The 115,343-nt window shown below is 45.1% G+C and carries 86 protein-coding genes, 6 tRNA genes and 2 riboswitches (1 of these 94 running past the window's edge); of the genes, 28 read left to right on the plus strand and 64 right to left on the minus strand.

Annotated features, from left to right (window positions below; translation table 11 throughout):
• The 4 genes from QSH61_RS16365 to QSH61_RS16380 all read left to right on the plus strand — a co-directional run.
• A protein-coding gene (locus QSH61_RS16365) for a LysM peptidoglycan-binding domain-containing protein (protein ID WP_502935074.1) crosses the window boundary here: on the plus strand, window positions 1-1,220 show its 3' portion. 277 nt of this gene lie to the left of the window's left edge; the window shows 1,220 of its 1,497 coding nt (coding positions 278-1,497); its start codon lies beyond the left edge, outside the window; it ends in the stop codon at window positions 1,218-1,220.
• Between the two features lie 101 nt (window positions 1,221-1,321).
• Window positions 1,322-1,810 (plus strand): FKBP-type peptidyl-prolyl cis-trans isomerase, encoded by a 489-nt coding sequence (locus QSH61_RS16370; protein ID WP_010607145.1) that lies wholly within the window; start codon window positions 1,322-1,324, stop codon window positions 1,808-1,810.
• 2 nt (window positions 1,811-1,812) lie between these two features.
• Entirely contained in the window at window positions 1,813-2,541 is a 729-nt protein-coding gene (locus QSH61_RS16375) for an SDR family NAD(P)-dependent oxidoreductase (protein ID WP_174170635.1), read from the plus strand.
• Between the two features lie 14 nt (window positions 2,542-2,555).
• Window positions 2,556-3,389, plus strand: a complete 834-nt coding sequence (locus QSH61_RS16380; RefSeq protein ID WP_206473046.1) for an amidohydrolase family protein — start codon at window positions 2,556-2,558, stop codon at window positions 3,387-3,389.
• Here QSH61_RS16380 and QSH61_RS16385 read toward each other — a convergent pair.
• The 5 genes from QSH61_RS16385 to QSH61_RS16405 all read right to left on the minus strand — a co-directional run bounded on the left by QSH61_RS16385 (window position 3,384) and on the right by QSH61_RS16405 (window position 7,607).
• Window positions 3,384-4,154, minus strand: coding sequence for a YggN family protein (locus QSH61_RS16385; RefSeq protein ID WP_174170592.1), 771 nt, complete (start codon window positions 4,152-4,154; stop codon window positions 3,384-3,386). The two genes, QSH61_RS16380 and QSH61_RS16385, sit on opposite strands and share 6 nt — an antisense overlap.
• 178 nt (window positions 4,155-4,332) lie before the next feature.
• Complete coding sequence (locus QSH61_RS16390) at window positions 4,333-4,836, minus strand: Lcl C-terminal domain-containing protein (protein ID WP_010607142.1); 504 nt, start codon at window positions 4,834-4,836, stop codon at window positions 4,333-4,335.
• A gap of 10 nt (window positions 4,837-4,846) precedes the next feature.
• On the minus strand, window positions 4,847-6,532 hold the full coding sequence (locus tag QSH61_RS16395; protein ID WP_102057578.1) for an Lcl C-terminal domain-containing protein: 1,686 nt from the start codon (window positions 6,530-6,532) through the stop codon (window positions 4,847-4,849).
• A 15-nt stretch (window positions 6,533-6,547) separates the two neighbouring features.
• The gene (locus QSH61_RS16400) at window positions 6,548-6,880 is read right to left on the minus strand and encodes a hypothetical protein (protein WP_102057579.1); all 333 of its coding nucleotides are present in this window, start codon (window positions 6,878-6,880) and stop codon (window positions 6,548-6,550) included.
• 22 nt (window positions 6,881-6,902) lie between these two features.
• On the minus strand, window positions 6,903-7,607 hold the full coding sequence (locus tag QSH61_RS16405) for a DUF2982 domain-containing protein (protein ID WP_017218431.1): 705 nt from the start codon (window positions 7,605-7,607) through the stop codon (window positions 6,903-6,905).
• Window positions 7,608-7,835: 228 nt separating this feature from the next.
• Between QSH61_RS16405 and QSH61_RS16410 the strand changes: the two genes are divergently transcribed.
• Genes QSH61_RS16410 through msrA form a run of 3 tightly spaced genes read left to right on the plus strand, consistent with a single transcriptional unit; the run spans window position 7,836 to window position 12,526 of the window.
• The gene (locus QSH61_RS16410) at window positions 7,836-8,888 is read left to right on the plus strand and encodes an efflux RND transporter periplasmic adaptor subunit (protein ID WP_010607138.1); all 1,053 of its coding nucleotides are present in this window, start codon (window positions 7,836-7,838) and stop codon (window positions 8,886-8,888) included.
• Between the two features lie 6 nt (window positions 8,889-8,894).
• On the plus strand, window positions 8,895-11,993 hold the full coding sequence (locus QSH61_RS16415) for an efflux RND transporter permease subunit (RefSeq protein WP_206473044.1): 3,099 nt from the start codon (window positions 8,895-8,897) through the stop codon (window positions 11,991-11,993).
• Window positions 11,993-12,526, plus strand: a complete 534-nt coding sequence (gene msrA / locus QSH61_RS16420) for a peptide-methionine (S)-S-oxide reductase MsrA (RefSeq protein WP_211200952.1) — start codon at window positions 11,993-11,995, stop codon at window positions 12,524-12,526. The genes QSH61_RS16415 and msrA overlap by 1 nt, the downstream gene beginning before the upstream one ends.
• 41 nt (window positions 12,527-12,567) lie before the next feature.
• Here msrA and QSH61_RS16425 read toward each other — a convergent pair whose 3' ends face one another.
• The 3 genes from QSH61_RS16425 to QSH61_RS16435 form a co-directional block, all read right to left on the minus strand.
• On the minus strand, window positions 12,568-13,545 hold the full coding sequence (locus QSH61_RS16425; protein WP_010607135.1) for a hypothetical protein: 978 nt from the start codon (window positions 13,543-13,545) through the stop codon (window positions 12,568-12,570).
• A 160-nt stretch (window positions 13,546-13,705) separates the two neighbouring features.
• A complete protein-coding gene (locus QSH61_RS16430; RefSeq protein ID WP_102057583.1) occupies window positions 13,706-15,568 on the minus strand; it encodes a TonB-dependent receptor domain-containing protein in 1,863 nt (620 codons plus the stop codon).
• Between the two features lie 35 nt (window positions 15,569-15,603).
• Window positions 15,604-15,852: riboswitch (cobalamin riboswitch) on the minus strand.
• An 86-nt stretch (window positions 15,853-15,938) separates the two neighbouring features.
• Window positions 15,939-16,421 carry a YajQ family cyclic di-GMP-binding protein gene (locus tag QSH61_RS16435; protein WP_174170591.1) on the minus strand — a complete coding sequence of 161 codons (483 nt, stop codon included), beginning with the start codon at window positions 16,419-16,421 and terminating at the stop codon, window positions 15,939-15,941.
• Between the two features lie 152 nt (window positions 16,422-16,573).
• Here QSH61_RS16435 and QSH61_RS16440 point away from each other — a divergent pair, with 152 nt between their 5' ends.
• Both QSH61_RS16440 and QSH61_RS16445 read left to right on the plus strand, forming a co-directional pair.
• Window positions 16,574-16,924, plus strand: a complete 351-nt coding sequence (locus QSH61_RS16440; RefSeq protein WP_174170590.1) for a VanZ family protein — start codon at window positions 16,574-16,576, stop codon at window positions 16,922-16,924.
• Window positions 16,917-17,819, plus strand: coding sequence for a ketopantoate reductase family protein (locus QSH61_RS16445; RefSeq protein WP_174170589.1), 903 nt, complete (start codon window positions 16,917-16,919; stop codon window positions 17,817-17,819). Before QSH61_RS16440 ends, QSH61_RS16445 begins: the two co-directional genes overlap by 8 nt.
• 228 nt (window positions 17,820-18,047) lie before the next feature.
• On the opposite strand, the gene QSH61_RS16450 is transcribed toward QSH61_RS16445, so the two are convergent.
• The 4 genes from QSH61_RS16450 to QSH61_RS16465 all read right to left on the minus strand — a co-directional run bounded on the left by QSH61_RS16450 (window position 18,048) and on the right by QSH61_RS16465 (window position 21,049).
• Window positions 18,048-18,341: a type II toxin-antitoxin system RelE family toxin gene (locus QSH61_RS16450; RefSeq protein ID WP_174170588.1), complete on the minus strand. Its 294-nt coding sequence runs from the start codon at window positions 18,339-18,341 to the stop codon at window positions 18,048-18,050.
• Window positions 18,331-18,579, minus strand: a complete 249-nt coding sequence (locus QSH61_RS16455; RefSeq protein ID WP_010607130.1) for a type II toxin-antitoxin system Phd/YefM family antitoxin — start codon at window positions 18,577-18,579, stop codon at window positions 18,331-18,333. The genes QSH61_RS16450 and QSH61_RS16455 overlap by 11 nt, the downstream gene beginning before the upstream one ends.
• A gap of 138 nt (window positions 18,580-18,717) precedes the next feature.
• Window positions 18,718-20,175, minus strand: coding sequence for a tRNA uracil 4-sulfurtransferase ThiI (gene thiI / locus QSH61_RS16460; RefSeq protein ID WP_010607129.1), 1,458 nt, complete (start codon window positions 20,173-20,175; stop codon window positions 18,718-18,720).
• A 217-nt stretch (window positions 20,176-20,392) separates the two neighbouring features.
• Window positions 20,393-21,049: a TetR/AcrR family transcriptional regulator gene (locus QSH61_RS16465; protein ID WP_010374241.1), complete on the minus strand. Its 657-nt coding sequence runs from the start codon at window positions 21,047-21,049 to the stop codon at window positions 20,393-20,395.
• A gap of 185 nt (window positions 21,050-21,234) precedes the next feature.
• On the opposite strand from QSH61_RS16465, the gene coaD reads away from it, so the two are divergent.
• Complete coding sequence (gene coaD, locus QSH61_RS16470; RefSeq protein WP_010374242.1) at window positions 21,235-21,717, plus strand: pantetheine-phosphate adenylyltransferase; 483 nt, start codon at window positions 21,235-21,237, stop codon at window positions 21,715-21,717.
• Window positions 21,714-23,072: a capsule assembly Wzi family protein gene (locus tag QSH61_RS16475; protein ID WP_174170587.1), complete on the plus strand. Its 1,359-nt coding sequence runs from the start codon at window positions 21,714-21,716 to the stop codon at window positions 23,070-23,072. Before coaD ends, QSH61_RS16475 begins: the two co-directional genes overlap by 4 nt.
• A 190-nt stretch (window positions 23,073-23,262) precedes the next feature.
• Here QSH61_RS16475 and QSH61_RS16480 read toward each other — a convergent pair whose 3' ends face one another.
• The 7 genes from QSH61_RS16480 to argC all read right to left on the minus strand — a co-directional run bounded on the left by QSH61_RS16480 (window position 23,263) and on the right by argC (window position 29,940).
• Window positions 23,263-23,718, minus strand: coding sequence for a hypothetical protein (locus tag QSH61_RS16480; protein WP_248298734.1), 456 nt, complete (start codon window positions 23,716-23,718; stop codon window positions 23,263-23,265).
• Between the two features lie 66 nt (window positions 23,719-23,784).
• Complete coding sequence (locus tag QSH61_RS16485) at window positions 23,785-23,943, minus strand: hypothetical protein (RefSeq protein WP_167310205.1); 159 nt, start codon at window positions 23,941-23,943, stop codon at window positions 23,785-23,787.
• Window positions 23,944-24,120: 177 nt separating this feature from the next.
• Window positions 24,121-25,986, minus strand: a complete 1,866-nt coding sequence (argH, locus tag QSH61_RS16490; protein WP_206473040.1) for an argininosuccinate lyase — start codon at window positions 25,984-25,986, stop codon at window positions 24,121-24,123.
• Window positions 25,987-26,000: 14 nt separating this feature from the next.
• Entirely contained in the window at window positions 26,001-27,212 is a 1,212-nt protein-coding gene (locus QSH61_RS16495) for an argininosuccinate synthase (RefSeq protein WP_010607125.1), read from the minus strand.
• Window positions 27,213-27,223: 11 nt separating this feature from the next.
• Window positions 27,224-28,144, minus strand: coding sequence for an ornithine carbamoyltransferase (locus QSH61_RS16500; protein ID WP_010374249.1), 921 nt, complete (start codon window positions 28,142-28,144; stop codon window positions 27,224-27,226).
• A gap of 9 nt (window positions 28,145-28,153) precedes the next feature.
• Complete coding sequence (gene argB, locus QSH61_RS16505) at window positions 28,154-28,933, minus strand: acetylglutamate kinase (protein WP_010607124.1); 780 nt, start codon at window positions 28,931-28,933, stop codon at window positions 28,154-28,156.
• Window positions 28,930-29,940: an N-acetyl-gamma-glutamyl-phosphate reductase gene (gene argC, locus QSH61_RS16510; RefSeq protein WP_174170633.1), complete on the minus strand. Its 1,011-nt coding sequence runs from the start codon at window positions 29,938-29,940 to the stop codon at window positions 28,930-28,932. Before argC ends, argB begins: the two co-directional genes overlap by 4 nt.
• Window positions 29,941-30,117: 177 nt before the next feature.
• Between argC and argE the strand changes: the two genes are divergently transcribed.
• A complete protein-coding gene (argE, locus tag QSH61_RS16515) occupies window positions 30,118-31,266 on the plus strand; it encodes an acetylornithine deacetylase (RefSeq protein ID WP_174170582.1) in 1,149 nt (382 codons plus the stop codon).
• A gap of 64 nt (window positions 31,267-31,330) precedes the next feature.
• Here argE and QSH61_RS16520 read toward each other — a convergent pair whose 3' ends face one another.
• From QSH61_RS16520 to QSH61_RS16540, 5 genes are all read right to left on the minus strand, one after another.
• A complete protein-coding gene (locus QSH61_RS16520) occupies window positions 31,331-31,546 on the minus strand; it encodes an IS3 family transposase (RefSeq protein WP_174170581.1) in 216 nt (71 codons plus the stop codon).
• Between the two features lie 89 nt (window positions 31,547-31,635).
• Window positions 31,636-31,932 carry a DDE-type integrase/transposase/recombinase gene (locus tag QSH61_RS16525; protein ID WP_174170580.1) on the minus strand — a complete coding sequence of 99 codons (297 nt, stop codon included), beginning with the start codon at window positions 31,930-31,932 and terminating at the stop codon, window positions 31,636-31,638.
• A gap of 351 nt (window positions 31,933-32,283) precedes the next feature.
• Window positions 32,284-33,930 (minus strand): chaperonin GroEL, encoded by a 1,647-nt coding sequence (gene groL / locus QSH61_RS16530; RefSeq protein ID WP_010607119.1) that lies wholly within the window; start codon window positions 33,928-33,930, stop codon window positions 32,284-32,286.
• 50 nt (window positions 33,931-33,980) lie between these two features.
• Complete coding sequence (locus QSH61_RS16535; protein WP_010368755.1) at window positions 33,981-34,268, minus strand: co-chaperone GroES; 288 nt, start codon at window positions 34,266-34,268, stop codon at window positions 33,981-33,983.
• 156 nt (window positions 34,269-34,424) lie between these two features.
• Complete coding sequence (locus QSH61_RS16540) at window positions 34,425-34,937, minus strand: FxsA family protein (RefSeq protein ID WP_017217203.1); 513 nt, start codon at window positions 34,935-34,937, stop codon at window positions 34,425-34,427.
• A gap of 129 nt (window positions 34,938-35,066) precedes the next feature.
• Between QSH61_RS16540 and cutA the strand changes: the two genes are divergently transcribed.
• The 9 genes from cutA (at window position 35,067) to QSH61_RS16585 (ending at window position 42,618) form a co-directional block, all read left to right on the plus strand.
• On the plus strand, window positions 35,067-35,387 hold the full coding sequence (gene cutA / locus QSH61_RS16545; RefSeq protein ID WP_206473038.1) for a divalent-cation tolerance protein CutA: 321 nt from the start codon (window positions 35,067-35,069) through the stop codon (window positions 35,385-35,387).
• Window positions 35,387-37,213: a protein-disulfide reductase DsbD gene (locus QSH61_RS16550; RefSeq protein ID WP_206473037.1), complete on the plus strand. Its 1,827-nt coding sequence runs from the start codon at window positions 35,387-35,389 to the stop codon at window positions 37,211-37,213. Before cutA ends, QSH61_RS16550 begins: the two co-directional genes overlap by 1 nt.
• A 194-nt stretch (window positions 37,214-37,407) precedes the next feature.
• Window positions 37,408-37,869, plus strand: a complete 462-nt coding sequence (gene aroQ, locus QSH61_RS16555) for a type II 3-dehydroquinate dehydratase (protein ID WP_174170577.1) — start codon at window positions 37,408-37,410, stop codon at window positions 37,867-37,869.
• A gap of 19 nt (window positions 37,870-37,888) precedes the next feature.
• Window positions 37,889-38,353: an acetyl-CoA carboxylase biotin carboxyl carrier protein gene (accB, locus tag QSH61_RS16560; protein ID WP_017217207.1), complete on the plus strand. Its 465-nt coding sequence runs from the start codon at window positions 37,889-37,891 to the stop codon at window positions 38,351-38,353.
• Between the two features lie 20 nt (window positions 38,354-38,373).
• Entirely contained in the window at window positions 38,374-39,720 is a 1,347-nt protein-coding gene (accC, locus tag QSH61_RS16565; RefSeq protein WP_045987969.1) for an acetyl-CoA carboxylase biotin carboxylase subunit, read from the plus strand.
• 654 nt (window positions 39,721-40,374) lie between these two features.
• Window positions 40,375-40,451 (plus strand) — tRNA-Ile (locus tag QSH61_RS16570).
• Window positions 40,452-40,674: 223 nt separating this feature from the next.
• Entirely contained in the window at window positions 40,675-40,881 is a 207-nt protein-coding gene (locus QSH61_RS16575; protein WP_069021385.1) for a hypothetical protein, read from the plus strand.
• On the plus strand, window positions 40,882-41,532 hold the full coding sequence (locus QSH61_RS16580) for a hypothetical protein (RefSeq protein ID WP_174170561.1): 651 nt from the start codon (window positions 40,882-40,884) through the stop codon (window positions 41,530-41,532). It abuts the gene before it with no gap.
• 339 nt (window positions 41,533-41,871) lie between these two features.
• Window positions 41,872-42,618 carry a hypothetical protein gene (locus tag QSH61_RS16585; protein WP_206473036.1) on the plus strand — a complete coding sequence of 249 codons (747 nt, stop codon included), beginning with the start codon at window positions 41,872-41,874 and terminating at the stop codon, window positions 42,616-42,618.
• Window positions 42,619-42,661: 43 nt separating this feature from the next.
• Here QSH61_RS16585 and QSH61_RS16590 read toward each other — a convergent pair whose 3' ends face one another.
• The 12 genes from QSH61_RS16590 to ggt all read right to left on the minus strand — a co-directional run bounded on the left by QSH61_RS16590 (window position 42,662) and on the right by ggt (window position 86,660).
• On the minus strand, window positions 42,662-43,723 hold the full coding sequence (locus QSH61_RS16590; protein ID WP_045987971.1) for a DUF6765 family protein: 1,062 nt from the start codon (window positions 43,721-43,723) through the stop codon (window positions 42,662-42,664).
• Window positions 43,724-43,792: 69 nt separating this feature from the next.
• Window positions 43,793-44,872: a prohibitin family protein gene (locus QSH61_RS16595; RefSeq protein WP_010607111.1), complete on the minus strand. Its 1,080-nt coding sequence runs from the start codon at window positions 44,870-44,872 to the stop codon at window positions 43,793-43,795.
• Entirely contained in the window at window positions 44,869-46,530 is a 1,662-nt protein-coding gene (locus QSH61_RS16600) for a cyclic peptide export ABC transporter (protein ID WP_206473035.1), read from the minus strand. Before QSH61_RS16600 ends, QSH61_RS16595 begins: the two co-directional genes overlap by 4 nt.
• 155 nt (window positions 46,531-46,685) lie before the next feature.
• Window positions 46,686-46,862, minus strand: a complete 177-nt coding sequence (locus tag QSH61_RS16605) for a hypothetical protein (RefSeq protein ID WP_017217212.1) — start codon at window positions 46,860-46,862, stop codon at window positions 46,686-46,688.
• 80 nt (window positions 46,863-46,942) lie between these two features.
• Window positions 46,943-47,503 (minus strand): YcjF family protein, encoded by a 561-nt coding sequence (locus QSH61_RS16610; RefSeq protein ID WP_010607109.1) that lies wholly within the window; start codon window positions 47,501-47,503, stop codon window positions 46,943-46,945.
• A 266-nt stretch (window positions 47,504-47,769) separates the two neighbouring features.
• Complete coding sequence (locus tag QSH61_RS16615; RefSeq protein ID WP_069021375.1) at window positions 47,770-49,146, minus strand: serine hydrolase domain-containing protein; 1,377 nt, start codon at window positions 49,144-49,146, stop codon at window positions 47,770-47,772.
• Between the two features lie 81 nt (window positions 49,147-49,227).
• A complete protein-coding gene (locus QSH61_RS16620) occupies window positions 49,228-50,196 on the minus strand; it encodes a TauD/TfdA family dioxygenase (protein ID WP_206473034.1) in 969 nt (322 codons plus the stop codon).
• Window positions 50,197-50,228: 32 nt separating this feature from the next.
• Complete coding sequence (locus tag QSH61_RS16625; protein ID WP_206473033.1) at window positions 50,229-62,300, minus strand: non-ribosomal peptide synthetase; 12,072 nt, start codon at window positions 62,298-62,300, stop codon at window positions 50,229-50,231.
• Window positions 62,300-72,127 (minus strand): non-ribosomal peptide synthetase, encoded by a 9,828-nt coding sequence (locus QSH61_RS16630; RefSeq protein ID WP_206473032.1) that lies wholly within the window; start codon window positions 72,125-72,127, stop codon window positions 62,300-62,302. Before QSH61_RS16630 ends, QSH61_RS16625 begins: the two co-directional genes overlap by 1 nt.
• A complete protein-coding gene (locus QSH61_RS16635; protein ID WP_206473031.1) occupies window positions 72,127-82,053 on the minus strand; it encodes a non-ribosomal peptide synthetase/type I polyketide synthase in 9,927 nt (3,308 codons plus the stop codon). Before QSH61_RS16635 ends, QSH61_RS16630 begins: the two co-directional genes overlap by 1 nt.
• Window positions 82,054-82,837: 784 nt before the next feature.
• The gene (locus QSH61_RS16640; protein ID WP_206473029.1) at window positions 82,838-84,853 is read right to left on the minus strand and encodes an amidohydrolase family protein; all 2,016 of its coding nucleotides are present in this window, start codon (window positions 84,851-84,853) and stop codon (window positions 82,838-82,840) included.
• A 112-nt stretch (window positions 84,854-84,965) separates the two neighbouring features.
• The gene (gene ggt, locus QSH61_RS16645; protein WP_206473021.1) at window positions 84,966-86,660 is read right to left on the minus strand and encodes a gamma-glutamyltransferase; all 1,695 of its coding nucleotides are present in this window, start codon (window positions 86,658-86,660) and stop codon (window positions 84,966-84,968) included.
• Between the two features lie 263 nt (window positions 86,661-86,923).
• Here ggt and QSH61_RS16650 point away from each other — a divergent pair, with 263 nt between their 5' ends.
• From QSH61_RS16650 to QSH61_RS16665, 4 genes are all read left to right on the plus strand, one after another.
• Window positions 86,924-89,386, plus strand: coding sequence for an EAL domain-containing protein (locus QSH61_RS16650; RefSeq protein WP_248298733.1), 2,463 nt, complete (start codon window positions 86,924-86,926; stop codon window positions 89,384-89,386).
• Window positions 89,387-89,512: 126 nt separating this feature from the next.
• A complete protein-coding gene (zur, locus tag QSH61_RS16655) occupies window positions 89,513-89,947 on the plus strand; it encodes a zinc uptake transcriptional repressor Zur (RefSeq protein ID WP_010368795.1) in 435 nt (144 codons plus the stop codon).
• An 80-nt stretch (window positions 89,948-90,027) separates the two neighbouring features.
• Window positions 90,028-90,498, plus strand: a complete 471-nt coding sequence (locus QSH61_RS16660; RefSeq protein WP_010607100.1) for a chemotaxis protein CheX — start codon at window positions 90,028-90,030, stop codon at window positions 90,496-90,498.
• Window positions 90,499-90,521: 23 nt separating this feature from the next.
• Window positions 90,522-90,953 carry a secondary thiamine-phosphate synthase enzyme YjbQ gene (locus QSH61_RS16665; RefSeq protein ID WP_206473020.1) on the plus strand — a complete coding sequence of 144 codons (432 nt, stop codon included), beginning with the start codon at window positions 90,522-90,524 and terminating at the stop codon, window positions 90,951-90,953.
• A 4-nt stretch (window positions 90,954-90,957) separates the two neighbouring features.
• Here QSH61_RS16665 and alr read toward each other — a convergent pair whose 3' ends face one another.
• The 20 genes from alr to orn all read right to left on the minus strand — a co-directional run bounded on the left by alr (window position 90,958) and on the right by orn (window position 103,333).
• On the minus strand, window positions 90,958-92,040 hold the full coding sequence (alr, locus tag QSH61_RS16670; protein WP_010368798.1) for an alanine racemase: 1,083 nt from the start codon (window positions 92,038-92,040) through the stop codon (window positions 90,958-90,960).
• A gap of 19 nt (window positions 92,041-92,059) precedes the next feature.
• Window positions 92,060-93,439: a replicative DNA helicase gene (dnaB, locus tag QSH61_RS16675; protein ID WP_017217222.1), complete on the minus strand. Its 1,380-nt coding sequence runs from the start codon at window positions 93,437-93,439 to the stop codon at window positions 92,060-92,062.
• Window positions 93,440-93,557: 118 nt separating this feature from the next.
• A complete protein-coding gene (locus QSH61_RS16680; RefSeq protein WP_206473019.1) occupies window positions 93,558-94,496 on the minus strand; it encodes a DUF4097 family beta strand repeat-containing protein in 939 nt (312 codons plus the stop codon).
• Window positions 94,497-94,506: 10 nt separating this feature from the next.
• Entirely contained in the window at window positions 94,507-94,986 is a 480-nt protein-coding gene (locus QSH61_RS16685; RefSeq protein WP_010607097.1) for a hypothetical protein, read from the minus strand.
• Window positions 94,979-95,530: an RNA polymerase sigma factor gene (locus tag QSH61_RS16690; RefSeq protein ID WP_010607096.1), complete on the minus strand. Its 552-nt coding sequence runs from the start codon at window positions 95,528-95,530 to the stop codon at window positions 94,979-94,981. Before QSH61_RS16690 ends, QSH61_RS16685 begins: the two co-directional genes overlap by 8 nt.
• Window positions 95,531-95,951: 421 nt before the next feature.
• Window positions 95,952-97,691, minus strand: coding sequence for a DUF7305 domain-containing protein (locus QSH61_RS16695; RefSeq protein ID WP_174170552.1), 1,740 nt, complete (start codon window positions 97,689-97,691; stop codon window positions 95,952-95,954).
• Between the two features lie 4 nt (window positions 97,692-97,695).
• Window positions 97,696-98,184: a PilW family protein gene (locus QSH61_RS16700; RefSeq protein ID WP_010607094.1), complete on the minus strand. Its 489-nt coding sequence runs from the start codon at window positions 98,182-98,184 to the stop codon at window positions 97,696-97,698.
• Complete coding sequence (locus QSH61_RS16705; RefSeq protein ID WP_010607093.1) at window positions 98,181-98,603, minus strand: type IV pilus modification PilV family protein; 423 nt, start codon at window positions 98,601-98,603, stop codon at window positions 98,181-98,183. Before QSH61_RS16705 ends, QSH61_RS16700 begins: the two co-directional genes overlap by 4 nt.
• A complete protein-coding gene (locus QSH61_RS16710) occupies window positions 98,594-99,052 on the minus strand; it encodes a GspH/FimT family pseudopilin (protein WP_010607092.1) in 459 nt (152 codons plus the stop codon). Before QSH61_RS16710 ends, QSH61_RS16705 begins: the two co-directional genes overlap by 10 nt.
• Window positions 99,036-99,449, minus strand: coding sequence for a type IV pilin protein (locus tag QSH61_RS16715; protein ID WP_010607091.1), 414 nt, complete (start codon window positions 99,447-99,449; stop codon window positions 99,036-99,038). Before QSH61_RS16715 ends, QSH61_RS16710 begins: the two co-directional genes overlap by 17 nt.
• Before the next feature lie 440 nt (window positions 99,450-99,889).
• Window positions 99,890-100,342: a 50S ribosomal protein L9 gene (gene rplI, locus QSH61_RS16720; protein WP_010368808.1), complete on the minus strand. Its 453-nt coding sequence runs from the start codon at window positions 100,340-100,342 to the stop codon at window positions 99,890-99,892.
• 35 nt (window positions 100,343-100,377) lie between these two features.
• Complete coding sequence (rpsR, locus tag QSH61_RS16725) at window positions 100,378-100,605, minus strand: 30S ribosomal protein S18 (protein ID WP_002962753.1); 228 nt, start codon at window positions 100,603-100,605, stop codon at window positions 100,378-100,380.
• A gap of 11 nt (window positions 100,606-100,616) precedes the next feature.
• Complete coding sequence (gene priB, locus QSH61_RS16730; protein WP_010368809.1) at window positions 100,617-100,946, minus strand: primosomal replication protein N; 330 nt, start codon at window positions 100,944-100,946, stop codon at window positions 100,617-100,619.
• 38 nt (window positions 100,947-100,984) lie between these two features.
• The gene (gene rpsF, locus QSH61_RS16735; protein ID WP_010368810.1) at window positions 100,985-101,326 is read right to left on the minus strand and encodes a 30S ribosomal protein S6; all 342 of its coding nucleotides are present in this window, start codon (window positions 101,324-101,326) and stop codon (window positions 100,985-100,987) included.
• A gap of 206 nt (window positions 101,327-101,532) precedes the next feature.
• Window positions 101,533-101,608, minus strand: a tRNA-Gly gene (locus QSH61_RS16740).
• Window positions 101,609-101,802: 194 nt separating this feature from the next.
• Window positions 101,803-101,878 (minus strand) — tRNA-Gly (locus tag QSH61_RS16745).
• A 116-nt stretch (window positions 101,879-101,994) separates the two neighbouring features.
• A tRNA-Gly gene (locus tag QSH61_RS16750) sits at window positions 101,995-102,070 on the minus strand.
• Window positions 102,071-102,264: 194 nt separating this feature from the next.
• A tRNA-Gly gene (locus QSH61_RS16755) sits at window positions 102,265-102,340 on the minus strand.
• Window positions 102,341-102,467: 127 nt separating this feature from the next.
• Window positions 102,468-102,543 (minus strand) — tRNA-Gly (locus tag QSH61_RS16760).
• A gap of 244 nt (window positions 102,544-102,787) precedes the next feature.
• Window positions 102,788-103,333: an oligoribonuclease gene (orn, locus tag QSH61_RS16765; protein ID WP_010607090.1), complete on the minus strand. Its 546-nt coding sequence runs from the start codon at window positions 103,331-103,333 to the stop codon at window positions 102,788-102,790.
• A 161-nt stretch (window positions 103,334-103,494) separates the two neighbouring features.
• On the opposite strand from orn, the gene rsgA reads away from it, so the two are divergent.
• Window positions 103,495-104,547 (plus strand): small ribosomal subunit biogenesis GTPase RsgA, encoded by a 1,053-nt coding sequence (gene rsgA, locus QSH61_RS16770; RefSeq protein WP_010607089.1) that lies wholly within the window; start codon window positions 103,495-103,497, stop codon window positions 104,545-104,547.
• A 98-nt stretch (window positions 104,548-104,645) separates the two neighbouring features.
• Window positions 104,646-105,512 (plus strand): archaetidylserine decarboxylase, encoded by an 867-nt coding sequence (gene asd, locus QSH61_RS16775; protein ID WP_206473018.1) that lies wholly within the window; start codon window positions 104,646-104,648, stop codon window positions 105,510-105,512.
• A gap of 25 nt (window positions 105,513-105,537) precedes the next feature.
• On the opposite strand, the gene QSH61_RS16780 is transcribed toward asd, so the two are convergent.
• From QSH61_RS16780 to QSH61_RS16815, 8 genes are all read right to left on the minus strand, one after another.
• On the minus strand, window positions 105,538-106,287 hold the full coding sequence (locus QSH61_RS16780; RefSeq protein WP_206473017.1) for a HesA/MoeB/ThiF family protein: 750 nt from the start codon (window positions 106,285-106,287) through the stop codon (window positions 105,538-105,540).
• Entirely contained in the window at window positions 106,280-107,803 is a 1,524-nt protein-coding gene (gene thiE, locus QSH61_RS16785; RefSeq protein ID WP_206473016.1) for a thiamine phosphate synthase, read from the minus strand. The genes QSH61_RS16780 and thiE overlap by 8 nt, the downstream gene beginning before the upstream one ends.
• A gap of 34 nt (window positions 107,804-107,837) precedes the next feature.
• Window positions 107,838-108,635 (minus strand): thiazole synthase, encoded by a 798-nt coding sequence (locus QSH61_RS16790; RefSeq protein ID WP_206473015.1) that lies wholly within the window; start codon window positions 108,633-108,635, stop codon window positions 107,838-107,840.
• Window positions 108,636-108,637: 2 nt separating this feature from the next.
• On the minus strand, window positions 108,638-108,835 hold the full coding sequence (gene thiS / locus QSH61_RS16795; RefSeq protein WP_010368823.1) for a sulfur carrier protein ThiS: 198 nt from the start codon (window positions 108,833-108,835) through the stop codon (window positions 108,638-108,640).
• A complete protein-coding gene (locus QSH61_RS16800) occupies window positions 108,832-109,845 on the minus strand; it encodes an FAD-dependent oxidoreductase (RefSeq protein WP_206473014.1) in 1,014 nt (337 codons plus the stop codon). Before QSH61_RS16800 ends, thiS begins: the two co-directional genes overlap by 4 nt.
• A 58-nt stretch (window positions 109,846-109,903) precedes the next feature.
• Complete coding sequence (thiC, locus tag QSH61_RS16805) at window positions 109,904-111,856, minus strand: phosphomethylpyrimidine synthase ThiC (protein WP_010607083.1); 1,953 nt, start codon at window positions 111,854-111,856, stop codon at window positions 109,904-109,906.
• Window positions 111,857-111,974: 118 nt separating this feature from the next.
• Window positions 111,975-112,105: riboswitch (TPP riboswitch) on the minus strand.
• Window positions 112,106-112,173: 68 nt separating this feature from the next.
• The gene (locus QSH61_RS16810) at window positions 112,174-112,593 is read right to left on the minus strand and encodes an META domain-containing protein (protein WP_206473012.1); all 420 of its coding nucleotides are present in this window, start codon (window positions 112,591-112,593) and stop codon (window positions 112,174-112,176) included.
• Between the two features lie 104 nt (window positions 112,594-112,697).
• Window positions 112,698-113,105 (minus strand): acyl-CoA thioesterase, encoded by a 408-nt coding sequence (locus QSH61_RS16815; RefSeq protein ID WP_206473010.1) that lies wholly within the window; start codon window positions 113,103-113,105, stop codon window positions 112,698-112,700.
• Window positions 113,106-113,216: 111 nt separating this feature from the next.
• Here QSH61_RS16815 and QSH61_RS16820 point away from each other — a divergent pair, with 111 nt between their 5' ends.
• The gene (locus QSH61_RS16820; RefSeq protein ID WP_206473008.1) at window positions 113,217-115,295 is read left to right on the plus strand and encodes a TonB-dependent receptor; all 2,079 of its coding nucleotides are present in this window, start codon (window positions 113,217-113,219) and stop codon (window positions 115,293-115,295) included.
• Window positions 115,296-115,343 lie beyond the last annotated feature (48 nt).

Below are 115,343 nucleotides of genomic sequence, written 5' to 3' on the forward strand. Positions count from 1 at the left end.
TAAAATGGTATTTATCACAGCCTAATTATCTCAATGTGGTAAATAAGCGCGCCGCCCCCTACTTTTATCACGTAGTAAAAAAGGTAGAGCGCAAAGGTCTTCCTGTTGAAATCGCATTACTTCCTTTTGTCGAAAGTGACTTTAGACCAAAGGCCAAATCGCAACAAAATGCTGTTGGAGTTTGGCAGTTAGTGGATGCCACTGCCTACCATTTCGGCATCAAGAAAGACGAATGGTATGACGGTCGACAGGATGTGTTAGCATCGACTGACGCCGCGCTTGATTATTTGCTGTATTTGCATGAACGCTTTGATGGTGACTGGCTACACGCGCTTGCGGCCTACAACACAGGTGAAGGGCGTGTCAAAAAAGCCATCGCAAAGAATAAAAAAGCAGGAAAGTCGACCCACTTTTGGCACTTAACATTACCAAAAGAAACCGCAGACTACGTGCCCAAACTCTTAGCGCTTAGCCACTTACTAAAAACCTCACCCAAGGGTTTTAAGATACCAAGTTTGCCCAACAAGGCCACTACGTCGATACTTGATATTGGACAGCAATTTGACGTCAATCAACTGGCAAAACTCAGTGGTATCAAAAAGCGTCAACTATACGCACTCAATCAAGGGATCTTAAAACATAGAAGCTCTCCAAACGGTCCACACAAAGTGTTATTGCCATTATCCGAGCAAGCATTATTGGAAAGTGCATTTTTCAGGGAAAACTTCAGCCAAGGCTACACTGTCAAAGCTAACGACACACTCTACCGCATCGCATTAAATGCGGGGATGAGTGTTAGTGCACTAAAAGCGCTGAACAATAAGCGCTCTGATTTGATCCGAGTTGGCGAAAAGCTATTAGTTTCCGAGAGTAATGAGCAGTTAGACTTACTCATCGACTATGACGTAAGCCCTTATATTAAAGAAATAAAAGCCAAGCCCATACCTCAAGTGGAACATCACCACACCATAAAACAAGGCGAGTCATTGTGGACTATCAGCCGTCACTACAAGGTCGCGGTAAAAGATTTATTAAATTGGAATTCACTCACGGCGCAGAGTCTATTAAAACCTGGCAAAGTGTTAATGGTGTTTTTACCAGCTCCTGCTGCACCAAAAAGCAATAAGACTCAACCAGCTAGCTCCTCAATCTCTAGCATTGAAGCGCTCCAATCAATACTGCGCCATGGCAAGCCAAAGCAAAGTGAGAGCCCAAATTAAAGGGATAGACTTGCGTCCAAGAAGCGCACTCACGTAAACTACACGCTTTACAGGTGGATGCTAAATGGCGTCACCGAATACTATTTATTTAAGGTTTACTTATGCAAATTGCAAAGAACACAGTGGTAGAGTTTCACTACACACTTCACGAAGGTGACAGCCAAATCGAATCAAGCAAAGAAGGCGAGCCACTAAACTACCTGCACGGTACTGAAGGCATGCTACCTGGTCTTGAAAGTGAACTTGAAGGTAAAACCGGTGGCGATAGCTTTACGGTAACCTTAACGCCAGAGCAAGCTTATGGCGAATATCAAGAAGGTCTAGTACAGCGCATCCCTATTAAGCACCTTCAAGGTCTTGGTGACAGCAAAGTTTGGAAGCCAGGCATGACTGCTATTGTCGATTCAAACCAAGGTCGTCATCAGGTTAAAGTAGTAAAGGTAGGACGCTTCAATGCGGATTGCGACTTAAACCACCCATTCGCAGGCAAAACATTAACGTTTGATGTTGAGATCCTTTCTGTACGCGAAGCAACTGCAGAAGAAATTTCACATGGTCACGTACACGCTGCTGGCGGCTGCGGACACTAATGATGAACCAAGTTGCCATCGTTACCGGTGGCAGCTTTGGCATTGGCGCCGCCATTGTCAACAAGCTGCTATCGCAACAATACACCGTTTATAACCTCGATATTCAGCCCAGTGAACAAGGGATTTTTCGCCATTGTGACGTCAGTAAAGTCGCCGATGTAAAAGCAACAATCGCAGATATAGTCGCAGAAACGGGGAAAATAGATGCGCTTGTTTCAAACGCGGGGAAACATCTGAGTGCAACAATCGAAGATACCGACGAAGCCACACTTGACGCCCTTTTTGCATTGAATGTGAAAGGCGCTTACGCTGCCATACAAGCCGTATTACCAAGCATGAAATCACAAGGTAGCGGTAGCATCGTATTGATGTCTTCGGATCAGGCAATTATTGGTAAACCTAACTCTTTCGCTTACAACCTTTCTAAATGTGCACTTGCTTCGATGGCGAAAACCACAGCATTGGATTACGCCAAATTTAACATTCGCGCGAATGCAGTGTGCCCTGGCACAATTGAAACTCCGTTATTCCATCATGCCATTGATAGTTACTGCGCGCGCAGCGGCGCTGATAAAGCAGAAATTGTTGCAGAAGAAGCCCAGTTGCAGCCATTGGGTAGATTAGGGCAACCGCAAGAGGTTGCAGCGCTGGTTGCTTTCTTGCTAAGTGAGGATGCGAGCTTTATCACAGGTAGCCTACAAAGCATTGATGGCGGTTATACTGCACAGTAAAAAAGGAATGCGTGATGAGTCTGAGAGTTATTGATAGCCACCTACACTTTTTCGATTTAGCGTTAGGACAATATTCTTGGCTCAAACACAACCCGCCCGCTTGGCCTAATCTGGAAAAAATAAGGCAGAATCATACCCTTACTAGTCTTCCCCAACATGCACAGTTTACACTCGAAGCCTTGGTGCATGTGGAAGCCGGTTTTGATAATCACAATCCCATCAACGAATTACATTGGTTAAATCAGGAACTAAGCAGCTTTCCTTTTAAAGCCGTCGGTTACGCCCCTATTAACGCAACGCCTGAGCAATTTAGTGCAGCCATAGCACAGTTAGCACATCCTCATCTCGTGGCGATAAGAGACATCACCGAAGGCAGTGATAGCCAACGTTTATCCGCGCCTTTCGTGCTCAAAAATCTCACCAGTCTTGCCGAGCACGGACTACATTTTGAGGCGCAATTAGAATTTAAACAAAGCGAAAAAGTCGACCTTTTATTACAACTTGCAGAACAAAAAGCTGACCTTAAAATCGTATTTAACCATGCAGGGTTTATTGACGCTAACAGCCCTTGTACAGATATATTAAGGCGCATTGGAGCGCTTAATAATGTCATGATCAAGTGCTCTGGCCACGAAATGTTAGCAAACCCACTCCCACTCTCTGAGTGGCTTACTCACTTAATCACACATGCGGGAGAAGAGAGCCTAATGCTAGGTTCGAATTATCCGGTTTCTCTTATGCAAAAAAGCTATTGGCAAATATGGCAGGATTATTTAGACGTGATAGGCATATCGTCAACTTGGCATAAACTCAGCCGAGACAATGCCAAAAGTTGCTATGGATTATGAGCGGATCTGGACGAGATCGTAAGCAACTAGCTCAGGTACTATGCGCTGTAGTTTTTCTTCCGTTTGATCTAAGGTGTTTAAGCACTCGCAATATTCTTCTGCTTTTTCTTCTAATTGATGGGCTTTTTTCTGCAGCGATTTATCTATCTCTTTCGAAATAATCTCCATGCGTTGTCCCATATCGTTAATGCGATCTTCGATATTCCCTTCGCGAGATTTAAATGCATCCCCCAAAGAGACTAAAATAGAGCCCAACGAACCATGAACAGCAGAGTGAATTTTTTGGCTGATCTCTTTAGTAAAAAAATCATCAATTTTAGAAAGTGACTGTGGTGCGATAAAAAAGAAATCATCTCCACGCTTAAACTTATCCATCAGCGCACGTTCAACGTATTGCAACTGCGTTTTGAGCACTTCGGGCTCTTTGTCGGACATTCCCTCAACCACCTGCTCAATCGCACTCAATCCGAGGTTGACGCCATCGGTTGCCAGATTTACCAGCTCAGGAACGGTATCCCGTATTCCTAAAGAGTACTCGCGCACAACTCTCTCCCCTTCCGGATCTAACTCAATCCAGCGACCTAGAATAAAGAGCTGACTATCATTGTTGATTTGGATTCGAGTCTGACCATCATCAACGATACGAATTTCGTTGTCGGTGATGATAAGACCATGCCCAAGTTCAACATCGCACTTATTTTTTGCATGTACGGAAGACGCCAATACGGCACAAGACAAGGCTATCGCGCTGAGTAATCGATTCATATGGCCTCCTGTGTGCAGAACGTAAGACGGGAAAGGGGTGCTTCAGGAGAGTACCAAAAGATCAAACAATCCCAAAGCCATTTTAGACGGATGAAAGTAACAAGCTATGTCTTACTGGCAATATTAGAGATCCATACCCGTCAGCATTAAAGGCAGTAGCAATACCACTAACTAAGGGCTATTGATAGTATCTCACTAACCTGACAAAGGCATCCGCAGTTTTAATAGTTGGATTATTTTTACCATCAGCAAACTGATACACCCAAGCAAACTGAGGTTGACTAGTCTGGGTCGTCGCAGACCAGTAATTATTACTTTTGGTCGTTGGAAATACCGTTATGTTTATCGCTGGAGTCACACACTCGTGATACACAATACTGGCAAGCTCTTTAACGTTAGGTACTTGCCAGTCTGTAAACCCTGCAAATTGGTCTTCGTTGGCAACCACCAATGCCTGCTGCCAAGTAAGTTGCTGAGCATTGTCTTCACAGCTTTGAGAAGTCGCGTTGTAACTTTGCCCAAAGTTGCAGCGCTGCCACATTAATCCCGTTTGGCTATCCAGCACTGTACCGTTGCTATTTATCGTATAACGGCTGGTATTGGAGCCAGTACCAACGCAAGTTTGCGCTTGGCAAACAGCCGTGAATGACAGAGTAAATAGTATAGTTGTAATAATTTTCATACCACGCTCCCTAAGGATTCCTAACCAACCTAACAAATGCGCTGCTAGACTTTTCTACTGCAAAATCATTGCCCGTATCCATGTCGATAACATAAGCCCTTCTCAGCGTGCCACCGGTACCATCTAAACTCGACTGCAAGGTCCAGTAATAGCGATGACCAAGTGTTGTTGTGCTAGGTAAGTTAGGGAAAAGCGCTTCATCTATCACCGCAGTACCTGCACTGCCGTAATCTAGTAGTCCAAGTAGTTCCATATAAGTTGGTAAGCGCCAATTGTTACCACCACAGTAACTTTGCTCTCCAACGGCAGGGTTATTTACTTCATCAATCAAAGCTTGAATACCACAGTGACTATCCTGCGGGCAGGTTGTATTTGCTGCGGCCTGCACACTCCCCTCGGCAATCGCTCCATCTACCTCAACATACCAGGTATAACTATTTTGTGCGTTGCGAGAAGAAGTGTTTGGTAATGTACCCGAACTCGCTTCTTTTACTTCCCAAATAAGTCCCGTGACGTTATCACGAACGCAAGCAAAGTCGGTAGCGTCATCAGGCAGTTCATCCGCAAAGCGATTTAGTTTGGTAAAGTCAAAACCTGCTCGACCACTGCCTTCTTTCGCCACCTGAGTGGCAAAATTATCACGCCCACGCTGTGCATCTTGAGCCGTAAACTGCGTCATACTACAGGTGATCACATCCGTATTGTTAAAACACGCGGTTTGGCCACTGTCGTTTAGTTTACCTAATGGCTTTTTCTCTATATCAATGCGCACGGTGTCGGTAGCTGAACGGTTTTGTGAGTCAGTAACGGTCAGCTCAAATTCCACTTGCGACAAAATATTTTGATCTGGTGCGTTAAAAGTTGTTGAACACCCGGTAACAGAACTTAATGCTACCTGAGTGCCAGACGTCACTTGCCGCCATACACACTGTTTCTGACCAGATACCGTATCACTGTTTGAACCATCAAGCGTGACCTCATCAAACTCTTGCACTTGCTGGTCGCTCCCAGCATCCGCCACTACTACATCCGAATTCTCAAGTAGCCCGAGGGTAAACTGGGTACTGGCTTGTCCGCCTTCATCATCGGTAACCGTCAACTGCCAGATTGACGCCTGAGAGGTAGCCAATAATGGGTGGACAAAAGATAAAGTAGCTGTATTCAAACCAATTGGCTGTATTGTTGTGGGACCACTCACTTGTTGCCATTGATAAGCAACCACTTGGCCATTTTCGTCTGGATCGGAGGAGCCTGCGCCACTGAGGACAATAGTATCTTTATATTTGGCTGGTAGTGTTTCCGGTGCAGTTTGGCTGATACTTGGTATAGGTAATTGGTTGTTAGATTTGATAGCAACCGTCACTTGGTCGCTTGCAAGACTGCCATCAGGCGCAACATAGTCAACCTGAATAAGTAAATTGACATCGGCTTTGATATCCGGTGCAACAAAAGCGGCTTGTTGCTCCGTAATTGGAAATTCACTGACGTTTGCACCAGAGATAACCTGCCAGTTAAAGGTGCCGCCAGCAGGTGATGCTTGAGCATTCAAGGTGACTTCTGTTTTTTCGGTCACTTGGATATCAGCACCCGCATTAACCGACGCACTGACTTGACTCGGTTCATCACTCCCAGAGCCTCCACCACAACCCGTTAATATTAGTGCAAGTACAACCCAACTTCCCTTGAATGCATTCATATTATTCCTTTTGAATTATAGATAACTTTCTTGATGTATCCGCACAAACAACTTAGTGCCAACTTTACTATAATCTACTTTGTATTCTCGACCATCTAAAGCCTGAATAAACAACAACCGCTTCACTTCACCAAACACATCAATACTCGAAACGTGGACGACTTCTAAATAACGCTCTTTAGCCTCTCTTCGATTTCTCGGCAGCTCTTCCTTAAAAGGCACCAAGCCGTTTGCAGTCACCTTGATTTTTGGGTGTGCTTCACCATTTACAATCACAAGATCTAACTTCTTCTCTTTGTGAATAATGGTATTACGCCCACTTTTAATATAGGCCGTTTCTAAGCTCATATTGGTGTATCCTGTTACATCTTCAGTAGGTGGTTTGTTCTTCTAACAATGCTTTTACCACCTCTTTAGGGTTAAGTTTCCAGCGGTTTAACATGACTGAAAATTGCCAAATATCCCTGTCTAAGGCAGTCGCGGGGATCAATAAATCATATCCCGTCACTGTCTTTAAATTATCCATCCGGTTTGCAAACATTGCCATTAAACCAGTATATTCTTTTCCCGCCTTGGAGCGAAAAACGGTTTCTTCTATCAACCATTCAGATGGGCAGTTGCCATTTTCGCAATGCATTTTAACAGCTTGTAAAAAAATATGCCGCTGCTCGATCAATAATTTACCCGCAAGTCGAGGTGTTAAATTTAATAAAAACGCATCAATATCATTAAGTTTAATACCAACTGCATTTAACTCAAGTGTTTCAACACCTTGTTGAACTTTGGGAATGCCGCTGGAGTGGAAGTTTACAATGGATAGCGGCCAAGCTCCATATTTATGCACATACCTAAACTCTTGTTCTGTAAAGTATAAACTAAAATATGGTTGCTGACTTTTAAGAAAGCCAACAAAAATAGCCACTAACATGGCACTGGCAAGAAATATTTCTACAATAGTAATAGCTGTACCACGCAAGTTGACAAAAAGCATGATAACAACCAAACCAATTGCACCAACCAGCATAAATTCAACGCCATTGCGGTCAGCGGTTGCACGTAGTTTTGCTTCAAGCATGGGTATACCAAGCATAAAAGATATACATGATGATCGCCCATGCGACTAATTTACGTATTGTGATGCATCGTTTACATGAATGACTGCGTTTCATAATATTTAATTTAGGTACAAACACTTAAATTGAATTACATTTTCGTTTAATGCACAAATTTACAGGATATGCCGTCGACTTTGTTAGCCTTTAATTTTGTAAACTAGAGACAAATTATAATCTGGGTCACTTTTATGCGTCATCAATCAGGAAAAGCACTGTTTCCTTTTATCATTGTAGTGCTAGTCGTCATCAGCGGCTATTTATATTTACCAGCCTCGGAAGGCAAAATGAGTGGCAACTCAGCACCCGTAACCTCCGTTCAAGCTCATACCGTAACTAAAGAGGAGCGTATTATTGCTGTTCACTCTATTGGTTCCGCCAGAGCAAATCAAGCAATCAACGTGAGTAGCGCCCAAAGCGACTATGTGGCAGCCCTCTTTTTCGATGACGGAGACGTAGTAAAAAAAGGTGACAAGCTAGTCCAGTTGCGTGATGCCGAAGAGAAGCTCGATATCGAAGCGCTGAAAGTGACGCTAAAGGAAGAAATTAGACAACTAAACCGCCTTAAAGACCTCGCAAAAACCCAATCGGCGGCTCGCTCTCAATTAGAAGCACAATCAGCAAAGGTTGACACCTTAACGGCACAATTGGAAGCCACCAAAACAAAACTCGCCGAGATGACCATTTATGCGCCATTCGATGGATTATTGGGTACTCGAAATATCTCTATCGGTAGCTTCGTAAACAACAATACTGTGATCACCACACTCGATGACATTAGCATCATCAAAGTGGATTTTCAGGTACCAGAAAAATACCTAGCGCAACTACAGCTTGGTATGCAAGTGAATGCACAAAGTGAAGCTTACCCAGAGCAACTATTTACCGGTAAGGTCTCCCATATTGACCCGCGTATTAATGAACAAACGCGCTCGGTACGAGTGACAGCAAGTTTCACCAATCTAGACCATAAACTCCGCCCAGGTATGCTACTACACATGGGATTGGAACTGGCTCGATTACAAGCCCTTGTGGTGCCAGAAAAAAGCATCATACCAAGACAAGATAAGCATTTTGTATTTGTCATTGACGACCAAGGTAAAGCGCAACAACGTGAAGTGCACCTGCAAACTCGCTTTAGCGGCTGGGTAGCTATCGATGAGGGGCTTACAGAGGGACAACAGGTGATCACGGAAGGCACCCTGAAGATCCGCTCAGGCTCAAAAGTTGAAATAAAGGGGTAAGGCGACGTGAGAATCACTGATACGGCGGTAAAGCGCCCGATCTTCGCGATCGTTATTAACTTACTGCTGCTGACCTTTGGCTTAGTGGCATTTACTATGCTACCGCTGCGCGAATATCCTGATATTGAAACCCCAATAGTCAGTGTAAGCACTAACTACACAGGCGCATCAGCGGAAGTAGTAGAAACCAAGATCACCCAAGTATTAGAAAACCGGATTTCGGGGATCGAAGGGATCAAAAGCATAAATTCCAGTAGCCGCAATGGTAGTTCCAATATCACTATCGAATTTAATATCGATCGCGACATCGACGCTGCTGCAAATGATGTGCGTGAGCGCGTTTCTCGAGCGCTGGATAGGTTGCCAGAGCAAGTTAGGCCGCCTGAAGTATCGAAATCAAACAGCGACGAAAGCCCTATCGCTTGGTTTGTACTCAACAGCGAAACCATGGATACCTTGCAGCTTTCAGACTACGCCCAGCGCTTTATCGTTGACCGTCTGGCGGTTGTTGATGGCGTATCGAATGTACGTATTGGCGGTGAACGTCAATACGCCATGAAGATTTGGCTAGACCGAAAGGCGATGGCCGCTCGTGGAGTCACAAGCAGTGATATTGAACAAGTGCTACGCAGAGAAAACGTAGAATTACCCGCTGGCGAAATTGAATCCGTTGACCGTGATTTTTCTGTTCGTATTGCCAGAAGCTATAAGACTCAAGAAGACTTTGACAACCTAGTAATTAAGCGCGGTGAACAAGGCTATTTGGTGCGACTTGGTGAAGTCGCGCAGGTGGTACTTGAAGCCGCTGACGACGAAAGTACCTTCCGTGGTAATGGTAAAAATATGATTGGCCTTGGTGTTGTTAAGCAAGCCAAAGCCAATACGCTAGAAGTGGTCGACAACGCTCGTAAAGAGCTTGAAAAAATAAAGCGCAACCTGCCTCAAGGCACCACCATAGAAGACAGCTACGATTCTTCTATTTTTATCCGTGAGTCCATTGCTGAAGTATACAGCACACTTGCGATTGCCATGGCGTTGGTGGTACTCGTTATCTACATCTTCCTTGGCAATATCCGCGCTACGCTGATCCCTGCTGTTACCGTGCCGGTAGCCTTAGTTGCAACCTTTATGTTCTTACTGGCCATGGGGTATTCTATCAACTTGCTGACGCTGCTTGCACTTGTGCTTGCCATCGGCCTTGTGGTCGATGACGCCATTGTAATGCTAGAAAATATCTACCGCCGCATCGAGCTTGGCGAACCCAAGTTACTGGCGGCATACCGTGGCGCGCGAGAAGTAGGCTTTGCCATCATTGCCACAACGCTGGTTTTGGTTGCCGTGTTTATTCCCTTAGTCTTTATGGATGGTCGTATTGGTGCCCTATTTACCGAATTTGCCTTTGCAGTAAGTGCTGCGGTGCTGTTTTCCAGTATTACCGCGTTGACCTTATCTCCTGCCCTTTGCTCCAAAGTATTAAAGCCCAGCAATAAAGAAAACCGCTTTAGTCAGTGGATGGACCGTCAATTTGGACGACTAGAACAAGGATATCGCCGTGTTTTACAAGACAACTTATCGCGCAAATACAGCCTGATCGTGATGTTGGCACTGGCGGGTTTTACCAGCTACAGCCTGTTTAAACAGATCCCGTCTGAACTGACACCAAAAGAAGACCGCGGTACTTTCTTCGTTATGATGAATGGCCCAGAAGGGGCAAGCTACGAAAACAACTCGCAAAATATGGCAAAAATTGAAGAGCGCCTACTACCTTATGTAGACTCAAAGGAACTTAGCCGCGTGCTTATTCGGGTGCCTGGTTGGGGTGGTCAAGGCGGTGTTGCTATTATCGGCATGCCAGACTGGGATGAGCGAAAACGCTCTACTTGGGAAGTCATGGATGAGATCAGCGGTAAAATGCAAGATGTTACAGATATTCGCGCCTTCGCTATTATGCGCCGTGGTATTGGCGGCGGCGGTAACTCACGCCCTATTGAGTTTGTACTGCAAGGTAACGACTACGATGAGTTAGCTGCATGGCGCGATCGCATTCTAGAACGCGCACGAGAAAATAAAGGACTGGTTCGTCTCGATCACGATTACAAAGAAACCTTCCCACAGTTTTTGATAAGCATTGATAAAACCAAAGCTGCAGACTTAGGCGTGTCGGTAAGTGCTATAGGCCAAACGCTAGAAACCATGCTGGGACAACGTCGTGTTACCACCTTTATTGACCGCGGTGAAGAATACGATGTGATCTTAAAAGGCACCAAAGCCGACTTCTCTGCCCCAGATAATATTTCTGATATTTATGTGAAATCTCGTAGCGATGAGCTCGTGCCATTAGACAGTTTGATCACCATAAAAGAAGAAGCCACAGCTTCTCGATTAAACCGCTACAACCGTATGCGCGCAATCACTATCACGGCAAACCTCGCTGGCGACTATACACTGGAGCAAGCCCTCGACTTTTTAAATAAAGTTGCCGCCGAAGAGAATGATATCGACGGCGCCATCGACTACAAAGGCGAATCACAGCTGTTTTATGAAGGTGCATCAGCAATGACCTATGTGTTTATTCTGGCGCTCACCGTTACTTTCTTGGTATTAGCCGCACAGTTTGAAAGCTTTGTCCATCCACTGGTTATCATGCTCACCGTACCGCTGGGCTTAGTCGGTGCGATGTATGGATTATTTATCACCGACAGCACGCTAAATATTTATAGCCAAATTGGTATTGTCATGTTGATTGGCCTTAGCGCCAAAAACGGTATCTTAATCGTGGAATTTGCTAACCAATTGCGTGACAAAGGCATTGCCTTCGAACAAGCCATTGTCGATGCTGCAGCGCAGCGATTAAGACCTATTATCATGACCTCGCTAACAACCGTGATGAGCTCCATCCCGCTTGTGTTTGCAACAGGCCCAGGATTCGAAAGCCGCATGGTGATCGGTGTCGTGATTTTTGCCGGTGTCAGTGTTGCCACCATTTTAACCTTGTTTGTTATCCCAACCGCCTATACTTTACTAGCTAAGAAGACGCAATCTCCAGAAGAGACGACAAAACGTCTTGAGGAGCAGTCGCAACAACATCCTGAGCAGGAGGTATAATGGCAACTTTACAAACAGCAACTTTTGGTGGTGGTTGTTTTTGGTGTATTGATGCGGCATTTCGCCGCGTCAATGGCGTTGAGTCAGTGCAATCAGGTTACGCAGGTGGCCACACAGATAATCCCACCTATCAAATGATATGTCGGGGAGACAGTGGCCATGCTGAGGTAGTCCAACTGCAATTTGATGCCGATATTGTCAGCTTTGATACTTTGCTTAATATGTTTTTTACTCTGCATGATCCAACGCAGTTGAACCGCCAAGGCAACGACATTGGTACTCAGTACCGTAGTGTGGTGTTTTATCATGACCAGCAGCAACAGCAGCAAACTCAAGATTGTATTGCGCAGCTTCAAAGCCAGTTAAGTGAAAAAATAGTGACTGAAGTTAGCCCAGCGCCTGAATTTTATCCTGCTGAGCACTATCACCAAGATTATTACACTGAAAACCCAAACCAAGGCTATTGCAGTGTGATGATTGCCCCTAAAATTGCAAAATTTGAAAGCTATTTTGCGGCAAATTTAAAGCACTAAACTTGTGTGCCGAACGCAATAGATTGCGTTCGGCTTACGCCTTACGGCAACATAGGTATAGCAAATACATAAAAACTAGTGCGGCCATCTTTAATCCGCAAATGCCCACGCGTTACTTCCATTTCTAAATTCGCAGTATCACCAGGTCTTAAGGTATCTAAGCCTTTAAGCGGAACAACACCTGAATTGATTAACTGGGCATTGTGTTTAATGACCTGCGGAATATCTTCGCTCATATCCACACCTAAGAATTCAAACACATCAATCACAATACGGCTAAATTCAGTATAAAGCTTGTCAAAAATCCCCGGAGTCAAGGTATCTATCAAATCGAGGATCCACGGCAGCTCTACTTTTGTCGTCACCACAGGCTTAAAGCTAGAAATTAAAGGATCTAACTCAAGCTGCTGGGTACGTACATCATACTTACCTTTGATGGTGACATTTTCGTTGTTAATATAGACATGGATATAAATATTCATCCCAAGCTGCTTCTTACGGAACTTAGCGTAAGACTTCAAATCGAAACCATCGATCAACACAGGTACTTTATTTTGCGCATCAACTCTACCTGCGATTTTCATATGCATAGTGCCGTAGAGGCTAGTCGTGTGGCTCACTTTATTTGAACTAGATTGTGCGGCAATATTGTTGACGATATCGGTCGTCAACTCTTTGTAGTTATGTTCCACATTCGAAAATTGCTGATGAATAATATCTGAAACCTGCGTATACATTTCCTTTGGACCTTGGCTAGATGTTGTCCTGCCAGTAGACCAACACTCGCCACCGGTATAAATCACAGGCACAGATATAGGCGTTAGGTGATCGTTGCCGGGGTGACGATAGTACATCATGCTGCGGATCCGACTACAGGTTTGCGATGGCGCGTTAAACCAAGCGAAATCGCCCGCCATTGATTGTGTTGAAAATTGAGGTTCAAGCTGGTTTTCAGGTAGCGAAGCTTGCGCTGATGTGACAATCCCAAGCGTGAGTAACCCAAATAATAGTGACTTCATGTTCTTTTCCTTAAGGTAGTAATAATACAAATCAAATCTATTATCAACCACACATAAGGCAGAACACCAGTTACAAATGTAATGCAACTAAATGATAAATAAGAAAAGTGATCCATTACTCACGATGGATCACTCTGGGTATTGAAAAGCTTTTAACGTATTAGAAGCTGTAGCTCACACCAACGTAGGCTTGTCTACCTAGTGGCTTATAGCCCAGTAAAGAGCCATCTTTTGCTTCGCCCGCTGTGGCATTGAAATAACGCTTATCGGTTAAGTTTTCAATACGGCCATTTAACTTGAATCCGTCGAAAAACGTATAGTTAGCAGCTAAGTTAAACAGCGTATATGACGGTAAAGTCACTGTATATGCACCTTCAGCTCCCCATACTTTATCGTCGCGATTACCTCTATGGACTAAGGTCAGTGTTGCGTCGACATTTTCCCACTCTTTACTGACTGAATAAGTTAAGGTGCGTCTCGCTCTGCGCTGTAATTGCTTATCGGTATCTGCGTCTTTAGCACTCACATAGCTCACATTTACCGTATGCTCGATACCAAAGTTGTCTTCAATTTCAACAGAAAGATCAGCACCTTCAAAGTCAGCGCGCTGAACATTGTAAGGGATGTATTTCCATTTATCATTTTGCTGATAAACGATTTTATCGGTAATACGGTTATCGTATACCGCAGCTTCCACACGGAAGTTCTCGCCGCTCCATGTAACAATAATTTCGTTATTAGTAGCTTCTTCTGGCTTAATATTTGGGTTAGGTAAATAGTAAGGACTATCAATCACAAACGCCTGTGATAAAGAAGGTGCTCTAAAGGCAGTACCATGATTCAACTTAACACTTAGGCCATCCATGAGTTGCTTGCCGACAGCAACCGTGTAGGTGTTTGCACGACCATGAAAATCATAATCATCCGTTCTCAGTACAACCTCTGCCAGCCAATTTTCATCGTTGTAAAACCCACCGAGTGCTAAAGATAAATTATCACGCTCAGGCTCTGAAAAAGAGGCGGTAGAATCACCAACATCTTCATTTAGAAAGGTAAAGTTACCCGTGAAGATCAAAGCTTCAGTTAAACTATATTGCGACTGATATTCAAATTGGCTGCGTTTGGTGACATAAGCGTTATCGTCAGCACTATTACCGATTTGAACATTTTGTTCCTTACCTAAGCTGTATGACGCACTTTGGCTAAACTTATCAGTACGTCTTTTCCACGCCAACTTATTGGTGTAGTTATGGAAACGGTAAGCATCACTACCAAAAGAGTCATACTCCCCCTCACCTTCACTGTACTGTGAACGTAAGCTAAAAATGCCACTTTCTTCATCACCATACTGCACATTTAAACCGGCATTACCGTTATAATATCCATCACGGTCATGGTTTTTTGTGATTGCAGCTTCAGGGTCTTTCTCAATCACATCATAGCCATCGGTATGAGTGTAACCCGCATTAGCTGCAATACTAAACTTGTCTTTTTTGTAATTTACCGTCGCTTCGGTCTTGGAGTAATTGTTACTCCCAGTCGTAAACGCGATAGTATTGTTATTCCCTTCGCGACTAATAATGTTAATCACGCCAGCAATGGCATCTGAACCATAAATCGCAGCTTTGGCACCACGAATGATCTCAATTCTTTCGATGCTATTAAGTGGTAAATTAGTGAGCGAATTGTCACCGGAGTTTGCATCCGTCACTCGAACCCCATCGATTAACACTAGCGTATGCTTAGCGTCATTACCGCGTAGGAATAAACTCACGCTTTGGCCAAAGCCACCGTTTCTAACAGCTTGAATACCAGCGACATTATCGAGTAGCGATACGACATCTTGAACATTGCTTTTTTCAATTTCAGCGCGACCTATAACCGTAATGGCAGACAGTGCGCTTTCTAGAGATTGTTCAAATTTATTGGCAGTAACAGTGATATGTTCAACATTTTGATCCGCAAATGCTGAAAAAGAGAGCGCCGTCGCTATCGCCGCGCTTAGAGCAGTTTTATTTAACATGGTTTCCCCTAACTTGTACCCACCGTACAAGAACACAAAGTGACTGTTTCAAGGCCGGTCTCCGGGCTCAGTAAATCTGCAGATTAGCAGTTCACTCTACCGTTGCGGGGGCAGCGCTGGCATAGAACCGATCCAAGCTAATCACGTGTAATAAACTGTCTTACTCAATTTATTATTGATTCACGCAATTAGATGTTCCCTTGTGTTCGCACCAGTTTCCCGATTATCTATACACTTAGCAACCACACTAGGTTGTGTACAGCACCTTGAAAATGCGAGGCTATTGTCTTGGGTTTCGGAATGATTGTCAATGGACGTCTAGAAATCCAAAAGTGCAATCTATGCACTTTTGGAATGGAGTAAAGCGTAATTAGTCGCGGAAGTTTTTGAATTGAAATGGTTGGCCAAGCTCACCGGTACGAATCAATTGCATCGTTTCTTGCAAATCGTCACGCTTTTTACCCGTTACACGCACCGTATCGCCTTGAATTGATGCTTGAACTTTAACTTTTGAGTCTTTAATAAGCTTAACCAGTTTTTTCGCCATCTCTTTGTCGATGCCTTGTTTTAACGCCACCTTGCGCGATACGTATTTGCCTGAACGTTCAATGTCTTTTAGCTCAAAGCTTGCCACATCAAGGCCACGCTTTGCCGCTTTACCCACTAACATATCGAACAACTGCATAACTTGCTGTTCTGCTTCCGCTTTAAGGTTGATCATTTCACCGTTAAGCTCGATTGATGCATCTACGCCACGAAAATCAAACCGCGTATCAAGCTCGCGAACCGCGTTGTCTACAGTATTTTTTGCTTCTGTCATATCAATTTCAGATACAATATCAAATGAAGGCATGCTTCTCTCCTAAAGTCATTTTGGCTCGATTATAGCAGTTTATGCTTAATTTGAGTTACTTTAAGTTTTTAAACAGCGTATTAGGATGTTCACCCAATGGACAGTTTTCGATGGTATACTGCTCGCTTAGTCATACAGAAGTAGGATGTATTGTGACACGGCGCGTTTATAAAGCTCTTTTGATTATCTCTTTAATTATATGTACGGTGCTATTCGCAAAGGAAATTAGCTTGTCTCCAAAGCTGTTCCCAAATATCGATAAAGTGGCGCATTTTGGTGTATTTTTTGTGCTTGCGTTTATCTCTCACCATGCTTTTAAAGTGAAAGTATGGACACACATAGTACTGCTGTCCTTGTATGGTGCAGGAATTGAGTGGATGCAACATTCATTACCGTATCGCCAAGCATCTACCGCTGATTTTTTCGCTGATTTAGCCGGTGCGGTCAGTTATTTTGTTCTATTTTATATTTGGGCAAGTTGGCGCAACAGAAAACATGGCTAATATACATATTTTAGGTGAAGGGGCGATAGGATTACTGCTCGCCCAGCACCTTAGTCAATCTCATCAAATTACGCTGATCACTCGAAATAAACGCGCGGCGACTTATCGCTATCAAACAGCAAGTATTCAACAAACCATCCCATGCAGCACCAAAACACTTGCAGAACTCCCTGCCAGCAGTATAGATACGCTAATCATTCCCGTTAAAGCATATCAGGTCATCGAAGCACTCCGAGCGCTTCGCCCTACACTTTCAAAAAATGCAACGCTAATCCTTAGTCATAATGGCATGGTAGATTGGTCTGGTGAGTTAGCAGCGCTTGATAAAACACAATCAGCCTACTTCTTAAGCACATCCATCGCAGGCTATAAAGTCGCAGACACTGTGCATCATACAGGACAAGGTGCAACTTGGTTTGGGCCGTTAAATTTACCAGCTGAATGCCACTACCAGCGCGTATTCTCGCAACTGTTTAGCACATTTGACAATGCTCAAACCACGTTTGACATCATGCCAACACTTTGGAAAAAGCTGGCGGTTAATATTGCCATTAACCCGTTAAGTGCATTGGAACAAGTCGCAAATGGTCAGCTAAGACAGCCCAAATACGCGGCCCAAATCCTTAATTTAATGAATGAAGTACAACTTGTGGCCACAAGTACAGGCGTGAACTTAGCGCTTAGCGAGCTAGTCACGCTTGCTTACACCGTAATGGCGCAAACTGCAAACAATCGCTCTTCAATGAATCAGGATATCGCGAATAACAGACGCACAGAAATTGACGCCATGTGCGGGTATATTTGTGAGCTAGCAGCGAAGCAAAATATCGATGTGCCGTTTAATCAACAGTTACTTGAGGAAGTGAATAAGCGCTGGCAGCTAGCGCGACAATAGACTTAACTTCTCGGCGGGTAAACCGCCTCCCACAAAACTATTTATACCAATTGCATTAAGTAAATGAGCTATTTTGAAGCGGGGAAATAGCTTTAGTAGCAAGGCAAAAATTTTGCTATTTAGTTGTTCTAAATGAGAAATTTTTAACGAAGCTAATATGATATTTCACCCTTCAAATTGATTGAAGAATTAATTCAATTGGTATTACACAGCGATTCCTTTAGAAACTCAATCATCTTTTATTCGCTTCATAGCCTTATGATAAACATCACTACGTTCACGCTTTCCCACTGCTAGCATAGTTACAACGATAATGTCGTCTTCAACTTTGTAGACTAGGCGGTAACCTGATTGGCGTAGTTTTATTTTGTACATGTTGTCAGCACCAGATAGCTTCGACGCTGGCACATGGGGATCCTTGAGGCGTTCAATTAACTTTTTCTTGAACTGCGATTGCAGGGTAGAGCCTAGTTTACTCCATTCTTTGAGTGCACTCTTTTTAAAACCGAGTTTATAAATCATTAATATTTATTGAGATACTTTCTTCAGATTCACGCTCTTTAGCAATAGCGAGTAGCTCAAGATCCTCGAGCCTGTCCATCATTATCTCGTATGCTTCTGCAGGCACACAATAAAAAGCAGGTTCATTTCGATTAAGCACAGCGACAGGTTCTCCGTCAGCACTTGTTGCAACTTTCATAGGGTTTGCTTTTAGTTCAGTAATGCTCGCAGCAACATCTGCTAATATTCTAGTGGTCATAAAATCAGTCTCTTAACTGGTCTTTATATCGACTATATTAGTCGTATAAATAAGCAATAACAAGCGCCCTCTTGCCTCCCCACAAGACGTACGTTGGGTAAATCCTAAAGTCTCACCCAACGCTTGTTAACACGCTTTTTAAGGACGGTACACCTTGACGTTTGCATAGCCATTTTCATGCAGAATAAGTGCTTGTAACTGGCTCATTACGCCTTTCGAACAGTACAAGTAGTATGCTTTGTCCTGTGGTAAGTCGCCAAACTTAGTGGCTAATCTAAAGAAAGGTAAGTGGATCACTTGTGCACCATCTAGCTCTAGAGGGTTTGCATCTTCCTCTTCAGGGGAACGAATATCTAGTACCACCGCGTTGTCAGGTAATTCACTTACCGATTCCGCTTCTTTCACTTCTTCTTTTGCTTCAGCTTCAATATCACGAATATCTTTTACCGTCGCGTTCGCTACAACTGTATTCAATACATCAAAGTCAAACTTTTCTTCTTCAGCTAATATCTTGTGAAGCTGTGCTTTTACCGTTGGTTTTTGAGAGATCACACCACAATATTCAGGCATTGCTTCTGCCATTTCATTGGTGCCAATCGCTCTGGCAATACGAATAATCTCTTCTTTATCGTGTTGAATAAGCGGTCGTAATATCAGCATCTCTGTAACACGGTCAATCACGTTAAGGTTAGCCAAGGTTTGGCTCGATACCTGACCAATACTTTCACCAGTTACCAGCGCAGGGATCCCTAAACGCTCTGCAACCACAGCACCTGCACGCATCATCATGCGCTTTAGTACCACGCCCATTTGTCCGCTTTCGATATTTTCAAGAATTTCTGCAACAACCGGCTCAAAGTCAATCGTAATAAATTTAACTTTGTGGGTAGAGCTAAATTGTTTCCACAAATAGTGGCTCACTTGCTTAACGCCAATTTCGTGGGCTGCGCCACCTAAGTTAAAGAACAAAAAGTGCGTTCGCGCGCCTTTTCGCATCATTTGATAAGTCGCAACACCCGAGTCGAATCCGCCAGAAACCAAAGACAGCACGTCTTCTTGCGTTGGTAGTGGGAAGCCACCTAGACCAAAGTGCTGGTGACGAACGATGTAGGCTTTATTGTCTTTGACTTCGATTTTAACCGTCACATCAGGTTTTTTCAGTCTTACACTGGCACCCTCTACATTTTGGTTTAAACCGCCACCAACATAACGCTCCACGTCGCTTGAAGTAAACTCATGCTTACCTTGGCGCTTTACACGCACGCAAAACGTTTTGCCCTTGATCAATGGCTCAACCAAAGCAATCGTTTGTTGGTAGATATCATCAAGCGTGTCGAACTGTGTTTCTTGCACCTCAATAAACTGCACAATACCTGGCGTGCGTTTAAGGTGGTCGATCAGACCAAGACGGGTTTTCTCGTCACTTAGCTCGCTCGTCACTGAGATATTGTCCCAGTTATTTTTAACTTTTACGTTTTCGTCAACGCGAACCAACAGCATTTTGATGTTTTTCTCTAATACTTTGGTAAAACGCTTACGGACGGATTTGCTCTTAATAGCAATTTCGGGATGTAATTTGACGATAAATTTAAGCATAAAAGTCACTCTACTACAGATCGATTATCGGTTGCGATGACGCACTGATTTGACCTAAGCGGACTTTATCGTGGCGCACACTGACCGAGGACAGTTCGGGCGCGCGAGTATATCAAACTCAGAGCCGATTAGGAAATAAACAAACCTTTTCCCTTTGTGCTCTACAAAGCCTTTTGCCGTGCTCACCCAGGCAAAAGGCCCGCTTAATTATTTCAGGCTAAGCAATACTCGGTAAGCTCGCCTCTGCCAGTGCTTGATAATGCTGCTGAAGTTGTGCCACTTTCGGTGCGCTCATGGGCGTCGCGTAAGGTTTAAAAATCATCAGAACTTTAACAATACCATTGTATATATCTTGTTGCTCAAGGACGCCTGTCATTCTTCTGGCTTTAACATAAGGAGTCCAGAAACTAACGGTCATTTTCAACATATGCGCGAGCTCTTTAGCATCGTCATCATCTATGGTGATCACGCCTGTATCTCTTAGACCAATTACCACAGCTTTTACTTGCTCAAGTAAGCGTGACTGAAAAGCAATGTAGTTTTTTTTCAATTCATCATCACGAGCCAAGATGTCTGTCAGATTGTCGTAGAAAAAGTGATAACGCCACATCAGGTCGAACAAGGAGTCTAAATATTGAGTTAGCTGCTCAAGCGGCTCATTGTGCTGCTCCAGTGGCTTAAAGTGCGTATTTAAATGCTCGCTATAAAGCGCGAATATTTGCCGAATGATGTCTTCTTTATTTTTAAAATGATAGTACAAATTGCCAGGACTAATCCCCAAACTGGACGCTATATGGTTTGTCGTAATCGCGCGCTCTCCATGCAAATTAAATAACGCGATGCTGGTACGTATTATTTTTTCCTTGGTATTCATTACGATTCTCTATCTTTGTTGATAACGTGGTCGCGCTATTGCTAGTGTTAATAGGCTATTGCGCGCTCCATGTGAAAAAATAGCACTAATTTTACCTCTAGATAAGCTTAGATCCGACAAAGCTGACCAGTGTTTTTTCAAAAAAACCTTGTTACCATACAAAAAAATTCAACATAGTTACGCTTATGAAAGTCATCGCCCTCTACCCTGGCACATTTGATCCCCTCACTAATGGACATGAAGACTTAATCAAACGTGCAGCAAAAATGTTTGATACCGTGATCTTGGCAATTGCCCATAACCCAAATAAACAGCCTTGTTTCTCACTAGAGCAACGTGTTGCTTTGGCTGAAGAAATTTTAAAGTCACATAAAAATGTAAAGGTGATTGGGTTTTCAGGATTACTCGTTGATTTAGCGAAAGAGCAAAAAGCCAACGTGCTGATCCGCGGTATTCGCGCGGTGTCTGACTTTGACTATGAGTTCCAGCTGGCCAATATGAATCGCCGTTTACATCCCGATTTGGAAAGCGTATTTTTAACGCCATCTGAAAAGAATTCATTTATCTCGTCAACTTTAGTAAAAGAAGTTGCACTTCATAAAGGCAATGTCAGTGAATTTGTTCACCCGCTGGTTGCCAAAGCTTTAGAGGAAAAACTACACGGATGAAAAAGTGCCTATTATCCCTAGCCGTATTGGTTGGTACTTATGCGCATGCTTCACCTTGGATAGAGGTGTCACAAAGTGAGCTTAAACACAGCATAGATTTACTGGTTGCAGAAGGCGTGATAAATCGCCCAGTTAATCAATATCCTCTGTTGTGGAGCGGCATTGTTAATGACCTTGCCGCTATTGATGACAGCAATCTCTCTGAAACCGCAAGCTTTGCATTGGCACATTTACGCCATGCACTAAAACAAGCAAAAAGAGAAAGATACAGTAGTGTAAAAGCACATTTTAACGGTGCTGAAGAGCGCTCAACAGGCTTTGGTGAACGTCAAAATGAACGTTCAGGCTTGCGTACTTATGGCGTTATTACCGGCGGTGCTGTTAGCGCTAAAGTTGCGGTTAACTACGCAGATGAAAGCCAAGATGGAAAATACGTGAATCACCACGGCAGCCACCTTGCAGTGTTGTTTGGTAATTGGTCTCTCAGCGCTGAGCGACTGAGTTACTGGTGGGGCCCGAGCAACGAAAATGCGCTGATGCTTTCAAACAACGCAGCCCCCATGAAGGCGGTTCGTTTAAGTCGTGCCAATAACAACTATATTGGACCGAGCTTTTTCTCTTTCGTTGGTCCTTGGCAAGTGACGGCCATTATGGCAAAACAACGCCCAAATATAGCCAGTAAAAAGGATGGCGACTTTTGGGGGTTTAGAGCGGCTGCTTTTCCAATTCAAGGGCTAGAGCTTGGCTTTAGTACAACATCCAGCGACTTTGTTTATCAACAACAAAACCTTGAAAGCGAAAAGCAAACGCAACGCCTCACCAGCGTTGACTTCAAATACTCCACTCGGATAGCAAGTCAACCACTCGCTTTATACGGTGAGCTTGCAGGCAATAACGACAGTGGTGCATTACCAAGCAATCCAATGTACACCCTAGGTATTGAAAGTTATTGGGGTGGTAAAGACTATCGCCTTAAAAGCTTTATTGAATATTCAGATACAAGCATTGATTGTAAAGACGAGCTAAAGCTCGCGCTTTGCCCAAGAGACAATACCGTGGATTCAGCGAACTACCGTGAACGCGACCTCTGGCTTGGAGCAAGCTCGGGATTGGACGCTAAAAACCTCACTTTCGCGTTAGATTACTTCAGCACAGATGGCATTGGTGCTTATGCCAAACTGAAGCGAGTTGAATTTGACACATTAGACGTTGAGCGAAACCAGCTCGAGCTCGGTTACCAACAAGGTGTGTTTGGCGCGCTTGCTAAAATTGGCGTAAAAGCATGGCAAGATAAGTCTCAGGAAGAAGACGAAAGCCACGCAGCACTCACGTTGAGCGTGGAATATCAGTTTTAACGAGCGGCCATCGCCGCTCTTTTATTATGGCGTATAATCCAAGAAAGTCCTTAGGAATAAGCCAAACGACAATTAAAAGCCAATCGGTTATATACATTTCGACAATGTATAACCAGCAAGCACGAAAAAGCGGTACAAACACAAGACTATGATAAATAAGTAAAAATTACAATTTAAATCGACTAAAGTTTCAAGCTACCTTAGCTCTCACATTACTTATAGCCCATTTAATACCTAACCAATCTTTATTGACTAATAAAGAAGCAACCATAATAAAGTCCACAGAAATCACTATGTATGAGTATAAATACCATAAGAACCAGCGTGTTACATTTTCATAAATATATGTATCTATAAACATAAAGAAGAACATTAAAGTATTAATAACCAAACCTACCGTAATATATAAAACGCCAACTTCGAGCTTTTCATCTTTAAAAAAAGTATACGCGACTAGAAAAAGAATCAATAAGGTAAAGAGATCAAACAAAGCAAATATTCCGTGAATAGCCGTATTGTAGCTATCAGAAGCAATGATAAAATCACTTACAAAGTAGGAGGTAAATAACAGGATAGAAGCAAAGAGTAGCTGTAAATTTTTCTGGACTTTTAGTATATAAAAAAATAGATGTAGCAGTGAGGCCATCAAGAAGCCCCATATTACAAGGGCTCCTATACTCATACCAAAAAAGTCATAAATTAACATTAATCATTAGTACGGTTCTTTAGACCCAGGCGGAATTATTGCACTTCCACGTGCGCCAGATACCATCTCAAGTTTACTTACAGATTGAATCACCTTATCAGAAAGTGGCTTTGCTTGACCAGTTGTTTTAGCTTGATTTTTTCTCGCTAGGATTGTTTTTATCATGAAATTTCCCTCAATATTTACAAATTAGTCTTAACTCTAAAAGTGAGTCATCTAAAAATTATCGAGATTTACTTAGCACGAAACACGCCAACATTTATTAAACCAATTTCAATCGATTAATTTACATACAGAAAGAGCGCTTACTAGCGCTCTTTCTGATTCTGTAAAAGCTTAGTGTTAAGCCACAAATTTACATGGAATACTTAAGCTAGATGTTTGTTTTATAATGAAATCCATCGCAATTTCATCACAGTTATCTTTGCGCAAACACAACTCGCAGTCTTTCATCACTTTTTCAGGCAAGCTATCTTTGGTACAGTTGTTAAAACCTTGTTTCATAAAGAAGCCAGGTACTCTAGTTAGCACAATAATACGATTGAGTGCCAATTTTTTGGCTTTCACCAGTAAATGCTCGACTAAAAGTTGCCCCTGTCCCTTTATTTCGCTCTCGGGATTTACACCCAAAGAGCGAATTTCAGCAAGCCCAGTGTCGTAAATATACAAAGATGCACATCCTGTCACCCTGCCACCGACCTCTGTTACCGCAAACTCATTGATACTATGGATCATATCACTTTTCGCTCGCGGTAGGTTCTCACCTACTTTAGCCCAATATTGGATCAGTCCGGCAATGGCTTCAACATCATCTAAATTGGCATCACGCACTAGGATTTTTTGCTTTTTTTTTGCCGTTTTAATGGCATTGGTCACTTGTGGCAATGAGGTGCCGCCTAATGCTTTACGAGCGGCAATACAAGCGTCAATTTCTAGTACTGGGTAGACATCCTCTGCAATTACTGCGCTGACTTGCTGGAATTCTTCTAAGCTCAGATCCTCGAGGTTTTGCCCCTTACTAATTGCTAACTGCACTAATTCACCGACGATGTGATGGCCTTCCCTAAACGGTATTCCCTTAGCAACGAGATAATCAGCAAGCTCTGTCGCATTGGCGTGACCACCTTTTGCAGCCGCTAACGTCTTATCACCATTAACCTTAATGCCTTTAACGCATGCTTCAGCCATATGAATACACGCAAGCCAAGTTGGCATGGCATCAAATAGGCCTTCTTTATCTTCCTGCATGTCTTTGTTGTAGGCCAAGGGCAAAGCTTTAAGCGTCATCATCATGCCGCTAAAGGCGCCAAAAACTCGACCTGTTTTGCCACGGATCAACTCTAAGGCATCAGGATTCTTTTTCTGTGGCATCAAGGATGAGCCGGACGTCACGCTGTCGGCCAAATCAATAAATCCAGATTCACCAGAGTTGTAAAAGATCAAATCCTCTGCAAAACGAGATAAATGCATCATCGAAATAGACGCACAACTGAGTAGCTCAACCACAAAGTCACGATCAGAGACCGCATCTAAACTATTACGAGAGGCTTCTCTAAAGCCAAGGTTTACAGCTAACATTTCACGGTCGATAGGATAAGCAGTCCCCGCTAGTGCACCTGAGCCAAGTGGGCACACATTTAACCTTTCAAGCGCATCATTTAAGCGCGACTCATCACGCTCAATCATCTCAACGTAGGCCATACACCAATGACTAAAGAGCACGGGCTGAGCACGCTGTAAATGGGTGTAGCCTGGCAATATAGTACCAAGCTCCTGCTCTGCGAGTACCACAAGAGCTTGCTTGAGTGAACTCAGTGCCACAAGCAATTGCTGCGCCGTTTTCCGGCTCCACAATCTAAAGTCTGTGGCTACTTGGTCGTTACGGCTTCGACCTGTGTGCAGCTTTTTACCTAAATCACCCACTTTGTCGATAAGTTTAGCTTCAACATAAGAATGAATATCCTCATGTCCCGCGGTTGCTACACTGCGCGGATCAGCAATCACTTCATCCAAAAGCTGTTTCAGCGCTGAGATGATCTGCTGATGTTCGCTTTCAGTTAATACATCTACTTGCTTTAGCGCACCCGCCCAAGCGATAGAGCCAACAATATCTTGCTCTGCCAATTGATAATCAAATGGCAGAGAATCATTAAATTGCTTAAATGCCTCATCAGGACCTGATGAAAAACGGCCGCCCCATAATGCCATCTCGTTCTCCTACCTTAAGATTGCTTTTGCTTGTTTAACGCCGCTATCCGGCTAGATAGTGAGAATAGACGAATGAATCCCTCCGCATGAGATTGGTCATATACGTCATCTTCACCAAATGTGGCAAAATCTTCGCTGTATAAGCTATTGATTGATTGCTTTTGCACTGCATGTACATGGCCTTTATAAAGCTTAAGTACCACCTCACCAGTTGCCTGCTGTGCGAAAGACTCTGCGGCAGCTAGAATTGAATCTTTCAGTGGGGTAAACCAACGACCGTCATAGACTAAGTGTGCAAACTCTTCGCTAAGCGCGGTTTTCCATTTACGACAAGATTTGTCTAAGATCAGCTCATCAATCGCTTGTAACGCAGCCATCATCACAGTGCCTCCCGGTGTTTCATAACAGCCACGAGATTTCATGCCGACCAGGCGGTTTTCAACGATATCCACACGACCAACACCGTGCTGCGCTGCAATCTCGTTTAACTTAACTAGGCACTGATAAGGGCTGTAGCTCTCACCGTTAACACCGGTGATTTCACCCTTTTCGATTAATACCGACACATATTCAGGCTGATCCGGAGCTGCTTCTGGAGAGTTAGTCATGGTCCAAACCTGATCGCTTGGCTCATTCCATGGATCTTCCAATTCGCCACCTTCGTGAGAAATATGCCAAGCATTGGCATCACGACTGTAAATTTTGGTGGCAGAGGCTGCACAAGGGATATTACGCTCGGCCAAATAGTCAAGCAAAGATTCACGACTTGATAGTGACCATTCACGCCATGGTGCAATCACTTTAAGGTCAGGCGCAAGCGCTGAGAAGCAAGATTCAAAACGCACCTGATCATTCCCCTTGCCTGTACAACCATGCGAAAGTGCATCCGCGCCAACTTTACGAGCGATTTCAACTTGTGCTTTGGCGATAATAGGACGCGCCATCGAAGTACCCAGTAAATATGTCCCTTCATAGATAGCACCAGTTTTAAGAGTTGGATAAATATAGTCGCTAACCATTTCTTCTTTTAAGTCGACGATATGGCACTCAGAGGCACCCGATGCGATTGCCTTTTCTTCAACCCCAACCAGTTCTTCTTCACCCTGACCTACATCGGCAACAAAGGCGACAACTTCACAACCGTAGTTCTCTTTTAACCATGGCACAATCGCTGATGTGTCTAATCCACCAGAGTAAGCCAGTACCACTTTTTTAATCTTGCTCATGTTCTTTAACCTCAAACGTAATCTTTGTTTAACAGCGATACCAGCAATGCGTTTTGAGCATGCATGCGGTTTTCAGCTTGTTGAATAATTTTTGACTTTGGCCCGTCCATCACTTCGGAAGTAATTTCAAACTCACGATGTGCTGGCTGGCAATGCAAAATGGTTTGTGCGCCACACGCTTCAACCAATTGTTGGTTGATTTGATATGGCATAAAGGTGTCTTTCACCTGTTCAATTGGCGTTTTATTCCCCATCGAAACCCAAGTATCAGCGTAGAGCACATTGGCACCAGCCGCCGCTTCTACCCGATCACTGACCAGAACTGAGGCGCCATTTACCGCCGCAATTTGTTCAGCTTGCTTTACAATCTGTGCATCTGGAGAATGACCTTTAGGACAAACCGCCACAAAATCAGTACCTAACGTTGCCGCAAGCAACATTAATGAATGTGTTACGTTGTTACCTTCACCGAGATAAGCGATTTTGATCTGACTGACATCGTCGTAAGTTTCAAATAAGGTGAGAAAATCAGCCAACGCTTGGCAAGGGTGATATAAATCACATAGGCTATTCACAACAGGCACAGACGAAAACTCAGCGAGCGTCTCAAGCGTGCTATGGTGATTTACGCGGGCCACAAGGCCATCGGCCCAAGTAGAAATATTAAGCGCAAAATCTTTTACGGATTCACGCGCCCCCATTGCACCGTTTTGCTGATCTAAATACACAGCATGGCCGCCCAGTTTATGGATACCGATATCGAACGACAGCCGCGTTCTTAAGCTCGGCTTTTCGAATAACGTGACAATCGATTTGCCTGCTAAGGCTTGGTTATATTCTTGCGGTTGATTTTTAATATTTTTTGCAAGCTTTAATAAGTTCAAAACGTTAGTTTGGTCTAATTCCAAACCAGTTAAAAAATGCTTAGTCATGGTGTTTTCCTACGGCAGAATTTGTGTACCTACGTGCTCACCATTGAGCAACGCAATTAAATTTTCTGGCTTTTGCCAGCTAGAGATGTACACCCCTCGTCGTAAGTGTTGGGCAGCGTGAAGACTGGTCTTAACTTTGACCTCCATCCCGCCCACAATGACCTTTTGCGCGATTAACGTTGAGATCTGTTCCGCGTTAAGTTGATTTAATGGCTGTTTATCGCCATCAAGTACCGCCTCAACGTCAGTCATAAAAATAAGTTCTGCACCAAGCTTACTGGCGATAGCTGCTGCTGCTTCATCCGCATTCACGTTGTATAAATGGCCGTCAGCGCCAATACCAACTGAACTAACAACAGGTAACCTGTCAAACTCCAACACCGCTTCAAGCATGCCCCCTTCACTCGCTTCACAGCTACCCACACGGCCAAGCGCTTTAAGCTTTTGAGTTGTGGTAAATCCTGCATCATATAAGCACAGCCCAACGGGCTTGAGCGTGGCGGTAATGGCATCCGCCATCAGTTGCTTGTTAGCACAGCCTGCAAGTGCACCAACAATATAGGGCATTTGCTCTTGCGGACTGATCCGCAGTCCTTGATGTTTTGCAGTAGCAAAACCAGCATCGGTAAGCCACTTATCAACCAGCGCCCCGCCACCATGAACAATCACAAACTGCTTGTGTGGTGCGTCCTGTTGAATTTGCTTGATAGCTGAAAACAATGCTTGCGCTGCACCCTCTTGATTCAACACCGCACCACCTAGTTTTATCACCCAAGTTTGTTTGCTCATGCTGATACTCCTAAACCTTGATAATGCTCAAGTCCTGCCGCCAAGTTCATACATTGTAATGCTTGGCCTGCAGCCCCTTTAAGCAAGTTATCAATCGCGACAACCACGATCAGTTGATTGCCCTTTTGCTGCCAACCAATATCAACAAAAGGCTGATTTTCAACGGCTTTGATTGATGGAAGTTGACTCCCCTTTAATCTGATCAGCGGCTCATCGGCAAGCACTTGGTAAGCGGCATCGACTTGATTTGGTGTGACATTTTCTTTCAGAGTGACGTAGATCGTTTCCAAGATACCACGCTTAAAATTCCCTAAATGCGGCGTAAACAACACTGGGTGCTCAAGGTACTTTTCTATTTCTGGACTATGTCTGTGCGTAAACAAACCGTACGGTGCAAGAGATACTTCGCAAAAGTGTGTGGCGACATTCGCTTTTCTACCTGCGCCAGTAACACCTGAAACAGCATTGATGATAACTGGCTGCTCTGTTATCAGATCAGCTTGTTGTAATGGCTTAAGTGCATTGAGTGCCGCAGTCGGATAACAGCCCGCGACCGCCACCAACTTCGCCGTTTTAATAGCATCGCCGTACCATTCAGCTAGTCCGTATTGCGCTTGCGCTAACCAGTCTTGATGCGGGTGAGAAAAGCCGTAGTAATTTTCGTAGTCTTCATTGCTAGATAAACGGTAACCTCCAGATAGGTCAAAAACCCGTTTCCCCATCTGTAAAAATATCGGTGCAAGCTCTACGCTAACCTTGTGATCCGTGCATAAACACACATAATCCGATGATTGCTCTATCAACGAAAAAGCTTGCTCATTTAAGGGTTGCAGCTCAATATCTAGCAAGCCCGAATATTCTGGATATAAATCGCTGATGAATTTGTGTTTGTCTAAGCTTTGCTCAGATACAAAGCAATGTGCAAGTGTGAAGGCAGGATGCTTGGCAACCAGCTTAGCAAGCTCAGCGCCACTGTAGCCGCTCGCTCCGATTATAGATACTTTCAACATAGTGTTCTCAAGATTAAAAAAGTTTGATTAGGGTTGGTTCTGCTAATTGTTGAAGTCAAATCGTCGCATTGCTGTTCCAAAAATATATTTATGCTAAAAAAGTGAATTGATATTCACTCTAAACATCTTTATATTTTTATGCAAGAACTTTGAATAAGTATTTTAGGAATTTTTATGAAATTGCCCGCTTTTATGGAAATGTATCAGCAACTGATCGCCGCGCCATCTATCAGTGCATTAGAAGAAAGTCTCAACATGAGTAATCAGAATGTGATCCAGCTACTCGCACAGTGGTGCGAAACGTTAGGATTTACTGTCGAAGTAACAGAGCTTGAACATGCAAAAGGAAAATATAATCTAATTGCAAGACGAGGTAATGGCGATGGTGGATTAATGTTGGCCGGCCACACGGATACCGTGCCATTCGACGATAGCCGCTGGCAATTTGATCCTTTTAAATTAAGCGAGCAAGATAATAAATTATATGGTCTTGGAAGTATTGATATGAAAGGTTTTTTTGCTTTCGTATTGAATGCAATCTCAGAGCTTGATGAATTACAGCAAAGTGCTCCTATCATGATTTTAGCCACCGCCGATGAAGAAACCACCATGGCTGGCGCTCAGGAAATTGCTAAACATCCAAGCTTGAAGCCGGCGCGCTGCGTTATTGGTGAACCCACCGATATGGTGCCGGTATTTACCCACAAAGGCCATATGACGACCGCCATCCGTATAGTTGGTCGTTCAGGCCATAGCTCAGATCCAGAGCGTGGCTTAAATGCTATTGAAATCATGCATCAGGTGATTGCAAATTTATTAAAATTAAGAGAAGAATTAAAGAATAAATATTCAACTCCACATTTTGCTATTCCTTACCCAACTTTAAACCTTGGACACATTCATGGCGGCGACAATGCCAACCGTATTTGTGGCTGTTGTGAACTACATATTGATATGCGCCCTTTGCCTGGTCTGAGCATCAAAGAACTACAAGCCATGCTCACGGCAGCTGTAGCACCAATCAATACACATTATCCGAATAGCGTCTCGGTTATAGATATGCACGAACCTATTCCGGCTTTTACCGGCTCGACGGATTCTGCTTTGGTGAAAATGGCTGAGCGCCTGTCAGGACAACAAGCAATTGCTGTAAACTATTGTACCGAAGCACCATTTCTACAACAGCTAGGCTGCGAAACTATCGTCATGGGCCCAGGTTCAATTAATCAAGCACATCAGCCAAATGAATATCTCAATATGGAAAAAATAAAACCATCTCAAGCGATTATTAAAGCGCTAATCAAAGATTGCTGCTTTAGTTAAACATTCCGAACGAACAAGAAAAGCCACCTTAGCTGAAGTGACCCATTAAAGTTGGACATTTCTATTATGCGACTTCCAACGCCTGATTCCGGTATTCTACCGGAATCAGGCCTTTTAATTTGACCTTAGTCCGATCGTTATTGTAATAATCAATATATTCATCAATGCATGCCATAAGTTGCTCGGCACTGTCAAAGTAGTGACCATGGTACATTTCTGATTTTAAAAGCGTGAAGAAATTTGCAGCCACTGTATTATCAAAACAATTTCCTTTTCTCAATACACTCCGATTAATTTTTTATTTTTCAAAATCTTATGGCAACCATGGTGCTGGAATTGCCACCCTTGTTCGCTATGTAGAACCAAGGATCATACCTGACTTAATTCACTCATCGCTTTATCTAGCATCTCAGTCACGAGATGCAATTTAGGTGTGGTCGCGACAGTATGGCTAACGATTTCTTGATTAAATAAATCGATAATAGGAGATAAATACATTTTTTCACCTGCCACTTTACATTCTGTCACATCGGTCATCCACTTTTCATTTGGTTTAGTCCATGTGAAGTTTCGATTCATGATATTTGGTGCAATACGTCCAACCAACCCTTTATATGAACGATATTTCTTCGGCCTTACAGTCGATTTTAACCCTAGTTTTGCCATTAAACACTGAACCGCTTTATGATTAAGTAGATACCTTCTTTACGCAAAACATAATGAATACGCCAACAACCATACCGAGCATTTAAAGTCTGCGGAATTTTCATAATCAGAGGTAAAATGAAGATGAACCATGGATTATATAAACAGAAGTCCAATACCTAATCAGTCTAAAACTGATAGAAAACTCTTGAGTCGATGATTCACCATCAAGACAACGCTGTGCGATGCACAGCTTTAATTCTCTGATGTATGTAGACATAAAATAACCCCCAATGTTGGTGTCCAACTATTGGGGGTCAGTTCAAACTGCTAGATTTTTTCTAAAGCGTGTAGTGCTTAGGAGATGATGTTTTACATCATGCCGCCCATACCACCCATTCCGCCCATGCCGCCCATATCTGGAGCAGCAGCTTCTTCTTTCGGAATCTCAGCAACCATCGCTTCTGTAGTGATCATTAGACCAGCAACTGATGCTGCAAATTGTAGTGCAGAACGCGTTACTTTAGTTGGGTCTAGGATACCCATTTCGATCATGTCGCTGTATTCGCCAGTTGCAGCGTTGTAACCGTAGTTACCTTCGCCAGCTTTAACTGCGTTAACCACAACTGATGCTTCGTCACCTGCGTTTGAAACGATTTGACGAAGTGGTGCTTCCATCGCACGAAGTGCCACTTTAATACCGTGGTTTTGGTCTTCGTTGTCACCAGTTAACGATTCAAGCTTGCTCGCTACGCGAACTAGCGCAACACCACCACCAGGTACTACACCTTCTTCAACCGCTGCGCGAGTTGCGTGTAGTGCATCTTCTACGCGGTCTTTTTTCTCTTTCATTTCAACTTCAGTTGCTGCGCCAACTTTGATTACTGCAACACCGCCTGCAAGTTTTGCCATGCGCTCTTGTAGTTTCTCTTTGTCGTAGTCAGAAGTTGCTTCTTCGATTTGTGCTTTGATCTGAGATACGCGACCATCGATTGCTTCTTGCTCGCCTGCACCGTCGATGATAGTTGTGTCGTCTTTAGTGATAACCACGCGCTTAGCTGTACCTAGGTCTTCAACCGTAGCTTTCTCAAGCTCAAGGCCAATTTCTTCAGAGATAACTGTACCACCAGTTAGTGTCGCGATATCTTGTAGCATTGCTTTACGACGGTCACCAAAGCCAGGCGCTTTAACCGCTGCCACTTTCACGATACCACGCATGTTGTTTACAACCAGAGTTGCCAGCGCTTCACCTTCAAGGTCTTCAGCAATGATTAGTAGCGGCTTGCTTGTTTTAGCAACAGCTTCAAGTGTAGGTAGAAGCTCACGAATGTTTGAGATCTTCTTGTCTACTAGAAGAATATGTGGGTTATCTAGCTCAACTTGGCCTTTTTCAGCGTTGTTGATGAAGTACGGAGAAAGGTAACCGCGGTCAAACTGCATACCTTCAACTACATCTAGTTCGTTCTGTAGTGATTGACCTTCTTCCACAGTGATAACACCAGACTCGCGACCTACTTTTTCCATTGCTTCTGCAATGATGTCACCAATCTCTTTGTCAGAGTTAGCTGAAATCGTACCAACCTGTGCAATCGCCTTTGCGTCTGAACAAGGTACTGAAAGCGTTTTTAACTCTTCAACAGCAGCGATAACTGCTTTGTCGATACCACGCTTAAGGTCCATTGGGTTCATGCCCGCAGCAACTGACTTAAGGCCTTCATTCACGATAGCTTGCGCAAGAACAGTTGCAGTGGTAGTACCGTCACCCGCTGCGTCATTAGCTTTAGACGCAACTTCTTTAACCATTTGTGCGCCCATGTTCTCGAACTTATCTTCAAGCTCGATCTCTTTCGCAACAGATACACCGTCTTTAGTGATAGTTGGTGCGCCGAATGACTTTTCTAAAACAACGTTACGGCCTTTAGGACCTAGTGTTACTTTTACTGCGTCTGCTAGTACGTTTACGCCTTTTAGCATTTTTGTACGAGCGTCACCTGCAAAACGAACTTCTTTAGCTGCCATGTTATAAATTCCTCTTAAATTCTGTTGTCGATTAAACTAAAAAGTATTAATTATTCTACGATGCCTAAGATGTTATCTTCGCGCATGATCAGGTACTCTTGACCTTCGATCTTTTCAGTTTTTTCGATGTAAGAGCCGAACAACACTGTGTCGCCAGCTTTTACTTGTAGTGCTTTAGTTTCACCATTGTCCAACACGCGGCCGTTGCCTACTGCAACCACTTCACCACGTGAAGACTTTTCAGCTGCAGAACCAGTTAACACAATGCCGCCAGCTGACTTTGTTTCTTCTTCAAGACGCTTAACAATGACGCGATCATGTAAAGGACGAATGTTCATTTATATAGTTCTCCTAACAGTTTCTGAACAATGACAGAAATAATGCTTTTTTAAGGCGGTGTTACATCCACAGGTTGTGGTTAACACACGCAATTTTAATTGCTTTCATTTATGGGGATGGGCAAATTAAAACCCAAGAGAAAAAACCAAAAAAATTTAGTCTTTTCTTTCGTATTCACCTTCAATCGTTGTTGAAGAATTTCTACCCGATTGATTTTTAAATGGATCTCTAATTTCTTCCTGCTGATCCGCACGCTCGTCGCGTGATTGATTAGCAAACGGTGACTGACCTGAGTGCATGCCTGTTTGCACTCTTACGGTGGCATGAGCTAAAAGCGACTGCGCCAGCTTTTTTCTAACGGCTGGGGTTAACAGTAAAAAGCCTAATACATCGGTCATGATCCCAGGCGTCATCAATAGCACACCTGCAATGATCACACACAAACCGGTAAATAAATCTTGTGCAGGCAATTGCCCACGAGACATCTGTTGCTGTACGTTGACATAAGCGCCAAGACCCTGCTGTTTAACCAGTCTTGCCCCTAAAATGGCGGTACCAATTACAAGCGCAATGGTAGCAAAACCGCCTATCACCTCGCTGACTTGGATCAGCAAAGCAATTTCAATAATCGGAATAGCGATAAACAAAATAAATAAGAATCTAAACATACTTTCTCCAAATCTACGAAAGATAAATATGGGTGCAAAGGTCTTAATTCAAGCGATACAAGTAAGACGCTTTAGAAAAGAGGAGCTATCCGCTAAGATGCCATTACTAACCCTAAAATGGAAATGGCAATGGGCGTAAGATATAAACTCGTCTTATCTACATGCGATTCGGTTGCAGAAGCGCGTAAAATTGCAACGCAACTTGTAACGCAAAAACTTGCAGCTTGTGTGAACCTAATCTCGGCAGTGGAATCTATTTATGTTTGGGAAGGTCGGGTTGAACATGCACAAGAGACCAAGCTGTTAATCAAGACAAAATCCGAAAAACTAGAGCAAGTGATGGCCGCTATTCGCGGCTTACACAGTTATGATGTCCCAGAAATTCAAGTCGTGGACGTCACCAGCGGCAACTTAGCTTATTTCAAATGGATGGACGAGGTATTATTGTAATGCGACTCTTAGTAGTTCTTTTCTCATTGCTGATGTGGTTTCCCGCGCAAGCAAACAATGCGGTGCTAGACAGCTTACTGGCTCCTAAACAACAGACTTTTTTACCAGTAAAAGAAGCATTCAAGTTCGATTTTGACCAGCAAGGCAACACCTTGTTTGTGGGTTGGGACATCGCCGACGGCTATTACTTATATAAGAAGAATCTTCAAATTATCGCCAAACAAGCCGACATCCAAGTGCCAGAGCTTGAATCAGGCAAGATGATTGAAGATGAGTTTTTTGGTCGCACTGAAGTCTACTTTAATAACTTATCTGTTATCTCTAGGCTCAGTAATATCGAGCAAGGTGCAATCGTAAAAATACGCTATCAGGGCTGCGCAGAAGCTGGGCTTTGCTACCCGCCAGAAATTGTTGAAGTGCCGTTAAGCACGATTGCAGGAGAAAAGCCAAAGACCACGTCAACCAAAGCTCCTGAAACAAAAACTCCTGAGACAAAAGCAGAAGTTCAAAGCGACATCGCGCCTGTAGATAACGATAATTTGTCTTTCACTGAGCAGCTAATGCAGCGCAGCTTAGTTGCGAATATTTTGACTTTCTTTGGCCTTGGTATTGGCCTTGCGTTTACCCCTTGTGTATTCCCGATGTTCCCGATTTTGTCGAGCCTCATCGCCGGTCAACAAGGCCTTTCGACTAAAAAAGCCTTCAGTTTGTCTTTTGTTTATGTGCAAGGTATGGCGGTCACTTACGCGGCGCTTGGGTTAGTCGTTGCGTATTTTGGTGGCCAAATTCAAGGCTACTTGCAGCATCCCGCGGTACTTATCAGCTTTAGTATATTGTTCGTCGCACTCGCGCTATCTATGTTTGGGGTTTACGAAATTCGTTTACCTAGCGGCATGATGGATAAACTCACTCAGCTCAGTAACAAGCAAAAAGGCGGCAATTACTGGGGCGTATTCATTATGGGTGTACTATCTGGACTTATTGCATCGCCCTGCACCACGGCTCCACTTTCCGGCGCGCTATTATTTGTCGCGCAAAGTGGTGATTATGTAGTGGGCGCGGTAACACTATATGCACTTAGCTTGGGCATGGGCCTACCGCTATTACTACTAGGTACCTCAGGTGGAAAATTACTACCAAAAGCAGGTGGCTGGATGGATCAGGTCAAAACGCTATTTGGTTTTGTGATGCTCTTCGTACCGCTTATCCTTTTAGAGCGCATACTCGATGCGACAGTGATTGTCTCACTTGCCGGTGGCCTCGCCGTAGCAACAGCACTCTACTTGCATTATTGGCAAAGCCAATTACAGGCAGGAAAAGGTAAAACCACATTGTGGGGCTTTGCGATCACCCTGTTCATTGTTGGCTTATACGCATTAAAAACAAGCTTGTTTCCTGCACCTACAGCTGTTGTAAGTACTGCATCGACTCAAGCAGAGGCCGTTACCGGAGAGCAGAAGTTTAAGCTACTACCTGACTTAGCCGCGCTTAAAGTCGCCGTTGCTGAGGCCAATGCTAAAGGCAAAGTGCCTATCGTTGATTTATACGCAGAGTGGTGTGTTGCGTGTAAAGAGTTTGAAAAATACACTTTCCCGAAACCTGAAGTACAAGCACAGTTCAAAGATTATGAGCTATTAAAGCTCGACTTGACCAAAGCCAATGACAACACCCAAGAGATCATGGAAGCATTCACGGTGTTTGGTTTACCGACTATTTTAATCTTTGATAGCCAAGGTAATGAGATGCCAGCACACCGCATCACAGGCTTCTTAGATGCAAAAGACTTTGCTGCCCACCTAGAAAAGGCCAAGCAGGACGCAAAGTAACCATTTTAGGGGCAAGCTTGTTTGCCCCTCTCCCTTCTGATTAGACCAGTATTTTGCTGCTATTTACCTCGAACTCTCTATAATACTCCACGAAATGGAGAAATATTTGCTATTTGCTGGAATTCGGCTTAAGTTAACAAGCCATACAGTCTAAATTTTTGGCTAATGCTTTAGTTAAAGGAAGTTCGCGTAATATGTCTGCAAAATTAAAGATTTTATTAGTAAACGGCCCTAATTTAAATATGCTAGGTCGCCGTGAGCCGCACAAATACGGCACGCAGACTCTCAACGAAATTGTTGACGCATTAACTGAATATGCAGAAGCACAGCAAGTCAGCTTGTCACACATTCAAAGTAATAGTGAAGCGCAGCTAATTGAGGCTATTCACGCTCAATATGAACAATGCGATGCGATTATCATTAATCCTGCCGCATTTACCCATACGAGCATTGCCCTTCGAGACGCTTTACTCAGTGTGGACATCCCTTTTTATGAAGTACACATCACCAATGTGTACGCCAGAGAGCCATTTCGTCACAAGTCTTATTTTTCTGATGTGGCGGAAGGCGTGGTATGTGGATTAGGCGCGTTGGGCTATCGTGCTGCATTTGATGCAGCGTTAGCGCAATTGCGAAAACAAAATAACTCAAATTAACTAACAGGCGGGTCATTGTATGGATATTCGCAAGATCAAAAAACTTATCGAGCTAGTAGAAGAATCAGGTATTGCAGAGCTAGAAATCACTGAAGGTGAAGAGTCAGTACGTATCAATCGCCACAGCAGTGCACCAGTTTATGCACAACCTCAACAATACATGGCAGCTCCAGCGGCACCTGCACCAGCGGCACCAGCGGCGGCTCCTGCAGCAGTAGAAGCAGCACCAGCAGAAAGCAGCGCACCAGCAGGTCACCAAGTTAAGTCTCCTATGGTTGGTACTTTCTACACCGCTTCTTCTCCAACAGCAGCGGCATACGTTGAAGTAGGTTCAAAAGTAAATGTTGGCGACACACTTTGCATCGTTGAAGCCATGAAGATGATGAACCAGATCGAATCAGACAAAGCTGGTGTAGTGAAAGCAATCCTAGTTGAAAACGGTGAGCCAGTAGAATTCGACCAACCGCTATTCATCATCGAATAATTACGCAGAAGGTCAACGTTATGTTAGATAAAGTAGTCATTGCAAACCGAGGTGAAATTGCACTTCGCGTATTGCGTGCCTGCAAGGAGCTAGGTATTAAGACGGTTGCTGTGCACTCAACAGCTGACCGCGACCTAAAACACGTTCTTCTTGCAGATGAAACCATTTGTATCGGAAAACCTGCGGCAAGCGAAAGCTACCTTGATATTCCTCGTATTATCGCAGCGGCAGAAGTCACTGACGCGGTTGCTATTCACCCAGGTTACGGTTTCCTTTCTGAAAATGCCGACTTTGCAGACCAAGTTGAGCAAAGTGGCTTTATCTTTATCGGTCCAAAGGGCGACACTATTCGCCTAATGGGCGATAAAGTATCAGCAATTGAAGCGATGAGAAAAGCAGGCGTACCTTGCGTGCCAGGTTCTGATGGTCCATTGACAGATGACAACGACCGCAATACGCAGATCGCTAAGCGTATCGGCTACCCAGTTATCATCAAAGCGGCTGGCGGCGGCGGTGGTCGTGGTATGCGTGTCGTTCGCAACGAAAAAGAACTTGCAAACTCTATCGCCTTAACACAACAAGAAGCGAAGCAGTTCTTCGGTAACGGTATGGTTTACATGGAAAAATTCCTAGAAAACCCACGCCATATCGAAGTTCAAGTACTCGCTGACGGTCAAGGCAATGCAATCCACCTAGGTGAGCGCGACTGTTCAATGCAGCGTCGTCACCAAAAAGTAGTGGAAGAAGCACCTGCACCAGGGATCACAGCAGAAATGCGTAAATACATTGGTGATCGCTGTACTCGTGCATGTATCGAGATTGGTTATCGCGGTGCAGGTACGTTTGAATTCTTATACGAAAACGGCGAGTTCTACTTCATTGAAATGAACACTCGTATTCAGGTTGAGCACCCAGTAACAGAAATGGTCACTGGCGTAGACTTAATCAAAGAGCAACTTAAGATTGCTGCTGGTCAACCGCTTTCTATCACACAAGAAGACGTGGTGATCCGTGGTCACGCAATCGAGTGCCGTATTAACGCAGAAGACCCAGAGAGCTTTATCCCTTCACCGGGTAAAATTACACGCTTCCACCCAGCAGGTGGCCTTGGGATCCGTTGGGACAGCCATATTTACGCTGATTACACGGTACCGCCACATTACGACTCGATGATCGGTAAGTTAATCACTTATGGTGAGAACCGTGATGTTGCGATCGCTCGTGCTAAAAACGCACTAAATGAGCTAGTAATTGACGGGATTAAAACCAATACCCCGCTTCACAAGAAGATCTTGTCAGACGAGAACTTCCAAAACGGTGGCACAAATATCCACTACCTAGAGAAAAAACTAGGCATGCACCAATAACCTAATTCGTTCTCCTAAAAGAGGCCGGCCAATTGCCGGCTTCTTTTATCTCTGCCCTACTTCCACCAAATATTACTAAATTCAACTTATCATAAGCCAACCTTACAGCTTGCTCATCTCGTGTTTGCAGCAAAAATCCAACCCGGCTCCTAAGTGGCTCGATTTTTTCACCGTAAAACCAGACTAATACTTACCTCGCCATTTTAATGGTCCGCACAGCTCAACACCCTAACCACTACAACATTGGCTTATTATTGAGCAATCAATCCATTCGCCCCGACTTTTTCACGTTTTAATAGTGACAAGCCTGTTAAAAATTTTTATACTGCCTGCGCTTTCAGTGATTTACCTTTAAATCACTACAGCAAATAGCCCTATAGCTCAGTTGGGTAAACTTTCAAAGAAAGTTTACGTCGAGGAAGCGAAGGGATATTAGCGCAGCGACCCTGAGCGTTGAATCCGAGACCGGAACCAAGCTTCATGGACGAATATAACGCGCAAAAACACAAAATGGCCCTATAGCTCAGTTGGGTAAACTTTCAAAGAAAGTTTACGTCGAGGAAGCGAAGGGATATTAGCGCAGCGACCCTGAGCGTTGAATCCGAGACCGGAACCAAGCTTCATGGACGAATATAACGCGCAAAAACACAAAATGGCCCTATAGCTCAGTTGGTTAGAGCGCACGACTCATAATCGTTAGGTCCCTGGTTCGAGTCCAGGTGGGGCCACCATTTTTCCTACTCTTCCACGTTATTAACTACTAACCGAATCCACTCGGTACTATCTCTCTTAAAGCATGTAATATGCTGAGCATACATAAGCTTGCTCATTGAAAAAGCTATAAGCAAAGGTGACATAACAAGTACCATAAACTTTCAATGTATTGTGGTAAATTGACGATATCGTCAATTAGGGTAGAATGAAAAGTAGTAAATATTTTTTTGAAGGTAAGCAATGTTTGATTTACAGGCGGAACTAGAGTCACGAGCTAAAGAATTAAACCCAAGAACTCGTCGGGGACACAGAGTACGTCGCACTGTCAGCCACCCTCAGGCTTCAACTGTGGCTACTAACATTTCTGTAGATGCTATTACAGACTCCTTACAAAGAGCTGGTATTTTAGACGCACAGGGTGAACTGCTAGATAAAATTTCGGCCTAGATGTATATATCTCCTGGTGTAGTTGTTGGTTTTCACGGATGTGACCAAAAAATCTTTGATGAAGTAATCAAGAACGGTGCCTCGATCGCCAAAAGTGAAAATGACTATGACTGGTTAGGTCATGGTATATACTTTTGGGAAAATGATTACGAGAGAGCTCTAGATTGGGCTAAAAATAAAGACAGCATTGACAACCCTACTGTTATTGGAGCATTTATCAAGCTAGGACATTGTGTCGATCTTCTGGATAGCCAAGATATCAATAAAGTCGCAACTACCTATCAAATACTAAAAAATGAACTCGACAAAGTTGGTAAGCCGCTACCAAAAAATCGAGTTATCTATGAAGATATCACCTACGTCCGCGAACTTGATTGCAAAGTAATGCTACGCTTACAGCAATTAAATAATGACCTTATCGCTGAAGACCTTAAATTAACGAATCATTCGGCTCCTGAAAATAAAAGAAAAATCCAAAAACATCCTAATTTCATTGATTCTGTTCGAGGTATGTTTCCTGAAGGCTCCCACTTATATGATGGCGCAGGTTTTCGAGAAAGAAATCACATACAGCTATGCATAATCAATCCAAACTGTATTTTAGGGTATTTTGAACCAAGGAAAGCCAACTCTTGGTTCAAACAACTTTAAGCTAGCCTATTCGCCTCCAGCTGCCATCCTTTTATAAAATAAAGCTATTCGCCACAACTTCTCCTCCTTCAACAACTCGGCCAAAATTGACTTTATTGCATTTAGACTACCTTTATTGTCCCAAAGCGTCAGATGAGTTGAACCTCTACCCACTTGAACTCCATTCATCTAACGCTGGCTAAACTCTTAGCATTTATATCCACATCACGCACCACTCCAAATAGCAGTTGCAGTAATTAGATAATTGCCAAAACCATAAAAATCAAAAAGTTGCATGAAGTTACATTTACCTTATATTGAGACTGAATAAAAAACAAACACAACTGTAAAGGAAAGACTATGGTTACATTCAACACTCGACTGCTTGCGATGGCATTGGCTTGTAGTTCCACTTCTGTTTTGGCTACTCAGGTATTTTATGATCAGGATGGTGCTGGAGATCATTCGCAGTATCAGGGCGCACCTGTTGATTTTATCTCAGCTCGTGCAGGCACAACTGAGTACTTTAATGCGCTCACGGGCGGCTTAGCGGCGGATGAGTGCCATCAATTTGAAGTGGTTAATACACAAACCGGCGATTTGATTGCTCCTCTCACATTCAACGCGCCCTTTATTTCTGGCCCACTGCCTGCGGAGCATAAGCTGACAGAAAAGTCGCTTAAACTCAGCTGCACGTTACCCTCAGGTGAAGAGGCGATTGTTTATCACAAGATACCCAAGGCTCCCGCCGTTGTATGGCACAGTGAAATTACAGTGGCTGATTGGCAAACGCCGAGCAATGGCCCAGGGTATTTTGCGGATGTTCAATATACCGGCTTGATTAATATTAATAACAACTCGCACCAAGGCCAGTGCCGCAAAGCCAATTATGTCAGTGGTAACCCAGTATTTTTCAATGAAAGACATCAAGGTGGATTTTATAGTGATGTCTTGAATGTTGTGGGTGAGGCTAAATACAGTGGTTTTTATAAAGTGCTGGTGACAGAATTAATTTGTAAAAACTCGGGTGGTACGACTCGCCTTGTCGAAACTTGGCATATTAACCAAAATTCACAATCCCGCGAGCTTTCTTCCGAGCTATTTTAAACACAAAAATAGTGCAGCCTAGCTGCACTTACTTTAATGAGACTTAGCTCACACAAATTCCGTATTTGGGCAAAATATCATCAATAACACAGAGGCGATGCTTTTTAGCTGCATCGTGAAAATACTTCCAGTTAGAAGTTAAGAATTCACTGCGAAATGAATAGCTATCGTCGTCACCTTTAGCACGGGTTGTTCCTAGCGCTTGGTGTTTCCACGACCCCTCACCTTTGGCAATGTAAGTTAGGGTATAACTTCCAAGCCCAAATCGGTTAGCTTCGATGGCATCAAGCCACAGTTGATGACGTTCTTCACCATCATCCATATCAAATTCAGCAAAGCACTGCGCTATTTCTTGCTTTAATGACTCACTCAAGCCACTTGTAGCCTCGCCTCGATAGTCTTGATAGACCTTGCAAAGCTCATCGGCTGCGATTAGAAAATCGCTTGGATTATCTCGCACTACTTTTTCGCCCAATCCGTTGAAGTAACTCCACTGCTGATGAGGCTGATCAGGGTGAGAAAGCGCCTGCCCATGTCCTAAACTTGGAATATCATCTTGAAAAACATCAGAAAAGTATTCGCTTATTCGCTCGCGCCAAGTCTCTTCTGCTTCACCATTCAAGTCCATTATTTCAGTCACTTCATTGACTTCATGCTGTATGCCAGCAAATCCCTGATGCCCCCAAGTATCAATAAAGACATGAGAGGTAATACCAAGACGGTGCAATCCATAAGGCCTATGCTTATCTGCAATACACTCAGCGACCATATCTTTTGCTACATGGGAATGTGGCTTACACACTAGCTTTTGAATAAAGGTGCCCGACGGATTTTGCCCAGCAGGTAACCCCCCATTACCCGGTAGGAAATGAAAAGGTACCCACACTTTCATGTTCTTTAAGCTGTCTAGGTTTTTATAATCGAGCATCTTATGGGCGGTTGCGATGCGCTCGTAAGCAGCACCGTTATCAAACTTGATGTGACCATAGTTTGTTGCATCATCTACGTATTGTGCCGCGTGAGCAATAATTTCAGCCTCTTGGTCAGTGAATCCCGCCGCGCGTGCGACCACCCATGTCATGCCATGATGTAAATCAATTTGCATTTTTCGTTGTCCTTCTCTTTTCCTTTATCGCCACAGTGTAGTCCGTGACACTGAAAATGTAACTATTCCTTACTTTGATTTAGTCGCATTAGGCGTTTGTGGCTCTTGGCTTTGTGGATCCGTAGCATTTGGGTTAACCGAGGCAGGCAAAGCGGATGTGCTGCCCTCCGTATTTAAGATCAATGGTAGGCCATCTTTACCACTGCCTATTACCACCACTTTTGCGTTATTAGATTTCGCCAATTCTATGGTTGCTTCTATGCCACGCCACCTTAGGTAGGTTTCAGATATCCCGCCACTCACTGTTTCTTGGAAGTCGGCTATCCCCTGAGCCTCCACTTTCTTTCGCTCAGCCTCTTTTTCAGCAACATCTAAACGCATTTTATATTCTTGGTATAAGTGCATTTGATTTACCTTCGCAACAATCGCACTATGCACGCCTTCAGGAATATCAACCTGACGAATAAGCATATCGTCTAGATTCACCAAATTGTGCCCTTGCATTTCGCTTTTTTCTTGTTTGAGTATCGACTTTTCTTGTAGCTGAACTTCTCTCAACACAGTGCTTAACAGTTGATCTTGGATCTTTAATCGCTGATTAGCATAGACCTCTTCAGCGGTATAATCAGAAACAATCATACGAACCGCTGATGCAACTTCAGGGATCACAATTTCATCAAGATAGTCTGTCCCGACTAACTTGTGTAGGTAAGGAATATGTTCCACAACAGGACGGTATCGCACTGTTATTTCCATTTTGATCCTGAGCCCCTCGGAGGTAATGGCGTGGATCTCTGTGGTCGCAGTTTGAAATCGACTCGAATAAATCGTCAACGTATCCCAGGGATAAACCAGCACCGTGCCCTCATAAAATGGATGTTCTACGAAAGTACCGCCGCCAAGGCGCTTCCACAGCACTCCAACTTGACCTGAGTCGACTTTAATAAAAATAACTTTGACCAATGCAACGGCAATAAACAGTAGAATAAGTAACGTCACACCTGCGCGAAAACGCCAAGACAAAATACGCTTATGCCACTTGGGCTTGTAACGCTTTAACACCCGCATGAGCAAATTAGATAGGATCAGTGCCAGTATTAAGCCGCCGGCGACGAGTAAGGCAAAATCCCCTGAAATATTAATGTTCATGATGGTACTCCATTACTTTCACTGTCGAGGTGTGCTAACAACTGACCTTCCTCCATTTTTAAGTGCACATCGGCCAAATGGAAATAGGCGTCGTCATGGGTGATGGCAATAATGGTGTTACCACGCGCTTTTAAACGAGGTAACACTTGTTCGTAGAATTTTCGTCTAAAGATAGGATCTTGATCTGCCGCCCACTCATCAAAGATGTAAATGGGACGATTTTCTAAAATGGTACTCAAAAGCGCTAAGCGCTTGCGCTGACCTGATGATAAATCTATGGTGCTAAACGCCCCATTTTGAATACCCACTTTGGCGCGCATCTCTAAAAAGTCCAACCATTCGTCGATTTCTTCAGTACTCAAATCACGAATACCATAGAGCTGCTGGAACAAATGAAAATCTGCAAAAACGGCTGTGAATAGGCTTCGATAAGCAAGGCGATTATCTTCCGTAACCGCTTTGCCATTCAAAAGGATTTGTCCACTCTGTAATTCATAAAGGCCAGTCAACATCCGGATAAACGTTGTTTTACCGCTACCATTACCACCGGTAATAAAAGTGATTTTTCCTTGCTCAAAGGTGATATCCACCGGCCCCACGGCAAACGGACGATCGCTCGATTTTTTCTGATGTTGATAAAACGCCCCCGCTAAGGTGATGGCACTAAATGAGGTTAGGCTTTCACTCGGTTCAGGTCGTTTAACCTCTTGCTCATCTTGGACATTTTTTAAATCGCGCTCCAATGCTAAGACGTTTTGCGCCGCCTCTGTTGCGGTGGTGAACACAGGGATCCCACCAACAATACTGGTAATAGGGCCGATTAAAAATAGCGATGCGGTGGTGACTTTAATGACCACATCGGTATACACGTCAGAGAGCATAGGGACGATAAACACCATCGCGCCTGTGGCTGCGAAAAAGGTGATTTGCGACAGAATAAAGTCGGTCGCAAACAAGGTTTGGGTTTTGGTTTTTGCACGCCTTGCACGATTCGAATCACGGCGGTACTCATGTTCTAAATCTTCCGCTCTTGGCTCACTGAGCTTTACTTCTTTAAAGCCATCGAGCAAGTCAGATAAGCGTTGAATAAGCTGGTTTTCGCTTTCAAAAGAAATGCGCATGTTGCGCTGGATTTCATTGGCGCGTAATCGGTGAATACTGGCTCCGACCAAAATCAGTGTCGAGATAACCATAAAAGCCACAAAAGAGTGCCAGGCAATATAAAGAGATGTGAAAAACACCAAACTGATGGATTGACCAATGATCACAAACAGCTGCGCCGACTGAGATATGGTCTGTAACTCTTTGCTGATGGTATTAAAGATCCGCTCCTTGCCAATTTTCTCTAGCGTTGACAGTTCGGTATGACGAATGCTTTCAAACAGATCGACTCTCAATTTATCTATAGCACGCTCCACCATTTGCGCGGCTTTAGTCATCAATCTTTGCTGAGTGAAACCATATATTGCAATCGTCAGTGTAAATAGCACCAAGTAGTAAAGAATATGATTTTCTTTATTAATATCAGAGATATTGGCAGCTACGTTGTTGATAAGCGCAAGCACCAACGCGTTGGCCAAACCAGAAATACACCCCAGTGCAATAAAGGTCCTTTTCTTTATCTGAATATGTCGGCGAATTAATTCGTACAATACCATTGTTATTATCTTTTATTGTTATTGGGCTACCGCCCGCGCATGCTACTTAGCATAGTCCCTAAAAATCAAAACTGCCTGTTGGATTTAAATAAATATTGCATTAAAACATTAAGTTATATTTATAAATCGCCCAGTTTTACCGGCAATGTAAGATCTCATTCCTCGTCATTCACCTCTGTGGGCTTGCGCTTTTGCCCAACTAGTAAAATGATCAAGCCAACAATAGGCGTAAACATCAACGAAATTAAAAAGAAGCCCACAGGTCCGGCAAAGGTGTTTCGTCCCCAATAACCAGTTAAAATGCATAACACTAAATATAAAGCGATAAGCATAATTTTCTCCAAGTTGTTGATAAATTCGGTGCGAAGAATAAACCAGCAGTTGCCTGCCGGTTTATGTCAGCCAGTATCGGTTATACTGTGGCTTTTTCCGCTGTAGCTGTTGCGTCCGCATTCCCTTTATTTGCACGATACTTAGCTGCGATGTCTGCGATATCCCCTTTCATACTTGCTAGATTCAGGTCTATCAGCGTGCCGCCATTTTCAAAGTGTCGAACAAAAGTTGCGCCTACTGCGTGTGTTGATGCCGCAGACACAACTGGCATAAATGCGATTGCGCTTAACGTGCCAAGTACAGGAACCGCCTTCAAAAAGCTGCTTAGTCCCGCGCCCCCTAAGGTTTGTGGAAAAGAGCCGCCGATCAATGCGCTTACTGTGCCACGCAGCTTGTTGTCACCATATGATTGACCATAGACTTTTGCTACTTCGCCTATCATCTTCATTTGGATCCCTGTCAACGCCACTAAATCAACCGCAGGAACGGGAATAAACCCAGAGCCAAACGACCATTTTGTGTATTTGTCGACAATCAGCTGAGCAACGGCTGCTCTGTCTTCATCAGCAACAAGTTGTGATTCCTGTTGTTCTGGAGCGTCGCTCGCCTTGTCATCCTTCGCTGTTTTTGTCACTGCCATAATTCATCCTCTATGATTTATTTAAACAGTTGTCGAACTCATCAAGCACCATATTGGCACTTGCCCTAGTACCCAAAATCAAACAAGCTGCACTTATTCAACTCTGAGTTTTACCGCCTTCATCCATGATGAAGAAGTAAACCTAAGAACAACCAAGGATTTGCACAGTGTCACAAATACAACTGAGCGAAACGTTGCCACCTACTGCAGGCGTTCTATTAATTTGTTTAACCGAGCGCGAAAGCTCAGTATTTTTCCCTACCGCGTTATGCCTGATTCAAATCTTGCTGGCATTGCTCGGTACGGTGTTTATCACTATAGAAGATAATGTTGCGGATCTCCTTGGCGATACAATCTGACTCAATCCCCTCTTTCACATAGTTGCTAAACACCATGATGCTTTGATCTCGTTCTAGTAAACGGGTGAAACTGGTCACCCATGAATAGGGATAACTACCAGAGTACTGTAAAAATTTTTCATACATTCTGAGATTTGCATCGGCTGGGTTTTCGGGGCAATTTGCCACTTTGCCGTACTGGTTTGGGTCGACATAAGTCACAAACCAACCATAGCCATAGTATTCACACTCGTCGCTGCTACCAGTGTTAGAGTATGGAGCAAAGGCCGCTAGTTTCTGGGTATCGTTTAAGATTTGAGTGCCATACAAGCCTTGATCCCATTTATGCATGTCTTCCACTGTGGAATACAAATCTCCAGCTGAATACAGCACCAAAGGGTTGCTATATGGATTCACTAAAATGTCTTCGTAAGGTGCAGGTCCACCTGTAGCTGGTGGACGGCCATTGGCAAGCGATAAGTATTGGTTTTGATTATAAATATAACCTGTGGTCATATTTGAATAGACACCAATCGCACTGTAAGAGCCGCTGTCCGTCATGCTAAGCGGATTTAGAATTTGCTCTTGAACGATATTGGCAAACCAATACTCACGACCGATATTGCCTTGTTTTCCGGCCGCTAATTGCTCGATGATATTACCAATAAGATAGTAGTTACAGTTGCTGTATTCATACTTACTGCCGGGTGTAAATGACGGTGTGCCACTTTGCCCCGCTTCGGCACCACAGGTGCAAAAGCGATTACTAAAATCTTCCGGACCGTTAAGGTCTAGACTCGAATTATATAAATAAGGCCGCCAACCGTAATTATCGTATACGGCTTCGTTGTCGCTGTAGTTATTGATCCCAGACGACATGGTAAGCAAATGATGCAGCGAAACATCCGCACATTGGTTATCTGGGTACCAAGGCAAGTGATCGCCAATGGTTTCCTGCCGTAAGTCCTTGCCATCTAACATCTTCATTAAAATAGCGGCCGAAAACGCTTTGGTATTGGAGCCGATGCGATACTTGGACTTAACGCTGTTATCAACATCATATTGCATGTTTTGTGGTCCGCAGTTGGACTGGTACACCACTTTATCAACCGAGGTGATATAAACCGTGCCAAAGAATAGGTTGGCATCGCAATATTCCTTCACCACCGCCTCTATCATTTCTAATTGATTAGGCATAATGGTGTGATTATCTGCGACGCTCTTTTTCTGCAAACAAGAAGCCAGTGCTAAGGTGATGCAAAATAGCATCATCATTCTTAGCCGTAGTTGTATTAGCCATTTCATTTTTTCATTCCTTACATTGCCAACCACGTAACCACTAACAAATGTTGTTGCCCGACTTTCATCGGAATGAGTACCAACTAGTTATGCTGACGCGATATTTGCCATGCCAACTAGTACTTTACGAGTGCCTGTATAGGCCTCTCTGCCATGAGTAAACAGCATATTATCCAGCAGCAAAATATCGTTTCTTTGCCACGGGTAAGCGAAAGTGAGGTCTTGATAAACCTGATTGATGAGCTTGATGTCTTGGTCACTTATTTCGCTACCGTCACCAAAAAAGGCGTTACGAGGTAAAAATTCGCTGCCGATACTGTCACGCATTTGTGCACTGAGTTGATTATCTAGGCTCGAGCAGTGGAACAAGTGAGCTTGATTAAACCATACCTTTTCACCACTTTTTGGATGGCGCATGACCGCCGGACGCCATTGTTTGGTTTGTAGCCTTTTATCATCAAGCCAAGTAAATTCGATTTCATTTTTTCGGCAGTATTGCTCAACTTCAGCTTTACTCTCGGTCTGAAAAACCTCTTGCCAAGGTAGGTCGATATCACCGTAATTGCGCACGTACTGCACACCTAAACGCTCAAACTTGTCTCTTAATTCACTGGGAATACGACGATATACTTCACGGCTGTCGGCAAGTGGTGTGCACCCACCCGTGGTTGCTGGGATCACACAAAAAAAGCCCATTCGCATCGGCCAAACATTGGAGTAAGCATTTTCGTTATGCTGCAGGATCACTTGATCGGCATGATATTCCGTGGTGGTGTAAATATTGTTGTTCAGTGCCGTTCGTGGCGAAGAGCGATAAACATACTGGCTTAAGCGCTCACCAAACAAGGTCTCAAGTATGGCGCTAAACTGATTCGTGCTCACAATATTTAAGCCACGAAGCAATGCAAAACCATCTCGCTCAACCCAGTTATTCACCTCTTGAACGTGGTTTTTCACCCATGCCATGCCGCTTTGTTTAACCTCAGATAAGTCATGTATTCGAGAGTCTGCTGCAATCGATGTCGGATCCAATTCCAAAGAAAGTGCGTGATCCATTGTTTTCCCATCCTTAAAAGTATGTACTTTTGCTAGTGCAACACATAGTTGCGCTCAATTATGTTAACCAACTGCCCTACTTGCTCGGCTTGCAGGCAGGACAAATGATCTCCTTTGACTTCATAACAAGAGAGAGTGTGACTAAATGGTTTCCATCCCATGTCTTTATTCACAGGATGGCCTTCAAATTCTTGCGTTTGCTGCGTTTTTACAACGCAGATTAGGGTGTCGCTAAGCATAGACGGCATCTCAATATTTGCTCGCAGTTGGGCACTAAAAACTTGTTGAAAGTGGCGTAAATGCACATCACTAAAGTTAAATCCAGCTTGATGTATCCAGTGATTGAGATAGGCAATGCGTGCTGAAGCATCACCTTGCTTATAGGCACTGATTTCAGCATCAGAGACACTGAGACGAAAAAACGTTATCAGATTATCCAGCATCATTTGTGCGATTTGCGCTTCATCTAAGTTAAGCGCTGGATTGCTCGGTACAGGCGTATCAATCACAGTTACCGAACAGCCAATCCGACCTTGCTGCTCAAGTAAAGTGGCAAGTTGATAGGCGATAAAGCTGCCAAAAGAATGTCCGACCAAATGCACTTGCTCACCAAGTTCAGCGCCTGCTAATACACTCAAGTAATACGCTGCGGTGTGCCTAATCGAGGTTAGCGTCTCGGGTTCCTCGGCTAGTAGCGCCTCTGGCTGCAAGCCATAAACGGGTATACGGCTATCAAGCCCATTCACTAACGCATGAAATGCCATTAACCAACCCCCCGCTCCCGCAATCAACACCACTGGTGTAAACCCAAGCTCGCCCTCTTGCAAACACACTAAGGTTTCAAGCGATTGAGGTTTACCATGACATTCGCCGAAACTATCCCTCAATGCTTGAATATACTGGCTGAGCCCACGCACAGTCGGATGCTCAAAAAGTGCCGACAGTGGCAAATTGAGCTGTAGGTGCTGATTAATATCACCCACTAAACGCATCGCTAATAGCGAATGACCACCTAAATTAAAGAAGTTATCGTCAAGGTACACTCCATCCACCAGCAAACGACTAGCAAACTGCTGCACTAATTGAGTTTGTAGTGGTGTAAGCCTTTCCAGCTTAGCCTCTTGCCGCAAGGGTTGAGGCGGAGTGTATGATCCGGCCAGCGCAATGAGCTGTTTGCGATCGACTTTGCCGTTCGTTGTCAGCGGAAGTTGGCTAACTGATTGAAACAACTCAGGGACCATGTAAGTGGGTAGTACTGCGCGTAATTGCGCTCGCAGAGCTGCATCATTCACTTCCGTATGCTGCGTTGGCTGCACAAATGCCACTAATTGCGCGTTGTTACAGCTATCTTCACGCACCACCACAGCACAAGCAGCAACTTCGTCTAGCAGCTGAAGTTGCCGCTCAATCTCACCCAATTCGATGCGGTAACCGCGCACTTTAACTTGGTCATCACCACGACCTAGATACAGCAATTCATTTGAGGCTAAGCAGCAAGCGCGATCGCCAGTTTTATAAAGTCGCTGGCTGCTATTTGGCTCAATGATAAAGGCCTGCTGCGTCTTTTCTTCGTCATTGAGATAGCCTCTGGCAAGGCCAATACCTGCAATGTATAAATCCCCTTCCACACCGGTAGCCACCGCTCGAAGCTGCTCATCAAGTAAATATAAAGACAAACCAGCGACGGGCTGACCGATTGGCACGCGTGCACCGCTGAAGTGTGTGACATCATTAAGGGTTGCAGAAATGGTTGCTTCAGTCGGGCCATAGGCGTTAATAATTCGAATACGGTCGCCATAGCGCTGCTGCCAATCGGTGAGCGCGGCAATCTGCATTTGCTCGCCACCTATGGTGATGATCCGCAACGAGCTTGGCAAGGTAACTGAAGTTGCTGCAAGTTGATGCCAATACGCCGTTGGTAAACTCATCAGTGTTAACTCAGCATCTTGGCTTAATTGCGCTAGCTTGCTGGGATCCAACATGTCGTCTGTCGGTGCCATCACCAAGGTTGCGCCACGAAGTAAAGTACAAAAGACTTCTTCGGCAAACACATCAAAACTCATGCTAGCAAATTGCAGGTAATTGTCGCTTGGCGTAATCGCATATTGCGCGGCTAATGCCTGCACATAATTAACGACACTGGCATGCTCCACCATCACCCCTTTTGGCATGCCCGTGGTGCCCGAGGTATAAATTACATAACAGAGGTCGTCAATCTGGCATGGCGCAGTAAAGCAACGACTAGGCTGCTCAGCCAAAGCGCCCTGAATACTATCTAAATCGACTTGAGGCACCACCTGCTCCGAGCTACCCTGCCAATATTCTGTTTTAGAAACCAGCATGGCTGCATTGGCATTTTGCAGCAGCAAACGACGTCGAGACTCGGGTAGTGTTGGTGCAATTGGTAGATAAGCTGCGCCCAATTTGAGCACCGCAAGCATAGCCACAATAAGCTGGTAATTCGCCTCTAGACACAGGCCAATAATAACGGGGGCTGTACTCGGCTCTAGTCGTGAAGCAAGGTAATGGGCGAGCTGATTGGCGTCTTTATCCAGCTGTGAATAGCGATAACAGCGAGCCTCCCCAGAGGCGGTACTATATTCACGAATAGCAATATGCTCAGGAAATTCAGCAGCAACTTGAGCAAATAATTGCTGAATTGGTAAATTTGGCGTTTGATATTGCACCGCTTGCGTCAGTGAAAAAGTAGGTAGAGGCAATGCCTTGCTGTACTGCGCGTGTTGAGACTGCCAAGACAATTTCCCAAGTGTTTGTTCGGGCTGTTGTGTCGCAGCTAACATCAGCTGCTGCATCGCCGCAAGGCTTTGCTCGATAAACACTTCATCAAAGCATTGCTGCTGATAGCTCAGCGTGAGCGATAAACTCGCCCCTACGCCGACCACAAAGGTCAATGGGTAGTGTGTTTCGTCAACTTCGCTTAAGGTTGTTGCAATAAATGGCAGCGCAGCGCTATTTTGCAACGGATCTTGCGGATAATTTTCAAAAACATACAAGCAATCAAACAATGGACTGTCGTTCTCAATACCCGACCACTGATGAACTTGTGTCAGTGGTGTATGCGGGTGCTGCGCCAATGCCGTAAGCTGCGACTTCACCGCTTGCAGGTAATCTTTCACACGCGCAGCTTGATCTATCGCGACATGGACCGCTTGCGTATTGATATACAAGCCAACGCGCTGCGCCATTCTACTAAGCGCTGTAGGTCTGCCCGCAATGGTTTGACCAAATAAGGCATACGGTTCGTTGCAGCAATTTGCCACCCAATACGCCCAGAGCCCTTGGATAAACTGATTGACGGTAAGTCCTTGTTCGCCTGTAAAGCGAGTCACGGCATCTTGCAGCGATTGCGGTAAAGTCACACTAAGTTCTTTAACACCAGCCGCTTTATTTTCAGTGTGATTTTCAGTGTGAAGTACCTTTTCGCTGAGTAATGTGGGCGCGGTAACTCCACCCAGATACTCCCGCCAAAACGCTTCGTCGCGGTCAACATGCGTATGCAAATATTCGATATGATCGCGGAAATTATCTACCACAATGGGCCGTAACTCACCTTGGCAACGGGCTTGATAAAATGCCAATAATTCAGCAAATAATACCGGCAGCGACCAACCATCCATGATGAGATGATGATAAGTCCAAACCACCCCAACATTGCCATCCTCAAAAGCAATTAACTTCAATCGCATACAAGGCGCTTGTGAAAGCCTAAGCGGCTCGGCAAGCTCCACCGCAGCCTGTGATTTCACTATTTGCGATTGCTCTTCTGCAATGACACTGCTGTGCAGCAGTTTGAGTGGCACATCGGCATGTTTACAGACCACTTGCAGCGGCTCGCCAGCAACATCTATAAAGGCCGAGCGTAATATGCTGTGCTGTTTAATCAATTGCTGCCAAGCGTAACTCAACGCCTCAATATCCACACAACCTTGTAGCAATAAGCTGGTTTGCTCGACGTAAGGTAGCGTGCTTTGAGCGTGCGCCTCATGTACCGTTTGACTGTGAAACCACATGCCTTGCTGTAAGCCTGTTAGAGGGTAAATATCCTCAACTTCCCCTTCAACCTGCCCAAGTATGCGCTGTAACTGCCGTTCAGAAATGCCGCTGAGAAGTGCAAAGTCACTGACTGTGTAATGACGTTGAGGCTGGGATTGGCAATGCTCGATGACCTGAATTAGACTTTCGAGTATCTCTTTACTTAATCGCTCTGCTGCTTCAGATGCTAAGCGCAGGCTGTCAAACTCTAACGTTAACGCCAATTGACCATCGACAACTGCCGCTGTTAGCTGCGCTCCAAAGTAACTGAGGTTTGACTCTGCAACCAAAGTGCCAGTCGACTCACGAGCATCTCCCAGCAAACCTTGTTGCTCAATGACTGTATCTAGCTGGCCTAAATAGTTGAAAAACAGTAAGCCTCGGGTATCAATCTCAAGCGACGAGCGAACGTTTGGTTCTGGGTGTAAATACCGCGCTGCACCATAACTACTGGCGACTTTAGCGCTCCTTTCAAGCTCTGCCTTGATACTGCAAATCACATCATGCAAGCGGCTACCATTACTAAATAACTGCATTGGATAGAGCGCCGTTAACCAGCCAATGGTTCGGCTGCTATCCAGTGCCTCCGTCAGTAACTCGCGACCATGCCCTTCTAGCATGATCACTTCACTGCCTGCACCACGCTTTTGCGCACACCAGGCAAGCGCACTAAGCAGCAATGCTTGCGCCGTCGTACCGTAACTGGTGTTGGCGGATCCCAGTAGCGCACGGGTGTGCGCTGCTGACAATGTGTGGCGAACTTTGGCTATGGTTGGGGTCGCGCTTGTATCTTTAAGACTCAATAAGTGCGAAGTTTCAGCCAGTGCAGCCACCTTCTGCCATTTGCGCAAACCACGCTCATCGGTTGCAAGTTCACGATAAAAATCGGCAAGTTCAGCCAAATTCGCGCTTGCGGCAGGAAGCTCCAGCGGCACATTGTTTGTTTGCTGCTGTAATAGCTGACTTACATCTTCAAGTAACACACGCCAAGAGACGCCATCCACTAGCAAGTGATGTGCGCTAAACAGCAAGCGATTGTTGGCTTCGCCGTCAGGTGTAACAAATAACACTGCTTTAAACAGTGGCGTGCCAGTAAACGCAAAACCTTGCAGCACTTGCTCACTGAACTCGCTCAGCTCAGCTTGCCATGCGTCACGCTCAAGCGTATGCGCCGTAAATACCTTTTTAATATCAATGCCATCACGTACAAATAGGGTATTTTCATCCGCAACCACCAAACGTAGCGCATCGTGCTGAGCTATCAAGTACCCTATCACTTGCTTGAGCTGCGCTGGTGTGACGGATTTATCTACACTCACCAACACGCTTTGATCCCAATGACTGGGTTTGGCAAATTGTTGGGCGAAAAACCAATGCTGAATTGGTAATTTATCGAGTTGACCAACCAATGGCTGCCTTTCTTTACCCATAGTCAGGTGAATATCTTGCTGGGCAAGTCTTGCTGCAAGTGCCGAAACACTGGGGTAGGTAAACACGTCGGTAGCACTAACAGGTAACTTGAGTGCTTTGGCTTTACTTGCGATTTGAATACTCAAAATAGAGTCGCCGCCTAAAGCAAAATAGTCGTCTTCTGCGGTCATCGATGGCGTATTTAATACCTGCCGATAAATCGCCAGTAACTGGGCTACGATGCTGTTAGCCTGTGGTGTGACCGCGCTTTGCTCGGTTACTGTGGTAGTCTGTTGAGTTTTACCAAGCGTTGCCAAAGCACGATGGTCAACCTTGCCATGCGGCGTCAAAGGGAGCTTTTCGAGCATAACCAAATGCTCTGGCACCATATAACTTGGTAGCCTTTCCTTTAGCTGGGCTTGAAGCACTTGAGGCTCAGTTGTTGTTACCACAAATGCCTGCAACTGTGGCTGCCCTGACGCGCTTGTGGTTATCTGAACCGCACATTCTTGTACGCTCGATAGCAGCCCAATTTGCTGTTCAATTTCGGCCAGCTCAATACGATAACCTCGCAGTTTTACTTGTCCATCGTCACGACCCATATAGGCGATACGGCCGCTGCTAAGCAGGCGAACCAAATCTCCCGTTTTATAGGCTCGCACCATGTGCGAGGGAGAGACTTGTAGCTCAACAAAACGCTCAGCACTAAGCTGTGGTTGATGTAAATATCCTCTGGCAAGTCCCGCTCCGGTTATATATAACTCCCCAATCATCCCCGGTGGCACAGCGTGCAATTGTGGGTCTAAAATAAATAGCTGACTATTGTCGACGGGCAAGCCGATATCTGGCACCTTTCCGTCAAACGCAACCACGCCAGAGGTCGCGACCACCGAGGCTTCGGTGGGTCCATAGTTATTGACTAAGGTAAATCCGTATTCTTTTGCTTGAAGCGCACCGAGTTTATCGCCGCCAACCAATAAATAGCGCAAGCTTTGCGGGTTAAACAAAGACTCAGTGAGCAGCGCTTGAGCGATTGGCGTTGCAATAAAACTATGCGTGACTTGGTGTGTATTGAAACAGGCTGTTAATTCGGCCGGTGACTGTAGCACCGCTTTTGTCACACACACGAGGCTCGCGCCAGCACATAAATAAGGCCAAATTTCCCATGTTGCCGCGTCAAAGGCGGGATTGGCGGTTTGACTCGCTACGCTATGATTATCCACCGCAAAAGCTCGTCGGTGCCAACCACATAAATTCGCCAACCCTTGATGGGCTATCATCACGCCTTTAGGATTACCTGTTGTGCCTGAGGTATAAATAACATAGGCCAGCTGCTCCGCTTTAACTTTTGGAAACTGCTGAGGTAGTGATATTGTCGCAAGGCGCGCCTGCACGTTGGCGTCATCAACACAAATGACATGTGAGGAGCGATATTCAGCCTCAATGTCGTTATCATCTAACTCTGCTACCTCAAAGCGAGCGGCAAACTCACACTTGGTTAAAACCAGCGCTGCGCCGCTGTCTTTAGCGATGTAATTGACTCGCGCTTGAGGGTAATGAGGGTCAACAGGCACATAACATCCACCCGCTTTTAACACAGCCAACATCGCCACAATGAGATCTGCGCTGCCCGTCATCGCAACAAGCACAGGCTGCTCTGGTTGCAGCCCTTCACTTAATAACAGCGCCGCCAATGCCTTGGCTCTTTCATTAAGCTCACCATAACTCAAGGTTTGATTTGAGTTTGTGTCAATTACTGCGAGCCGCTCAGCTTGTGCAGGCTCTGCCATATGTCGCTCAATTTGCTCAAGCACTGACTGCTCAAAGTGTTCCGGCGCTGATTTGCCTGAAATCGCATGACTCTCTAGCTTCTGCTCCTTGCAAAGTTTTATATCCGCAAGTGCGCAATCAGGCTGCGTTAGTAACTGCGCGATCACAACATTAAAACACTCTGCAATGCTAGCTACGGTTTCTCTTTCAAATAATCCACTGTTGTATAGCCAGTGCAATCTCAACCCTTGCCCATTTACTGTTGCGCTGAGCTCTAGGTCAAACTTGGCACGCGCGTTTTCCGACGCTAAAACTTCCGTGCTGAGCCCCACAAACTCTGGTGTGTGCTGTGGCTCGGGATTAAACGCAAAACTCAACTGGAAAACACTTTGGTGACTTAGCTCTCGGCTAACACCAAGATGGTCAATGAGCTGCTCAAAGGGAAGTGATTGATGTTGATGTACTTGCTCAATCTGCTCTCTTTGTATATCGAGTAGCTGACTGAAACTCTGCTGCCAATCGACCTTCACGCGAATTGGCAAGGCATTGACGAAAAAGCCAATCAACTGCTCCACTTGTGGGTGATGCCGCCCTGAAAATGGCGCACCAATCACAAGATCATCCACTTGGCTAAACTTAGCAAGCACCACCGCATACGCGCTATGCAACCAAATAAACGGGGTTATTCCCAAACGCTGACAAAACTGTTGTAGCCGTTGCCATGTTTCAGCGCTTAGCTGCTCAGTAAATGCTTGCGCGCTATTGTTCACGGCCTGCCCACGAGGCGTATCGAGCGGTAATTGATGTAGTGGCGGCGCATCGTCAAGGTACGCAGACCAAAATGCCATGTCTGCACTTTGCTGCGCGCCTTGGCACTGTGCTCGATGCCAATGGGCATAATCCGCGTATTGCACCTCAGGTGGCGCAATCAAGTCATGGGCAAGTTCACTGACTTGGGTGTAATGGGCATAAAACTGTGTGAGCTCTCGCATTAATACTTCAATAGACTGAGCATCACTAGCAATATGGTGCATATTGACGATAAGACGATGATAGCCTGATGAGAATCGAACCAGAGTTGCACGGATCATTAGATCTTTACTAAGATCAAAACCCTGCGCTTGGTCGTCCCGTACCGCGCGCTGCCAAACCACAGTTTGCCAAAGCGGTGATTGTGTGGAGACGTCAATAAGCGTAACAAAATGCTCAGGCAAAGCCACAAGGTGCTGTTTAGGCCCATCATTAGTGTTGGTGATAGCCGAGTGCAACACCTGATGCCGTGACAGCACCTTTTGCCAACTTTGCTCGAACGCGCTCAGATCAAGCTCCCCTGAAAACACCAATAACGCTTGAATTTGATATTGCTGGCTGCCCTGCTGCATTTGATCTAGTGTCCATAAACGCTGCTGAGCAAAAGACAACACTACGCCATTGGTTTTATCCACCACAGCAATAGCACTTAGCTGCGCGTCTTGCTTTTCAAGTACAGCCGCTAAACCTTGTACTGTAGAGTGCGTAAAAATCGCTTGCAGCGGTAACTCAATTTGCAGCGTCTTGCGAATATGATTTGCCAGTTTTGCAGCAAGTAGCGAGTGCCCGCCGAGTCTAAAAAAGTCGTCATAACGACCAACTGATTCGCGCTGCAAAGTCTCAGCAAAATAGCTTGCTAGTTGGGTTTCAAGCTCGCCAACCGGTGCTTCATAAGTGTTTTCGTTAAAGCTTGTATCAAGTTGCTGCAGTAGTGCTTTTTTATCTACTTTGCCATTGCTGGTCAGTGGCATAGCTGAAACCGCTTGCACTTTGGCCGGCAACATATGGTCGGGTAAATTTTGTTTTAAAAACTGCTGCATGACTAAAGTGATGTCGTCGAACTCGACCTGTTTGTGTAACACCACAAAGGCGCAGATCCAGACATTTTCTGGGTTTTGCCGATTTAACAGCACTGTGACCTCAGCCACTTCGGGATGGTGGCGCAACTGGTTTTCAATTTCGCCTAATTCAATGCGATAACCCCGAACCTTTACTTGGTCGTCAATTCGACCAACATAGCTCAGCTCACCGCTGGCCATTAAGCGCACGAGATCACCTGAGCGATATAATCGCTGCTCAGACGCTTCACTAAATGGGTTTTGAATAAAGCGAGTGGCGTTTAACTCGTCACGTTGCCAATAACCCCGACAAACCCCCTCGCCCCCTACGTACAACTCGCCCACGGCACCTTGCGGCAAGAGCCTTTGCTTGTCATCAAGCACATAGCAGCTGGTGGTCGGAATAGCACGACCTATATTACTGGTGCCGAGCGTCAGATCCGCAGGCTCCAGCGCCTTAAACGTAACATGTACCGTGGTTTCGGTAATGCCATACATATTGATTAACTGACAATTTGGTAAGTGCTGTGCCCAAGGTTGTAGCTTACTTGGCTGCAACGCTTCACCACCGAAAATCACGTACCGCACTGCACATTGGCTCGCCAGCTGACTGTCATTGAGTAGCGTGGCTTGTAGCGCGTAAAACGCACTTGGCGTTTGATTTAAGACCGTAACACGAGCATCAACCAACAACTGAGCAAAAGCTTGAGTGTCTTGCGCAGTCGCTTTATCCACAACCACAAGATGACCACCAAAGAGTAACGCGCCATACATCTCCCACACAGAGAAATCAAAGCAGAAGGAATGAAACAAGGTCCAAATATCTTGCTCATTAAAATCGAATAAGTTGGGCTCTACATGAAGTAAGCGCACCACATGACGATGCTCAATTTGTACGCCTTTTGGTCGTCCTGTGGTGCCCGAGGTATAGATCATATAAGCCAAGTCTTGCGGCTCAACCTGAATAGCATCAAGCTGCTTAAGGGCTTCGCGGCTGGCCTGAGGCTCTGTCTGTGACACATTAATTAGCTGGTAGGAAAGCTGACTAAACTGTGCCTGAGTAGCGTTATCACAAAGTAGCCATGGGCTTTGCACGTCTCCCAAAATATACTCAATGCGCTCTTGCGGGTAGTCGGGATCTACCGGCACATAGGCAGCACCCACTCTAAGCACTGCTAGCAAGGTCACTATCATCTCTATGCTGCGTGATACACTCACCACCAGCATGGTTCGTGGCGTGACCCCTTGTTGTAACAGCATTACCGCCAGCGCATTGACTCGATCGTTAAGCTCACGATAATTCAGCATAGTCGTGCTATCTTGCACGGCAGTACGTGTGGCAAAGTGCTCGGCGTAGCGCGTGAATAAACTGGTGATGGTGTCTTGCTTAGGCCAAGTTGCCGCTTGGCATTGAGCGCCCGTTATTAATGCTTGTTGCTGTTTTTGGTTCAGTAACGCAAGTTCACCAACGGCGGTATGGGGGGCTGTAACACAAGCTTGAAGCAGCGTATGGAAACAATCCGCCCAATGTTTGATGGTTTCTTCTGTGTAAAGATGGCTATCAAACTTCCAATGTAAATAAAGTGCCTGCTCATCAACTACGGCATTGAGTTCTAAGTCGCATTTTACCGCTATGCTATCCGCCTGTTGTTTTTGCACTTCTTGAACCGATAATCCCGGAAGCTTAAAAGCACGCTCATCACGGGTTTCCAGTGTAAATAATATTTGCACTAGCGGATGGTGACTTAAATCTCTTGGAGCACCAACCGCTTCCACCACTTTATCAAAAGGAATATCGCGGTATTCAAATGCCGCTAAGTTGAGGTCTTTTTGTTGCTGCAACCATTGGCTAAATGGCATATCACTTTCAAGCTTTGCTTGCATCACTAAGGTATTAACGAACAAGCCAATTAACGGCGTTAATTCAGGATGATGACGGCCAAGCTCTGGCGTGCCTACAACTACCTGCAGCGATTGCGTAAGCCTTGCGATAAACAACATAAAGGTATTGAGCAGCCACATAAAGGGTGTGAGCTGGAGCGACTTCGCCTGTGTCGAGATCGCCGCAAATAACGACGCATCAAGCGCTTGGCGATATACTTTCCCCGTTAACGACTGCACCGCAGGACGGACAAAATCACAAGGCAATGACTGCAACGGCGCTAATTCGCCAAATTGCTGTTTTAGTTGCGCCAGTGGTGCCTCGATGCGATCTGGCGTTAGCTGTGCTCGCTGCCACTGACTAAAATCACTATATTGCACCTGCATAGTTGCAAGCGGTGTATAAGATGCGCCTATGTGTTTGCAATAGCCAGCCTCTATCTCTTGTGCAAGTAGCGCCATTGACGCCCCGTCAGAGACAATATGGTGCATATTAAAAGCAAGGTGATGCTCATCGCCATTACTTACCACCAGCACGCGAAGCAAACAATCATGAGCCAAGTCAAAAGGCTTGTTCTGATGGGCCTCAAGGTGTGAAGTAATATAGGCTTGCCGTGTTTCCTCAGGTGCTACACTGGTATCAAGCCACTCGAACGGCGCAATCACGTCATCCGTTATTTGCAGCTGGGGTTGGCCATCTTGTTCATTTTTTACAAACCTAGCGCGCAGTATTTCGTGGCGCTGTACCACACCTTGTACAGCGCTGCGCATTGCTTGAATATTAAGCTTGCCGCGTAACAAAAACTCAGCAGGCATATAATACTGCTTGCTACCTTGCAGTTGCTCAATAAACCACAGCCCTTCCTGTGCAAAACTCAGCGGTAAGTCCTTCCCCGCATTTGGCTGCGCGATAATGTGCGGTGAAGGTTTCGCCATATCACGACTTTGCTGCTGAAAGTAGGCAATGATCTCTGATTTATATTCAACCACCTGCTGTTTTAACTGTGGAGGAAACCCAGCGGTTTGCTTAAATGCCAAGCCACCGTTTTTTTCATACAAGGTCACGCCAGCTGCTAATGCTTCTGCGATCAAAGCCTCTATCTGTCTTTGTTGTTCATTCATCACAAAAACATCTCCTCAGACTGACCGTTTTCGTCTGCTGCTTTGGCTGCACGATGGATCTCACACCAAGTTGCAAGTGCGCTTACGCTTGGCCGCTCGAACAATATTTTTAAGGTAATGGGCACCTCAAGCGCCTGCTCAATTAAGGCAACCGCTTGGCTTGCTGATAAAGAGTGCCCCCCTAACTCAAAGAAGTTACTGTTAATATCTCGAACTTGAGTATTGAGCACTTGAGCAAAAATTTCTGCCAGCAGCGTTTGTAGTTCAGTCATAGGAGCTAAAGGTGCTGTAAGCACTTGCGCCAGTTGCGATTGCACCAGTTGTGCAAGTGCTCCCGCGTCTACTTTGCCATTATTGGTAAGTGGCATAGCAGCCAGTGCATACAGCTTGTAAGGCAACATGTAACTTGGTAGGACCTCTGCTAACGAGGCTAATATCTGAGTGTGTAGCGTCTGTTCAAGCTCATAAATGGCATCACTGTGCGATGGTGTAGTTAGTACCACACAGCCCAGTAAGTTATCTTTACTTTCGTTAAGTAACACATGTGCTTGTTGCACTGCATCTAGGTGCTCAAGCTGAGCCGCAATTTCTTCAAGTTCGATGCGATAGCCACGCAGTTTAACTTGGTTGTCTCGACGACCAATAAACTGCAGCACACTAGGGTTGCCCTGTTCATCTAGCAGCCAACGCACTTGGTCGCCCGTCTGATAATAACGCTGCGAGTCATTGTTCAAAGACAATGACACAAATTTACTGGCGCTGAGCTCAGGCAACCCAAAATACGCCTGAGCCACATTATCGCCCGCGATGTATAACTCTCCAGGCATGCCCATCGGCACCGGCTGTTGATGCTGATCCAGCACCACCAAATGAGTGCCCTGAATGGCGCTACCGATTGGCACAAAGCGCTGCGATTGCTGTGCAAGGGAAACCGCATCTTGGCCGTTACAGCGATACACACAACAACCGACCGTTGCTTCTGTTGGGCCATATTCGTTATAAAAATAAGCCTGTGGCAGCAGTGCCCCAACTTGAGCAACCACGCTGCTAGATAGGGCTTCTCCCCCCACCACAATGTGGTGCGCAGCATTGCTCGGTTGTAATCGCGCCAGCACGCCTTGCAAGTGGGCTGGTGTCAGCTTAAACAGCAGCGCCTCATCACGCGCTAAACACGCACTAAGCTCTGTGATTAACTGCTCGCCATCATCCAATAATACAACTCCAAGGCCATTAACCAGCGCGCCCCATAAGCTCGTTACTGTCGCATCAAACGCTAAAGGCGTGCTGACAACACTCTCGTGTATATCGCCTTGGAGATAACTGTGGCTAACATGCTCAAGGTAAAGGTGTAGATTACGATGGCTGATCACCACACCTTTGGGTCGCCCTGTAGTGCCAGAGGTATAAATCATATAAGCAGGCGCATCAATATCACTTAACGGCGCAAGCGCTTCTACAGGCATGTTCTGCCAATGCTGTGCGGTGTCCATTAGCACCAAACGGCAGCTAAGCTCTGCGCTGTTAGGAAGTAGTTCTGAGATGGTGATAAGGCAAGTCGCTTTACTGTCACGCAATATATAGTGCTGACGCTGACTCGGTGCATTTGGGTCAAGCGGCACATACACGGCCCCAACTTTTAAGGTTGCCAAAAGTGCCACAACTTGCTCACAGCTTGGCGCTAAGCTTATTGCGACCTGCGACCTTGCCGTTACGCCTTGTTCAATCAAGTAACGCGCAAGTTGATTACTTTGTGACTCCAATTCGCCAAAACTTAACCGCTTGCCAGTCATATCTCGTACAGCATTTTGCTGTGCACTATGCTGAGCAAAGTCCCGTATTTTATCGCTGATAAACCAAGGAGATTGCGGCTGCGCTTGCGTGGCAAACCCTAACTCGCTGAGTACTTTGCTATCAACTAATGGTAAGGTATTCACACTTTGCTCAGGGCTTGTCAGCGCCGCGTCAATTAACGTCACAAAAGCATCAACCATCGCCTGTACGCTAGTGTGTTTAAACAAGGCTTTGGCATAATTCCACTGCACCGTGATCTCACTGCCCGATTCTTGTGCATTGACTTCTAAGTCGAACTTCATTGCAGGCTTAAGATCAAGCTGTTGCTCGATTTTTAGGTGAGGTAGCTTGAAGTTACTTTGTTCGTTATTTTGTAGTGCAAAGAGTATTTGTAATATGGGCGAATGCGCTAAGCTGCGCGGTGGATTAATGGCATCAACAAGCTGCTCAAAGGGTAGATTCTGATGGGAAAAAGCCGACAAGATCACCTGTTTTTGTTCACTTAGCCAGTCGTTAAATGAAGGCGACCCCACTTTGCGAGCGCGAATAGCCAAGGTATTCACAAAGCACCCCAGTAACCCCTCTAACTCTTTCACCTCACGTCCTGCAATGGGCGAGCCAATGACAATATCCTGCGTTTGACTAAGACGAAGCATCAACAGCGAAAAGGCAGTTTGCAACCACATATACAAGGTCACCCCTTGTGCTTGGCAATGCGCTTTTATCGCCTCAACTTGCGACGTTGTAAGAGTATAACGAATGCATTCACCATCAAGGGACTGAACTTGTGGTCGCTCAAAGTCCAGCGGTAATTCATGAACAACTGGACACTGCTGCAACTGAGTTTGCCAATAAGAAAGATCTGCCTGATAGCTATCTTGCTGTTGCTGCTGCCAGTAGGCAAAGTCTGCATACTGCACCGCTAGCGGTTTAGCGTATTGCTCTGGCAACGAATACGCTGGCGCTTCACTAAAGTGCCGATAAAACGCCACAAATTCTTTGGCAAGCAGCGCCATCGACCAACCATCGCAGGCTATGTGATGCATGTTAAACAAGAGTCCAAATCGGTTGTGACTAAACTGTACACAGATAACGCGCAGCATAGTGTCTTGGCATAAATCAAAAGGCTTGCTGAGCGATTGCTGCTGTAATGTTTGCCAACGCTGCTGTTGCTCGGCGGTATTCAGCCCAGACAAATCTACTAATTCCACAGGACAGGCTACTTGATCACGAACCTGTTGCACAGCACCGTGATCACCACTTGCAGGAACGATGACCGTACGGAGTACTTCATGACGTGCAACAATCGCGCTTAACGCTTGTGTTAAAGCGTCAATATCTAAGGCACCTTCACACCAATAGCTCGCTGGCATATGGTATTGCAGACTTTGCTCATGTAACTGATCGATTAACCACAAACGCTGCTGAGCAAAAGACAGAGGTAACGCTTGGGCTCTTGATACCGGCTCAATGGTATTGCTGTGTGCAATCATCGAACTTGCGGTTATCACTTCAGCAAACGCTGCAACACTTGGCGCATCAAAGAGTTGTGGCAAGGTGATATCTCGCCGCTGCTCACTGCGCACTCGGCTGATCACTTTTATGGCAAGCAGCGAATGCCCGCCTAAGTCAAAGAAACTATCGTTAATACTCCGTACTGGGCTCGGTAATAGCTCACGATATAACTCAAGTAAATAACGCTGTATCTCTGTGAGCTTAGATCCATCAATTACCTCGGCGACCTCTTGGCTTTTCGCCTGTGCCTGATAGGCAAGCTGTAATGCTTGCTTGTCTACTTTTCCGTTTGCAGTCAGTGGAAGATCAGCAACGATATCCAGTGCTGCAGGTAACATGTAACTGGGCAACGACTGCGATAAAGCTTGGCGCAACTGCACGAGTGTGAGCTTAGCCTCACCATTTAAAACCACATGAGCCACTAGGCTTTCTTGTGCTTCATCAACACTCACAGCGCAGCTTTTTACTTGCACCAACGCGTCGATTTGATGGGCGATTGCCACAAGAGAAATACGGTAGCCTCGCAGTTTTACTTGCTCGTCTAACCGCCCTAAATAACAAAGGTAGTCAGCCTCTCCGCGCGCATTCGCCTGCCACTTTGCCTTGTCGCCACTGCGATACCAACGCATGCTTGAAGTACCAGACGCAGGCACTGCTTGCTCAACAAAGCGTGTTTGCGTCACACTCGCGAGATTAATATAGCCTTCACACACCCCACCTCCCGCTAGCCAAAGCTCTCCGGGCATATTGGGTAAAGCCAGTTCGCCAAACTCGTCGACTACCGCAAGGGTCATATTATCGATAGCATGGCCAATAGGCACTTCTTCGTGGCCCGCTAACAAGTGGCGCGACTCGTGGCTTACAGCATAGATACTACAGCCGACTGTTGCCTCAGTTGGGCCATATTCGTTTATCCACTGCGCATTAGGGAGCTTATCCATCAGCTTATTAACCAAGGCTGCGCTCAGCCCTTCACCCCCAACCACAAATCGATGGGCAACATTACTATGAGTTTGTGCGTCACTTAATGCGAATACCGCGCGTAGGTGCGCCGGTGTTAACTTGAATAACTTGGCTTCGTTAGCTGCAAAAATCTGCGTTTGTAAGGCGGGCAACAATTCAGCGCCTGTGGGAAGCAACTCAAGCTCACCACCTCGCATTAAGATAGGCACTAAGGCGGTCACCGTCGCATCAAACGCAAGCGGTGTACTGAGTACTGCCTTGGTTATATCACCGGATTGTGGCAGATAGCGCTGACACGCAAAGCGCAGATAATTATTGAGGTTGCCATGACTAATGGGCACCCCTTTTGGCTGCCCGGTTGAACCTGAGGTATAAATAACATAGGCAAGCTCGGCTTGGTTAAATGCAGATGCGTCTTCATCTACCAGCAAACAGGTATCGTAAAACGCAAAGTTCCCCTCGGCTTCGAACAGATCATCAAGCAACAAAAAGTCACTACCGGCTTCAATCAAGCGCTCGGCATCTTCACTTAGCGCCAGCGTCAATACGATGTCTGCATCATTCATGATATAGGCTAAGGTATCGGTTGGCGTGTCATGATGAATGGGCACATAGGTATGGCGCGCTTTTAATATTGCCAGCACCGCGGCCACCATGTAACTCGAAGACGGCAGTAAAATAGCAATGCGACTTTGCTCAGCAAATGCCATTTCTAATAAGCTATTAGCAAGTTGGTTCGCGCATTTTTCTAAGGTGAGATAACTACAAGTAAACTCTCCCATGCGCACCGCAGTCTGTAGTGGAATCTGAAGAGCCGCCTGACTAAACTGAGTCACCCATGGCTGTTGCTCTGTCACTTCTACCGCAACACTTTGCTGCTGTTTTAATAGCGCTAACTGCTGCTCAGCGGGCCACAATGACAATGCTGACAACGGAGTATTTGGCTCTGCAAGACACTGCGATAACACATAACAAAACTGCTGATGGAAACTAACTACACTCGCTTCGTGCCACAAATTGCTGTCATAAAGCCATTCAACGGTGAGTACATCGCCCTCGTCTATCACTGCGACTTCCAAATCTAATTTGGCACCGCGTACTTTACTTTGGCGGGGCGTCACTTCCAATTGTTCTAGCGTAAGGTTTTCATTTACCTGATTATTTACCCGAAACACGATTTGATGCAGCGGATGTTGGGCGCTTGAGCGTTCAATGTCTAGCTCATCCACTAACACATCGAAGGGAATATGTTGATGTTGCAACGCATCGTTGAGTAAGCCTTGAGTTTGCTGTAGCGCCTGCGTGAAACTGGTGTCTTCACTCCATTCGCTCCTAAGCACTAAAGTATTGATAAAGTTACCAATCATATTTTCAAATGCTTTGAGGTGACGTCCTGATACCGGCGTACCAACAACCACGTCGCGCTGTTGAGAAAAGCGGCTTAACCACAATGAAAATAGCGTTTGCAGTAACACAAATAAGGTTTGCCCTGAACGAGTTTGATACGCTCGAAGTGCACTGACCAGCGCCGCAGGTATAGGCTCAATCACTAAGGCGCCACGCAAAGAGGTTTTTGCTTCTCTGCTACAATCTAGCGGTAATTCATGAACCTTGGGCAGACCTTGTAATTGCATACGCCAATAGTCGAGCTCCTGTTGCCATAACTCCCCCTGTTCCAGCTGCTGTTGCCACATTACATAATCAACGTAATGCACCTCTTGTAGCGATAAGGTTTCGCCGCTGAGAGCAGCTTTGTATGCCTGTCTTAAAGCGTCACTCAAACACGCAATAGACCAACCATCGGCAGCGATATGATGTAAGGTGATCACAAGGGTAGCCTGCATCGCCTCTTGTTGATAAAGACTGGCGCGCAGCATTAAATCACGGCTTAAATCGAAGCTGGTTGCGTAATCTTCTGCGATAGCTTGCTCTAACGCATGTGCTTGTTGCTCAGCGGATTTATCTGTCCAGTCGTGCTTAATCAAGGTAAATCGAGCATCAAGGTTAATGCTTTGCTGCGGTTCTCCTTGCGCGTTTTGATGATAATTAAACGCCAAGACTGGATGTTGCTTAATCACAGCAATAAAGGCGTGCTCTAAGGCCTTGGTATTCAGTTTGCCTTGCAATTGAAATATGCCCTGTAGGTTATACTGGTTGCTGTGCCCTTGCAGTTGGTCTACAAACCACAAGCGCCGCTGTGCAAATGACAAAGGATAATTGGGCTGTGGTGGCGCAGGTTGTAGACTTGGTAATGAAGATTGAGACTGAGAGTTAGCCAGTATCTCGCTTAGTTCAAATACGCTAGGATTGGCAAACAGTTGCTTTAAGCTCACCTCCACCGAGAGCTGGGCTCTTAGTTCATTGAGTAATTGCATTACCAATAAAGAGTGACCACCGATGCTGAAAAAGCTATCGTGCAGCCCCACTTCTGGTGCGCCCGTTAAGGTTTGATAGAGTGTGATTAACTGTCGCTGCAACGCACTTGTCACCTCACTACTTTGGCTTTGAGAAGTTAATGCCAAAGACTGTAATTGTTGGCGGTCTATCTTGCCATTACTCAGGGTGGGTAAGTGCTGGCAAAGCTCTATCCAACTTGGGATCATCGGCTCGGGCAAGCGACGCTTCAAGCCTTGGCGGATCACCTCGCGCAGATTGGTTGCAGCGCACTGGCTGCCACCACCACTTACCACAAAAGCAACCAAAGCATCTTGCTTGCCGAGCTTGCGCACCACGACTGCTGCCTGCGATACCTCATCAAGCGCTAACAGAGCAGCTTCTATTTCATTGAGATCAACGCGGTAACCGCGAATTTTCGCTTGTTTGTCAATTCGACCGAGAAATTCAAGCTCGCCGCTCGCATTCAGCCTAACGCTATCACCACTGCGGTAAAAACGGGCGCATTGGGCACTATGTTGCAAGCTACTTGTAAACTGAGCTGCGGTCTCTGAAGGCGCATTTATATACCCTTTGGCGAGGCTCGGCCCGCCAATATAGAGTTCACCGGGCATGCCAGCGGGTGTTGGCTTCCCCTGTTTGTTGAGTACGCGGGTGGTAACATGTGCCAAAGGCGTACCGATTGGGTAACTGTGGCCGGTTAGCCTGCTGTCTGTCACTTCATGACAAACTACTCCAACACAAGCCTCCGTCGGACCATAATGGTTGAAAATACGCGCTGCTGGCGTCAGCACGCGAATGCTATCAACAAGCTGCTCACCTAATGCTTCTCCACCTAACACCCACTGCGAAATAGCGGGCTTTTGCTCAGCAAATTGAGGCAACAGCACCGCGGCAAAAGAAGGGGTTAATTTTATCAAGTTAACTTGCTCAGCCACTAACTTGGCTGCAATTTCAGTCGGTTCTGGCGCTTGGTTTGCAAGGGTGAGTACCACAGTGCCGCCATGAGTAAGCACCGGATACACAGCCGTTAAGCATAAATCCGTGGCAAGTCCTGTGACCACGCCCGCTCGCGTATCTTGGTTGTAACTCAATCTCGCCGCGATGCTACTGCAATAGTGACTCAGCGCGCCATGGCTGATCTCAACCCCTTTGGGCACACCGGTAGAGCCAGAAGTAAACAACACATACGCGCTATCATCAAAACTTGGTGAATAAGTTTGCTGCGGCGCTCCTTTGTTTTGGCTCAGCTCACTATATGTAAGCACTCTGATGTCAGCTTCTCGTAGCGCTTGGCAAAGGGGTGTTTCGACACTTACCACCACCGTATTACACTCAGCTTGCGCTAGCATTTGTAGCGCTCTGGCAGTGGGCATATTGCCATCAATAGGTAAATACGCACGGCCACTTTGCATTACGCCAAGCATAGTGACAATGTCACTCATATCGTCCGTTGTTATCAGCGCAATGATTGACGCTGGAACATCTAAGTTGTTGGCAATTTGTAGGCTTTGAGATTGTAGCTGCTGATACGTTAGGGCCCGCGATGCTTCGCCATTGGTGCTTGGCACAACCACTGCAATCGCCTCACCTTGAGTTTGCGCTATACTTCTGATTGCTTGCGGCACAAGCATCGGCTGGCTGATGTTGTGATTGATATTTGCCGCCTTTGTCGGTAAGTTCGTTGATTTGAGCACCAAGTCGTCAATCGGCAGCGCCTCTTTAGCACAATAGCACTGGACGAGTGCCAAATAATCATCGGCAAATTGCTGAATTAGCGCATGGTCATAAAGCCCTGTTGCATAAACAAAGTCACACACAAGGGCATCATCTGTATCATCAACAGATAGGGTTAAGTCAAATTTCGCTGTGCCATTATCTAGGGCAATTAACTCGGCTTCTAATTGGTTATTTACCGACACCTTACTACTGGCTACACCATTGTAGTTAAATAACACTTGAAACAAGGCGGAATGCGCGGCGGATTTGGGTAGCTCTAGCGCTTCAATGATGTCTTCCACGGCAGCGTTTTGATTACTAAGCCCTTGCAATACTTTGTATTGCAGCGCCTTAATCGCCTCACTCATGGAGTGATGTCCGTTTATCTGCATACGCAGTGGCAAGGTATTAATAAAGCAGCCAAGCATAGCTTCAAACTCGCTTTGCTGACGATTTGCAACCGGCACCCCTAAGGTAATATCAGCTTGCTCACTGTAGCGATAAAGCAAGATGTAAAACACGCCCAGCAAGGCGGTAAAATGTGTTACGCCATCGCTGTGGCAAGCTTTATCTAATCGTTGTATTTGTTCTGCGTTAAACGAACAACGAACCGTGTCACCTTGGTACTGCTTTTCTTTTTTTCTTGGATAGCTGGTGGACAATTCAAACGGTGTAAATGCCTCTAACTGCTCAGTCCAATAAGCCAATTGTTGTTGATAGTCTGGGGATTGTCTTAATTGCTGCTCCCAGTGCACATAGTCAACATACTGTAAATCGGGAAGCTCAACACACGCCTCCGATAGCTCATACAGCAGTGCGTTGATAAATATAGTCACGCTCCAGCCATCACTAATAATATGATGCATGTTAACGAGTAACCAGCGGCAAGCAGTGTGAGAGTTACTCACTAAAGCCGTCACTTGCAGCAGCAACTCGTTGGCAAGATCAAACTGATACCCCACAGCCTCTTTAATCGACTCTGGTAGCTGATTGGGTAGCGCTTCTTCATCCACGGTCATCACAGCAATTTTCATCGCCTCAGCAGGTTCAATTTGCTGCACCACCTTCCCTTCAACCGTGATAAATCGTGCTCTCAAAATATCGTACTTAGCTATCAAGCGGCTCAACGCTTGTTCAATGTCCGTGACTGAAAGTGGCTGCGATAATTTAACTAGCCCAGCCATGTTGTATGCCGCAGTGCCCCCTTCATATTTATCAATAAACCACATTCTTTGCTGTGCTGCCGAGAGCGCAGCAGATTGCTTTTGTTGCCCCTGAAGGTAGGTGATAAGCGCAGCTTTGTGCGCCTTTATCTTATCCAGAATACCCTCAGGCACCTGCCCAAGCGGTGTTCTAAGTTTTAATTTATCCTGCTGTAAATAAACATAAATCTGTTGACGGTCCAGCTCATCTAACCACTGTTTTATTGCAAAGTTTTCCATCATTACAAGTCCATCTCCGTCATAGATTTATCACTTAGCGCTGCACTCAAATCTCGGTCGCTTACAATATCACTGACTTTCTCTACGTTTGGAGTCTGCGTCTCCACCGAAATAGCATCATGAGCTTGTTTTAGCGCTTCGATACACTCAGCAAGCTCTGCAATACAGGCGTGCTCAAAGATGTCGCCAATGGTCAATTTAATATTGAAAGCTCGGTTGAGTCTCGATACCAATTGCATACCAATCACCGAATTGCCGCCGCTATCCACAAAACGTGCTGTGACGCCCAACTGCTCAACAGGGAGAAGCGCTAGATAATGTTGATGCAGCTGTTTTTCTGTTTCAGTGCGAGGAGCCAACGTGCATATTTCTGATACTTGCTCAACAGCAGGCATTGGTAGTGCTTTTCGGTCGCGCTTACCATTTGGTGTCACCGGCCATTGACTTAACCAAACAAAATGCTCAGGCACCATGTAACTTGGTAACCATTCACCGAGCGCTTGGCGCAGCCGAGGCGAAGACCACTCGGTTGATAGCTCACCATCATCAATCATATAACCACACAGACATGGGCCAGTTTCTAGCGTTTGTACGCAAACATCGACTTCACTAGTATTGAGTATCCGCCCAAGGTGATGGCTAATATCGCCAAGCTCTATACGATGACCATGGAGTTTAATTTGATTATCTAAGCGTCCTTTTACTTCAAAGCGGCCATCAGCTAAACGCCTCGCTTTGTCTCCCGTCTTGTATAAGCGGCGGCTAATGGAAGCTGTAAATTGATGATTGATAAAACGCTGCTCGGTCAGCTCCGCTTGATGTAAATAACCCATAGCAACACCACTGCCACCAATGTATAACTCGCCCCATACGCCGTCGGGTAAAGGCAGCCCTTCACCATGGCACTCGGTTGGGAGCACAAATAAGCTAGTATTTTGTATCGCTTTACCAATGGTTATCTCTGCGGCATTGTCGATATGTGCCACCGCCGACCAAATCGTGGTTTCGGTTGGCCCGTATAAGTTATAAACCGCTTTGCTGTGACTAAGTAACTGCGCGGCCAGTGCCTGAGGTAAAGACTCACCGCCACACCATACTTTTATGCCAGAAGTGCATGCTGGCGCCGCATTTAACACGAGTTGCCATAGCGTTGGCGTTGCCTGCATCACCGTGATCTGCTGCTGTTCAATAAGCGCGCCAAGCACAGCAGGATCGCTAATACTTTCATCACTTGCCAGCACCACCGACGCACCAACGAGTAATGGCCCAAACAACTCTAGCAAGGCAATATCAAATGCCACCGTGGTGATGGCCAATAAGCGGTCATCTACCACCAGCCCTGGTTCACGACACATAGATGCAAGCAAATTAGCAAATGCCCCGTGACTAACTTCAACGCCCTTGGGTAACCCCGTGGAACCAGAGGTATAAATCACGTAAGCACGCTGCTGAGCTTGAATTAGCAAGCTTGGGCTGCGAGTCGAACTTTTGGCAATTTCTTCTGCATCGCTATCCATACAGACTCGTTTGAAACGACCGAGATTGAATAACGCAGACTCTGCACTGCTGGCATCACACAGCACAACACTCACTTTGGCATCCTCTAAGATATGCGCGATGCGCTCATCGGGGAACGTTAAATCAAGCGGTAAAAATGCCGCTCCAGCTTTCATCACCGCCATGAGTGCTACCAACAGCTCCGCCCGGCGTGGTAATGCCACCGCCACGATACTATTGGGCGTTACCTGCTGCTTCATCAAGTAGTGAGCGAGCTGGTTAACACGCGCATCTAGCGCCTCATAACTGAGACTCACATCATCCGTTACCAGTGCCGTACGTGCGCTGCAACGCGACACATTGTGCTGCCAAGTTTCAACGAAACTCGTCGCGACCTTAACCGATTTCTCTTGCTGTAGCGGTAACTCAACCAATCGATACACATCATCACTACTTTGTATCAACTCATTTTGAGCCCCTATCGGTGTGTTGCCTTGAACCTGCGACAGCAAATGGACAAACTTAGCCACATACTGGGCCATTAGTTCAGTATCAAATTTCGCAGTGTGATATTCCACTAACAGTGACCACTGCCCCGCAACACAGGTCATATTTGTCGTCAGTTCAAATTGGCCAAATTTAGCGACACTTGGCTGTACTTCAACCTCTAGTCCATTAAAGCTCGGCAAAGTAGTAACTTTATCTAGATTAAACAAAGTACTAGGTAGAATTAGCTGTTCATCGGCAAGGCTTGCATACGGATGAGTTTGGTGATCAAAGGCATCAAGTAAGGTGTTTTGCACCCGCTGTACCAGCTCACCGATAGTGCTAAGGCCTACTATATCCACCACAATGGGCAAGATATTGGTGCAATAACCCAGTAAGGCTTGGTCGAGTAACTCAGGCTCAAACTGCGATGCTAGTCGTTGCCTATCTGATACCGGCACTCCTACACTTATTACAGTCTGGCCGCTTAACTTGTGTAGCCACAAGCAATAAAGTGCAAGCATGGTTGCAAATTGCCCACAACGCAAAAATTGAGCTAGGGTCTCAGTGTTTCGGATTGCACTCGATGAAATGGGTAATGTGAGCTGATTAACTTGGTATGAAGCCACGCTCAGCGCTGTTGATTTTGGTAGCGCAAGTGGTGTTGAATTAGCTAAGCACTGATGCCAAAAAGCTTGGTTTTTTGCAGCTTCTGGTGAATGCGAATATGCCTGCAAGCTATCAACATAGTGACTAAAGGAGACAGCTCGGCTTGCCACCTCATTTTGTTTTGCATCTTGATTGTAGCGCTCAGCGATTGCTGCCAGCACCATTTGTAGTGAAAGCCCATCGCAGATCACATGATGGGCTACAACACTTAGATAGTGCTGCGCTTTGCCATCACTCAACAGCGTCACTCTACAAAGTGGGTCTTTTGCAAAGTCAAATGGTTGATAACGCAGCGCGGATAACCGCGTTTGCAATGTTACTTGGTCGTCCTCACTCCATGGCTCAACATGCAACTCGGCTTTTTCCACTCGGCAATATTGCATTAAGCGGTCACTATCGACACCAAAACGCAAGATTGGGAAGTCGCGGCAGACCGCGGTAACGGCTTGTTGCAGCCGCGGTAAATCGAGCTTGCCGGAGAGCTTTAATATCGCTTGTAGTTGATATGCACTCGCTCCATCGCTTGAGGTCAACGCCATCGCTAATAGCTGCTGCTGGCTATGGCTAAGTGGAAATGCAGCATCGTCATCACTTGGGCTCACTTCACCAAAGTAGCCCGCACGTTTTAAGCTAAGTACACTGGCTTCAACTGCGTTTATCACCGCTGCAATGTCTTCATCTGTATGGGCGGCACTGAAAAAGCAGTTTCGCCCTTCCCAGATAAACACACCGCGCTCTAGCATTTCATAAAAGAACACATCAAGATTTTGCGAAAAGCGAAAACGGAATAATGAGGCAAACGCTTCTATTCGAATGGGTACGTCATGGGTTTCAAAAAACGCATTGAGATGTGCTTTAAATGCCGCGGTTTTGTCGTTGATCCCTTGTTGTAACGTTGGACCTTGCGACTTAATAGCTTGCAACACCGCTTTGGCGCTCGCCATGGTCATTGGATGTTTGCAGAAAGTCCCGGCAAAGAAGGTGGTATCGGTCAAAGGGTAGGAGTCATCTCCGTATTGCCAATTTCCTCCGTCAATGGCATCGAGATAGGTAGCGGCCCCCGCGACTACACCGATAGGCATACCACCACCGACGATTTTGCCATAGGTTGCCATATCAGCCTTAACCCCTATCAAGCCTTGTACACCACCGGGATGTGCTCTAAAGCCAGTGATCATTTCATCAAAAATAAGGGCAATACCATGCGCTTCGGTAAGCATACGTAGTTTACGTAAAAACGCCCAAGGTTGATTTTCAGGATGACGGCTTTGTACCGGCTCAACAATCACTGCGGCAATATGTTGCGCCTCTCGGGTAATAACCTCTAGCGCTTCATCATCACCATAAGGTAAAACAAGATTATCGGCGATTGCGCCATAACGCACTCCAGCGCACATTGCCTCAACGCCTTGCTCTGGCGACTCAGTTGCTAAAGTACCATCATAGTGACCATGGTACGCACCTGAGAACTGAACAATTTTATCGCGCTTGGTCACCGTTCTTGCCAAGCGTAGCGCCGTCATGACCGCCTCTGTACCAGAGTTACAAAACGATGCCCGCTCAAGCCCAGTCAGCTCACAGATAAGTGCAGCAACCTCAGGCGCATCAGGACTTGCAAGCCCCAGTTGCATCCCAGCTTCAAGCTGTTGCACCAGTGCTGCTTTGATAAAGTCAGGATTATGACCAAATAAGTTAGTACCAAAGTCCATGGTGATATCAATATAGCGATTATCATCGATATCCCAGATATATGCGCCCTCACAGCGCTTAGAGAACACCGGATAAAGTAGCTCTTTGCTCGATAGTCTAAAACCCGCCGATGCTCGGCAATCCGCAAGGCGTGCGCGATATTTGCTCACTAGCGCTTTTGAACTGTGCGTTTTCGCAATGTAAGCATCACTCAATGCAGCAAGGTGTTGACGCATGGCTGGGCTGCTATTGGCACGCTGCACTTGTTTTTGCTGTGCGCCTGGTAATACAGATTGGGCTCTGCTTGGCTGGGGCTTTGATACCAAGGTTGCTGTCGAGGTGACTGCACTGTTTTCAACTTTCGCACCCTGAATATGGCGTAACTGCTGTCCCACCACCGCTTCTAACGCAGCTCTCGCTTCAGCGCTGGTCACTGTGCTTGCCGCCTGCAATTGCGCCTGATAGATAGCGACAAGCGTGTGGTTGTCAGCCTCTACTACACTACCTTTTGGCGTATCAGTCGTCACCGATGCAGGTGATGGCAAACTGCCAGCTTGTTGTGAACCTTGCGGCGCTTTGAGATAGTCACTATGGCTTTGAATATAGGCCACTAACTTATCGACATCGCTGAGCTCTTGATAAAATTGACGAACACTAAACTCTAAACCGAATTCCCGCTCGTACACTCTAACAGCCTGCATGATCATCAACGAATCAACCCCCATTTCTAGCAAAGGGAGGTTGGTTTGGATAGCATCAGCGGGCATCGATAAGAGTCCCGCCAGGGTATTGAGCACAAAGCTGCGAATTTGTGCATCACGGTCACTCGCTTCTACCACTGTCAGTGCTTCGGGCTGTGATTGTTCAGTACCAAAAATCCAGAATGAGCTGCAATCAAACGGATATTGCGGCAAGCCTACTCTAGCGCTCGGGCGATTGCCATACACCTGTTGCCATTCGAGCGGCCCGCCTAAGTCGAGGTATGTGCCTAAACACTCGGCGAACCTCATGCTGTCTTCGCCTTTGGAGTGCAATACATGGGCATAACTGAGCGCTTTGTTATTGCTATTTTCCTGTAGTAAGCCACTCAAAATAGGTTTAGGACCAAGCTCAATCGCTAAGCCATGCTCTAGTGACTCAAGCGCAGTTACACAGTCAACAAAGCGAACCGGTGCCTTAATTTGTTCAACCCAATACTCGGCCGTAGCGATAAGTGTAGACTCCACTTGCCCCGTCATGGATGAAACAAAAGGCAGCCGAGGCTGTTGGAATCTAACCTGTTCAGCGACTTCCCTAAAGGCCTCTAGCATGGGGGCCATCAATGGAGAGTGGAAAGCGTTTGCCGTATGCAGCGCTTTTACTTTAATTTGCTGTGCTGCAAGCACGTCACTGAGGGCTGTGATTGCTTCATCAGCACCGGAGAATACTACCCCAGCCTCACCATGGAAGGCTGAGATCACCACTTGCTCCTGAATCTCACTCAAGCAATTACGTGCGGTTATTTCATCACATCTTGCGGCGATCATGCTGCCTTTTATCGGTAATTCATGCATTAGTTGACCGCGCGCTGCAATCAACTCAACACCATCTCGAAGCGAGAACACGCCAGCAATACAAGCCGCTGCATACTCACCAACACTATGACTGAGTAGCTGGGATGGCTTCACCCCATAATGCATCAATAAGTTTGCCACACTGTATTCAACGGCAAACAAGCTCACTTGCGTCCAACGGGTTTGTGCCAGCAGTTCACTATGCTTTTCATCGAATAACACATCCAACAGGCGTGCTCCAAAGCGCTCGCCAACCAGACTGTCAATGTCATCTAAGTGACTGCGAAACACGGCATAGTGTTGATATAAAGAGTGAGCCATCAAGGAGTATTGCGAACCTTGTCCAGTGAACAAAAACGCAACTTCTGGAGCAGCATTTGCCGAAGACTGTTCAACAATAATCGGAATATTCAGTTGCGAAATAAGTGCTTCTCTACTCACACCACTAAACGTTTTATGCACACCTTTAAGCGCCACTTGCTCGGCATTTTGTGCGCAGAAGTCATCAAATGCTTGAGGAGTCAAACTCGACAATCGTTCACTATAGTGACCAGCAAGTTGTTGCAATGCAGCTTTCGATTTAGCAGCCAGAGGCAATAGGTAAAGCGAAGGCGGTGTTACTTCAGCTTGTGTGCTGGGTTCAAGTACAGGCGCTTGTGCGCAGATCACATGTGCATTAGTACCACCAAAACCAAAAGAGCTTAACCCAGCGGCTCTTATTCCCCCTTGTGGTACAGGCCATGTCTGCATGTTTTGCGGCACCATAAATGGGAGCTTTTGCCATGGGATATGCGGGTTTAACACCTCACTGTAACGCTGCGCAGGAATTTGCCCATGCTGTAAACACAGTAGCGTTTTGATAAGCCCAGCAATACCCGCACCGGATTCAAGGTGACCAATATTCGCTTTTACCGCACCGAGAATAACCGGATCATGACGACTATGATGTTCTCCATACGTGCGGTTTAATGCTGTGATCTCGATAGGATCGCCAAGCTCCGTACCCGTGCCATGGGTTTCCACATAGTGGATATCTCCCGCCTGCATCTTGGCATTATCAAGGGCGGCATTGATCACAGCCTGTTGCGCAGCACTATTTGGCGCGGTAATGCCATTGCTGCGGCCGTCTTGATTAATTGCACTGCCTTTGAGTACACCAACAATTGGGTCGTTGTCTGCCATGGCTTGTTGTAGCGGCTTTAGCATCACCACCCCAACTCCTTCACTTCGCACATAGCCATCCGCTGCCTGTGAAAAGGTTTTGCAATGGCCGTCTGCTGCCAACATTTGTGCGTTTTCACAGGCCTTAGTCACATCATCGCTCAGAATAAGATTAACGCCCGCCACCAACGCCGCGTTCGTTTCTCCATTTCTTAGTGCTTGAATTGCATGATGAAGTGCCACCAGCGATGACGAGCACGCCGTATCAATCGCCACACTCGGGCCGGTAAAATTAAAGCTATAAGAAATACGGTTTGCTGCAATGCTCAGTGCTGTGCCCGTGCCTAAATACGCGGTACTTTTTTGCTGTTGTTGCGACAATAAAAAGTAATCATTTTGCGATATACCAACATACACGCCAATATTGCTACCTGCGAGCGTGGCGGGTTGGTAACCGGCATGCTGTATAGCGTGATAAGTCGTTTGGAGCAGTAATCTATGTTGTGGGTCGATATGCTTAGCTTCGAGTGGCGAGATGCCGAATAATGCAGCATCAAACTCATCGACATTCTCTAAATAGCCACCGAGTCGGTCGGCTTCAAGATTCGGGCAAAGCTGCTGGCGCTTAGGATCTGGCGTGGTGATCCCATCGCCCTGCTGGCTTAACAGCTGCCAAAATGCATCTAATCCATTTGCTAAAGGATAACGACAGGCCATGCCAATCACGGCAATATCTGTATCCGCAATATCTTCAGCTCGGCGAGTAGGCTGCGTCTTATTCGCTTGCTCAGTGGCACCTTTCGACTCGTTAAGCTCTGTCTGCCCTAGAGCTTGAGTTAGCGTACTAAACTGACTTAAATACTGGGCTAATTCGCGAATGGAGGGATATTCGTAAAGTACCGTAGGCTCAAGGTCTAGCTCGTGTACTTCCATTAACTCCCCTGAGATCCGCACCGCTTTCATCGAATCCACACCTAATGCCAAGAATGGCGCGTCGATATCCAAACTACGCGCGGGCTTATCTATTTCTTGTGCGACTAAATCTTGTAATAATCGCTGAATTTGTTGTAGTGACGATGAGGATGATGGCGCTTCAAGTTGTTGCGGCACAGCTGCCTCTCGGGCGCGTGCAATTACTTCAAAGTTATCGGCTAAATAACTGCGCTTATTCTCTTGGCGCTGAATTTTACCGCTCGATGTTTTATGAATGCGACCGGGCTTTATCAATACGATGTCATAGGGCGTAATGCCGTGGTGCTCAACGATCGCAGCGGTGATCTGCTGTAATACCTGCTCAGCATTTAACTTTCTTAGTGCAGTACGCTTTACTTGTTGTACTATCACCAAACGCTCTTCATTACCATTAGCGGCGACCGAAAACGCTGCGCCGCCATTTTGTTCTAAGCTATCGCTTGCTTGTGTAACTGTAAGCTCTATATCTTGCGGGTAGTAGTTTTTACCGCGGAAGATAAGCACGTCTTTGGCGCGTCCTGTAACGAACAATTCCCCACGCTGGATAAAGCCTAAATCACCAGTACGGAGATAAGCCCGCTCGTCAGCACCTTTAATTCTGGCATGAAATGTAGCCTCAGTTGCCGCTGGGTTATTCCAATACCCCTTTGCTACACTTGGACCAGTTACCCAAATTTCTCCGGTTTCACCATCATTGCATGCTTCAAAAGACTCAGGGTTAACAATCGCAATGCAATGCTCGCCCCAACTCACGCCAGAAGATACGGCGTAATAAGGTTGCTGTTCATCAGCCACATCTAATGCATAAAACGCATCTACTGTATCTTCATCTGCGACTTGTTCGGCTATGCCCTGCTGTAGCTTGGCTGCATCAATACGTAATATCTTTGGCTTTTCTAGAAGACGTCCACCAGTTGCAAATAAAGTGGTTTCTGCCATGCCGTAACAAGGTGCGATACTCTCTCTTTGTAAGCCACACACTTTAAACTTTTGATAAAAGCGCTCTAACGTGCTGGCACGCACTGGTTCCGCGCCATTTAATGCTGAGCGCCAATGGGACAAATCTAAGTCTTTAAGGTCTTCATCTTTGACGGTGTCCACACACAGATCATAGGCAAAGTTTGGCGCACTTGACGTTAATGCTTTGGTTTGTGAAAGCAGTTTTAGCCAACGTAGTGGTTTTTGCAGGAAATAAGCCGGATTCATCAGCGCCGCTGTCGCACCGATATAGATTGGATGCATAATGCCAAAAATCAGTCCCATATCATGGAAATGAGGCAACCAACTTACAATCGAAGAGTTGCTGTCATGACCAAACGCTTCTTTCATTAGCACCTGATTATCAAGAATATTGTCGTGAGTTACCATTACGCCTTTAGGTGTGCCCGTCGAGCCTGAGGTATATTGCAAAAATGCCAGTTGCTCACCACGGATTTGTGCACGAGGCCACTGTTGAGTGGTCGATTTAAGTGCAATGTTATCGGTAGTAAATAGTGCTAACTGCGCTAGACTTGGCTCAGAATCAAGCAATGGCTTGGCGATTTCATTGATCTTTTCACTGGTAAGCGCACCTTTGGCACCTGCGTCTTCGATGATGGCACGCAGACGATCAACATTTTGATTCTTTTTAGGGGGATAAACCGGTACCGCAATTATCCCTGCGTATAAACAAGCAAAAAAGGCTTCAATAAATTCAAATCCAGAGTTGTACAGTAATAATGCTCTGTCACCCGGTTCAAAATATTCACTCAATGTCTCAGCAATAGAGGCTGCACGCTCATGCAGTTCTTGGTAGGAAATAGTTTTACTTGGTAATGCCTCATCGTAAAAATACTGATAGGCAATATCTTGAGATCGAGTACGCGCTAAACTCGCGAGTATAGTAACAATATTTGTATTCATGCCATCCCCATAACTTGGTTGGGATTCCTTTGGCAACAGCGCGAGCAGTATCAATTTGGCTTGCGACAGTTAACCATCAGTAACGTTGTAAAAAACCAATCAATTACTTAACCGCAACAAACACAGTACCCACTTAAGTAGGAAAACGTTTGTAGGGTATATCTATAAAGGTTAACTAACCGCTAAAACCGCGAGCCAAGTTAATCAACAGCACCTTTTGCTATTTGCTTGCAGCATATATACAACATTGCTGTAATCACTCACTGTCACTTTAACGCTTGAATATGGCAACTTTTTTACCATCCTTGTACGCGAGGGTGACGACATCAAAGTCTCAAATAGAGTTATAAAAAAGACCATACCGAAGCTGGTAAAACACACACAATTTGTATGGCTTCACATCAACGACTCGTGATCTGTACTGAAAAAGGCTAGCACAAGAAACTGATAAATAAACCGCTTTATTAACAAAAAAGTAAATTTATCCATTACACAAGATTACACCAAACCGTTTTTAGGAATTTTTTATTAGGTAGTAACAGGAAAGCCAGAACAATTTGTTTGTTTTTTAAACAAACCTCTGTTTTAGAAACACTTTTGATAAAACTCGGAAATACAATTTAGTCTGATATCGAGGTAACGAAAATAAAACCAGTGCAAGTGTTATATTTTTTGCACTGGTTTTATAGCATCAAACTATTACTTTTTTGATGTGCTTAATACCAATTTGTCTTGATATTTGCTCAATTTGAAGGAGCAAATTTGACGCTAACTGCGTTAAAAATTACTTTAGCGAAGGCGAGGTAGTGAACGGCTTCACTCCAATCGCTTGGTAAATTTCAGCAGGCTTAAACGCTTGCTCACCTTTGATCACCAATGTCGCTTTTTGCAGTGCTGTTATATCCTTAAGTGGATCGCCATCGATCAACACTAGATCTGCCACTTTTCCTTTGGCAATTGAACCGGTTTGATGTGCAACGCCCATCAATTTAGCACTCTCAAGCGTTGCCATATTCAGCACATCGGCCGCAGGAATGCCCGCATCAACGTAAAGTGCTAGCTCACGGATCAAGGTAAAGCCTGCAATATTATCCGTTCCAGGTACCATTGGAACACCAGCATCATAGAGCTTTTTCAGCATTTTTTGCATTGCTTCACCTGACTCTTGATAGCTCAGTTTAAACTGTTCATCAACATGCATCTCAGCCCCTTTTAAACCGCGAGCGAATGCAATTGGCATATGCTCTGAAATAGCAGCAAATTCCGGATTGATCTTTTGATCTTCTGCCATCAATAAGCTTCTGAATGTTGATACGGTAGGATCCACAACGATGCGCTTATCACTTAGTAGCTTGATGAATGCATTCATCTCTGGACTATCAAGTGATAAGCCAGAAGCTTGCTCTCCCATCAGTGAAAACCGTTTTTGTGTTCTGGTATCCACTTCTTCACCAGCAAGGAAATTAAGGAATAGCATATTAATGTGCTGAATCTCGTCATAGCCATTTTCAATGGCTTGCTCTGCGGTCATAAACGCGGGCACGTGACCGCTAAGCCTCAATCCACGGCTATGTGCACGTTCAGCAATAGGCTTTACCCAGTTCGGATCGATAGAAGAATAGAGCTTCACTTGAACATAGCCATTATCGGCAAAGAAATCGACCGTCTCGAGCGCTTCTTCCAATGACTTCACACTTAAGCCTGCTGAGTTTTCACTGAATTTATCCATAAAGCCAGCACGATATACACGCGAGCCCAACACCTGATTGGTATTAAATAGCGCTTCAATTTCCATAATATTGTCGTGCTCGTTACCCATGTCTCTAACGCTGGTAACACCGTTCGCAATATTTAAAATACCGTTCTCTTTTGATAAATGACCGTGCATATCCCAAAGCCCTGGGATCAAGGTTTTCCCTTTTCCATCAAGGCTAACTGCACCATTTTGCTTTTTAATATGTTTAGCTACTTCTACAATCTTGCCATTTTTAATCAACACATCATGGTTTTTCAGCAGTTTTTTCTGCTCACCATCAAAGACGGCAACATTTTCAATAAGTAATGCAGGGACATCGTGTGTCAGCTTGTTAGCGAGGTTTTCTAGATGTTGCTGTTCGGCTTGTTTTTGGATAGCCTCAAGTTCTTCGAACTGTGCTTTGGTGTAGCCGTCGCGCAAGACATACATTGGCCCCCAACTTTGCGCGAAATAGTTACCATCGTCGTCATACCATGCAAAATTAGGAGTAAGACTAAGGCCACTCGTTACTAATAGATGAACGGTTTGTTCCCCCAACTTCATCGTCTTCATTTTTTCGATAAGCATTTTACCTTGAGGGTAAACATCTAATTCGTATTTATTATTTTTTAGAACATAACGCATCGTCGCGTTATCTAGTGCAAGGTGGTTATTAGACGGTACGTAGAAATCGAGTGTCGCGTCAGCTTTAATGCCTGATTCATTGACACTTTTCCACTGCGCAATGCCTCTGTTATAACTAAACGTTTCGTCAATTGTGGAGCCAAAAGCAGAACGTCCTTTAAGACTAAAATTGATGGGTAGCCCTTTTTCATTCAACTTTAAGGTTTCATCAATTAAGATCCGACGGTTGTTCCAGCCAAACTCAATTTTGGCTGTATAGTTTTGCTCGTCGATTTTTTCTTGGCTTAGCGTACCAGCTAAGCCCTTTTCTGAGTAAACATTATTGATAATGGTGTCAGCAAATACTACCCAACTCTGCGTAGTTAAAAGCGCCGCAACGAGTGTCGACAAGGCACTTCGCTTTGTTATTATTTTTGTCATGTTATTGTTCCTTAAATTTCCGTTTAACGACAATAATATTACATCAAGATAACAAAAAGCGAAGTGCTTTAACTGTTACAATTCGTGTGGATTTCACTACCCAATCAGGCTTTTAGTAACCTGCTGCTTGGCCATCTTTCCTTGTTTCAGATGCACCATAGTAAACCCCAGTTTTACCATCTCGCATAATCGCTTGATAACCGCCATAAGGACCAACTGCTTGTTGTAATTTGTGACCCTTTTTTATCAGCTCTCTACGGGTTTCCATGGAAAAACCAGACTCGAGACTGACATACCCTCCATCCGTCATGATTTCACCGGTTGGCTGCGATGAACCACTATGCAAAATTCGAGGCGCATCGCCCGCTTCTTGTAGATTCATACCAAAATCAATCATGTTAATGAGGATCTGCGCATGCATTTGCGGTTGAGTCGCACCTCCCATCACGCCATAACTCATCCATGGTTTACCATCTTTTGTGACAAAGGCAGGAATAATGGTGTGAAATGGTCTTTTTCCCGGCGCATAACCGTTGTAGTGGTTTTTATCTAACGCAAATAGCTCGCCTCTATTTTGCAAGACAAAGCCAAGTTTAGCTGGAGTCATACCTGAGCCCATACCACGGAAATTACTTTGGATCAGCGACACCATATTCCCTTCTTTATCGGCAGTCGTAAGATAAATGGTATCCCCTTCTACAGGCCCTGCATGATCGCGTTTAGCTGCTTTATTTGGATCAATCAATGCACGTCTTTTGTCAGCATATGCTTGCGAAATAAGCATTGCGACTGGTATCTCATTAAAGTCTGGATCGGCGTAGTATTTTGCTCTATCTGCAAAGGCAAGTTTTTTTGCTTCAACAAAGGTGTGAATATACTCTGGGCTGTCGAATCCCATTGCCTTGATATCATAGCCTTCTAAAATATTGAGAATTTGCTGGGCGGCAATGCCCTGACCATTGGGAGGTAGTTCCCATAACGTGTAGCCGCGATAATCAGCACTTACGGGGTCAACCCACTCACTGTGGTGCTCAGCCAAATCTTGGTAACTTAAGTATCCACCATTGGCCTTCATGTAACGGTCGATTTCTTTAGCAATTTCGCCCTTATAAAAGGCATCGCGGCCTTTCTCTGCAAGTAACTCATAGGTATTAGCGAGTGCCGGATTCTTAAATATCTCCCCCTTTTTAGGCATTTCACCCTCTGGCATAAACACTTCTTTAAATCCGGAATATTGCTCACGGGCCGACACCGAGCGCTGCATATAATAAGCAATCAACTCAGAAACTGGAAAGCCGCTTCTAGCGTAGTCGATACTGGGTTGAAGTAACTGTTTCATTGGCAGTTTGCCAAATTTGTTGTGCAGTTCAAACCAACCATCGACCGCACCGGGCACAGAAACGGGAAGCGGCCCATAACTTGGAATAGTATCGCCTTGCTGCTGTAACTTTGCTAGCGAAAGGCTTTTTGGTGAACGCCCTGAAGCATTGAGACCAAATAACTTTTGTTGCTTCGCGTTCCACACAATAGCAAATAAGTCGCCACCGATACCACAACCTGTAGGCTCCACTAGGCCAAGCATGGCATTAGCTGCAATAGCAGCATCTATGGCGTTTCCGCCTTGCTTCAATACCTCTATTGCGACTTGGGTTGCCAGTGGTTGAGAAGTTGCAGCCATACCCTGAGTTGCAATAACCTCTGAACGGCTAGCAAAAGCTTTTCCCGTGATCCTGTCATATGCGAGAGCCGCTGAGCTTACGGAAGCACATAGCATACTAACCAGTGTGCACTTAACGACCTTATTCATTATTTTTCTCTTTTGTTGTTTTCTTTTTAACCAATATAAAAAGCCAATTCGCTTACAGCAATTCATTTGCGGTCAAAGCGAAAGAAAACGAGATTGGACCTAATGCGAAAACTCAAGACACCATCGTCATAGCACTCGCTCTGCCACAAGAGTATTCCCTCAAATCTAATACAAGCTTTTGCAGCTGGACTACACTTAAATGTTGAAGTGCTGTGCAGAAAAAATAAACCTAATCGAGATCAGGATAATTGAATTGGTTATTTATGAATAATCGGGTTATTTCTATAAACTTAAAACAAACATTGACTTGGGGCACGGTACTCTGTGGCTTGGTGCTCACGTCTCTTATTATCTCCATTTCATATGTTAGCCAGCGATACATGCTTCTCAATACCTATGAAACAAATCTAAGACAAGATTTATCCCATTTAGGTAGACATCTTTTCACTGAATTTGTGGAGGGCAACGATAATCAGATAAGTCTGACTCTCAAGGATTATTATTCTGACGGTAAATATAAAGCGCTCTTCCTTATTCAAGGAGAAACGCTCATCAACGAAACCCAACACTCAGCGAGTGGACTACAAATATTTAATCAGGTTATCAGTCAGGCGCAAGCGACTGCAACACTACGCACACTTGACCTCACAGTGGCATTTGACCCTAATCAGCAGCACTTTCTCGCAGCCATTCCCATTTCACCTAAAGTGCCCGTCGTTGAGTCCGCTGATTTAGTTAGGCTGATTGCTATTTATGACATAAGCACCATTTTTCTTGCGTTAAGGCAACAATTGATAACGACGGCGAGTATTTTAGCGGTGTTTTTGATACTCATCATTATCGCACTACTAAGCTTTACCCATTACTTCATTCATAAACCGATCAAAAGACTGATCCAAGTAGGCAATGCATTATCCACAAAGTCTTTGAGCAGTAGAGCCGACATTGTGGGACATGGCGAGCTTGGAGTCCTTGCCAAGCAATTCAATGTCATGGCACAAACGTTAGAAAAAAACTGGCAACAACAATTACAAAGCACCCAAGAATTACAGCGCCGTCACGCACTTATTAATAGTGTTTTTGAGGCATTACCGGATATTTTCTTTATAATCAATACGGATGGCACCATCTTAGAATGTCATACCGGAAAATCAGACGACTTGTATATGTCGCCTGAGCAATTTATCAACAAGAAAATGTCGGAAGTACTGCCCTCCCACGCAGCTAAACACTTTAGCCAAGCCATCAAGTCTGCCAATCAGCGCCACCAATTAACCCAAATAGAATATCCACTGACAATTGCTGATCAAGCGAAGCTATTTGAAGCTCGGTTATCTCCTATTCCAGGAACAGATCAGTTGGTTATTGCAGTGCGAGATATCACCGAGAAAAAGCGTCAAGAAGAAGTCATTTTACATCACGCTTTTTATGACTCATTGACCGATTTACCAAATCGCTTTTTAGCGATGGAGCGGCTAGCGCAGCAACTGTTTGATGCCGAACGCAACGATGAGCTTGCGGTGGTGTTTTTTATTGATTTAGATGATTTTAAAAGGATCAATGATTCACTCGGACACGAAACGGGGGATCAAATTCTCATCGCTTCGGGAGAAAGACTCAAGCAATCGCTACGTGAGCAAGATACCGTGTCACGTCTTAGTGGTGATGAGTTTATTGTGTTGATGGGAGGATTTAAACATACTGCAGACATTACCTCAGTTGCCGATATGCTCATCAAACTTTTTCACCATCCCATTATTGTCGACGATAAAGATTTTAATATTTCAGTCAGTATAGGCGTTGCTATCTATCCTTTAGACGCGAACTCCCCCCAAGAGTTACTTAGCTGCGCTGATACCGCAATGTACAATGCCAAAAGTAATGGTCGCAACAACTACTGTCTATTTAATCAAAAGATGAGTCAACAGTTGTCTCGGCGCATTGAAATTGAGGAAGCACTGCGCGTAGCACTAAATGAACACGAGTTAGAAGTGTTTTACCAACCTCAATTTTATATTGAAAACAGTGATGTATTTGGCGCGGAAGCTTTACTTCGCTGGCACAGTAAAACACTGGGTAATGTCTCTCCTGCGGAGTTTATTCCCGTTGCGGAACAAAGCGGTTTGATCATCGACATCGGATTGTTTGTGCTCTCAACGGCTATTAACCAAGCACACCAATGGCAGCAACACTTAGACTCCGACATCCGTATCGCAATCAATTTATCACCTAGGCAGTTTAAAGACCCAAGCCTTTTGAAACAGATTGAGCTATTAGTAAAAGACATCCCGATTGCCAATCGCTTTATCGAGTTGGAGATCACAGAAGGCGTACTGATCTCAGGACAGGCACAGGTAAAACAGACCCTAACCCAATTACATCAGTTAGGGTTTAAATTATCTTTGGATGATTTTGGTACGGGCTATTCGTCACTGAACTATCTCCGTCATTACCCCTTCGATTTACTCAAAATAGACCGCAGTTTTATCAGCGATATGCTCACCACTCACGAGTCTAAAGCGTTAGTTAAAACCATTATTGCCATGGCGCATAATTTATCGATGAAAGTAGTCGCCGAAGGCGTGGAGACACTGGAGCAATTGCGTTTATTGCAGCAGCTAGAGTGTGATTTTGGTCAAGGATATCTGATCAGCAAGCCGCTTTCTGCAGCACAATTTGAAAGCTTTTACCATACTAAGATCGAACCAGTTAAGCGTTCATCTTAGCAAGCAAAACAAACTTTAAAAGCAACATCGCTCCCGAATATCCACTTAAGATAATAAATCTGGGTAAACACAAGACTAATAAAAATAATATGTTAGTATTGCAAGGCAGTGTAAGGATTTTGAATCATGAATATAGAGTTACTAGTTAGCAAAGCCAAGCAAGTATGTGACAACCGTGGTGCACGATTTACTCCTATTAGAGAAAAAGTATTTAGACTACTCGCCTCTAAACAAGGTGGCGTTGGCGCATACGACTTACTTGAAGAGCTCAAGTTGACGGAAGCGGCTGCAAAACCAGCTACCGTATATCGTGCCTTAGACTTTCTTTCTGAGTTGGGTTTTATCCATAAAATAGAAAGCACTAATGCGTTTATGCTTTGCCATCACTTCGACCACACACATCCAGTGCAGTTACTGATCTGTGATAGTTGCGGTAACGTTCAAGAGTTACATTCAAACACGATTTCGCATGAACTGAACAGCCTAGCTGCGGAAACCGGATTTGTGGTTACAGAGCAAACCATCGAGGCTCATGGCCGTTGCGAAAAATGTAAAGATTAAGTGCAGTGAGTAAAAAAGCCCACTACACTTATCACTAAGAGCGACACTAATTTATTAAAAAAGCGTAAGGGAAAGTCAATATGAATGTAGAGTTCATCAACCCCTTTTTATCATCTCTAATCAATGTATTGGCTACAATGGCGCAAACAGAATTGACGCCGGGTAAGCCAAAAGTGAAGAAAGACGAAGTCGCACAAGGTGATGTATCGGGTCTGATTGGTATGGTTGGTCCACAGACAAAAGGGTCATTTTCGATCACCTTTGAAGAAAACTTAGCGCTAACCATTATGGAGCGTATGCTTGGTGAACGCCCAGACTCCATAAATGAAGACGTCACTGATATGGTTGGTGAAATCACCAACATGGTCACTGGCGGTGCTAAAAACCTGCTCGGCGAAAAAGGCTACGAGTTTGATATGGCAACACCGGTTGTCGTTTCAGGCCCAGGCCATACCATCACTCATAAATGTGATGGTCCTAAACTTATTATGCCATTCACCTCTCCTGACGGTAATGCCAATATCGAAGTCAGCTTCGACAAACTCGCCTAACAGTTAAAAACACACGTTACTTTATGAGTTGGACTCAAAAACAAATTATCTTGAAGCCTCGAAAGCGAGGCTTTCACTTGGTAGACGACGAGATTATCTCGCAGCTTCCTGAACTACATGACTATCGTATAGGGCTGCTGCACCTGTTTATACAACACACCTCCGCCAGCCTAACAATTAACGAAAATGCCGACCCTACGGTACGTATGGATATGGAAAGCCACTTTAATCATTTTGTACCACAGAGGCAAAGCTACTACCGCCATGACTATGAGGGCGATGACGATATGCCAGCACATATCAAATCCAGCACCTTAGGATGTGAAGTAACCATTCCCATTTCTGAGGGCCGCTTACATTTAGGTACTTGGCAAGGCATTTATCTCGGTGAGCATCGTGACCATGGCGGTGCCAGACGCGTTATCGCAACGCTTCAAGGTGACAGAAAAGGCTAAGCGCTTAGCCTTCGATGTATTCGTAGCTTACTCTTGGGGTGACGTTACACAGCAGCTCATATGGAATCGTATCTGCACATTGCGCTATCTCTTCTACGGGCAGGTTTGGTCCCCACATTTCTACTTCTTCACCAACTTGAATGCCATTAGAATTGTCACCAATATTCACACTGATCATATCCATAGACACGGTGCCGACTATACCGTAACGCTGGTTACCAATAACCACCGGAGTGCCAATTTTAGCGTGTCTGGGATAACCGTCTCCATAGCCAACACCAATAACGGCAAGATAGGTGTCCTGTTCACATTGCCAACGTCCACCATAACCTACCGCCTGATGTGCTCTCACCCGCTTGATGGCAATAACTTTAGTAGTCAAGCGCATGACGGGCTTTAAACCGTGTTGCTGGCCAACACGCGCAAGCATAGGTGAAACGCCATAAAGCATTAGGCCCGGACGGATCCAGTCGCCATGAGATTCTGGCCAACCTATGATCCCCGCGGAGTTTGCCAAACACAATGGTGCGTGACTTTGGCCAACTAACGACTTAAATAGTACTTGCTGTACTTCGGTTTTATTGTCTTTGATATCATCGGCACAAGCAAAGTGTGTCATTAAGTGGATTTTATCAGCAACATTTTTTGATCGCTTAAGGCGAGCATAAAACGCTTCAAACTCTTCAGGCTCAACGCCGAGACGATGCATACCAGTATCTACTTTTAGCCACACTGTGAGCGGTGCATCTAAATTAGCACGCTCAATGGCTTCAAGCTGAGAAATGTCATGCACTATGGTTTGCAAATTATTGGCAAGTAAAATAGGTAAATCAGAAGGATGAAAAAAACCTTCTAACAAGACAATTGGTTTAGTGATGCCACCTGTTCTAAGCGCAAGTGCTTCATCAACTCTCGCCACAGCGAATGCATCCGCATCTTGCAAATGCTGAGCTATTTTAACCAAACCATGACCATAAGCGTTGGCCTTAAGTACCGCCATAATCTTACTTTTTGGCGCCAGTTTTTGCGTTAGCTGTAGGTTTTCTCTCAGCGCGGTTAAATCGATTTCAGCACTCGCTAGTCGCATTTCACTACTCAATTGACAGTTAATATTCGTCGTCCATTGCTGGACCCGCATAGTTATCGAATCGAGAGTATTGACCTTGGAAGGTTAACCTAACCTTACCGATCGGGCCGTTACGTTGCTTACCTATGATGATTTCGGCCGTGCCTTTGTCTGGACTATCGTCGTTGTAAACTTCATCACGATAAATAAACATGATTAAGTCGGCATCCTGCTCGATAGAGCCTGATTCACGTAAGTCAGAGTTTACTGGGCGTTTATCTGCACGTTGTTCTAGCGTACGGTTAAGCTGAGAAAGCGCGATAACTGGACACTGCAGCTCTTTGGCTAGTGCCTTTAATGAACGAGAAATTTCAGCAATCTCAAGCGTACGGTTGTCCGAAAGGCTCGGTACGCGCATGAGCTGCAAGTAGTCCACCATGATCATGCTGATCCCACCGTGATCGCGTGCAATTCGTCTAGCGCGTGAACGCACATCCGTTGGCGTAAGACCGGATGCATCATCTATGTACATCTTGCCCTTTTCCATCAGTAAGCCCATGGTGGATGACAAACGTGCCCAATCGTCATCATCTAATTGACCGGTACGTACTTTGGTTTGGTTGATACGGCCGAGTGAGGCGAGCATCCTCATCATGATCTGTTCTGAAGGCATCTCTAGCGAGTAGATCAGTACCGGCTTATCTTGCGTCATCGCGGCATGCTCAGCCAAGTTCATCGCAAACGTGGTTTTACCCATCGACGGACGCGCTGCGACAATGATCAAATCAGAAGGCTGTAGTCCTGCTGTCATCTTGTCTAAGTCGCCGTAGCCTGTACTTACCCCGGTAACACCATCTTGTGGAGATTGGTAAAGTTCTTCAATTTTATCAACGGTTTTCTCTAGGATGCTGTGAATACTTTGCGGACCTTCAGTGCTTTTAGTGCGCTGCTCAGCAATCTTAAATACCTTGCTCTCAGCTAAATCTAACAGCTCATGGCTATCTCGTCCCTCAGGATTAAAGCCAGCCTCTGCTATTTCATTCGCCACACCAATCATTTCGCGAACAACCGCACGCTCACGGACGATACTAGCGTATGCATCAATGTTTGCAGCACTTGGCGTGTTTTTAGCAATCTCAGCAAGATAGGAGAAACCACCTATGGTTTCTAACTGATTGTTCTTTTCTAGATTCTCAGAAATCGTGATTAGGTCGATAGGTTGACTAAGCTCTACCAGCTTTTCCATTGCTTCAAAGATCAGCTTGTGGGTTCTGGTATAAAAGTCATGAGACACCACCAATTCCGCAACACGGTCGAAGGCTTCATTATCTAGCATCAAGCCACCGAGCACAGATTGCTCAGCTTCAATTGAGTGCGGTGGAACTTTTAAGGTATCGACTTGTATATCTGGTTTAGCCATATCACAACATTGAGAAATTGAAGGCCCTCTATTGTATCTGGTCTACCCATAAGTGCAAATAACAAAAGGCCAGAGTTTGGGGGAAACTCTGGCCTTATTAATTTGATGAAAGCGCTTATTAGTTACGCTTTAGCTCAATATTGCCGCTAACGGTATCGATTTCTACATCTGCATTACCACCGTTAAGCACAAACTCGAGTGAACGAGCTGGGCCATATTTGGCTTTTTTAACTTGATCTGAACTTAGCTCATTGGTGATATGGCCACCTGAATGCGCGTTGATTTCAAACCTTGCTGATACATCTGCAGGGAAATAAAGCTCAATATCGCCACTAACGCTGTCCATATTTATATTGGCGTTATCCAGTAACTTTGCTGCATATACTGCTATTTCGCCGTTAACGGTAGATAAGCGTAAGTCTTTTAACTCAGCCATCTTCAACTCGACTTCGCCATTGACGTTTTCTAAGCGCAGCTCGGTTGCGGTGGTTTGCGTTTTAATTTCGCCATTAACGGCGTTAAATCTTAGCTTACCGCTCGAAGCGATATCTTCAATGTCCCCATTGACGGTTTCAAACTGAATATTGCCATCTAAGTCACGACTATCAATATCACCATTTACCGTTTCTAATGCAATTTTACCGCTGATTTTACTCGCTTTAATATTGCCGTTGACTGTTTTGATACGGGCGCCCGCCGTTAAATCAGCAGCTTCAACATCAACCACCACCCCTTCAAAATTTAATTCACTACTACGAGGCATGTAAATGGTGAGTTTAGAGCCATCACCACCGCCCCAACTTTTATAGCGTCTTGGCATCTTCACGATAAACTCAGTTACCTCACCAGAGGTTTCTAGTTTATAACCCTCGGCTTTATCGTCTAACTCGCCAGTCACTTTAAAAACGTTTTTATCCCATGTTTTTATCGTTACATCACCGCGCTGATTCTCGATGATAACTTTACCATTTGCAGGAACCGACAGTTCTTTATCGATAGATTCTCCAGCGAACACTATTGCAGGTAGCGCCGCTAGGCCAATAATTAATGCTTTCATCCTAATTCTCCTAAATTTGTTGCCAACGAGGTTGGTGAACCTTATTGATTAAGTCGAGTTGCTGCTGATAAACCTGAGCTAACATTTTTAACAGCGCAGCATTCTCAGGATCTTGCTTTAAAGACAACTTAATCGCTTGTTCCGCCTGCTCGAGCTCTTGCAATTGTGTCTGCCAATCAGAAGTCAGCGCTGGCTGCGTTTCATATTGAACCAGTAAAGACTGCTTTTGTTGCTCAAAAAAAGCGCTAATATTAGCCAGTGAGTCTTGCTTGGGCTGATTCATAATGACTTGCCAAGCAAGTAAGCCCGCAATAGTACACGCCGCAATACCAGATAACTTTTGCCAATTATTTTGCTTCGGCGGCTGCATCGGTTGTGCTTGATTGATTGCACGCTCAACGCCTTGCCATAAGTCACGTTGTGGCTTTGGCTGCGACTGTTCGTCATTCAGTGCGGTATGCATAAATTCATCAAAAGATGGTTTAGTCATTGTTGTACCACTCCTGTAATAAGTTACGTGCTCGGTGATATTGCGATTTACTCGACCCTACGGCCATGTTTAACATATTGGCAATTTCCTCGTGGCGATACCCTTCGACAGCATGTAATACGAAAACCAACCTGGCACGTTCTGGCAATCTGACAATGAGTTTATCTAAGCCATTTAGCTCTCCTAGCTGCTCAGCACCTTGCTCATCCAGACCGGACTGCTCAAAGCTTACGACCTTTTGTAACCAGTTTTTTTGCTTTCTAAGATAGCTGATAGCAATATTACTGGTCACACTATGAAGCCAAGTCGTAAATTGTGATTGCCCTTTAAATTGGTCTATCTTTTGCCACAATTGCACAAAAACTTCCTGACATGCATCTTCTGCATGAGCAGGCTCAGCGAGCAATCTAAGACATAATGCATATACGCGACGATGATGTTGCTCAAATAGTTCGCGAAATGCACTTTGATCCCCTTGCTGGCACCTAGCCACTAGCGCATCGGTTTGTTCTTGTGTAAATGCCTCTTTGGCATTAATTATCATGCGTCTGTTCCTTTGGGTTGATTCCTTCATCTTCGCATATCGAATGGAACAAACAAAGTCACCAACGCTCAATTGCCAATTTCTACTTTTTTATAAAGTACTTATTTAGACGCGAGAGAAATCAGAAATGGTTTAAAGGGGTTTGAAAAAATTTTTACTTTTTTATTTAGCAGCAAAAGTGGAGCGTTGGCGCTCCACTTAGGAAAGTTACTCAGCGCTTTTATACCAGTTGTATTAAGTAAATGATCTATCTTGAAGCGGAGAAATAGCTTTAGTAGCACCGCTCTCGCGTCCTGCTACCGCTAAGGTACCTATATCCATATAGGCAAGGCAAAAATTTTGCTATTTAGTTGTTCTAAATGAGAAATTTTTAACGAAGCTAATATGCTATTTCACCCTTCAAATTGATTAGAGAATTAATTCAATTGGTATTAGCTTCACTCTCATCGGCAACTTGGTACGGTTTGTAGTGCCAGCCCTTAAAGACCAATGTCGGCTTTTGTCCCGGCGGCTGCACGCCAATGCCTGCATTTTTTAATGCTTGATCAAAGTGGATCCCTGTACCACCGGTACCAGTAATCGATGCCCCTCGAACTGTACCGTACAATTGCCCACTGCCGTTCAACAGAATAGAAGTCAACGGTGAATAAATAGCAGCATATAGTGACGATGCGCCGCTAAATACAAAACCATTAGGGCCATCAAATGAAGAATACACACTAAATACCGGCAGTTTGCTCTTCTTGGTTAAGCCTTCTTGCTCAGCAATAACCTTAGCACTTGCGCCAATAGAAACTTTGCCGGTAGTGAACACGGTCAAAGAACTTTCTTTTTCTATCCAGATATGGGTGTCGCCAGTTAATGTGAGGTCACCATCAATCAACCAAATCACATCGCCACCAGAGATCTTTATTTTTCCGTCAGATCCTAACTTCAACCCTTTAAAAGGGAACGCAAGCTGCGTTTTTTCTGTCGCTGTGCCGAGATTCTGATCTACCCCTTGGAACAAATAAATGGTGTGCTCTTTTGCAACATACACACTTGAGCCATTACGCTCGTACACGGCCTGTTTAGGTTTAAAGTGCAAGATTTGTTGCGCGCCTACATTTAGAGGAGTGAATCGATTACGAGGATCGATAATGCTATCCATATTAAAAGGCAACGCCAAAGGATCACATTCTTTATTTGGCCTTGCTGGGTCGTAGCCGGGAGAATCTGGATCGTACACTTTTACCGGTTCAACCACTAAGTCTGCGACTCTAAATTTAGCATCGGAGTAATGCACACCATCTTGAACTTGCAAGCCAGTATCTTTAAATTGACCGCTGCCAGTATATTGAATATCGAACGCATCGCCATTTTGGTTGAGGATCTCAGCGCCCCACTCCATTTTCGCGTCACCCATTGCACGTACATAACCTTGGATCTTTCCGCCTCTATGCGTGAAAAAGCCGCGGCTATAGACATTACCTTCCACTCGAATACCACTCGATGACGGCGAAATATCTACCCCGGTATTTGACCTAACGTCACCCAAAATCGGTGAAGAGCCTTTTAAGTAAATCACACCAGATGCTTCAACATCACCTTTAATCGGAGAGTGGCCTGATAGCACCACATCTGCATCGCCTACCACAGTGTGTACATCACCATCATGGCTTTTTGTTTCTTCGTAAGTGCCTTTCGATGAGTCATAGCTATCGACAGAGCCACTACCAGATAGATTCACCCCTTTACAGCCAGTAACCGCATTTTGGAATATGGACTCTTTCGCCGCTGGCTGTAACTCAAAGCGCGCAACTAGCCGATGGTTCGCGTGCTCACCATGACGTTGACCTAAGCTTTCGATTTCAAACTCATTGCCATTGGCATTAACCGAGATCTGATATTGCGAATCAGGAACTGCACCGCTACCCGTTTTGTTTATACCATTTATCAGCGCATTGACGTCTTGCGGATTGCCACTTAACGCCGCATCCAGCTTTTGACGATATTCTCTGATCCCTTGTTCAGCCACTAATCTTGCATTAATGTCTTTTTGGAAGTTACCACTTAATCTTTCTTGTACAACACCTTCCTTGAGGGAAGCGAATACCACAACGCTAGCCATGCCGCCGAGCAGCATCACTTTAACCAGTGTAAAACCTTGTTGTTGTTTCATTGTATTAGCTACCTAATCCAGCGTAAAAATTCATCTGTATGCCTGCACCATATTGTGTCGGAAAACTACTACCCTGTATTGTGACTGTAATTAACTGACCACTGGCATCGGTTGCAAATGTGAGTCCAGTTACCCCCTTCAAAAGATTGATATCACCCGTGCCGCGATCGCACACTAAATACCCATCTTGTAAAAAATAGCGCTCAGTGTAGTCAACCATGGGGACACTGCCATCACAAGCGGGGACCCCTGCCAATTGGCGGATCGTAATATCGGTCGCCGTCACAGTAGGGACTTCCTGAGTTTGCTTGATGCTGCGCATCATCACTCGATTGGTATAGCGAACAATCTCTTGCGATGTTGCAAGCTGCTGGCTTGTCGTCACCGTTTCTTTTATCGACGTGTACGACGTTGCAATCCCCATAACCAATACCAACCCCACAACCATAGCAACCATGAGTTCCAGTAAGGTATACCCATTTATCTGTTTCATGAGCCCCCTCCTGCCGGCGGAGAACAAGTGTCCGCAACCTCTGGGTAACTGGTAGTTAAAGAAATTTGGTTTTCAGCAGGGTTTTTTACTCGCTTATCTTCCCAGCTCACCGTAAGCTGCATGTTATTGCTATAGGTCGCAGGCAACACTAACGTAAAGCGACTATCCGCAGGATGCAGCTGTTGAATAAGTGGATTGGCGAGCGTCATATCATTGTTGTTATGTTGCAATTCACATAACAACGGCCATATTCTCTCAATTGCGTTTTGACCATGAATTAACGCCATTGTGTATTGAAAGCTATTGGAGGCAAACTGTAATGACTTAAGCTGCGTCGCAGCCAAACCAAGCAACATTAACCCAGCCACCAACATCGACACCACGACCTCAATGAGAGAAAACCCCTTACTTAACTGCAATTTTGTTCCGCCTCAGCTAACCAACTTTGACCGCTGACCAATACACATAAACGATAATCCTGAGTATTGGCAATGTTGTCGGTAATCAATATATTGTTTGTTGCCAGCACTTCGCCACTTTCACGCACAACTTGATCGGCAAGTGCCACTTCTATCGAGCTATGTTTAATAGAAAACCGCCCTACTTCGGTCAATTGGCCATTTTCATTGGTTTTCACAACCCAGTCGCTGTCCTCTACGACCAGTGACACCTGCTGCTCTCGTCGAACCGCTTCACTGCGGGCCAGACGATATACCGCCTGCAGTTGATTAGCATGCGTCGTGAGTCTGTCTTGCTGAATTTGCTTTATAAAACTTGGCGCAGCTATCGAAGCTAAAATTGCAAGTATTGCCATGGAAATAAGCAGCTCAAGCAGGGTAAACCCTAAATATCTATTGCCAGCAGTCATTGTTCTTCGGTCCCTGTTCACCAAGATGGTTGATACTTAGTACACCACACCTGTCAGCCGCTTGTGCTTTTCCCGCTATTGGCGTAGCTGTAAATTGATACCCCAAGTTACGGTATTGCCCAACTGCGCCATTTGGTTTATCAGTGGGAATATATTTAAACGTGTAGAATTTAGACTCAGGCAGGTCTGTAAGTAAACTCGCATCAGGGTAGCCACTATTACGGCTATATATGCGCTCAATCACACCTGCCATTTCCAACATTTGCTGTTGTGCTTGCGAACGACGTCCATCCTGAACGTATTCCACATATGACGGATATGCCACGCTGGCTGTGATCGCCACTATTGCAACCGCAATTAATAGCTCTGTAAGCGTAAAACCTTTATTTACCGACATTTAATTATTCCACCACTAAATTGATAGCGCTGTCATTTTATTCCACTTTATGACAGACAAAAGACAAAGAAAAGGATTAACCTATAATATGTAAACATAACATGGAGCGAAAGTTTCTAAAAAGGAAACTTATTACACCACATTACAACAGTATTACCTTTTGATATAAGGCAAACTTTGAGCGAGAGGATCATCCATGTCACACCTTAAATTGGTATGAATAAGATTATTATTATGATTTTCTTCGAGGGGTTACTTAATTCAACCTAAGATTGGGATAACAACAAAGCTAATATTTTTAAATTCAATACATTCAGCATTAAGAACATCTGTTAGCTAAGCTTTTACTATCCGGTATACGGGCTCATTTAGGAAAATTAAGTGAATAAAAAGCCGTGCATAAAAATACACGGCTTTTTTAATTTAAGCTCAATTAAAAATTAAGCTTCAGCAATTACGATTACTTTGATCGTAGCTGTAACGTCAGAGTGTACTTGGATAGCTACATCGAACTCGCCAGTCTCACGGATAGTACCAAGAGGTAGACGAACTTCTGACTTAGATACCTCAACACCTACTGCAGAGATAGCATCAGCAATATCGCGAGTACCGATAGAACCGAATAGCTTACCTTCGTCACCCGCTTTAGAAACTAGAGTTACTTCAGCTAGTGCTTCTAGTTTTTCAGCGCGTGCCTGTGCAGCAACTAGCTCTTCAGCGATTTTCGCTTCAAGCTCAGCGCGACGTGCTTCGAAAGTTTCAATGTTAGATTTAGTTGCAGGAACTGCTTTACCCTTAGGGAATAAGAAGTTACGTGCGAAGCCAGATTTAACATTAACCTGATCACCTAGGCTACCTAGGTTTGCAATTTTGTCTAGTAGAATAACTTGCATGTCTCTACACCTTTTAAAAACTAGTAATCAGCTGCTTACTTGTGTAAGTCAGTGTATGGAAGAAGGGCTAGGTAGCGAGCACGCTTGATAGCAGTTGCTAGCTGACGCTGGTATTTAGCGCTAGTACCTGTGATACGGCTAGGTACGATTTTGCCACTTTCTGTTACGTAGTTTCTAAGAGTAGCCAGATCTTTGTAATCAATTTGTTGTACGCCTTCCGCTTTAAAACGGCAGAACTTACGACGTCTGAAATAACGTGCCATGAGTAATTTCCTCAATTAATTCTTTCAATATGTTGTGCGTGCAATACCAGCTGACTCAAGCCATTTCGGCTCTCGTGGCGATTTATAAAACCGCGAACTTGTAATGCTTGCCCAACGTATAAATGCTCAGTTTGGTTTCGGAACTGTTCTCCACTGGCAACCACTTGAATACGCACGTAGGCATTTCGAGTAAGGTCAGCCTCTAATTGCATTGATTTGTGCTCAAGTACAAATATGCAATGTGGGATCCCAGCTGGGCTTTGACTAAATTTAGGTGTTTTACAAATCACGCCCGAAAGCAGATATTGATTGGTATACAGGTCAACCTGATTACTCACCATTACCTCGAAAGGTTAGTCAAATCCGAAATCAACAACGATTAAGCAGAAGCTGCTTCTTTTTTCTCTTCTTTTGCAAGAGGAGACGCTTCAGTTACCGCGTTTTTAGTACGCATAACTAGGTTACGAAGCACTGCATCGTTGTAGCGGAAAGAAGTTTCAAGCTCGTTGATTACTTCAGTTGGTGCTTCAACGTTCAATAGAACATAGTGTGCTTTGTGAAGCTTTTCGATTGGGTAAGCCAGTTGACGACGACCCCAGTCTTCTAGACGGTGAATAGTACCGCCAGCTTCAGTGATAGCACCAGTATAACGCTCGATCATACCAGGTACTTGCTCACTTTGGTCTGGGTGAACCATGAATACGATTTCGTAATGACGCATGGATATTCCTTACGGTTAGTATAGCCTTGTCCCGTTTCGGCCAGTCGGGGTAAGGCAAGGAACGATAATAGTAAGGCCGAAAGAGAGCGTATTTTACGCGTAGCATTAAAATTAAGCAATCAGTTTGTTATGAAAAATTGGTGGAATAAGACTATATCTGCAAGGTTTTTTTAGAGCGATTGAAAAACAAGGATATTTAGGAGAGTTGGAGCGGCACACGAGGTTCGAACTCGTGACCTCGACCTTGGCAAGGTCGCGCTCTACCAGCTGAGCTAGTGCCGCATTCCATAGTTAGCTCGTTACGTTGTCGGTAATAAAGGCAAGGTCGCGTTGATTACCTACTGCAGCTGAGCTAGTGCCGCATCACATATTTAGCTCTGGATTTGTCGGTAACTACGCTAGGTCGCGTCCTTACCTGAAGCAGCTGAGCTAGTGCTGCATCATATTTTTTAGTTTATACACCTAAAGCAAGTGTTTGGAGCGGCACACGAGGTTCGAACTCGTGACCTCGACCTTGGCAAGGTCGCGCTCTACCAGCTGAGCTAGTGCCGCATCACAATATTTAGCTCATTATGTTGTCGATAATAACGCAAGGTCGCGTCTTCACCTGTAGCAGCTGAGCCTGTGCTGCATCACATTTTTTAGTTTATACACCTAAAACAAGTGTTTGGAGCGGCACACGAGGTTCGAACTCGTGACCTCGACCTTGGCAAGGTCGCGCTCTACCAGCTGAGCTAGTGCCGCATTCCATAGTTAGCTCATTATATTGTCGATAATAACGCAAGGTCGCGTCCTTACCTGTAGCAGCTGAGCTAGTGCCGCATCACAATATTTAGCTCATTATATTGTCGGTAATTACGCAAGGTCGCGTTGATTACCTACTGCAGCTGAGCTAGTGCCGCATTTCATTTTTAGTTTATACACCTAAAGCAAGTGTTTGGAGCGGCACACGAGGTTCGAACTCGTGACCTCGACCTTGGCAAGGTCGCGCTCTACCAGCTGAGCTAGTGCCGCATTTCATAGTTAGCTCATTATGTTGTTGATAATCACGCAAGGTCGCGTTGATTACCTACTGCAGCTGAGCTAGTGCCGCATCACATCATATTCTTTATTTTTCCAGTCGAATATAAACTGAGAAGTTTGGAGCGGCACACGAGGTTCGAACTCGTGACCTCGACCTTGGCAAGGTCGCGCTCTACCAGCTGAGCTAGTGCCGCATTCCGATATAGCTCTTAGTTTTCCGCTGGGCGCAACCTTGAGGTCGCGTCTAACGTTTTAGCAGCTGAGCTAGTGCCGCATCACAATATTTAGCTCTGTATTGTTCGGTAACTACGCTAGGTCGCGTTTTACCTATAACAGCTGAGCTTATACTGCTTTAATAATGCTCAAGAAACCCCGCAAGGCTTGTCATCTCAAGCGGGGCAGGATTCTACAAGATAAAATTTGCTTTGCAAGTGTTTTTTAAACTTTGAAGAATTTTTCTTGGTAAACTTTCAGCTCCATGATGGAGTCTTTGATATCATCCAGTGCTAAGTGAGAGCTTTTCTTTTTGATCTCACCTAGTAGCTCAGGCTTCCAGCGTCTCGCAAGTTCTTTTATCGTACTGACGTCCAAATTGCGATAGTGGAAATAAGCTTCTAGCTCTGGCATGTATTTGTTGAGGAATCTACGGTCTTGACCAATAGAGTTACCACACATTGGAGAAGCACCTGGCGGCACCCACTCTTTAAGGAAATCTAGTGTTTGCTTAACTGCATCTGCTTCCGTGAACTTACTCGCCTTACAGCGAGCAGTCAGACCTGAGCGACCATGTTGATTGGTGCACCACTCATCCATATTGTCCAACAGCTCATCACTTTGATGAATTGCCACTACTGGACCTTCAGCTAAAACATTGAGATCACCATCTGTGATCACCGTCGCGATTTCTAAGATTTTATCTGTTTTCGGTTCTAGCCCCGTCATCTCTAGATCGAGCCAGATCAAGTTTGATTCATGAAAAGTCATACTTTACCTTAGCGGTACTTTCCTTTAGATCCAATGCAATTAGATATATCATATTAGTTTAAACACTCGACCTAAAGCTTTTTTTACCATGCGCGGCGTTTTATTGATTTATAGCCTAAATTTGAACGCTCTGCACGCCAAAGCTTAAACAGATTATAAACATGGCAAAGAAAAAGAAACTCAGTAAAGGCCAATCCCGTCGGATTAGAGCCAATCATCAGAAGCGAATCGATAAAGCGAAAGAGACAGAAGTATCTGATGTTTCATGGCAAAACGACAACTTAGGGCCAACAGAAGCCGCAGTGGTGATCAGCCGCTTCGGCCAACATGCGGATATAGAAACCACAGACCAAGAGGTTTTGCGTTGCAATATCCGTCGTACCGTAACAAGCTTAGTTTGCGGTGATGAAGTCATTTTTCGTCGTGCCAAGGTCAGTGATGGTGACTTAGCCGGCGTAATTGAGGCTGTACATGAAAGGCGCACACAACTCACTCGTCCGGATTTTTATGACGGTGTGAAAGTTGTCGCTGCGAATATTGACCAAATATTGATGGTGTCGGCCGTTGTGCCCGAATTCACCCCTCAAATCATCGATCGCTACTTAGTCGCTTGCGAGGATATGGGGATAGAGCCGATTTTATTACTCAATAAAATTGATTTGCTTGACCAAGAAAGCCTCGAATATATTGACGAAGTCTTAGATATATATCGTGAGCTTGGCTATCGCGTACTGTTAGTCAGTACAAAATCAGGCGAAGGCATTGACGAGTTAAAACACATGCTTGAGGACAAAAATAACATTTTTGTTGGACAATCAGGGGTTGGCAAATCAACGTTGGTCAATACGGTACTGCCCAATGCAGATATTCTCACCAAAGAAGTCTCCGAAAATAGCGGCTTAGGGCAACATACAACCACAGTATCGCGCTTACACCACTTGCCGTCCGGTGGAAACCTGATCGACAGCCCAGGGATCCGTGAGTTCGGCCTATGGCACTTAGACGTGGAACGCGTCACTTGGTGCTTTAAAGAATTTAGGGAATTTATTGGCGGCTGCCGCTTTAGGGACTGTAAACACCTGAACGATCCGGGATGTTTACTTCGTGAAGCCGTAGATGAAGGTAAAATCAGCGAATTACGTTTTGAAAGTTACCATCGTATTTTAGAATCTATGGCTGATGGCCGCGCAGGTGCGCGCGCGCCGAGAGTCTGATAATATTTGCTAAATTGGCTCAATGACTTGAGCCCGATAGCCACTTCGCAATACAAAAAAGCGAAAGTGACAAGACTAATAATTAGGAACTGTTAAAAGTGAATTTGGATAAACTAAAAATTGCCATGCAATATGCATTACCTAAACATGCGGTTTCTCGTTTGGTTGGTAAGCTTGCCGCAGCAGAAGCTGGCGCCTTAACCACAAAGCTAATTAAGCTGTTTATCAAACAATATAAAATCGACATGAGCGAGGCATTGCACGAAGATCCAGCTCACTACAAAACCTTTAACGAGTTTTTTACCCGTCCACTGAAGCCGGGGATCCGTCCTTTGGCAGAAGATAGCGATATCCTTGCCCACCCAGTGGATGGCGCAATCAGCCAACTTGGTGATGTCGTCGATGGTCAAATTATCCAAGCTAAGGGTCACAACTACAGCTTACAGACGCTGCTAGGCGGTAAAGAAGAAGACGTTGCGCCTTATGTTGGTGGTAAGTTTGCAACGATTTATCTAGCACCGAAGGATTATCACCGTATCCACATGCCGGTTGATGGCACCCTTCGTAAAATGATTTATGTACCGGGCGACTTATTCTCAGTAAATCCACTTACCGCGCAAAATGTGCCTAATTTATTTGCTCGTAACGAGCGAGTTGTTGCTATTTTTGACACTGAGATTGGTCCGCTTTCTATGGTATTGGTTGGTGCAACTATCGTCGCTAGCATTGAGACGATTTGGGCAGGTACAGTGACACCACCAGCCGGAAGAGATGTCTTTACTTGGACATATCCAGCAGAAGGTGACAACGCGATAACGCTGAAAAAAGGCGAAGAGATGGGTCGCTTTAAGCTTGGTTCTACCGTGATTTTAGCGTGGGGAGCAAATAAGGCAGAGTTCTTAGATGACCAAAACCCAGAGACCGTCACACGCATGGGTACCCCTTTCGCAAAAATAGCAGAGTAGACTAATTGGTATTAGTGGCTTGAAACTACTTCAAGCCACAACAATCACACTCGGGGTTTTTACTGAGCCCATACTGCTTTTGCTGCAAACTCATAGCATCTAGCGTACAAAATACGCTTCCTTGGTGATGTCCAAGTAGCACGTTTATGGTCAATAAAGCTTGCTGCGCGCCGATCACACCCAGTAATGGACTAATGACGCCAAAGTTGTCACAACTCTCCACTGGTGTTTGCGAACCCTCAGGGAAAACGCAAGCATAACAAGGTGACTCAGCCCTAAAATCAAAGCACATGAGTTGGCCTTGTGTGGCAATCGCGGCGCCAGCGATCAACACCTTGCTCACTTGATGACAATACCTATTGAGCAAATAACGGGTAGTAAAGTTATCGCTGCAATCCAAGACAATATCGGCATCACGGAGTAACTCGGCGACGTTCTTATCGGTCAATCTCGCATTAATTGGTACTAGTGTGATCTCGTTATTGAGACTTGCCAGCACCTTTCCTGCTGCTTTGGCTTTTTGCTGACCAAGGTGGTTCACCTTATACAGAATTTGCCTTTGTAAGTTAGACAATTCCACGTCGTCATCATCAACAAAAGTAAGCTTACCAATGCCACTCGCCGCTAAGTAAAACAACGCGGGACTTCCCAGCCCACCGCAGCCAACCACAGCCACATGCGCCTGTTTCAATGCGAGCTGGCCTTGCTCACCAACCTCTTTTAACAGCAAATGGCGACTATACCTTAGCCGCTCTTTGTCATTGAGTTCAGTCATGCCGCGCCATAGCTTGCTTTAATTCAAGTACAGCCTGCTCTGGGTCTTGGGCCTCAGTGATAGCTCTTACAACCGCAATACTAGATACGCCAGTTGCAGCCACTTCTGGCACGCGACTTAGATCAATGCCTCCAATGGCGACGGTTGGATAGCTACTTTGCATCAAAGGTACAAAGTGCATCAGCTTTTCCAACCCTTGGATTTGGCCGGTCATGTCTTTGGTCGTGGTTGGGTAGATAGCACCAAAAGCCAAATAACTTGGGCGATAGTTATGTGCCCGGAGCATTTCATAAAAACCATGGGTCGAAATACCTAAGCGCAGCCCTGCCTCTTGGATGGCAACAAGATTAGCTTTATCGATATCCTCTTGGCCCAAATGAATTCCATAAGCGCCGTGTTTAATCGCTAACTGCCAGTAGTCGTTAATAAACACCTTCGCATCGTATTTTTGTCCAAGTGCAATGGCGGTTTGTATTTCAGCTTCGAGATTAGCTTGCTCTGGATCTTTAATTCTCAGCTGCACCGTATCGACACCTAAAGCAAGGCACTTTTCCACCCAATCAGCGCTGTCCACCACGGCATAAAGCCCAATAGGGTCGTCAATGCTGGCAAAGCCAGCGGCAAAATTAAACTCCTCAGGTAATGCAAACTCTAGTTCATCAGCAAGCCAAGAGCCCGCTTCTATCACTTGCGGGTAATCATTGAGATCAACTGGAAAACTCGTATGCGCAACAGGGCCCACACCTTCACCATAACGTATCGCCGCTTTTAGCCCTGCATTGATGTATGCTTTAGCGAGAATAAAAGCATCTTTAAATGGATACTCCTTGGCCATACATGCCGCGATCACTGACGATAAACTACATCCAGTACCATGGCTGTGCGGTGTTTGAATTTTCTCATTGCCAAGCCAATACTCGGTATCTCCCGCTAAGCCATAATCAATGCAGTAGCCTTTTGGGTAATCCCAATGACCGCCTTTAATGATCACCGACTTTGCACCAAATTCACGCAATTTGGCAGCAGCCTCTTTTACCGCTTCAGGACCTATCAAATATACGCCTGTCAGCAGCTGAGTTTCGTGTGTATTGGGTGTAATGATATCCACCAGCGGTAATAAATGGGTTTTTAACGCATCCACCGTGTCTTCTTCGGTTAATGCATCCCCGTTGGTCGCGATAGCTACTGGGTCATAAACCACAAGCGGCGGTTTTGCCCATGTTGCTTTGTAATGAACGAGGTGTTCAGCAATTAGTTGGATCTGCTGAACATTGGCGAGCATGCCAATCTTTATCACCGTTGCAGGCATATCTTGCGAAAGCGCCGTCAGCTGAGAGTCGATAACCGTGGTCGAAACCGGGTTTAACGCCTCCACCCCTAAACTATTTTGCGCCGTCAACGCAGTTACTACGGTACAACAATGAACATTAAAGCTCTGCGTTGCTTTGATATCCGCTTGAATACCAGCGCCGCCGCCAGAATCAGAACCCGCAATACTCCAAACGATATGTGACAAAGAGAACTCCTTATATAGTTATCCGCAATTCAAGTTAGTTTGTGTGCCAAAAAGGCATGCCTAAGGTTGGCGTAGAAGGTGATGCCACCTCTTTTTGTGGCATTGCTTTTGCCAAATAAGACAGACGCCCTGCAACCGTGCTGGCTTCAAACGCTTTTGCCATGGTGGTAGGACAGCCCGCCCCTGCCACTGCCGAATTTAATAATACGGCATCATAACCCAGCTCAAGTGCTTGGCAAGCATGAGACGGCAAACCGAGTCCCGCATCGACAATCAAGGTTTGATGGGGCAAACGTGTGCGAATGGTTTGCAGGTTATATGGATTTAACAGCCCTTTTCCCGTACCAATTGGTGCGCCCCAAGGCATTAAAACTTCACAACCAAGTGCATCTAAACGCTGACACAGCACCAAATCATCAGTGCAATAAGGCAACACCTTAAACCCGTCTTTTAGCAAAATTTCGGTGGCTTCGAGCAATGCAATTGGGTCTGGCTGTAAGTTATATTCATCACCAATAAGTTCAAGTTTAATCCAATCCGTGGCAAACACTTCCCGGCACATCTGCGCCAAAGTCACCGCTTCTTTTACGCTATGGCAGCCAGCCGTGTTTGGTAGGACTCGTAGTCCCATCTCTTTGATAAGCGACCAAAAGTCATCACCCGCCTGCTTAGTTTGCTGGCGTCTCAGCGACACAGTAACAATTTCAGCACCCGAGGCGGCGATAGCCCCCTGCATTACCTCTGGAGAGGGATAAAGTGCTGAACCAATTAACATGCGGCTAGTAAATTGTTCACCATAAATAGTGAGCTTAGTATCAGTCAAAGACTGCATATTTATCCCCCTTGAATTGGCGATAAAAGCTCAATCTTATCGCCGTCGCTCAATGTCACGCTTGGCAGCTCCGTGCGGGAAACAAAAGTACCATTAAGCGCGACGGCAAAAGGCGGCTTGGCACCTCTGGCTTCAATAAATTCCTGAATATTTTGCTCGCGGTTGATATTAATCGTTTCGCCATTAAATTCGACTTTCATAATAACTCCTTAGATAATGCTTGTTTCACGATAAGCGGTGCCAGCAGATAACCGTGTCTATATAAGCCATTGATACTGATCACATTACCTTGTTGTTCAATTTTGGGGTGATTATCTTTAAACGCAGGTCTAAGTCCTGCTAATAAAGACAATACTCGCGCTTCGGCAAACCCACGATGAACTGAATAAGCAGCAGAGAGTAATTCGAGTGTAGAACGTACCGTTATCTCACCATTATCTTGCGACTCAATTTCCGTCGCACCAATAACAAACTGATGATCTGGTTTTGGCGCAATGTAAATGGGGTATCTTGGGTGCATCAAGCGCACAGGTCGAGTCAAGGTCACTTCTGGGGCATAAATTCTCGCCACTTCGCCGCGCACGCCACGAAGCCCATTACACGTGGCTTTCGCACCAAGACCGCGACAATCAATCACCCAGTCATACGCTTGACTAAGCTGCGCCTTTTGCGCTTCATCACAATGAACACCGTAGTTAATCTCTACCCCTTGCTGCGTCAATGTTGCCGCACTACTTTGATAAAACGCCTGATTATCAAGCTGGCCTTCGCAAGGTAAATACAAGCCTTGATGGAACACACCACTAAGTTCTGGTTCCAATTGTGCGATCTGAGCACCATTTACCACTTCCGCGCTATGATCTTTTAACGGTTTTAAGCGCTGCTGAAAACTCACTAAATCACCACGGTCTTGACCATGTGCCACAATAAGGGAGCCTTGCTGCTGGAAAAATACCGGGCTTTCCAGTTTCGCCAGTAGTTGTGGCCAAAGTTTCATGGACTCCAGCCCTTGCAGCGCCAACGCTTCATCGCATATCACAGACTCAGCCAAGGGCGCTAACATGGCCGCCGCCACACTACCTGCTGAGCTCTCCGTACCTTGCTTTGCTTGTTCAAACACGCTGATTTGATAACGCTCAGCGAGCATCAATGCAGCGATGCGCCCAGTTAAGCCAAAACCCAAGATAGCAACACGTGCTTGAGTAGACATAGCTACACTCCTAAAATTAGCCACCCGACGGGCATCAAGGTGACTATGATGGGATAGGTTATATCGCTTTGTGGTAAAGCTCAGAGCCTGATTGCTTAAACTCTTCCGATTTTGCTTTCATCTCAGCTTCAACATCCACCATTTTAATGCTGATCTCTTCGCCTACATTATTAGGGTCGATGCCTCGCGCTTCTAACGCTTTCGCATAGTCACGTACATCTTGGGTGATCTTCATCGAGCAGAATTTAGGGCCACACATAGAGCAGAAATGAGCGACTTTGCCCGACTCTTGTGGCAAGGTCTCATCGTGATATTCACGAGCACGCTCTGGATCTAGACCGAGATTAAACTGATCGTGCCAGCGAAACTCAAAGCGTGCTTTAGACAGCGCATTGTCACGAACTTGAGCACCCGGGTGGCCTTTCGCCAGATCCGCTGCATGCGCCGCGATTTTGTAGGTGATCAAACCTTCTTTTACATCTTCTTTATTCGGTAAGCCTAAATGTTCTTTTGGTGTCACATAGCACAGCATCGCACAGCCATACCACGCAATTTGCGCCGCACCGATCCCTGAAGTGAAGTGATCATAACCCGGAGCGATATCGGTAGTGAGTGGGCCAAGCGTGTAAAACGGTGCTTCATCGCAGTGCTTTAGCTGCTCTTCCATATTCTCTTTGATCATATGCATCGGCACGTGTCCTGGGCCTTCAATAAAGACCTGAACATCGTGTTTCCACGCAAGCTTAGTCAACTCACCAAGGGTACGCAGTTCACTAAATTGTGCTTCATCATTGGCATCGGCAATAGAACCCGGACGCAAGCCATCACCTAACGAGAAACAAACATCGTATTGCTTTAAGATTTCACAGATGTCTTCAAAGTGCGTGTAGAGGAAGTTTTCTTTGTGATGCGCTAAACACCACTTCGCCATAATTGAACCACCGCGAGACACAATACCCGTCACGCGTTTTGCCGTCATCGGCACGTAACGCAGTAGTACTCCCGCGTGGATAGTAAAGTAATCCACGCCTTGCTCAGCTTGCTCAATCAAGGTATCGCGGAAGATCTCCCACGTTAGATCTTCAGCAACACCATTTACTTTTTCTAGTGCCTGATAGATTGGAACCGTACCGATAGGCACTGGAGAGTTACGTACCACCCACTCGCGGGTTTCATGAATGTAGCGCCCTGTCGACAGATCCATTACGGTATCTGCACCCCAACGGGTCGACCATACCATTTTTTCCACTTCTTCTTCGATAGAAGAGGTCACTGATGAGTTACCAATATTGGCGTTAACTTTTACTAGGAAGTTACGTCCGATGATCATCGGCTCGGTCTCTGGGTGATTAATATTGTTTGGCAGTACAGCACGACCACGGGCAATTTCATCACGCACAAATTCAGGCGTAATAAACTCAGGAATACTGGCGCCAAACGATTGGCCTTTGTGTTGCTGCGCGAGCAATTCTTCACGCAACTTAGCGCGTCCCATATTTTCACGGATCGCTACATATTCCATTTCAGGCGTCACTATGCCTTGACGGGCGTAGTGCATTTGCGTGACATTTTTACCCGCCTTAGCACGGCGAATTTTAGGTAAATGTTCAAAGCGAATATGGTCAAGCCCTTCATCCGCCATACGCTGCTGAGAAAACTGTGACGTCACCGACTCTAGCATTTCGGTATCATCGCGCTCAACTATCCACTGCTCTCTAAATTTAGGAAGGCCAGCACGAACGTCAACCGGCACTTCAGGATCTGTGTATGGACCTGAAGTATCATAAACACGAATGGGATCGTTTGATTCAAATACCGGATTTTCTTCGGTACCACCAACAAACGAATCACTTAGCGTGATTTCACGCATACCAACGCGTACGCCTGCTTGTTCGCCCTCCACATAAACTTTATGTGAATTTGGAAAAGGTTGGCCTTTAAGGTTATGGATAAATTCTGCCGCGGCTGCTCGCGCTTCACGACGACTTAGCTTGCTACTATTGTTTGACATGACGTCCCTCTTATTTTCATACAAAGGTGTCTTGTCAGATCTCCAAAAGGAGAGAGACGAGGATAGTCCTCGGGTAAGGTGGATAGCAATAAACCACTATTGCTACAGACAAACGCAACGCGTTTGCTGTCTTGTTCCCTACGCAGGCATTAACCTGATCAGGTCCACGGATCCCGCAAAATGCGATCTCAGCCCGAATATCTGCACACAAATTTGCTGCAAAAACTCAAGGCACTCCGACAAGTAACGAATTAGCGCCAGTCTACTTGCTAACACGAAAGCTCGCAAGCACTGACACTGGAATTCTTATTTTCAGCTTATTGTTTAATAAAACTAAACTGAGGTTTTCCTTTCAAGGTCAACTTATTAGCATTTACTTCAAGCAATACACCAATTTGTAATTGGTTAATAAGCTGCGATTCAACCTGAGCGATTTCTTCACCACAGTATTTACGCGTCATGCCTAAGTTTTTAACTTTTAGCTGCCCTTCGACAATTTCGCCTTCGCCAAAAAAGCGATTACAACCCGCAAAACCATTGACCTGCAGTGCATCGATAAAACGAATATCAATAGGCTTTCCACCAAGTCCAGCGTCTGATTGTAACTGCGTAATATGTTGACCATTTATACTCTGTAACTGCCAAGCGGAATACTTAAGCGCTTCCGTGTCTACCTTCCCTGTCGATATACATCCACTTAGCGCCATTATTGCGCCGATTATGCTGATGAATTTCATGGTAAACCATCTATTTTATGCCCTGAGTTTATTATAACGTTTCAAGACACAAAAATTGCAGTAAAATTCTGTAAAATTGTCTTACCTGAATATTTTAACACCAACTATTTCACAAATTGCTGCTCTTCAAATAAGTGCGTAATAGCGTCTGGTAAAAACGGTCTACCGCGCTCATTCACCGAAGTCCCTGTTACCACAGCATCTAGCATTAGCTTATCGTCATGCGCTCTTATTACTTTTTGCTTAAATGCGAACTTTATTCTGCTTTCACGCTCAAGTGCGACTTCAACATAAAACTCATCACCTGGGCGTAACGAGTCTTTGTAATTCATTTCGCTCCGAATAACGACTAAGTTCACTTTTTGCTCAGCAAGCGCTGCAAAATCAACGTTATTCGCCAGTAAAAACTCATGCCTTGCATGCTCTAAATAATTAAAATACACGCTGTTATTAACTATTCCCTGTAAGTCACACTCGTAATCTCGGACTTTAAAATCGACTTTAAAACTCATATCTGGCCTATTTGTTTAACATTTTCGGGCTAACATATAACACAATTTCACTGTCAACTGGTCTGGCTTTTGTTAAACTGTGCCCAATTAAAAATGGGACAAAGATTAAGCATGAAGTTAAAACTCTCTACGATCACCTTGGCACTGCTGCCATTTTTCTCTCATCAGGTACTTGCCGACGATAACCTAGAAACCATTGTCGTCACTGGCGATTTTCAGAATGAAACTATCCAGACATTAAGTGCAAGCGCTTCTGTGGTTGACGAACTCACTATCGCTAAGCGTGGTGCGCAATATTTAGATGAGATACTAGGTGCCACCGCTAACGTTAACTTTACGGCAGGTGCATCTCGTGGTCGCTTTATGCAAATCCGTGGTATCGGCTTACGTTCACAGTTTGTTGATCCTATTTATCCCAGCGTTGGCTTATTAATTGACGGTATTAATTATTCAGGATTAGGCGCAAGTGCGCTGCTTTTTGATACTGAGTCAGTGATAGTGTATCGCGGCCCTCAAGGCACTAAATTCGGTTCAGATGCTTTAGCTGGAATCGTTGAAGTAAATACCCAAGCCGCCACCACAGCGCCATCATTAAAAGTGAAATTAGGTGCTGGTAATTATGGTAGCTACGAAGCAGGCCTTGCTGCTGGCACTGGATTAAGCGACGACACCGCAGTGCGCGTCAGCCTTTATCAGCGAGAGTCTGACGGTTACGTAGATAACCTCTACCTAAACAAACCCACTCAGCAACAAGACGAGCAAGTAGCAAGAGTGAAACTTAACTCTCAAGTGAGCGACAACCTCGCACTAGAGTTCGCTTATCACCATATTGATACTGAAAACGGGTACGACGGTTTTACCCTAGATAATTCACGTAACAGCGTCGCTGATACCCCGGGCCAAGACAACCTCAGCTCCGATGCGTTTTCACTACGCGGAATTTACACTCGCTCAGACTTATTCAATGTCGAATTTAAAGTATCTGGGCTAGATGCTGATACTTTGTATAGCTACGACGAAGATTGGGTATGTAACGACGCAGCTCAACCAGCGCTATGTGCAGCAGGCTTGCACCCAGAAGGATACAGCTCAACCGATGCCTACGAGCGTAACCATGAAAATGGCAATATAGAGTTTTTAATCAAAGATAAGCAAAATGACTGGGTGGTAGGTGTTTTTGCAAAGCGTAACGATGTTGATTTGGCCCGTCATTACACTTGGCTGGAGAACCCATTTACGTCAGCATACACCGTAGAAAGTAGAGCGATTTTTGGTCAATACGTACATCACCTATCTGACAAAACCCGTCTTATCGGTGGCCTTCGCGCGGAGCAATATGACGCTGACTATTTAGATAGTAACGGCTTTACCATTGAAACCGATGATGTAATGTGGGGCGGAAAAGTTGCACTTGAATATCAAGTTGTACCGCGCACGATGATCTACACCAGCCTTACTCGCGGTTACAAAGTCGGCGGTGTAAACGGCGAAGCACTAGCAAAAGCCAAAGATGAAGGTTTAAACATTCCGGCCGAACACCATTACTTTGACCCTGAGTATGTTTGGAACGCTGAGTTTGGCGTAAAAGGTGAATCTGAAGACAAACGTCACCTTGTGCGTGTTACCGCGTTTTATATGCAACGCGATGATATCCAGTTAAAGCAATGGCAAGTTTCTAACCAACAATTTGCAGGCTACATCGACAACGCCAGTAAAGGCAGTAACTATGGCCTAGAAGTTGAAGGCAACCTACAATACACGGACCGCCTTGGTTTTACCTATAGCGCAGGCTATTTAGAGACCGAGATTGAAGACTTTGTGGCTGCCAGTGGCCTAAACCTTGATGGTCGCGACCAAGCACAAGCGCCAAATTATCAATACTCGTTTGCCGTCAATTACGAGTTAATGGATAACCTCGTGGTTGAATTGGGTGTGGAAGGCAAAGATAACTATTACCTCTCGGACAGTCACAACGAGCAAGCGCGCAATCATAACCTGATCAACGCAAGCCTTAGTTACTATGGCGACAACTGGTCATTAACGGCTTGGGGTAGAAACCTAGCAGACGAAGACATTGTAGTGCGTGGCTTTAGGTTTGGTAATAATCCACTAGACGGCTGGCAAGACAATACCTATGTACAGTACGGCGAGCCGCGCGTTTATGGTCTAAGTTTTACTTACGAACTGTAGTACGACCCGTTTATCGCCTACACATCAGGCGATAAACGGGCACAAAAA

The organism is Pseudoalteromonas sp. JC3 (assembly GCF_030291895.1).
Classification (GTDB): domain Bacteria; phylum Pseudomonadota; class Gammaproteobacteria; order Enterobacterales; family Alteromonadaceae; genus Pseudoalteromonas.

Bases quoted from the DNA above. Each gene is read 5' to 3' on its own strand.
- QSH61_RS16370 (WP_010607145.1), top strand. From the start codon at position 1,322: ATGCAAATTGCAAAGAACACAGTGGTAGAGTTTCACTACACACTTCAC.
- QSH61_RS16375 (WP_174170635.1), top strand. From the start codon at position 1,813: ATGAACCAAGTTGCCATCGTTACCGGTGGCAGCTTTGGCATTGGCGCC.
- QSH61_RS16380 (WP_206473046.1), top strand. From the start codon at position 2,556: ATGAGTCTGAGAGTTATTGATAGCCACCTACACTTTTTCGATTTAGCG.
- QSH61_RS16385 (WP_174170592.1), bottom strand. From the start codon at position 4,154: ATGAATCGATTACTCAGCGCGATAGCCTTGTCTTGTGCCGTATTGGCG.
- QSH61_RS16390 (WP_010607142.1), bottom strand. From the start codon at position 4,836: ATGAAAATTATTACAACTATACTATTTACTCTGTCATTCACGGCTGTT.
- QSH61_RS16395 (WP_102057578.1), bottom strand. From the start codon at position 6,532: ATGAATGCATTCAAGGGAAGTTGGGTTGTACTTGCACTAATATTAACG.
- QSH61_RS16400 (WP_102057579.1), bottom strand. From the start codon at position 6,880: ATGAGCTTAGAAACGGCCTATATTAAAAGTGGGCGTAATACCATTATT.
- QSH61_RS16405 (WP_017218431.1), bottom strand. From the start codon at position 7,607: ATGCTTGAAGCAAAACTACGTGCAACCGCTGACCGCAATGGCGTTGAA.
- QSH61_RS16410 (WP_010607138.1), top strand. From the start codon at position 7,836: ATGCGTCATCAATCAGGAAAAGCACTGTTTCCTTTTATCATTGTAGTG.
- msrA (WP_211200952.1), top strand. From the start codon at position 11,993: ATGGCAACTTTACAAACAGCAACTTTTGGTGGTGGTTGTTTTTGGTGT.
- QSH61_RS16425 (WP_010607135.1), bottom strand. From the start codon at position 13,545: ATGAAGTCACTATTATTTGGGTTACTCACGCTTGGGATTGTCACATCA.
- QSH61_RS16430 (WP_102057583.1), bottom strand. From the start codon at position 15,568: ATGTTAAATAAAACTGCTCTAAGCGCGGCGATAGCGACGGCGCTCTCT.
- QSH61_RS16435 (WP_174170591.1), bottom strand. From the start codon at position 16,421: ATGCCTTCATTTGATATTGTATCTGAAATTGATATGACAGAAGCAAAA.
- QSH61_RS16445 (WP_174170589.1), top strand. From the start codon at position 16,917: ATGGCTAATATACATATTTTAGGTGAAGGGGCGATAGGATTACTGCTC.
- QSH61_RS16450 (WP_174170588.1), bottom strand. From the start codon at position 18,341: ATGATTTATAAACTCGGTTTTAAAAAGAGTGCACTCAAAGAATGGAGT.
- QSH61_RS16455 (WP_010607130.1), bottom strand. From the start codon at position 18,579: ATGACCACTAGAATATTAGCAGATGTTGCTGCGAGCATTACTGAACTA.
- thiI (WP_010607129.1), bottom strand. From the start codon at position 20,175: ATGCTTAAATTTATCGTCAAATTACATCCCGAAATTGCTATTAAGAGC.
- QSH61_RS16465 (WP_010374241.1), bottom strand. From the start codon at position 21,049: ATGAATACCAAGGAAAAAATAATACGTACCAGCATCGCGTTATTTAAT.
- coaD (WP_010374242.1), top strand. From the start codon at position 21,235: ATGAAAGTCATCGCCCTCTACCCTGGCACATTTGATCCCCTCACTAAT.
- QSH61_RS16475 (WP_174170587.1), top strand. From the start codon at position 21,714: ATGAAAAAGTGCCTATTATCCCTAGCCGTATTGGTTGGTACTTATGCG.
- QSH61_RS16480 (WP_248298734.1), bottom strand. From the start codon at position 23,718: ATGGCCTCACTGCTACATCTATTTTTTTATATACTAAAAGTCCAGAAA.
- QSH61_RS16485 (WP_167310205.1), bottom strand. From the start codon at position 23,943: ATGATAAAAACAATCCTAGCGAGAAAAAATCAAGCTAAAACAACTGGT.
- argH (WP_206473040.1), bottom strand. From the start codon at position 25,986: ATGGCATTATGGGGCGGCCGTTTTTCATCAGGTCCTGATGAGGCATTT.
- QSH61_RS16495 (WP_010607125.1), bottom strand. From the start codon at position 27,212: ATGAGCAAGATTAAAAAAGTGGTACTGGCTTACTCTGGTGGATTAGAC.
- QSH61_RS16500 (WP_010374249.1), bottom strand. From the start codon at position 28,144: ATGACTAAGCATTTTTTAACTGGTTTGGAATTAGACCAAACTAACGTT.
- argB (WP_010607124.1), bottom strand. From the start codon at position 28,933: ATGAGCAAACAAACTTGGGTGATAAAACTAGGTGGTGCGGTGTTGAAT.
- argE (WP_174170582.1), top strand. From the start codon at position 30,118: ATGAAATTGCCCGCTTTTATGGAAATGTATCAGCAACTGATCGCCGCG.
- QSH61_RS16525 (WP_174170580.1), bottom strand. From the start codon at position 31,932: ATGGCAAAACTAGGGTTAAAATCGACTGTAAGGCCGAAGAAATATCGT.
- groL (WP_010607119.1), bottom strand. From the start codon at position 33,930: ATGGCAGCTAAAGAAGTTCGTTTTGCAGGTGACGCTCGTACAAAAATG.
- QSH61_RS16535 (WP_010368755.1), bottom strand. From the start codon at position 34,268: ATGAACATTCGTCCTTTACATGATCGCGTCATTGTTAAGCGTCTTGAA.
- QSH61_RS16540 (WP_017217203.1), bottom strand. From the start codon at position 34,937: ATGTTTAGATTCTTATTTATTTTGTTTATCGCTATTCCGATTATTGAA.
- cutA (WP_206473038.1), top strand. From the start codon at position 35,067: ATGGGCGTAAGATATAAACTCGTCTTATCTACATGCGATTCGGTTGCA.
- QSH61_RS16550 (WP_206473037.1), top strand. From the start codon at position 35,387: ATGCGACTCTTAGTAGTTCTTTTCTCATTGCTGATGTGGTTTCCCGCG.
- aroQ (WP_174170577.1), top strand. From the start codon at position 37,408: ATGTCTGCAAAATTAAAGATTTTATTAGTAAACGGCCCTAATTTAAAT.
- accB (WP_017217207.1), top strand. From the start codon at position 37,889: ATGGATATTCGCAAGATCAAAAAACTTATCGAGCTAGTAGAAGAATCA.
- accC (WP_045987969.1), top strand. From the start codon at position 38,374: ATGTTAGATAAAGTAGTCATTGCAAACCGAGGTGAAATTGCACTTCGC.
- QSH61_RS16575 (WP_069021385.1), top strand. From the start codon at position 40,675: ATGTTTGATTTACAGGCGGAACTAGAGTCACGAGCTAAAGAATTAAAC.
- QSH61_RS16580 (WP_174170561.1), top strand. From the start codon at position 40,882: ATGTATATATCTCCTGGTGTAGTTGTTGGTTTTCACGGATGTGACCAA.
- QSH61_RS16585 (WP_206473036.1), top strand. From the start codon at position 41,872: ATGGTTACATTCAACACTCGACTGCTTGCGATGGCATTGGCTTGTAGT.
- QSH61_RS16590 (WP_045987971.1), bottom strand. From the start codon at position 43,723: ATGCAAATTGATTTACATCATGGCATGACATGGGTGGTCGCACGCGCG.
- QSH61_RS16595 (WP_010607111.1), bottom strand. From the start codon at position 44,872: ATGAACATTAATATTTCAGGGGATTTTGCCTTACTCGTCGCCGGCGGC.
- QSH61_RS16600 (WP_206473035.1), bottom strand. From the start codon at position 46,530: ATGGTATTGTACGAATTAATTCGCCGACATATTCAGATAAAGAAAAGG.
- QSH61_RS16605 (WP_017217212.1), bottom strand. From the start codon at position 46,862: ATGCTTATCGCTTTATATTTAGTGTTATGCATTTTAACTGGTTATTGG.
- QSH61_RS16610 (WP_010607109.1), bottom strand. From the start codon at position 47,503: ATGGCAGTGACAAAAACAGCGAAGGATGACAAGGCGAGCGACGCTCCA.
- QSH61_RS16615 (WP_069021375.1), bottom strand. From the start codon at position 49,146: ATGAAATGGCTAATACAACTACGGCTAAGAATGATGATGCTATTTTGC.
- QSH61_RS16620 (WP_206473034.1), bottom strand. From the start codon at position 50,196: ATGGATCACGCACTTTCTTTGGAATTGGATCCGACATCGATTGCAGCA.
- QSH61_RS16625 (WP_206473033.1), bottom strand. From the start codon at position 62,300: ATGAATGAACAACAAAGACAGATAGAGGCTTTGATCGCAGAAGCATTA.
- QSH61_RS16630 (WP_206473032.1), bottom strand. From the start codon at position 72,127: ATGATGGAAAACTTTGCAATAAAACAGTGGTTAGATGAGCTGGACCGT.
- QSH61_RS16635 (WP_206473031.1), bottom strand. From the start codon at position 82,053: ATGAATACAAATATTGTTACTATACTCGCGAGTTTAGCGCGTACTCGA.
- QSH61_RS16640 (WP_206473029.1), bottom strand. From the start codon at position 84,853: ATGACAAAAATAATAACAAAGCGAAGTGCCTTGTCGACACTCGTTGCG.
- ggt (WP_206473021.1), bottom strand. From the start codon at position 86,660: ATGAATAAGGTCGTTAAGTGCACACTGGTTAGTATGCTATGTGCTTCC.
- QSH61_RS16650 (WP_248298733.1), top strand. From the start codon at position 86,924: ATGAATAATCGGGTTATTTCTATAAACTTAAAACAAACATTGACTTGG.
- zur (WP_010368795.1), top strand. From the start codon at position 89,513: ATGAATATAGAGTTACTAGTTAGCAAAGCCAAGCAAGTATGTGACAAC.
- QSH61_RS16660 (WP_010607100.1), top strand. From the start codon at position 90,028: ATGAATGTAGAGTTCATCAACCCCTTTTTATCATCTCTAATCAATGTA.
- QSH61_RS16665 (WP_206473020.1), top strand. From the start codon at position 90,522: ATGAGTTGGACTCAAAAACAAATTATCTTGAAGCCTCGAAAGCGAGGC.
- alr (WP_010368798.1), bottom strand. From the start codon at position 92,040: ATGCGACTAGCGAGTGCTGAAATCGATTTAACCGCGCTGAGAGAAAAC.
- dnaB (WP_017217222.1), bottom strand. From the start codon at position 93,439: ATGGCTAAACCAGATATACAAGTCGATACCTTAAAAGTTCCACCGCAC.
- QSH61_RS16680 (WP_206473019.1), bottom strand. From the start codon at position 94,496: ATGAAAGCATTAATTATTGGCCTAGCGGCGCTACCTGCAATAGTGTTC.
- QSH61_RS16685 (WP_010607097.1), bottom strand. From the start codon at position 94,986: ATGACTAAACCATCTTTTGATGAATTTATGCATACCGCACTGAATGAC.
- QSH61_RS16690 (WP_010607096.1), bottom strand. From the start codon at position 95,530: ATGATAATTAATGCCAAAGAGGCATTTACACAAGAACAAACCGATGCG.
- QSH61_RS16695 (WP_174170552.1), bottom strand. From the start codon at position 97,691: ATGAAACAACAACAAGGTTTTACACTGGTTAAAGTGATGCTGCTCGGC.
- QSH61_RS16700 (WP_010607094.1), bottom strand. From the start codon at position 98,184: ATGAAACAGATAAATGGGTATACCTTACTGGAACTCATGGTTGCTATG.
- QSH61_RS16710 (WP_010607092.1), bottom strand. From the start codon at position 99,052: ATGACTGCTGGCAATAGATATTTAGGGTTTACCCTGCTTGAGCTGCTT.
- QSH61_RS16715 (WP_010607091.1), bottom strand. From the start codon at position 99,449: ATGTCGGTAAATAAAGGTTTTACGCTTACAGAGCTATTAATTGCGGTT.
- rplI (WP_010368808.1), bottom strand. From the start codon at position 100,342: ATGCAAGTTATTCTACTAGACAAAATTGCAAACCTAGGTAGCCTAGGT.
- rpsR (WP_002962753.1), bottom strand. From the start codon at position 100,605: ATGGCACGTTATTTCAGACGTCGTAAGTTCTGCCGTTTTAAAGCGGAA.
- priB (WP_010368809.1), bottom strand. From the start codon at position 100,946: ATGGTGAGTAATCAGGTTGACCTGTATACCAATCAATATCTGCTTTCG.
- rpsF (WP_010368810.1), bottom strand. From the start codon at position 101,326: ATGCGTCATTACGAAATCGTATTCATGGTTCACCCAGACCAAAGTGAG.
- orn (WP_010607090.1), bottom strand. From the start codon at position 103,333: ATGACTTTTCATGAATCAAACTTGATCTGGCTCGATCTAGAGATGACG.
- rsgA (WP_010607089.1), top strand. From the start codon at position 103,495: ATGGCAAAGAAAAAGAAACTCAGTAAAGGCCAATCCCGTCGGATTAGA.
- QSH61_RS16780 (WP_206473017.1), bottom strand. From the start codon at position 106,287: ATGACTGAACTCAATGACAAAGAGCGGCTAAGGTATAGTCGCCATTTG.
- QSH61_RS16790 (WP_206473015.1), bottom strand. From the start codon at position 108,635: ATGCAGTCTTTGACTGATACTAAGCTCACTATTTATGGTGAACAATTT.
- thiS (WP_010368823.1), bottom strand. From the start codon at position 108,835: ATGAAAGTCGAATTTAATGGCGAAACGATTAATATCAACCGCGAGCAA.
- QSH61_RS16800 (WP_206473014.1), bottom strand. From the start codon at position 109,845: ATGTCTACTCAAGCACGTGTTGCTATCTTGGGTTTTGGCTTAACTGGG.
- thiC (WP_010607083.1), bottom strand. From the start codon at position 111,856: ATGTCAAACAATAGTAGCAAGCTAAGTCGTCGTGAAGCGCGAGCAGCC.
- QSH61_RS16810 (WP_206473012.1), bottom strand. From the start codon at position 112,593: ATGAAATTCATCAGCATAATCGGCGCAATAATGGCGCTAAGTGGATGT.
- QSH61_RS16815 (WP_206473010.1), bottom strand. From the start codon at position 113,105: ATGAGTTTTAAAGTCGATTTTAAAGTCCGAGATTACGAGTGTGACTTA.
- QSH61_RS16820 (WP_206473008.1), top strand. From the start codon at position 113,217: ATGAAGTTAAAACTCTCTACGATCACCTTGGCACTGCTGCCATTTTTC.